The organism is Bacillus sp. FSL R7-0166 (assembly GCF_038008935.1).
GTDB lineage: Bacteria > Bacillota > Bacilli > Bacillales > Bacillaceae > Bacillus > Bacillus altitudinis.
Genome location: NZ_JBBPAC010000001.1, coordinates 1,900,113 through 2,013,752, shown reverse-complemented (window position 1 = coordinate 2,013,752; position 113,640 = coordinate 1,900,113). Strand labels below are relative to the sequence as shown.

128 protein-coding genes, 2 other RNA genes and 1 riboswitch (2 of these 131 running past the window's edge) are annotated in these 113,640 nt (G+C 40.7%); of the genes, 97 read left to right on the top strand and 33 right to left on the bottom strand.

Going from position 1 to position 113,640, the window contains the following annotated elements:
- The 15 genes from mgsA to NST01_RS10165 form a co-directional block, all read left to right on the top strand.
- A protein-coding gene (gene mgsA, locus NST01_RS10235; RefSeq protein WP_008344580.1) for a methylglyoxal synthase crosses the window boundary here: on the top strand, positions 1-232 show its 3' portion. It extends 188 nt beyond the left edge of the window; the window shows 232 of its 420 coding nt (coding positions 189-420); its start codon lies off the left edge, out of view; it ends in the stop codon at positions 230-232.
- Entirely contained in the window at positions 219-923 is a 705-nt protein-coding gene (gene bshB1 / locus NST01_RS10230; protein WP_341041907.1) for a bacillithiol biosynthesis deacetylase BshB1, read from the top strand. The genes mgsA and bshB1 overlap by 14 nt, the downstream gene beginning before the upstream one ends.
- 2 nt (positions 924-925) lie before the next feature.
- Positions 926-2,071, top strand: a complete 1,146-nt coding sequence (gene bshA, locus NST01_RS10225; protein ID WP_046527071.1) for an N-acetyl-alpha-D-glucosaminyl L-malate synthase BshA — start codon at positions 926-928, stop codon at positions 2,069-2,071.
- Complete coding sequence (locus NST01_RS10220) at positions 2,064-3,266, top strand: CCA tRNA nucleotidyltransferase (protein WP_017367495.1); 1,203 nt, start codon at positions 2,064-2,066, stop codon at positions 3,264-3,266. The genes bshA and NST01_RS10220 overlap by 8 nt, the downstream gene beginning before the upstream one ends.
- Positions 3,239-4,222 (top strand): bifunctional biotin--[acetyl-CoA-carboxylase] synthetase/biotin operon repressor, encoded by a 984-nt coding sequence (locus NST01_RS10215; protein ID WP_025207537.1) that lies wholly within the window; start codon positions 3,239-3,241, stop codon positions 4,220-4,222. Before NST01_RS10220 ends, NST01_RS10215 begins: the two co-directional genes overlap by 28 nt.
- A 199-nt stretch (positions 4,223-4,421) precedes the next feature.
- Positions 4,422-5,261 (top strand): 3-methyl-2-oxobutanoate hydroxymethyltransferase, encoded by an 840-nt coding sequence (gene panB / locus NST01_RS10210; RefSeq protein ID WP_046343839.1) that lies wholly within the window; start codon positions 4,422-4,424, stop codon positions 5,259-5,261.
- A complete protein-coding gene (panC, locus tag NST01_RS10205) occupies positions 5,258-6,124 on the top strand; it encodes a pantoate--beta-alanine ligase (RefSeq protein WP_341041902.1) in 867 nt (288 codons plus the stop codon). Before panB ends, panC begins: the two co-directional genes overlap by 4 nt.
- Positions 6,117-6,500, top strand: a complete 384-nt coding sequence (panD, locus tag NST01_RS10200; protein ID WP_017359738.1) for an aspartate 1-decarboxylase — start codon at positions 6,117-6,119, stop codon at positions 6,498-6,500. The genes panC and panD overlap by 8 nt, the downstream gene beginning before the upstream one ends.
- A 115-nt stretch (positions 6,501-6,615) precedes the next feature.
- Positions 6,616-9,408: an ATP-dependent DNA helicase DinG gene (dinG, locus tag NST01_RS10195; protein ID WP_341041901.1), complete on the top strand. Its 2,793-nt coding sequence runs from the start codon at positions 6,616-6,618 to the stop codon at positions 9,406-9,408.
- Positions 9,409-9,540: 132 nt separating this feature from the next.
- Positions 9,541-9,711 (top strand): YpmA family protein, encoded by a 171-nt coding sequence (locus NST01_RS10190; RefSeq protein WP_008344594.1) that lies wholly within the window; start codon positions 9,541-9,543, stop codon positions 9,709-9,711.
- 12 nt (positions 9,712-9,723) lie between these two features.
- Positions 9,724-10,209 (top strand): cell wall elongation/penicillin-binding protein regulator TseB, encoded by a 486-nt coding sequence (tseB, locus tag NST01_RS10185; RefSeq protein ID WP_035391675.1) that lies wholly within the window; start codon positions 9,724-9,726, stop codon positions 10,207-10,209.
- A gap of 116 nt (positions 10,210-10,325) precedes the next feature.
- A complete protein-coding gene (asnS, locus tag NST01_RS10180; RefSeq protein WP_024718525.1) occupies positions 10,326-11,618 on the top strand; it encodes an asparagine--tRNA ligase in 1,293 nt (430 codons plus the stop codon).
- A gap of 97 nt (positions 11,619-11,715) precedes the next feature.
- On the top strand, positions 11,716-12,420 hold the full coding sequence (locus NST01_RS10175; protein WP_007500879.1) for a DnaD domain-containing protein: 705 nt from the start codon (positions 11,716-11,718) through the stop codon (positions 12,418-12,420).
- Positions 12,421-12,437: 17 nt separating this feature from the next.
- Positions 12,438-13,100, top strand: a complete 663-nt coding sequence (nth, locus tag NST01_RS10170) for an endonuclease III (protein WP_008344602.1) — start codon at positions 12,438-12,440, stop codon at positions 13,098-13,100.
- Complete coding sequence (locus NST01_RS10165) at positions 13,097-13,606, top strand: YpoC family protein (RefSeq protein ID WP_019744018.1); 510 nt, start codon at positions 13,097-13,099, stop codon at positions 13,604-13,606. The genes nth and NST01_RS10165 overlap by 4 nt, the downstream gene beginning before the upstream one ends.
- 35 nt (positions 13,607-13,641) lie before the next feature.
- On the opposite strand, the gene NST01_RS10160 is transcribed toward NST01_RS10165, so the two are convergent.
- Positions 13,642-16,329, bottom strand: a complete 2,688-nt coding sequence (locus tag NST01_RS10160) for a PBP1A family penicillin-binding protein (RefSeq protein WP_019744017.1) — start codon at positions 16,327-16,329, stop codon at positions 13,642-13,644.
- 19 nt (positions 16,330-16,348) lie between these two features.
- Positions 16,349-16,984 (bottom strand): Holliday junction resolvase RecU, encoded by a 636-nt coding sequence (recU, locus tag NST01_RS10155; RefSeq protein ID WP_017359733.1) that lies wholly within the window; start codon positions 16,982-16,984, stop codon positions 16,349-16,351.
- Positions 16,985-17,030: 46 nt separating this feature from the next.
- Here recU and NST01_RS10150 point away from each other — a divergent pair, with 46 nt between their 5' ends.
- Positions 17,031-17,987 carry a DUF2515 domain-containing protein gene (locus tag NST01_RS10150; protein ID WP_041507037.1) on the top strand — a complete coding sequence of 319 codons (957 nt, stop codon included), beginning with the start codon at positions 17,031-17,033 and terminating at the stop codon, positions 17,985-17,987.
- A 23-nt stretch (positions 17,988-18,010) separates the two neighbouring features.
- Here NST01_RS10150 and sspM read toward each other — a convergent pair whose 3' ends face one another.
- Complete coding sequence (gene sspM / locus NST01_RS10145; protein WP_017359731.1) at positions 18,011-18,115, bottom strand: acid-soluble spore protein SspM; 105 nt, start codon at positions 18,113-18,115, stop codon at positions 18,011-18,013.
- A gap of 196 nt (positions 18,116-18,311) precedes the next feature.
- On the opposite strand from sspM, the gene NST01_RS10140 reads away from it, so the two are divergent.
- From NST01_RS10140 to NST01_RS10130, 3 genes are all read left to right on the top strand, one after another.
- A complete protein-coding gene (locus NST01_RS10140; protein ID WP_224558417.1) occupies positions 18,312-18,545 on the top strand; it encodes a DUF5446 family protein in 234 nt (77 codons plus the stop codon).
- 49 nt (positions 18,546-18,594) lie between these two features.
- A complete protein-coding gene (locus NST01_RS10135) occupies positions 18,595-18,975 on the top strand; it encodes a YppE family protein (RefSeq protein ID WP_225310452.1) in 381 nt (126 codons plus the stop codon).
- A gap of 108 nt (positions 18,976-19,083) precedes the next feature.
- Positions 19,084-19,536: a YppG family protein gene (locus NST01_RS10130; protein ID WP_017359729.1), complete on the top strand. Its 453-nt coding sequence runs from the start codon at positions 19,084-19,086 to the stop codon at positions 19,534-19,536.
- Between the two features lie 21 nt (positions 19,537-19,557).
- Here NST01_RS10130 and NST01_RS10125 read toward each other — a convergent pair whose 3' ends face one another.
- A complete protein-coding gene (locus NST01_RS10125) occupies positions 19,558-19,977 on the bottom strand; it encodes an Hsp20/alpha crystallin family protein (RefSeq protein WP_007500867.1) in 420 nt (139 codons plus the stop codon).
- A 168-nt stretch (positions 19,978-20,145) separates the two neighbouring features.
- Between NST01_RS10125 and NST01_RS10120 the strand changes: the two genes are divergently transcribed.
- Positions 20,146-20,652, top strand: a complete 507-nt coding sequence (locus NST01_RS10120) for a PTS sugar transporter subunit IIA (protein WP_008344623.1) — start codon at positions 20,146-20,148, stop codon at positions 20,650-20,652.
- A 50-nt stretch (positions 20,653-20,702) separates the two neighbouring features.
- Here the strand turns inward: NST01_RS10120 and NST01_RS10115 are convergent, their stop codons facing one another.
- Positions 20,703-21,821 carry an NADH-dependent flavin oxidoreductase gene (locus tag NST01_RS10115; protein WP_024718533.1) on the bottom strand — a complete coding sequence of 373 codons (1,119 nt, stop codon included), beginning with the start codon at positions 21,819-21,821 and terminating at the stop codon, positions 20,703-20,705.
- A gap of 160 nt (positions 21,822-21,981) precedes the next feature.
- Between NST01_RS10115 and NST01_RS10110 the strand changes: the two genes are divergently transcribed.
- The 12 genes from NST01_RS10110 to pbuX all read left to right on the top strand — a co-directional run bounded on the left by NST01_RS10110 (position 21,982) and on the right by pbuX (position 35,133).
- Positions 21,982-24,228, top strand: a complete 2,247-nt coding sequence (locus tag NST01_RS10110) for a DEAD/DEAH box helicase (protein WP_046343826.1) — start codon at positions 21,982-21,984, stop codon at positions 24,226-24,228.
- 23 nt (positions 24,229-24,251) lie between these two features.
- Positions 24,252-25,499, top strand: coding sequence for a ribonuclease H-like domain-containing protein (locus tag NST01_RS10105; protein WP_046343825.1), 1,248 nt, complete (start codon positions 24,252-24,254; stop codon positions 25,497-25,499).
- A 314-nt stretch (positions 25,500-25,813) separates the two neighbouring features.
- Entirely contained in the window at positions 25,814-26,050 is a 237-nt protein-coding gene (gene cotD / locus NST01_RS10100; RefSeq protein ID WP_072368252.1) for a spore coat protein CotD, read from the top strand.
- 49 nt (positions 26,051-26,099) lie between these two features.
- A complete protein-coding gene (locus NST01_RS10095) occupies positions 26,100-26,642 on the top strand; it encodes a DUF1273 domain-containing protein (RefSeq protein ID WP_202394241.1) in 543 nt (180 codons plus the stop codon).
- 75 nt (positions 26,643-26,717) lie between these two features.
- On the top strand, positions 26,718-27,023 hold the full coding sequence (gpsB, locus tag NST01_RS10090; protein WP_008344631.1) for a cell division regulator GpsB: 306 nt from the start codon (positions 26,718-26,720) through the stop codon (positions 27,021-27,023).
- 60 nt (positions 27,024-27,083) lie between these two features.
- An RNA gene (gene rnpB / locus NST01_RS10085) (RNase P RNA component class B) lies at positions 27,084-27,465 on the top strand.
- Between the two features lie 108 nt (positions 27,466-27,573).
- Entirely contained in the window at positions 27,574-28,728 is a 1,155-nt protein-coding gene (locus NST01_RS10080) for a THUMP domain-containing class I SAM-dependent RNA methyltransferase (protein ID WP_007500859.1), read from the top strand.
- 105 nt (positions 28,729-28,833) lie between these two features.
- The gene (locus tag NST01_RS10075; RefSeq protein ID WP_017359721.1) at positions 28,834-29,031 is read left to right on the top strand and encodes a hypothetical protein; all 198 of its coding nucleotides are present in this window, start codon (positions 28,834-28,836) and stop codon (positions 29,029-29,031) included.
- A 75-nt stretch (positions 29,032-29,106) separates the two neighbouring features.
- Positions 29,107-31,047 (top strand): ATP-dependent DNA helicase, encoded by a 1,941-nt coding sequence (locus NST01_RS10070; protein WP_249476709.1) that lies wholly within the window; start codon positions 29,107-29,109, stop codon positions 31,045-31,047.
- A gap of 124 nt (positions 31,048-31,171) precedes the next feature.
- Positions 31,172-32,677 carry a carboxypeptidase M32 gene (locus NST01_RS10065; protein ID WP_048001898.1) on the top strand — a complete coding sequence of 502 codons (1,506 nt, stop codon included), beginning with the start codon at positions 31,172-31,174 and terminating at the stop codon, positions 32,675-32,677.
- A 337-nt stretch (positions 32,678-33,014) separates the two neighbouring features.
- Positions 33,015-33,114: riboswitch (purine riboswitch) on the top strand.
- A gap of 118 nt (positions 33,115-33,232) precedes the next feature.
- Positions 33,233-33,817: a xanthine phosphoribosyltransferase gene (gene xpt, locus NST01_RS10060; RefSeq protein ID WP_008346333.1), complete on the top strand. Its 585-nt coding sequence runs from the start codon at positions 33,233-33,235 to the stop codon at positions 33,815-33,817.
- A complete protein-coding gene (pbuX, locus tag NST01_RS10055) occupies positions 33,814-35,133 on the top strand; it encodes a xanthine permease PbuX (RefSeq protein WP_048002270.1) in 1,320 nt (439 codons plus the stop codon). The genes xpt and pbuX overlap by 4 nt, the downstream gene beginning before the upstream one ends.
- Before the next feature lie 65 nt (positions 35,134-35,198).
- On the opposite strand, the gene NST01_RS10050 is transcribed toward pbuX, so the two are convergent.
- Positions 35,199-36,053 carry a polysaccharide deacetylase family protein gene (locus NST01_RS10050; protein ID WP_025207523.1) on the bottom strand — a complete coding sequence of 285 codons (855 nt, stop codon included), beginning with the start codon at positions 36,051-36,053 and terminating at the stop codon, positions 35,199-35,201.
- A 488-nt stretch (positions 36,054-36,541) separates the two neighbouring features.
- On the opposite strand from NST01_RS10050, the gene NST01_RS10045 reads away from it, so the two are divergent.
- The 7 genes from NST01_RS10045 (at position 36,542) to NST01_RS10015 (ending at position 44,338) form a co-directional block, all read left to right on the top strand.
- Entirely contained in the window at positions 36,542-37,048 is a 507-nt protein-coding gene (locus NST01_RS10045; protein WP_017367478.1) for a GrpB family protein, read from the top strand.
- 318 nt (positions 37,049-37,366) lie between these two features.
- On the top strand, positions 37,367-38,464 hold the full coding sequence (locus NST01_RS10040; protein WP_017367477.1) for a type III polyketide synthase: 1,098 nt from the start codon (positions 37,367-37,369) through the stop codon (positions 38,462-38,464).
- On the top strand, positions 38,464-38,973 hold the full coding sequence (locus NST01_RS10035) for an isoprenylcysteine carboxyl methyltransferase family protein (RefSeq protein WP_017367476.1): 510 nt from the start codon (positions 38,464-38,466) through the stop codon (positions 38,971-38,973). The genes NST01_RS10040 and NST01_RS10035 overlap by 1 nt, the downstream gene beginning before the upstream one ends.
- 64 nt (positions 38,974-39,037) lie before the next feature.
- A complete protein-coding gene (gene fbpC, locus NST01_RS10030) occupies positions 39,038-39,145 on the top strand; it encodes a Fur-regulated basic protein FbpC (RefSeq protein WP_306172627.1) in 108 nt (35 codons plus the stop codon).
- A 132-nt stretch (positions 39,146-39,277) separates the two neighbouring features.
- Positions 39,278-42,871, top strand: a complete 3,594-nt coding sequence (locus NST01_RS10025) for a dynamin family protein (RefSeq protein WP_341041898.1) — start codon at positions 39,278-39,280, stop codon at positions 42,869-42,871.
- 41 nt (positions 42,872-42,912) lie between these two features.
- Positions 42,913-43,176 (top strand): YpbS family protein, encoded by a 264-nt coding sequence (locus NST01_RS10020; protein ID WP_039165626.1) that lies wholly within the window; start codon positions 42,913-42,915, stop codon positions 43,174-43,176.
- 274 nt (positions 43,177-43,450) lie between these two features.
- Positions 43,451-44,338: a 5'-3' exonuclease gene (locus tag NST01_RS10015; RefSeq protein WP_116307035.1), complete on the top strand. Its 888-nt coding sequence runs from the start codon at positions 43,451-43,453 to the stop codon at positions 44,336-44,338.
- A gap of 40 nt (positions 44,339-44,378) precedes the next feature.
- Here the strand turns inward: NST01_RS10015 and NST01_RS10010 are convergent, their stop codons facing one another.
- The 3 genes from NST01_RS10010 to NST01_RS10000 are packed head-to-tail and all read right to left on the bottom strand — an operon-like array spanning position 44,379 to position 45,634.
- On the bottom strand, positions 44,379-44,504 hold the full coding sequence (locus NST01_RS10010; protein ID WP_008346357.1) for a hypothetical protein: 126 nt from the start codon (positions 44,502-44,504) through the stop codon (positions 44,379-44,381).
- Between the two features lie 43 nt (positions 44,505-44,547).
- Entirely contained in the window at positions 44,548-44,943 is a 396-nt protein-coding gene (locus tag NST01_RS10005; protein ID WP_052320762.1) for a reverse transcriptase-like protein, read from the bottom strand.
- A 1-nt stretch (position 44,944) separates the two neighbouring features.
- Positions 44,945-45,634, bottom strand: coding sequence for a queuosine precursor transporter (locus NST01_RS10000; protein ID WP_052320761.1), 690 nt, complete (start codon positions 45,632-45,634; stop codon positions 44,945-44,947).
- Positions 45,635-45,728: 94 nt separating this feature from the next.
- On the opposite strand from NST01_RS10000, the gene NST01_RS09995 reads away from it, so the two are divergent.
- The 3 genes from NST01_RS09995 to NST01_RS09985 all read left to right on the top strand — a co-directional run bounded on the left by NST01_RS09995 (position 45,729) and on the right by NST01_RS09985 (position 46,938).
- Positions 45,729-46,400: a ribonuclease H family protein gene (locus tag NST01_RS09995; protein WP_052320760.1), complete on the top strand. Its 672-nt coding sequence runs from the start codon at positions 45,729-45,731 to the stop codon at positions 46,398-46,400.
- A 1-nt stretch (position 46,401) separates the two neighbouring features.
- Complete coding sequence (locus NST01_RS09990; RefSeq protein ID WP_008346366.1) at positions 46,402-46,584, top strand: zinc-finger domain-containing protein; 183 nt, start codon at positions 46,402-46,404, stop codon at positions 46,582-46,584.
- 171 nt (positions 46,585-46,755) lie between these two features.
- Positions 46,756-46,938 (top strand): hypothetical protein, encoded by a 183-nt coding sequence (locus tag NST01_RS09985; RefSeq protein ID WP_008346368.1) that lies wholly within the window; start codon positions 46,756-46,758, stop codon positions 46,936-46,938.
- Between the two features lie 51 nt (positions 46,939-46,989).
- On the opposite strand, the gene cspD is transcribed toward NST01_RS09985, so the two are convergent.
- Entirely contained in the window at positions 46,990-47,190 is a 201-nt protein-coding gene (gene cspD / locus NST01_RS09980) for a cold-shock protein CspD (RefSeq protein ID WP_003215784.1), read from the bottom strand.
- A gap of 267 nt (positions 47,191-47,457) precedes the next feature.
- Here cspD and NST01_RS09975 point away from each other — a divergent pair, with 267 nt between their 5' ends.
- Positions 47,458-48,159 (top strand): AIM24 family protein, encoded by a 702-nt coding sequence (locus NST01_RS09975; protein ID WP_007500832.1) that lies wholly within the window; start codon positions 47,458-47,460, stop codon positions 48,157-48,159.
- Positions 48,160-48,194: 35 nt separating this feature from the next.
- Here the strand turns inward: NST01_RS09975 and NST01_RS09970 are convergent, their stop codons facing one another.
- Together NST01_RS09970 and metA are read right to left on the bottom strand one after the other, a co-directional pair.
- Entirely contained in the window at positions 48,195-49,346 is a 1,152-nt protein-coding gene (locus NST01_RS09970) for a diglucosyl diacylglycerol synthase (protein WP_007500831.1), read from the bottom strand.
- Positions 49,347-49,574: 228 nt separating this feature from the next.
- Positions 49,575-50,483, bottom strand: coding sequence for a homoserine O-acetyltransferase MetA (metA, locus tag NST01_RS09965; RefSeq protein ID WP_007500830.1), 909 nt, complete (start codon positions 50,481-50,483; stop codon positions 49,575-49,577).
- 138 nt (positions 50,484-50,621) lie between these two features.
- Between metA and NST01_RS09960 the strand changes: the two genes are divergently transcribed.
- From NST01_RS09960 to NST01_RS09905, 12 genes are all read left to right on the top strand, one after another.
- On the top strand, positions 50,622-52,304 hold the full coding sequence (locus tag NST01_RS09960; RefSeq protein ID WP_065460588.1) for a formate--tetrahydrofolate ligase: 1,683 nt from the start codon (positions 50,622-50,624) through the stop codon (positions 52,302-52,304).
- A 74-nt stretch (positions 52,305-52,378) separates the two neighbouring features.
- Positions 52,379-52,861, top strand: coding sequence for a glutathione peroxidase (locus NST01_RS09955; RefSeq protein ID WP_035703303.1), 483 nt, complete (start codon positions 52,379-52,381; stop codon positions 52,859-52,861).
- Positions 52,862-52,863: 2 nt separating this feature from the next.
- A complete protein-coding gene (locus tag NST01_RS09950) occupies positions 52,864-53,487 on the top strand; it encodes an HD domain-containing protein (RefSeq protein ID WP_272753720.1) in 624 nt (207 codons plus the stop codon).
- 30 nt (positions 53,488-53,517) lie between these two features.
- Positions 53,518-54,657 carry a conserved virulence factor C family protein gene (locus NST01_RS09945; RefSeq protein ID WP_272753719.1) on the top strand — a complete coding sequence of 380 codons (1,140 nt, stop codon included), beginning with the start codon at positions 53,518-53,520 and terminating at the stop codon, positions 54,655-54,657.
- Between the two features lie 310 nt (positions 54,658-54,967).
- Positions 54,968-56,644 carry a dihydroxy-acid dehydratase gene (ilvD, locus tag NST01_RS09940; protein ID WP_007500822.1) on the top strand — a complete coding sequence of 559 codons (1,677 nt, stop codon included), beginning with the start codon at positions 54,968-54,970 and terminating at the stop codon, positions 56,642-56,644.
- A gap of 81 nt (positions 56,645-56,725) precedes the next feature.
- Positions 56,726-57,160 carry a BrxA/BrxB family bacilliredoxin gene (locus NST01_RS09935; protein WP_008346384.1) on the top strand — a complete coding sequence of 145 codons (435 nt, stop codon included), beginning with the start codon at positions 56,726-56,728 and terminating at the stop codon, positions 57,158-57,160.
- A gap of 65 nt (positions 57,161-57,225) precedes the next feature.
- Positions 57,226-58,023, top strand: a complete 798-nt coding sequence (locus NST01_RS09930; RefSeq protein WP_212357232.1) for a class I SAM-dependent methyltransferase — start codon at positions 57,226-57,228, stop codon at positions 58,021-58,023.
- 266 nt (positions 58,024-58,289) lie between these two features.
- Positions 58,290-58,907, top strand: a complete 618-nt coding sequence (locus NST01_RS09925; protein ID WP_007500816.1) for a YpjP family protein — start codon at positions 58,290-58,292, stop codon at positions 58,905-58,907.
- Positions 58,908-58,925: 18 nt separating this feature from the next.
- Positions 58,926-59,453, top strand: coding sequence for a phosphatidylglycerophosphatase A family protein (locus NST01_RS09920; RefSeq protein WP_008346387.1), 528 nt, complete (start codon positions 58,926-58,928; stop codon positions 59,451-59,453).
- A 114-nt stretch (positions 59,454-59,567) separates the two neighbouring features.
- Complete coding sequence (locus NST01_RS09915) at positions 59,568-60,362, top strand: thymidylate synthase (RefSeq protein WP_008346390.1); 795 nt, start codon at positions 59,568-59,570, stop codon at positions 60,360-60,362.
- Positions 60,359-60,847, top strand: coding sequence for a type 3 dihydrofolate reductase (folA, locus tag NST01_RS09910; RefSeq protein WP_017359700.1), 489 nt, complete (start codon positions 60,359-60,361; stop codon positions 60,845-60,847). The genes NST01_RS09915 and folA overlap by 4 nt, the downstream gene beginning before the upstream one ends.
- Positions 60,848-60,866: 19 nt before the next feature.
- Entirely contained in the window at positions 60,867-61,490 is a 624-nt protein-coding gene (locus NST01_RS09905; RefSeq protein WP_025207513.1) for a lysophospholipid acyltransferase family protein, read from the top strand.
- 38 nt (positions 61,491-61,528) lie between these two features.
- Here NST01_RS09905 and trhA read toward each other — a convergent pair whose 3' ends face one another.
- Both trhA and NST01_RS09895 read right to left on the bottom strand, forming a co-directional pair.
- Positions 61,529-62,164, bottom strand: coding sequence for a PAQR family membrane homeostasis protein TrhA (gene trhA / locus NST01_RS09900; RefSeq protein WP_008346394.1), 636 nt, complete (start codon positions 62,162-62,164; stop codon positions 61,529-61,531).
- 13 nt (positions 62,165-62,177) lie between these two features.
- Complete coding sequence (locus NST01_RS09895; RefSeq protein ID WP_181891493.1) at positions 62,178-63,146, bottom strand: sigma 54-interacting transcriptional regulator; 969 nt, start codon at positions 63,144-63,146, stop codon at positions 62,178-62,180.
- Between the two features lie 180 nt (positions 63,147-63,326).
- On the opposite strand from NST01_RS09895, the gene ilvA reads away from it, so the two are divergent.
- From ilvA to ypmT, 7 genes are all read left to right on the top strand, one after another.
- The gene (ilvA, locus tag NST01_RS09890) at positions 63,327-64,595 is read left to right on the top strand and encodes a threonine ammonia-lyase IlvA (RefSeq protein WP_341041886.1); all 1,269 of its coding nucleotides are present in this window, start codon (positions 63,327-63,329) and stop codon (positions 64,593-64,595) included.
- Positions 64,596-64,631: 36 nt separating this feature from the next.
- Positions 64,632-64,883 (top strand): YpmP family protein, encoded by a 252-nt coding sequence (locus NST01_RS09885; protein ID WP_008346400.1) that lies wholly within the window; start codon positions 64,632-64,634, stop codon positions 64,881-64,883.
- A 187-nt stretch (positions 64,884-65,070) separates the two neighbouring features.
- Entirely contained in the window at positions 65,071-65,913 is an 843-nt protein-coding gene (locus tag NST01_RS09880) for a DegV family protein (protein ID WP_017359697.1), read from the top strand.
- Between the two features lie 22 nt (positions 65,914-65,935).
- Positions 65,936-66,526, top strand: coding sequence for a cytochrome c oxidase assembly protein (locus NST01_RS09875; protein WP_007500791.1), 591 nt, complete (start codon positions 65,936-65,938; stop codon positions 66,524-66,526).
- 69 nt (positions 66,527-66,595) lie between these two features.
- The gene (locus NST01_RS09870; protein WP_017359696.1) at positions 66,596-67,357 is read left to right on the top strand and encodes an SGNH/GDSL hydrolase family protein; all 762 of its coding nucleotides are present in this window, start codon (positions 66,596-66,598) and stop codon (positions 67,355-67,357) included.
- 9 nt (positions 67,358-67,366) lie between these two features.
- Entirely contained in the window at positions 67,367-67,933 is a 567-nt protein-coding gene (locus NST01_RS09865; RefSeq protein WP_024718556.1) for a YpmS family protein, read from the top strand.
- 24 nt (positions 67,934-67,957) lie between these two features.
- Positions 67,958-68,155: a protein YpmT gene (gene ypmT, locus NST01_RS09860; RefSeq protein WP_008346409.1), complete on the top strand. Its 198-nt coding sequence runs from the start codon at positions 67,958-67,960 to the stop codon at positions 68,153-68,155.
- Between the two features lie 188 nt (positions 68,156-68,343).
- Here ypmT and NST01_RS09855 read toward each other — a convergent pair whose 3' ends face one another.
- The 3 genes from NST01_RS09855 to NST01_RS09845 form a co-directional block, all read right to left on the bottom strand.
- A complete protein-coding gene (locus NST01_RS09855; RefSeq protein WP_008346411.1) occupies positions 68,344-69,012 on the bottom strand; it encodes a DUF4397 domain-containing protein in 669 nt (222 codons plus the stop codon).
- Between the two features lie 117 nt (positions 69,013-69,129).
- Positions 69,130-69,390 (bottom strand): DNA alkylation repair protein, encoded by a 261-nt coding sequence (locus NST01_RS09850; protein ID WP_341041883.1) that lies wholly within the window; start codon positions 69,388-69,390, stop codon positions 69,130-69,132.
- Between the two features lie 52 nt (positions 69,391-69,442).
- Entirely contained in the window at positions 69,443-69,874 is a 432-nt protein-coding gene (locus tag NST01_RS09845; protein ID WP_041091282.1) for a MarR family transcriptional regulator, read from the bottom strand.
- Positions 69,875-70,012: 138 nt separating this feature from the next.
- On the opposite strand from NST01_RS09845, the gene msrA reads away from it, so the two are divergent.
- Entirely contained in the window at positions 70,013-70,546 is a 534-nt protein-coding gene (gene msrA / locus NST01_RS09840; RefSeq protein WP_035391726.1) for a peptide-methionine (S)-S-oxide reductase MsrA, read from the top strand.
- Positions 70,546-70,977 carry a peptide-methionine (R)-S-oxide reductase MsrB gene (gene msrB / locus NST01_RS09835; protein ID WP_007500777.1) on the top strand — a complete coding sequence of 144 codons (432 nt, stop codon included), beginning with the start codon at positions 70,546-70,548 and terminating at the stop codon, positions 70,975-70,977. Before msrA ends, msrB begins: the two co-directional genes overlap by 1 nt.
- A 53-nt stretch (positions 70,978-71,030) precedes the next feature.
- Here msrB and NST01_RS09830 read toward each other — a convergent pair whose 3' ends face one another.
- On the bottom strand, positions 71,031-72,059 hold the full coding sequence (locus NST01_RS09830) for an SDR family NAD(P)-dependent oxidoreductase (RefSeq protein ID WP_017359692.1): 1,029 nt from the start codon (positions 72,057-72,059) through the stop codon (positions 71,031-71,033).
- A 253-nt stretch (positions 72,060-72,312) separates the two neighbouring features.
- On the opposite strand from NST01_RS09830, the gene NST01_RS09825 reads away from it, so the two are divergent.
- Positions 72,313-73,035, top strand: a complete 723-nt coding sequence (locus NST01_RS09825) for an acylneuraminate cytidylyltransferase family protein (RefSeq protein WP_048002264.1) — start codon at positions 72,313-72,315, stop codon at positions 73,033-73,035.
- Positions 73,036-73,063: 28 nt separating this feature from the next.
- On the opposite strand, the gene NST01_RS09820 is transcribed toward NST01_RS09825, so the two are convergent.
- Positions 73,064-74,026 carry a CgeB family protein gene (locus NST01_RS09820; RefSeq protein WP_341041880.1) on the bottom strand — a complete coding sequence of 321 codons (963 nt, stop codon included), beginning with the start codon at positions 74,024-74,026 and terminating at the stop codon, positions 73,064-73,066.
- A gap of 15 nt (positions 74,027-74,041) precedes the next feature.
- A complete protein-coding gene (locus NST01_RS09815; protein WP_007500770.1) occupies positions 74,042-74,443 on the bottom strand; it encodes a hypothetical protein in 402 nt (133 codons plus the stop codon).
- A 208-nt stretch (positions 74,444-74,651) separates the two neighbouring features.
- Between NST01_RS09815 and cgeC the strand changes: the two genes are divergently transcribed.
- The 7 genes from cgeC to NST01_RS09780 all read left to right on the top strand — a co-directional run bounded on the left by cgeC (position 74,652) and on the right by NST01_RS09780 (position 80,751).
- Positions 74,652-74,972: a spore maturation protein CgeC gene (gene cgeC / locus NST01_RS09810; protein WP_007500768.1), complete on the top strand. Its 321-nt coding sequence runs from the start codon at positions 74,652-74,654 to the stop codon at positions 74,970-74,972.
- Between the two features lie 18 nt (positions 74,973-74,990).
- The gene (locus NST01_RS09805) at positions 74,991-76,286 is read left to right on the top strand and encodes a glycosyltransferase family 2 protein (protein WP_326849085.1); all 1,296 of its coding nucleotides are present in this window, start codon (positions 74,991-74,993) and stop codon (positions 76,284-76,286) included.
- A gap of 155 nt (positions 76,287-76,441) precedes the next feature.
- Positions 76,442-77,818 (top strand): sigma-54 interaction domain-containing protein, encoded by a 1,377-nt coding sequence (locus NST01_RS09800; protein ID WP_341041877.1) that lies wholly within the window; start codon positions 76,442-76,444, stop codon positions 77,816-77,818.
- A gap of 116 nt (positions 77,819-77,934) precedes the next feature.
- Positions 77,935-79,335, top strand: coding sequence for a lysine 2,3-aminomutase (gene ablA, locus NST01_RS09795; protein ID WP_008346434.1), 1,401 nt, complete (start codon positions 77,935-77,937; stop codon positions 79,333-79,335).
- A 2-nt stretch (positions 79,336-79,337) separates the two neighbouring features.
- Complete coding sequence (locus NST01_RS09790) at positions 79,338-79,619, top strand: YokU family protein (protein WP_098680796.1); 282 nt, start codon at positions 79,338-79,340, stop codon at positions 79,617-79,619.
- Positions 79,620-79,698: 79 nt separating this feature from the next.
- The gene (locus NST01_RS09785) at positions 79,699-79,923 is read left to right on the top strand and encodes a YozE family protein (RefSeq protein WP_008346438.1); all 225 of its coding nucleotides are present in this window, start codon (positions 79,699-79,701) and stop codon (positions 79,921-79,923) included.
- A 147-nt stretch (positions 79,924-80,070) separates the two neighbouring features.
- Positions 80,071-80,751, top strand: a complete 681-nt coding sequence (locus tag NST01_RS09780; RefSeq protein WP_008346441.1) for a hypothetical protein — start codon at positions 80,071-80,073, stop codon at positions 80,749-80,751.
- Here NST01_RS09780 and NST01_RS09775 read toward each other — a convergent pair.
- A complete protein-coding gene (locus NST01_RS09775) occupies positions 80,748-80,882 on the bottom strand; it encodes a hypothetical protein (RefSeq protein WP_017359686.1) in 135 nt (44 codons plus the stop codon). The genes NST01_RS09780 and NST01_RS09775 overlap by 4 nt on opposite strands.
- A gap of 119 nt (positions 80,883-81,001) precedes the next feature.
- Here NST01_RS09775 and NST01_RS09770 point away from each other — a divergent pair, with 119 nt between their 5' ends.
- From NST01_RS09770 to NST01_RS09750, 5 genes are all read left to right on the top strand, one after another.
- Positions 81,002-81,172, top strand: coding sequence for a YozD family protein (locus NST01_RS09770; RefSeq protein ID WP_008346445.1), 171 nt, complete (start codon positions 81,002-81,004; stop codon positions 81,170-81,172).
- A gap of 51 nt (positions 81,173-81,223) precedes the next feature.
- A complete protein-coding gene (locus NST01_RS09765) occupies positions 81,224-81,832 on the top strand; it encodes a phosphatase PAP2 family protein (RefSeq protein ID WP_074041993.1) in 609 nt (202 codons plus the stop codon).
- A gap of 54 nt (positions 81,833-81,886) precedes the next feature.
- Positions 81,887-82,204 carry a YodL domain-containing protein gene (locus NST01_RS09760; RefSeq protein ID WP_007500756.1) on the top strand — a complete coding sequence of 106 codons (318 nt, stop codon included), beginning with the start codon at positions 81,887-81,889 and terminating at the stop codon, positions 82,202-82,204.
- A 110-nt stretch (positions 82,205-82,314) separates the two neighbouring features.
- On the top strand, positions 82,315-83,010 hold the full coding sequence (gene deoD, locus NST01_RS09755) for a purine-nucleoside phosphorylase (protein ID WP_007500754.1): 696 nt from the start codon (positions 82,315-82,317) through the stop codon (positions 83,008-83,010).
- 68 nt (positions 83,011-83,078) lie between these two features.
- On the top strand, positions 83,079-83,909 hold the full coding sequence (locus tag NST01_RS09750; RefSeq protein ID WP_017367458.1) for a M15 family metallopeptidase: 831 nt from the start codon (positions 83,079-83,081) through the stop codon (positions 83,907-83,909).
- Between the two features lie 49 nt (positions 83,910-83,958).
- On the opposite strand, the gene NST01_RS09745 is transcribed toward NST01_RS09750, so the two are convergent.
- Both NST01_RS09745 and NST01_RS09740 read right to left on the bottom strand, forming a co-directional pair.
- Positions 83,959-84,222, bottom strand: coding sequence for a hypothetical protein (locus NST01_RS09745; protein ID WP_017359682.1), 264 nt, complete (start codon positions 84,220-84,222; stop codon positions 83,959-83,961).
- Between the two features lie 92 nt (positions 84,223-84,314).
- A complete protein-coding gene (locus NST01_RS09740; RefSeq protein WP_017367456.1) occupies positions 84,315-85,013 on the bottom strand; it encodes a class I SAM-dependent methyltransferase in 699 nt (232 codons plus the stop codon).
- A gap of 151 nt (positions 85,014-85,164) precedes the next feature.
- Between NST01_RS09740 and NST01_RS09735 the strand changes: the two genes are divergently transcribed.
- Entirely contained in the window at positions 85,165-86,550 is a 1,386-nt protein-coding gene (locus tag NST01_RS09735; RefSeq protein ID WP_017367455.1) for a S41 family peptidase, read from the top strand.
- Between the two features lie 245 nt (positions 86,551-86,795).
- Here the strand turns inward: NST01_RS09735 and NST01_RS09730 are convergent, their stop codons facing one another.
- The 3 genes from NST01_RS09730 to NST01_RS09720 form a co-directional block, all read right to left on the bottom strand.
- Positions 86,796-88,289, bottom strand: a complete 1,494-nt coding sequence (locus NST01_RS09730; RefSeq protein WP_098680955.1) for a sodium:solute symporter family protein — start codon at positions 88,287-88,289, stop codon at positions 86,796-86,798.
- Entirely contained in the window at positions 88,274-88,492 is a 219-nt protein-coding gene (locus NST01_RS09725) for a DUF3311 domain-containing protein (protein ID WP_017359680.1), read from the bottom strand. The genes NST01_RS09730 and NST01_RS09725 overlap by 16 nt, the downstream gene beginning before the upstream one ends.
- Positions 88,493-88,729: 237 nt before the next feature.
- Positions 88,730-89,347, bottom strand: a complete 618-nt coding sequence (locus NST01_RS09720; protein WP_008346464.1) for a nitroreductase family protein — start codon at positions 89,345-89,347, stop codon at positions 88,730-88,732.
- A gap of 141 nt (positions 89,348-89,488) precedes the next feature.
- Between NST01_RS09720 and NST01_RS09715 the strand changes: the two genes are divergently transcribed.
- Both NST01_RS09715 and NST01_RS09710 read left to right on the top strand, forming a co-directional pair.
- Positions 89,489-89,821, top strand: coding sequence for a winged helix-turn-helix transcriptional regulator (locus NST01_RS09715; protein WP_008346466.1), 333 nt, complete (start codon positions 89,489-89,491; stop codon positions 89,819-89,821).
- Between the two features lie 75 nt (positions 89,822-89,896).
- A complete protein-coding gene (locus NST01_RS09710) occupies positions 89,897-90,115 on the top strand; it encodes a hypothetical protein (protein ID WP_003215921.1) in 219 nt (72 codons plus the stop codon).
- A gap of 40 nt (positions 90,116-90,155) precedes the next feature.
- On the opposite strand, the gene NST01_RS09705 is transcribed toward NST01_RS09710, so the two are convergent.
- Complete coding sequence (locus tag NST01_RS09705; protein ID WP_008346468.1) at positions 90,156-90,629, bottom strand: germination protein GerT; 474 nt, start codon at positions 90,627-90,629, stop codon at positions 90,156-90,158.
- A gap of 86 nt (positions 90,630-90,715) precedes the next feature.
- On the opposite strand from NST01_RS09705, the gene rarD reads away from it, so the two are divergent.
- The 4 genes from rarD to bshB2 all read left to right on the top strand — a co-directional run bounded on the left by rarD (position 90,716) and on the right by bshB2 (position 93,017).
- On the top strand, positions 90,716-91,627 hold the full coding sequence (gene rarD / locus NST01_RS09700; protein WP_034646492.1) for an EamA family transporter RarD: 912 nt from the start codon (positions 90,716-90,718) through the stop codon (positions 91,625-91,627).
- A 78-nt stretch (positions 91,628-91,705) separates the two neighbouring features.
- The gene (locus tag NST01_RS09695; protein ID WP_008346472.1) at positions 91,706-91,987 is read left to right on the top strand and encodes a hypothetical protein; all 282 of its coding nucleotides are present in this window, start codon (positions 91,706-91,708) and stop codon (positions 91,985-91,987) included.
- On the top strand, positions 91,984-92,334 hold the full coding sequence (locus NST01_RS09690) for a YojF family protein (RefSeq protein ID WP_008346474.1): 351 nt from the start codon (positions 91,984-91,986) through the stop codon (positions 92,332-92,334). Before NST01_RS09695 ends, NST01_RS09690 begins: the two co-directional genes overlap by 4 nt.
- Before the next feature lie 17 nt (positions 92,335-92,351).
- On the top strand, positions 92,352-93,017 hold the full coding sequence (gene bshB2 / locus NST01_RS09685) for a bacillithiol biosynthesis deacetylase BshB2 (protein ID WP_007500738.1): 666 nt from the start codon (positions 92,352-92,354) through the stop codon (positions 93,015-93,017).
- 21 nt (positions 93,018-93,038) lie between these two features.
- Here the strand turns inward: bshB2 and NST01_RS09680 are convergent, their stop codons facing one another.
- Together NST01_RS09680 and NST01_RS09675 are read right to left on the bottom strand one after the other, a co-directional pair.
- Positions 93,039-94,406 carry an MATE family efflux transporter gene (locus NST01_RS09680; protein ID WP_017359498.1) on the bottom strand — a complete coding sequence of 456 codons (1,368 nt, stop codon included), beginning with the start codon at positions 94,404-94,406 and terminating at the stop codon, positions 93,039-93,041.
- Between the two features lie 59 nt (positions 94,407-94,465).
- Positions 94,466-94,591 (bottom strand): hypothetical protein, encoded by a 126-nt coding sequence (locus tag NST01_RS09675; RefSeq protein WP_003215647.1) that lies wholly within the window; start codon positions 94,589-94,591, stop codon positions 94,466-94,468.
- A gap of 81 nt (positions 94,592-94,672) precedes the next feature.
- Here NST01_RS09675 and cdaS point away from each other — a divergent pair, with 81 nt between their 5' ends.
- The 7 genes from cdaS to odhB all read left to right on the top strand — a co-directional run bounded on the left by cdaS (position 94,673) and on the right by odhB (position 104,917).
- Positions 94,673-95,299: a sporulation-specific diadenylate cyclase CdaS gene (gene cdaS / locus NST01_RS09670; RefSeq protein WP_007500734.1), complete on the top strand. Its 627-nt coding sequence runs from the start codon at positions 94,673-94,675 to the stop codon at positions 95,297-95,299.
- Between the two features lie 404 nt (positions 95,300-95,703).
- A complete protein-coding gene (locus tag NST01_RS09665; RefSeq protein WP_056704786.1) occupies positions 95,704-97,035 on the top strand; it encodes a C40 family peptidase in 1,332 nt (443 codons plus the stop codon).
- Between the two features lie 77 nt (positions 97,036-97,112).
- Positions 97,113-97,691, top strand: a complete 579-nt coding sequence (locus NST01_RS09660) for a superoxide dismutase family protein (protein WP_007500730.1) — start codon at positions 97,113-97,115, stop codon at positions 97,689-97,691.
- A gap of 89 nt (positions 97,692-97,780) precedes the next feature.
- A complete protein-coding gene (locus tag NST01_RS09655; RefSeq protein ID WP_017367449.1) occupies positions 97,781-98,659 on the top strand; it encodes an ATP-binding protein in 879 nt (292 codons plus the stop codon).
- A gap of 11 nt (positions 98,660-98,670) precedes the next feature.
- Positions 98,671-100,587: a vWA domain-containing protein gene (locus NST01_RS09650; RefSeq protein ID WP_135227102.1), complete on the top strand. Its 1,917-nt coding sequence runs from the start codon at positions 98,671-98,673 to the stop codon at positions 100,585-100,587.
- Positions 100,588-100,811: 224 nt separating this feature from the next.
- A complete protein-coding gene (gene sucA / locus NST01_RS09645) occupies positions 100,812-103,646 on the top strand; it encodes a 2-oxoglutarate dehydrogenase E1 component (protein ID WP_035391743.1) in 2,835 nt (944 codons plus the stop codon).
- 14 nt (positions 103,647-103,660) lie between these two features.
- Entirely contained in the window at positions 103,661-104,917 is a 1,257-nt protein-coding gene (gene odhB / locus NST01_RS09640) for a 2-oxoglutarate dehydrogenase complex dihydrolipoyllysine-residue succinyltransferase (RefSeq protein WP_007500721.1), read from the top strand.
- A 31-nt stretch (positions 104,918-104,948) separates the two neighbouring features.
- Here the strand turns inward: odhB and NST01_RS09635 are convergent, their stop codons facing one another.
- The 4 genes from NST01_RS09635 to NST01_RS09620 form a co-directional block, all read right to left on the bottom strand.
- Positions 104,949-105,899: a bile acid:sodium symporter family protein gene (locus NST01_RS09635; protein ID WP_008346493.1), complete on the bottom strand. Its 951-nt coding sequence runs from the start codon at positions 105,897-105,899 to the stop codon at positions 104,949-104,951.
- A gap of 151 nt (positions 105,900-106,050) precedes the next feature.
- The gene (locus NST01_RS09630) at positions 106,051-106,872 is read right to left on the bottom strand and encodes a superoxide dismutase (RefSeq protein ID WP_341041869.1); all 822 of its coding nucleotides are present in this window, start codon (positions 106,870-106,872) and stop codon (positions 106,051-106,053) included.
- Positions 106,865-108,742, bottom strand: a complete 1,878-nt coding sequence (locus NST01_RS09625; RefSeq protein WP_341041867.1) for a terpene cyclase/mutase family protein — start codon at positions 108,740-108,742, stop codon at positions 106,865-106,867. The genes NST01_RS09630 and NST01_RS09625 overlap by 8 nt, the downstream gene beginning before the upstream one ends.
- A gap of 298 nt (positions 108,743-109,040) precedes the next feature.
- Positions 109,041-110,525 carry an aldehyde dehydrogenase family protein gene (locus tag NST01_RS09620; RefSeq protein ID WP_017359492.1) on the bottom strand — a complete coding sequence of 495 codons (1,485 nt, stop codon included), beginning with the start codon at positions 110,523-110,525 and terminating at the stop codon, positions 109,041-109,043.
- A 209-nt stretch (positions 110,526-110,734) separates the two neighbouring features.
- On the opposite strand from NST01_RS09620, the gene NST01_RS09615 reads away from it, so the two are divergent.
- From NST01_RS09615 to ssrS, 6 genes are all read left to right on the top strand, one after another.
- Positions 110,735-110,947 carry a DUF6501 family protein gene (locus NST01_RS09615; protein ID WP_017367443.1) on the top strand — a complete coding sequence of 71 codons (213 nt, stop codon included), beginning with the start codon at positions 110,735-110,737 and terminating at the stop codon, positions 110,945-110,947.
- A gap of 49 nt (positions 110,948-110,996) precedes the next feature.
- On the top strand, positions 110,997-111,134 hold the full coding sequence (locus tag NST01_RS09610) for a YozQ family protein (protein WP_017359491.1): 138 nt from the start codon (positions 110,997-110,999) through the stop codon (positions 111,132-111,134).
- 478 nt (positions 111,135-111,612) lie between these two features.
- Positions 111,613-111,954, top strand: a complete 342-nt coding sequence (locus NST01_RS09605; RefSeq protein ID WP_008346505.1) for a PH domain-containing protein — start codon at positions 111,613-111,615, stop codon at positions 111,952-111,954.
- A 177-nt stretch (positions 111,955-112,131) separates the two neighbouring features.
- Complete coding sequence (locus NST01_RS09600) at positions 112,132-112,779, top strand: SDR family oxidoreductase (protein WP_110487746.1); 648 nt, start codon at positions 112,132-112,134, stop codon at positions 112,777-112,779.
- 89 nt (positions 112,780-112,868) lie between these two features.
- Positions 112,869-113,369 carry a TraR/DksA family transcriptional regulator gene (locus NST01_RS09595; protein WP_025207496.1) on the top strand — a complete coding sequence of 167 codons (501 nt, stop codon included), beginning with the start codon at positions 112,869-112,871 and terminating at the stop codon, positions 113,367-113,369.
- Between the two features lie 133 nt (positions 113,370-113,502).
- A non-coding RNA gene (gene ssrS / locus NST01_RS09590) (6S RNA) lies at positions 113,503-113,640 on the top strand; it runs 48 nt beyond the window's last position.

Sequence of the window (113,640 nt, the reverse complement as noted above, 5' to 3'; positions counted from 1 at the left end):
TGGTGCCATGATTGCTGATAATGCAATGGATCTTGTGCTCTTTTTTAGAGACCCTCTCACTGCACAGCCGCATGAACCGGATGTATCTGCACTCATCCGGCTTTGCGATGTGTATGCCATCCCATTAGCAACCAATATGGGGACTGCCGAAATTTTAGTCAGGAATTTAAATAAAGGTACGTTTGATTTTCGAGATGTAGCAAAAAACGGAGGAACGCATGAAACCACTTGATATCCTTGCATTCGGTGCCCATAGTGATGATGTAGAGATCGGTATGGGTGGAACGATTGCAAAATACGTAAAAAAAGGGGCACGTGTTGGGATTTGTGACTTGACTCAGGCTGAATTATCTTCAAATGGAACGATTGACAGCCGAAAAGAAGAGGCCAGAGCAGCCGCTGCCATTTTAGGCGTCACGACTCGAATCCAGCTCACGCTGCCAGATAGAGGGCTTTATCTGAATGACGAAGCGATAAAAGAAATTGCAGGTGTCATCCGAACATATAAACCAAAACTTATTTTTGCCCCGCACCACCAAGATCGACATCCTGATCATGGTCATGCGGGTTCACTTGTAGAAGAGGCCGCTTTTTCTGCAGGTATACATAAATTTGAAGATTCATACAAGCAGCCAGCGCATAAAATAAGCCAGATGTATTATTACATGATTAATGGCCACCATCGTCCAGATTTTGTGATCGATATCTCAGACGAGATGAAGCAAAAAATTGATAGCTTACATGCGTATAAAAGCCAATTTGTCAAAACAGAGAGTTCAGTGGAGACACCGCTTGTAAATGGTTATATCGATTTTGTCAAAATGAGAGAGTCGATGTATGGAAGGGAAGTCAATAAACCTTTTGCAGAAGGGTTTCTGACAAAGAAGCCACTTTTGATGGACGATGACTTACTTGGGGGGTAATTATGAAAAAATTGAAGATCGGAATCACTTGTTATCCAAGTGTTGGCGGATCGGGCATTATTGCCACAGAGCTTGGAAAACGTTTAGCTGAAAAAGGGCACGATGTTCATTTCATTACCTCAAGTATTCCGTTTAGACTCAATAAAGTGTATCCGAATATTTATTTTCATGAGGTGGATGTCAATCAATATGCTGTGTTTCAATATCCGCCTTATGACCTTGCACTGGCAAGTAAACTCGCAGAAGTGGCAAAACGAGAGAAGCTTGATATTATTCATGCGCATTATGCGGTCCCTCACGCCGTCTGTGCGTTCTTAGCTAAGCAAATGACTGGACAGTCTGTCAAAGTCGTCACCACGCTTCACGGGACGGATATTACGGTTTTAGGCTATGACCCATCTTTAAAGGAAGTCATCCGGTTTGCGATCGAATCATCTGACCGCGTAACGGCTGTATCACATTCATTAGCTGCGCAGACATACGATCTGATTAAACCGAATAAAAAAATTGATACGATCCATAATTTCGTCGATGAGCGCGTATATTTGCGTGAAGATCACGAAGTGCTGAAGACGCATTATGGTCTTCTGCAGGATGAGAAGGTCGTCATCCATGTATCAAATTTCCGTAAAGTGAAGCGGGTGCATGACGTGATCCATGTGTTTAAACAGATTTCTGAACAGGTGAATGCAAAACTGCTACTGATTGGGGACGGACCTGAAAAATCGGTTGTTTGCGAGCTTGTGAAAAAGCTTGGATTAACGGACCGCGTGTTATTTTTAGGAAAGCAAGAGAAAGTGGAGGAGCTCTATTCGATTAGTGATTTGAAGCTGCTGCTTTCTGAGAAAGAGAGTTTTGGTCTTGTACTACTTGAAGCAATGGCATGCGGAGTACCTTGTATAGGAACAGACGTTGGAGGAATTCCAGAGGTGATTGCACATGGAGAGACAGGATTCCTTGTTCCGCTTGGTGATGTAGATGGAGCAGCAAAACATGCCATCACTATTCTGAAAGACAATGCGCTCCATCAGCAAATATCGATGGCAGCCCAGTCTAGTGTGGAAGCCAATTTCTCTTCTGACAAAATTGTGAGAGAGTATGAAGAGCTTTACTTAGAATTGATCGAAGGTGATGTTGAAGATGAATGAACCATTCACACATGCGATCCCTATTTTACATACACTGCACGAACATGGGTATCAAGCTTATTTTGTCGGCGGTGCGGTGAGAGATGTCCTTTTAGGCAGGGAAGTTGGGGATATCGATATTGCGACAGATGCCACACCTGATGTGGTGGAGTCTTTATTTGATAAAACAGTAGATGTCGGCAAAGAGCATGGCACTGTTATTGTTTTACTTGACGGGGTCAGCTATGAGGTCACTACGTTTCGGACTGAATCAGAATATGAAGACTTTCGCCGGCCTAAAGAAGTGGCGTTTATTTCATCACTAAAAGAAGATCTTTTAAGAAGAGATTTAACGATCAATGCAGTAGCCATGGATATTCATGGTGACATCATTGACCATGTAGGCGGCAAGCGGGATATTAAGCGAAGACGAATTCAAACGGTTGGAGATCCTGCGTGCCGCTTTCAAGAAGACGCGCTTCGGATGATGAGAGCGGTGCGGTTTTTAAGCCAGCTCGGGTTTGAGCTTTCTAAAGAGACGGAAGAAGCAATGAAAAAAGATAAACATCTGCTTGCCAACATCTCTGTTGAACGCAAAAAAATCGAAATGGAAAAACTTTTAAAAGGCCGCTACTGTGAGCAAGCCATCAAGGTGCTCATCTCCACCAAATTGTATGAAGAATTGCCCGGCCTCAAAAAGGATCAGCTGAATGAAACGTTCCAAGCTTTCCCGTATTATTTATTGGATGGGTTAGATGAGGTGTGGGGAGCCTTTATCCATTTACTTGGTCTAGATGAGGCGGAGGCGGTGTCCTTTTTAAAAGAATGGAAGTTATCAACGAAACTTTTAAAAGAAGCCGTTGCTATTAGCAAATATGTTGATTGTGACTGGGATGCGGAAAAAATGTTTGAAGCTGGTGAACATGTCCTGCTTTCTAGTATGAAAATCACGCAGCTCAAACATGAGCGTCGCATTTTCTTTGATGAGCTGGAGGCGGCGAAACGTTCATATGATGCGCTGCCGATTAAACAGCTTCAAGACCTTGCAGTGTCAGGAAAAGATTTGATGGCCTTTCGGCAAAAGCCAGCTGGTAAATGGATTGCAGAAGAGCTTGCTTCTGTGAAAAAAGCCGTTTTGCAAAACCAGCTTGAAAACCGAAAAGAAGCCATAGAGGAGTGGCTCATAGCGTGCGATCAGCGATTAGAAAACGATTAATTGAACTATTTACAGCATCTGAGCAAGATTTTGTCTCAAGCCAGCAAATATGTGATGAGCTTGGCTGCTCCCGAACGGCGGTATGGAAGCATATAGAGGATTTGCGAAAAGAGGGATATGAGGTCGAAGCGGTCAGAAGAAAAGGATACCGGCTGCTTCGTAAACCGGACAAAATTAGTGAAGACGAAATTCTGTTTGGTTTGGAAACAGAGCTGTTTGGCCGGCATATTTACTTTCAAGAAGAAGTCGCCTCAACTCAGCTCATTGCCCATGACTTCGTCAATAAAGGAGCCCCGCACGGCTCGCTTGTTGTCAGTGATCATCAGACAAACGGAAAAGGCCGCCTTCAAAGAACGTGGCATTCACCAAATGGGACAGGCATTTGGATGAGTTTGATTCTCCGGCCGGAAATACCGCTGCACAAAGCGCCGCAAATGACGCTTTTAGCATCTGTCGCGATCGCTGAAGCCATAGCGCAGCAAACGGGTCTCAGTCCATCAATCAAATGGCCAAACGATATTTTGCTAAACGGAAAAAAGGTCGTTGGTATTTTGACTGAATTAAAAGCAGAAGCTGACCAAGTTCACGCAGTCATTATTGGTCCAGGCATTAACGTGAATCAGACGGCTAATGATTTTCCTGAAGAATTAAAGGATGTTGCGACGAGTTTGCAAATGGAACTGGGTGAAAAGGTAGACAGAGCGGCATTGATTCAAACCATCATGTCCACCTTTGAAAAAAGGTATGATGAATATATGACTTATGGTTTTGCTCCGATCAAACAATTATGGGAATCGTATGCGATGACCATTGGAAAACGTATCATCGCACGCACCGTCAATGGACAATATGCTGGAACGGCGCTTGGGATTAACGATGAAGGCGTTCTCTTACTCGAAACGGAGGGCGGAATCCAAAACATCTACTCCGCTGACATTGAGATCAAGTCAACTTAAGTGGAACACCCGGCACATTTTTGATATACTTCGTGTGGGCAGTATCTGAAAAAGAACTGTACCTGTTAGGAAGAAAAATTCGATAAATTTCTGCCTTGATCCTAAGGGACTTGGACAGAGGGATGATTCGTCTGCACATGAGAGATAAAAGCGTGTGAGATCAGACAAGCCATCTCCTCTCCAGAATGAGGAGGAACAAATGAAGACAAAGTTAGATTTTTTCAAAATGAAAGAACAAAACGAACCTATCGTGATGCTGACAGCATACGACTATCCAGCTGCAAAGCAAGCGGAAAAAGCGGAAGTCGACATGATCTTAGTTGGTGACTCACTTGGGATGGTTGTCCTTGGACTTGATTCCACAGTGCAAGTGACGATGGATGATATGATTCATCACACAAAAGCAGTGAAAAGAGGCGCAAAAGACACATTTGTTGTGACGGATATGCCATTTATGTCTTATCATTATTCATTAGAAGAAACGATGAAAAATGCAGCACGCATTATGCAAGAAAGCGGTGCTGATGCATTAAAGCTTGAAGGTGGAGACGGAGTATTTGAATCCATTCAAGCACTTACAAGAGGCGGCATTCCTGTTGTAAGCCATTTAGGCCTCACCCCTCAATCAGTCGGTGTCCTTGGCGGCTATAAAGTGCAAGGAAAAGACAAAGAGAGTGCACAGAAATTGATTGAAGATAGTCTGAAATGTGAGGAAGCAGGTGCCATCGCCCTTGTGTTAGAGTGTGTACCTGGTGAACTGACAAAACGGATTACTGACATGCTAAAGATTCCTGTGATCGGAATTGGGGCAGGATCTGAAGCAGATGGACAAGTTCTTGTTTACCATGATGTGGTAGGGTACGGCGTGTCTAGAACACCTAAATTTGTGAAACAATACGCGCAAATCGATGCTGTATTAGAAGAAGCGCTCATACAATATACAAAAGAAGTAAAAGCACGCACATTCCCAGAGGATGCTCATACCTTTCATATGAAAGAAGAAGTCCTTGATGGTTTATATGGGGGGATCAAGGAATGAAGGTTGTCTCCCATATTCATGAACTAAAAGACATGATCAAGCAGCATCAAGAGAAGCAGCATTCCATTGGATTTGTCCCTACAATGGGTTTCCTTCATGAAGGACATCTTACGCTTGCAAAAGAAGCAAGAGATCAAAATGACATCGTGGTGATGAGCATCTTTGTTAATCCATTGCAATTTGGACCGAATGAAGACTTTGAATCCTATCCAAGAGATATGAAAAGAGACCAGCGTCTTGCTGAAGAAGCTGGAGTAGATATATTATTTACACCTGATGTGAAGGAAATGTACAAAGACGAGCCATCGATTACGATGACTGTCCAAAAGCGTACAGACGTCTTATGCGGGAAGAAACGCCCAGGACACTTCGACGGCGTTGTCACGGTGCTCACAAAGCTGTTTCACCTTGTCGCACCAACCAATGTATACTTTGGTCTAAAAGATGCACAGCAAGTCGCTGTTATCGATGCGATGATCAAGGATTTCTTTTTCGATCTTCACCTTGTGTCTGTTCCTACTGTTCGAGAAGAAGACGGTTTAGCGAAAAGTTCAAGGAACGTGTATCTGTCAGAAACAGAAAGGCAAGAAGCACCTGCTTTATACCGGGCATTAAAAAAAGGACAGACAGCTGTAGAAAAGGGTGAACATGATATAAATCGTATTTATCAATTAGTGGAAGAAGAGATTCTTCAAACGAGTGGGGAAATCGATTATATTGACATTTACTCCTACCCAGAGCTTGAACCCCTTCAGCACTTAACGGGCCAAGTGATCATTGCCACTGCTGTGAAGTTCTCCCGGGCAAGACTGATTGATAATGTGATTTTCCATGTTCCTGAAAGCGGTGAAAAGCATGTATAGAACTTTTATGACCTCGAAACTTCATAAAGCGACAGTGACTGAAGCAAACTTACACTATGTAGGCAGTATTACCATCGACGAAGATTTGCTTGATGCGGCAGGCATGATGGCAAATGAGAAAGTGCAAATTGTCAATAATCACAATGGTGCTAGACTTGAAACATATATCATCCCTGGAGAAAGAAAGAGCGGTGTCATTTGTTTAAATGGTGCGGCAGCAAGATTGGTTCAGCCAGGAGATGAAGTCATTATTATCGCTTATGGGATGTTGTCAGAGGAAGAAGCGAAATCGCACACACCTAAAGTGGTCGTGTTAAATAAACAAAATCAAATTGAACAAATGATTGGGCAAGAGCCTGCGAGAACGATTTTATAACGCACGCTCACATGGAAACAGAACAGTTTCATCATAAGGAAGCTGTTCTGTTTCAGCTATATTGCCCAGAGTGTGTTTCACTATGAGTGGAACGAGGAATTGAGGTGTCCATTTTATGACCGATCAAAGGTTTGTTGTCGTTGATATTGAAACCACCGGGAATTCACCAAAAAAAGGTGATAAAATCATTCAAATTGCTGCGGTGGTCATTGAAAATGGACAAATTGTCGAACGGTATTCAAAATATGTGAACCCAGGGAAAACGATTCCTGGATTTATTGAACAGCTGACAGGAATTAAACAGCACATGGTTGATGACGCGGTGTTTTTTGAGGACATTGCCCAAGAGGTGTATGATCTCATACAGGGCGCTTATTTTGTTGCGCACAATGTTCATTTTGATTTGAACTTTTTAAACGATGAACTAAAAGCATGCGGGAAAAATGAGCTGGATGTGCTAGCGATTGATACGGTTGAAATTTCTAGAATTCTTTATCCTGAGCTTGAAGGTTATAAGTTAACTGAATTAAGCGAAGAGCTCATGCTTCCACATGACCACCCGCACAGGGCGGATAGTGATGCGGAAGTTACTGCTATGTTATTTTTAACCTTATTACATCAATTAAGGAATACACCGCCAAATGTGTTAAAACAGCTGCGCAGATTATCCTCTTATCTTCTAAGTGATATAGGACTTTTAATTAAGCAGCTTGAAACCAATCACACGAGTCAGGATGATTCGCTTGTAGAAGTAGGATCTTTTGCTGTGAAAGATGTGACCAATCCTATCACTGAATCGACATATGCAGTAGGCGGTGACGACGAGCAACTGTTTGAAGAGATAAAAGAGAAGCTTCCTCAAACATTAGAAGGCTATGAAGTAAGAGAAGGCCAGCTCACGATGATGAACAAAGTAAGAGATGCGTTCCATGAAAGAGCTTATGCGTTAATTGAAGCGGCGCCAGGAATCGGGAAAACACTCGCTTATCTTATACCAGCTGCTTTAGAAGCAAAGAAATCAGGAAAACCTGTCATTATCAGTACATATTCTATTTTACTGCAGCAGCAAATGCTTCAGCGCGATGTTCCGCTACTCAAGCAATTGCTCCCATTTGAGCCAGCCGCCTGTGTGTTTAAAGGGCGTGCACATTATATTTGTTTAGATAAGTTTGAGCATGTCCTGCATGAGGAAGATGATAACTATGATGTTGTCTTAACAAAAGCGCAAATTTTAATGTGGCTTCTTGTCACTGAAACAGGTGATTTGTCTGAACTGAATTTACCGTCAGGAGCTGCAAATATAAAAGACCGTATCTCTTGTGTGCACATGCCATTTACATCGAAAAAACGCCGTTTTAAAGAACATTGTTTTTATGAACGGGCTAAACGAAAGGCTCAAACAGCTGATTTAATTTTGACGAATCACCGTCTGCTTTTATCTCAAACAGAAGGAGCTTCTATCTTTCAGCATGCAGATGTCTATGTGATTGATGAGGCCCACCAATTTGAAAAAACAGCCAATGAAACGCTAGGTGACAGTGCGTCTTATATCCAGCTTCATGCGAAATTAACCCAGCTTGGCTCTTTGCATGGCGGGCTGCTTAAGAAATTGAAAAAGAGATTTCATGGGGCAGGTTTATCAACTGACACCTTTATTGAAATGGACGAGTATCTTCAGCAGCTTCAGGTGGAAAGTGACGCATTTTTTAGTACCGTTCATTCTTTTGTCAAAAGGACAAAACCAAAAGCGGACATCAATCGTCTCATTCATAGAGTCCGTCATCATTCAAAACATGCTCAGTGGGTCCGAATTAAAGAATCAGCGAGTAAGCTTTGTTCGTTATTGATTGCTTGTGAGAAACTGTATGAGCAGCAAAAAAATGAGCTGCTTCACAAAAGTGATCAGTTCATAGAGCAGTTTGCATTTGAAGCAGAAGAATACGATCAAGTGATGTCGTTTATGCAGACATTCTGCAGTACGCTGTACCGGTTTATCTTTGAACCAAACAATGATGAAACAGTTTGGATTGAGATTGATGCAAAGGGTGCCAAGAATGCTGTCTTTATGCACGCGCAGCCGCTAGATACAGGGGAGCTGCTAGCTGATCGGTTTTTTATGAACAAAAAAAGCGTCGTCCTCACATCAGGGACGCTCACCATCAATCGACGCTTTGATTATTGCTTGGAACGATTTGGCCTGCAAGATTTTTACCCACACCTTGTCCAAATTGATTCACCTTTTGAACTTGAAAAACAGCTTAAGGTCGTTGTACCGGCTGACATGCCGCCGATCACAAACCGTGATGAACGCGAATATGTGAAGCAAGCTGCAACATATATTAAGATCATGGAAAAGCAGGATCAAGCGAAAATATTGGTGTTATTTAATTCACATGAGATGTTAAAAGCAGTGTATGAAGAGCTGAAATCAGAAGGTATGCAATCGGCATTGTTTGCTCAAGGTTTGACAGGCGGGAGCCCTGTAAAATTGACAAAAATGTTCAAATTGGCGAAGCAAGCCATCTTGCTAGGAACAGGGAGTTTCTGGGAAGGTGTGGATTTTCCTGGCTCAGAGTTAACGACCGTCATTATGGCAAGGCTTCCTTTCCGACCGCCTGATTCACCGCTCATTGAAGCAAAATGTGAAGCCGCAAAAAAACAGGGGAAGAATCCCTTTAAAGCCGTCGCTCTCCCGGAAGCTGTGTTAACTTTTAAGCAAGGAGCCGGCCGCTTGCTGCGCTCGGAAAAAGACATCGGAACATTGCTGATTTTAGACCGCCGAGTGAAAACCGCTTCGTATGGAAAACTATTTTTAGAATCACTTCATCATGCGCCAGTTCACGAGATGTCCAGAGAGTCGCTTGAGGCGTATATAGAAAAGCTTAACAACGAAAAGCCGCTGTCATAAGCGGCCTTTCACTGGTGTGGGTTTGGAGTTAATTTATCGTAACGGCTTTTTATGTTCCGTTGTAAAAATAGTATCGGTTCTCACATTGAAAAGTATGACTAACAATATTTACGTACCGAGGAGGAATTAGAAGTGGAAAGTAAAATAGAGGTACTTTCAACTGTTCAAATTAAGCATTCAGAAGACCTATACAAAATCGTCGATTTACTGAACAGAACGCTTAAAAGGGAAGATCTTATGTTTGGATTAGCATTAGATCAAGAAGATCAAAATCAAGCGATATTTACCATATATCGCACATAGGGGAAGCTTGACATGAAAAAAATAGTTTGGATTATTTCATCCGTTGCTGCGCTCGTTTTACTCATTGGCATCATTAGCTTTTCGTGGATTTATCAAATTGCCATGGGACAAAAAGAAGAAGGTCATGAGGCAGCGATTGAACGAGCAAAAAAGCAAGCATCAATAGAACAAGTAGAGCAAGTGGATACCTTTGTTGGGAAAGAAAAGCAATTTATTGTGGAAGGTAAAAACAAACAAAACGAAGCGATCTATGTGTGGGTACCTGCCAGCAAAAAAGAAAAAGTCATTGCTAAAAAAGCAAAAGAAGGCATTACTTCAAACCAAGCAGTACAAGCCGTTCAAAAGGAGAACACCATTTCTAAGCTAAAAAATGTTCAATTAGCACGAGAAGGTGACGTCCTCCTTTGGGAAGTAACGTACTTAAATGAGAACAACCAATATAGTTTCAGCTATGTTGATTTTACGACAGGACGAGTGGAAAAAAATTTAACACCGTAGTTTCTTCTGTCTTGCGTTGACCATGCTGATTTAGAACGGTTATAATAAAATGTATGAAAAAAGAATCACACCTATTTAACAAGGTGAGTTTCTTTCTGGCTTTGGAGGGAAATATGTTGAAAACAACTATTAATCAAGTGTTCAAACACGTCGATGAAGAAGTAACAATCGGCGCATGGATTGCCAATAAACGTTCAAGCGGGAAAATTGCATTCTTGCAGCTTCGCGACGGGACAGGCTTTATTCAAGGAGTCGTTGTAAAAGCAGAGGTGGAAGAGGAAGTCTTTAAGCTTGCGAAATCAGTGACACAAGAGACATCGGTCTATGTCACAGGACAAGTAACAAAAGACGAACGTTCACCACTTGGTTTTGAATTACAAGTGAAATCCATTGAAGTGATTCACGAAGCAACAGATTACCCAATTACACCAAAAGAACATGGAACAGAATTCTTAATGGATCACCGTCATTTATGGCTGCGTTCTAAAAAACAGCATGCCATTATGAAAATCCGTAATGAAATTATTCGTGCTACATATGAGTTTTTCCATCAAGAAGGCTTCGTGAAAGTGGATCCGCCAATCTTAACAGGAAGTGCTCCTGAAGGAACAACAGAGCTGTTTGCTACTAAATATTTTGATGAAGATGCGTACCTTTCTCAAAGTGGACAGCTTTACATGGAAGCTGCTGCGATGGCACTCGGAAAAGTATTCTCATTCGGTCCAACATTTAGAGCAGAAAAATCGAAAACAAAACGTCATTTAATCGAGTTCTGGATGATCGAGCCTGAGATGGCATTTGTTGAATTTAATGAAAACCTTGAGTACCAAGAAAATTATGTGTCTCACGTTGTTCAAAGTGTACTTGAAAATTGTAAAGTAGAACTGCACACACTTGGCCGTGATACAGCAAAATTAGAAAACATCAAAGCACCATTCCCGCGCATCACATATGATGAAGCGATTAAATTCTTGCAGGATAAAGGATTTGATGACATTGAATGGGGAGATGACTTCGGTGCGCCGCATGAAACAGCGATCGCCGAAAGCTATGATAAACCAGTCTTTATCACTCATTACCCAACCTCATTAAAACCATTTTATATGCAGCCTGCACCAGACCGTGATGATGTCGTCCTTTGTGCAGATTTAATTGCGCCAGAAGGCTATGGAGAGATTATCGGTGGTTCTGAACGTGTTCATGATTTAGATCTGCTTGAAGCAAGACTAAAAGAACATGGGTTAGATCAAGAAACGTACAAATGGTACACAGAATTAAGACAGTATGGTTCTGTACCACATTCAGGTTTTGGTCTTGGACTTGAACGAACAGTTGCTTGGATTAGCGGAGCGCCGCATGTGCGTGAAACAATTCCATTCCCAAGATTATTAAACCGTTTATATCCTTAAGACGTGAAAGCCTCCAACATATGGAGGCTTTTTCAAACGTCTTAAGGACAGCACGTATGAGAAAACGTGATATACTGAAAGTGAAGAGGTGTATCCGATGAAAAGGCAGCAATTTATAGATATGCAGAAAATGGGTTCGACCAGTTTGCCTAATTTGCTGATTGCCCATTATGAGCAATTAGGACTGAATGAATCACAAATGATGGTCATGTTAAAGATTAAAATGAATGAAGAACAAGGCGTCTTTTTTCAGACATTTGAAGAGCTTTCACATGGTATGACCATTTCGGCCGAAGAATGTGCTTATATGGTGCAGTATTTGATTCAAAAAGGGTTTATTTCGATCCAGCCGTTTGAAGACAGGTCTGGTATTCAGCATGACCGGTACTCGGTAGAACCCTTATGGGGTGTGCTGTATGACTTTTTAGAAGCAAAACAGGCGAAAGACCTGCAAAAGAATCATGTGCAGGCTGAAAAATCTTTATATGCGCTATTTGAAGATGAGTTTGGCAGACCACTTTCTCCTCTTGAAGGGGAAACACTCTCGATCTGGATGGACCAAGACCATCATGATGCTGAGATGATTCGTCTTGCTCTAAGAGAAGCCGTTTTATCAGGAAAATTAAATTTTCGCTATATCGATCGAATATTGTTTGAGTGGAAAAAGAAAGGGCTGAAAACAGCGGAAGAAGCGAAAGAGCATAGCCAGCATTTCCGTTCGCAGCAAAAAGCCCCACCTTCAAAAGAAGAAACATCTTCATATAAAAGACAAGTTCCTTTTTATAATTGGCTGGAACAATAACCAATAAAGGAGAAGGCATGTTATCAAAAAAACAAATCAATGAATGTTTAGATATTATAGGAGATATGTTTCCAGAGGCTGAGTGTGAGCTTGTTCATTCCAATCCATTTGAACTAGTGATTGCTGTCGCACTCTCAGCGCAATGTACAGATGTTCTAGTGAACAAAGTGACCAAACATCTATTTCAAAAATATAAAACACCAGAAGACTATTTAAGTGTGCCGCTTGAAGAGTTGCAGCAGGATATTCGTTCGATCGGTCTTTATCGTAATAAGGCAAAAAACATTCAAAAATTAAGCCAAATGCTGATTGAAGATTATGGCGGTGAAGTGCCAAGAGATCGAGATGAGCTAATCAAGCTCCCAGGGGTTGGACGGAAAACAGCAAATGTCGTTGTGTCTGTCGCTTTTGGAATTCCCGCCATTGCAGTAGATACACATGTCGAGCGCGTAAGCAAACGACTTGGGATTTGCCGCTGGAAGGATTCTGTTCTTGAGGTAGAGCAAACCTTAATGAAGAAGGTGCCAAAAGAGGATTGGTCCGTGACCCATCATCGTCTCATCTTTTTCGGCAGATATCACTGTAAGGCGCAGCGGCCACAGTGTGAATCTTGTCCACTTCTTGATATGTGCAGAGAAGGGCAGAAGAGGCTGAAAAAAGGGCTGGTGAAGCTGGCATGAGCGGAGCAGCTGTTTTCACCTCATATGTCGAAAAGCTAAAAGAGAAAAAGGTAGAGATAAGCGGCGAAAAAAAGGATATATTAAGAATCAATCCACTCGCATTTGATCTATCTTCAGAACCTTTACTAGATGAGCAACCGTGGCAGAAAACGGAAGAATTTGTTCCTTTGATGTTTGATCTGTGGAATGAATTAAAAGACAACATGCTTCCTCGCTTTCAAACGAGAAAATCTCGGTGTGAAGAGGATGATATGCTGCAAGGCATTGTCAGTATGATTGCAATGTTTTACTGGATCAAAGGAGAGAAGCTTCAAACCGTTGATTGGGAGGAAATCAAACAACAGACGTTTCCAGTAGCCCCCATTAACTGGACAGAACGATTAGAGTTTATTTTACTTAAACCTACTCAATATCATTGCTTTATTCAATTGGACGAGTTATACACAGAGCTCAAAAAGCAGTATGGAAAATACGAAGCACTCAGAAAGTTAAAACAAAATCGTTAAAAAAGCACTTGCCACATAGGGCAAGTGCTTTTTTGTTATTCGTCTTCTTTGCGAGAAGTAGAATTTGACTGAGTATTTGAGCTTTGAGAATTGGCTTTCTCGTCGTCTTTCTTTTTATCTTTATTGGCATCGCTCTGTGAGTTGCTGTTTCCATTTGTACTGTCTGAGCCATCACTTGAACCACCATTGCCATTTTCGGTATTTCCGCCTTGATCTTGATCTTTTTTATCATCAGGCTTCTGCTCATCAGTGCCTTGGTTTTGATTATCATCTGTTTGATCTGTCTGTTCATCATCAGGTTGCTGTGGCTCTTCTTCTTTGTTCTCATCATCTGCTTTTTCTTCCTCTTCTTCGTCATCTTTAATGGTGAGGAAGGTAGAAGCAGCTTTACTTGTGACATCGTCTACAGTCGCTGTCACTTGGAATTTATAGGTGGATCCTGGCTTTACATCAGAGATGACGGCTTCTTTAGAAGAGCTGTTTTGAATGTCTTTATAGCCGCCATCATCGACCGCTTGCTTCACATTAAATGTTGCATCTGCATCGTCATCATAACCCCAAGTGAGTGTAATCGATTTTTTCTCTTCATCATACACCGCTTTTAAGTCAGATGGTTTGTCAGCTTCTTTCTTTTCATATGTGTCAGAAACTTTTGTTGGGACAGTTCCTTTGACGAAGTATTCCGTTGTCTTCTTATCACTTGGTGTGTTTGGTCCAGCTAACTTCGCTGGATCTGATCCTTTTTCAACCGTTGCTTCAACGACACTGTCTGGCTTTTCAAATGAGCCGCTTCCATCATCAATTTGAGAAATTAATTTCTGGAAGACCACTTTGGCAACACGTTGTTCATAATCCGTAAGCCACATTTTGCCGTCCGCATCTTTTGAGTTGCCGATTCCAGTCCACACAGCTGCTGTGTATTGCGGCGTGTAACCGACAAACCAAGAATCTTTCGCCCCGCCAGAAGGGATGTTGTATTTATTAATATCATCTTGTGTAAAGTTGGTTGTACCTGTTTTACCAGCTACTTGAACATTCGGTACTTGTGCGAGTGTACCTGTTCCAGATTGTACAGCAGTTTTCAGCATATCTGTGATCATAAATGCAGTGTAATCACTCATGGCTGCTTTAGAGTCTGGAGTTAAGTCAAGCTTCGTCCCGTCATTAAATTCAACAGATGTTACGGCATGCGGTTCATTATAGTATCCGTTGTTACCGAATGCACTAAATGCACCAGCCATTTTAAGTGAAGAGACACCTTCGTCAAATCCGCCGATTGAGTAAGACTCAGGAATGTCAGAAGGTAAATCCAGACCTAAGTTATTGGCGAATTGAACAGCATTATCTGTACCAGCTTCTTGGAAAGCTTTTAAAGCAGGGATGTTTCGTGATTGTGCCAAAGCACTTCTCATCGACATTTTCCCTAAGTGTCTTCTGTCAAAGTTGTTAATTGGTGTACCGTTAGAGTACGTATAAGGCGCATCATCAATTTGCTGATATGTTGACCATTTTTTGTTTTCAATTACAGGGCCGTAATCTAAAATTGGTTTGATTGTAGATCCCGGCTGGCGTTTTGCATCAGTGGCATAGTTAAAGCCGCCGGCTGGTACATCACGTCCACCGCCAATGGCACGAATTTCACCATTTTTTGTATCTAGCAGGGTGACTCCAGCTTGCATACCTTTCGTAAATCCGGCTGAATCCCCATTGATGATGTCATCCAGATGATCCTGTGCTTTTCGATCAAGAGAAGTATAGATTTTTAATCCATCTGTTGATACATCTACTTTGGCTTTTTTCTGTACTTCTTCCATGACTTCTTCAATATAAGCAGAGTACTTACTTGAGTTTTGACTCTTATATTTATCAGCTGAAACAACGGTTTTGCTGACAGGTGTTGCTTTTGCTTCCTCATACTCTTTTTCTGAAATATAGCCTTGTTTTTTCATTAGACCTAAAACGATATTACGGCGTTTTTCCGCTGCCTCTGGATGTTTCACAGGGTTATACGCAGAAGGACTTTGCGGCATACCCGCAAGTGTAGCAGCCTGTGCTACAGTTAGTTTATTTAAATCTGTCACTCCGAAAAATTGTTCAGCCGCTTTCCCAACCCCATAAGCATAAGGAGAGAAGAAAATACGGTTTAAATACATTTCTAAAATTTCATCTTTAGAGTATTTTTGCTCAAGCTGAATCGAGAGCCACACTTCCTGAACTTTACGTTTTAACGTCTTTTGATTGTTAAGCAGGGAGTTCTTCACAACCTGCTGTGTAATCGTACTTCCACCTTCTGCTCCAAAACCGTCCTCGACGTTTGCGACAAGAGCACCGCCAATACGGATAGGATCAATCCCGTGGTGTTTATAAAAACGTGCATCTTCAGTTGCAATAAACGCATCTTTTACCACGTCGGGTATATCTTTAATCGAGACATACGTTCTTTTCTCCGCCCCGACTTCTGCAAAGACTTTTTTGTCTTTATCATAAAGTTTTGAAGAATACGGCGTTTTTAGCTTGCTATCATCAATAGAAGGAGCGCTTGATGCAAAAACGGCAAAAGTTGTGATTCCGGCTACTAAACAAAGAAGACCGATCACGAGTAAAGATAAAAATATTTTTTTAAATAGACCTGCTTTCTTTTTGCCTTTTTTGTTCTTTTGCTTCTTATTGTTTTCTTGACTTGCTTTACGTCGCTGTTCACGACTTGTAAATTGATCAGACATCACATCTCAACCTTTCGTGTTAAACCTTTTTCGAACGTAAATGTTGCTTGCTGTCATCCGAAAAATGAAGTGTCTCCACTACTTTAATATAATCAATTCTTGGCGAATATCCAAGTGTCATGAGGTGACCTGCTTCCATTAATTCATCTTTGCTAATGGATTTTCGGCCGTTTTGCTGCTGCCGCTCCCAAAAGAAGAAGAGGTCAGTAGCGGACAAATAATAAACGGAACCAAATGCGGATATAATAACAAAACAAATACCGCCTTGCTTTTCAACCTGTTTCATATGCTCAATTTGATGGTCGTGGAAATTTTTGAGTGGAAACGAGGTGGTGCTTTTGGTTTCCTTTGCTTCAAAATCGATATAACGCCCTTTGTATACCCCGTTGTAGTCTGTTGTGGAGGATTGTTTAAAATAGGCTTCTTTAATGACAGCAGCGCTTCTTTTTGGATAATCCACATTGACAATTTGAACAGGGGTAGGCTTTTTATGAATGACTGCGATCCCGTTGACCAAATAGTACTGGTTCGTTTCATTTAAGTCAGCTTCAAGCGTCATCCCGCGGTTACTATAAGATGATTCGCCGCTGATTCTTTTTTTTGTCCCAATTTGTTGAATGGGCTGATACGATTTTCCGTTAGGATACCGAATCATCAAGTTTCAGCCTCCTTTTAATGCATTTTGTATTGGAGAGATCACCATGTTGTCACAACAAGAGCACATGATTACCCAGCATATTTTACATGAAACGAAAGCGAAAAATAAGGACAACCTGACAAGGACAAATGCGTACAAGCGCTTTTATGACCGTCATCCAGAGATGAAATGGTCTCTGCTTGCTTCTTTTGTCTCCAGAAATGCTGGATGGTCGATGACAGATTTAAAAGGCGAGCTCTTCCATCCGGGTTTAACGGATCAGCAAGGGCATCTGTTCTTTACAGCATATGAAAGAGCGAATTGGCTGATCTTTTCAGATGCTTACCCGCAGCTTCTCTTGTATGAATGGTCAAAAAGGTGCCGTAAACCTTTATTTCATCTGCTGCCCCATTTCGGTGTGTCTCGTTTTATGAGCGCTGAGTGGGAACGATTTTGGCAAACGCGTGACACAGAGCGACTGCTGCATGCACTCATCATAAATGAACAATATACTATACAATCTCCTATTATACAAAATCCTCTCCTGAAAAAGAATGTTTTTCACTCGATTCAATATCTTTTCAGCGAGTGGGCACATTTTCAAACCGTCGTTTTTCCGACAGTAGACGGGCATTTGTACGGCTTAACCATACGAAAGTTTTCCCAAGTAAAAGAGCGCATTACGTTAGGGAAAAAACTAGCAAAACTATTGTTTCGAGCCGATTTGTTTTCGGATTTTTATCATTTTTTGCATACCGTGCCGCATACGGGATCTCGATTTGATTTTGAACCGTTTTTAGGGATTGCGCGAAGGTCAAGCCCTTTCCTCAGAACGGTGTATCCAGTCATGACACATTCATTAGACGATCAAAGGGAAGATTGGTTTCAAAAGAAATTGAGTCCATCCTTGTTTGAAGTAGAGCGCTTACCAAAACAAATTGAGCTGACCGACTGGTATTTTCATAAAAAAAGGCAGCTTCGTTTTCTTTTCTCATTAGAACACTATTTTTTGCATAAATAAAAAGCAGGGGGTACCTGCTTTTTTTACGTGGATGGACGGTTAGGGCCGCCGAGCTTTTTATCAAGCTGATCTGTACTGTTTTCTTTCCCTTTTGTTTTTTGCTCTTTTGGTGCTTGCTGCTTTTTCATGACATCTACCTCCTTTGTCCTTAGAATTTACACAATCGGACGCGATCATACAAAGAAGGACAAGCACGTGTCGAAATGGAAGAAATTGCGCTTATCTTCACTTAGATTGGCGATTTAGTTCTAGTTTTGTCATGTATGAAGGAGGGAGCAAAAGAAAAGAGAATGTAACGAGAGATGATAAAGGAGGAATCTGATGATGAGCGAATTTGTATCAAAAGAATCCATTATGCAGTTGTTAGAGGAAATTGAGCGAAAGATTGATGCGGTGGAAGAAGAACTGTCTTTAGCTGTCAAAAAAACAAAAAACGCTGCCGTAGAGGAGCAAGAACAAATCATTGACCGTCTTGAATCTGAAGTGAAGGAATGTGAATTGAAAATTCATGCAGCAGAGTATAAGCTGCAGGCAAGACCCGCATATCACGCCGGATAGCTTTTCTATTTGAGCAATAAGTAAACGTTTGATAGGATGGTTCATAGAGGTGAACACTTTGGATAATCAAACATTACTTAAACATACACAAGAGTTGATCACGTGGATCGAAGAAGCATACGAGCAGTACCTAAAGGGAAAGGCAGAAGAGGAATACCCAGTTTATGATTTTTACAACGATATTCAACCGGCCGTTGTCAAATTTGATCAGCAAATGGAAGAGTGGCTTACTGCTGCTACCTCATTTATTCATCAGGCCAAACCTAGATACTTACATCAAGAACAGCTTGAAGCCGTCCAAGAAAATGGAAAAGAGGTTGTGCTGCAATCTTATTTTGGCAAACAGCATGCACCTCGTGTGAAAAATTTAGTTGAATCAGTGATTTATACACTGAACCTTTTAATAGAAGAAATCAACAAACGCAGCTGATGAAACAGCCTGCGTTTTTCTTATGGCTGCTGTAGGCACATCTTCTGCTTCCTGAACATAATATATCATTGACTTCAATATGTTTTCAGAGCGAGAGGAGCGAGATACGTGTTCCCTTATTCAAACCAGCCATCTTATGAAATGAATCAATTTCAGCAACGGCCTTTTCCGTATCCAGATATGCAGCAGCCTCCGCAGCCTCCAGAATATTTCATGCCCCCATATCAAGGTGAAATGAACCAGCCGCCGTCTGCAGGCTATCAGCCGCCTTTTGGATATCAGGAAAACTTCCAGCCTTATCAGCCGCAGCCTGAAGCAATGAATCAGCCGCAAATGCAGCCGCCGGGCATGATGCCTATGCAGCAGCCTATGAATCCTTATCCTTTGCCAAGGCCGCAAAAACAGCAATCATCTCAATTTAAAAGTGTGCTGTCACAATTTAAAAAAACGAATGGGCAATACGATTTTAATAAAATGTTTGATACTGCTGGACAAATGATGAGTACAATGAATCAAGTGGGCTCATTGGCGAAAGGATTTACTAGTATTTTTAAAGCATAGCAAAACCCAATAGATATACATCTATTGGGTTGTTTGTTTTGGCGCAGTCACACGAAGTGATTGATCTTTCCAAACGCTCTTCATATTGGTTTCATCTATTTTTGCAGGCATTAAAATGGTTTTGGTAAAGCTTGAATAGGAGGAAGTCGTGTCTGTTTTGATTTTTTCCTGTACCGATAAGTGTAAATATTGCGCTTTCACTTCTAGTGCGATATCACCTTCGACAAAATGGTCTGGAAATCGAATCTCAATATATACATATTGATCATCTTCTGTCACATCAGTTGTAATGGATGCAAGTGAATGGCTTGTGGTCATCAGCGCCTCTGCACTATTTAAAATGTCGTGAAACGGCGATGATGCAAAAAATTGTTCAATTGCTTCATATAGAATGTCTTCATTTGCTAACAACTCGTGTTTCTTTTCACTTTCATGTTTCATTTGAATCACCTCTCATCTACAGCCTATGCAAAAGGGGCTCAGGCGGTTATCAATTGATGAGAGGAAAAAATTATGATTAAATAGTGTTGAATGAAGCAAGGTGTATGGGCGTGAAAGTTTATACGCTGAATAGATCTAGAAGCAAAGCTTGAAGGGAGCAAATGAACATTGCTGAAAAAATTATTCGGTTTCGGAAAAAACCAAGATGATGTAAAGGAAGAAGTCATTTATTCTCCAGTTGATGGAGAGTTAATGGATATGACCGATGTACCAGATCCCGTTTTTTCTCAAAAGATGATGGGAGACGGCGTAGCTGTAAAACCAAAAAACGGCACCATTGTGTCACCAGTAGATGGTGAAATTATTCAACTCTTCCATACAAAACATGCAATTGGGATTCGAACACTCTCGGGGCTTGAGCTTCTGATTCATATCGGACTTGAAACGGTTGGATTAAATGGTGAAGGCTTTGAAGCACACATAAAAGAAGGGGATAAAGTGAAAGCAGGTGATCCTCTCATTACGTGTGATTTAGCGCTGATTGAAGAAAAAGCGGCAAGCACAGTGACACCAATTGTCATCATGAATGGTGATTTAGTAGAACATCTTGACAAAGAACCTAAGGGCTCTGTAGAAAAGCAGACGTCCAAGCTTTTTACAGTGAAAATGAAATAATCCAAATAAAACTACCCTGAGTTGATAGGGTAGTTTTTTGATTGAGGACATTAATCCTCCATTGGAACCCAGCCTTTACTTGCTTCCATGACAGTCCATAAACCCTCTGGAATCATGTACTTGTCTTTTTGACTGCGTTTAATGACGGTTTCAATCTCGTTTTCTCTGCCTTCTTTAATCTTTACTGCCCAATCGGGATCAACAATGACTTCTCTTGCAACAGCGATGAGTGGAATCCCTTGATTGTATGCATTCAGTGCATCCTCAGCTGTAATGACGCTGCCGACGCCGATGAGTGGAAGCGTGTCACCACAGCGCTCTTTTAATAACTCCATCCGCGTCTTACTTGTATCAGCACCACGTCTTGCTTTAGCGTCAATCTCCATTAAAGAAATATGCAAGTAATCAAGGTTTTTTGTCTTAAGTACGTCCACTAAAGTAAATGTTTCTGTCATGGTTAAACCAGGTGTTTCTGGTTCTTCAGGTGATAATCGATACCCAAAGATAAATGGTTTTGTTACATGCTCTTTGATTGCTTCTTTCACTGCATCTACTACTGCAATTGGAAATGCGAGACGCTTTTCTTCGCTTCCGCCCCATTGATCTGTACGCTGATTACTATGCGGGGAGTAGAATTGCTGTAATAAATATCCGTTCGCTCCATGGATTTCGATCCCATCAAATCCCGCTTGGATTGCGCGCCTTGCTGCTTCTTTAAATGAGTCGATGATGTGAGGAATTTCTTCTTCTGTCAAAGCTCTCGCAATTTGTTTTCCATCTTTAAATACATCACTTGGCGCAACGACATCACCGTTTGGGACTAAATGAGGGAGAGCCTGAGAGCCGCCATGATGAATTTGCATAATGGCTTTTGTTCCTTTCGCTTGAATCGCAGAAGCAAGTTTTTGAAGGCCAGGTATATCTTCATCTCTTGCAATAGAAGGCTGTCCTTCAAACGCCTTACCATCTGGCGTCACGTTTGCACATGCGGTGATGACCATGCCCATTTCGCTTGATCTAGCGGTGATAAAATCAATTTCTTCCTTTGAGATCGTGCCATCCTCATGAGAACCGAAGTGTGTCATTGGTGCAACGACTAAACGGCCATCAATAGAGGCACCCCCTGGAAATGTAAAAGGTTCAAATAAAGGCTTAAATTCGTTTTTCAATCTCATCATCTTCTTCCTTAATAAAATCATTTCACTATAGAAGTGTAATAGATATTGTTACAACACATCAAAATATTTGCTCACAAGCGGTGCATCAAAAAATTGCCGCCTAGTCATGCAAACAAATATTCGGTACACTAGAATGAGAGGTGGATACCAGATGAAGAAGAAAACAATGAACGAACTCATAGAAGATTTAAAAAAAGACGAACAGGTCGAGCATTGGCATGAAATTGAAGCGAAGCCTGCACTGACTTCTCCAATTCCTGAAAGAGTAAATGACAGGCTCAAAGTGGCGCTTGAAAAAAGAGGTGTGAGCGAACTGTACATTCATCAAAAGGAAGCCTTTGAACGTGTGATGGATGGTGAAAATGTGGTGACTGTGACACCTACAGCTTCAGGTAAAACGCTTTGCTACAATCTGCCAGTTCTTCAGTCGATCGCAGAAGATCAGACAAGCCGCTCCCTCTATTTATTTCCAACAAAAGCACTTGCGCAAGATCAAAAAAGTGAATTAAACGAAATCATTCATGAGATGGATGTTCCAATTCACAGTGAAACCTATGACGGGGACACCTCCCCAGCGATTCGCCAGCGCGTCAGACAGGCAGGACATATTGTCATCACAAATCCAGATATGCTGCATTCAGCGATTTTGCCTCACCATACGAAATGGGTCAGTTTATTTGAGAACTTAAAGTATATTGTCATTGATGAGCTTCATACATATCGAGGCGTGTTTGGCAGTCATGTCGCCAATGTCATTCGCAGACTAAAGCGAATTTGTGCATTTTATGGAAGTGACCCGACCTTTATTTGTACTTCAGCGACCATAGCGAATCCGAAAGAGCTTGCAGAGCAGCTGACCGGAAGCAAGGTGCATCTCATTGAACGAAACGGAGCACCTAGCGGTAAAAAGAATTTTGTCTTTTACAACCCGCCAGTCGTCAATAAGCCATTAAATATTAGACAAAGTGCGGCCACTGTTGTGAATCAGCTCGCTAAAACATTTTTAAAAGAAAAAATTCAAACGATTGTTTTTGCTAGAAGTAGGGTAAGAGTTGAAGTCATCCTAAGTCATATTCAAGAACTAGTGAAAAAAGAAATTGGTCCTAAATCGATCCGTGGTTATCGCGGGGGCTATTTGCCGAAAGAGCGGCGCATGATTGAAAAAGGCTTAAGGGAAGGAGACATTCTCGGTGTTGTCAGCACAAACGCACTAGAATTAGGAGTAGATATTGGACAGCTAAAAGTCTGTATCATGACCGGATATCCTGGCAGTGTAGCGAGTACGTGGCAGCAGGCTGGACGAGCTGGAAGGCGTCATGAGGAAGCACTCATTATCATGGTCGCAAGTTCATCGCCACTTGACCAATATATTGTCAGGCACCCTGAATACTTCTTTAACAGACCACCTGAATCGGCAAGAATCAATCCTGAGAACCTTATCATCCTAGTCGATCATCTAAAATGTGCGTCCTACGAGCTACCGTTTCGAGAAGATGAACAGTTTGGCAGTATGGAAGTAGAAGAAATCTTGCAATACTTACATGAAGAAGGGGTTCTTCATTTCAGCGGGAACCGTTATTATTGGTCAGATCAATCGTTCCCGGCTCATGGCATCAGTCTGAGATCTGCAAGTCAGGAAAATGTCGTCATTGTCGATCAATCCGATGTAGCGAACGTTCGAATTATTGGGGAGATGGATCGATTCAGTGCGATGACCTTACTTCATGATGAAGCGATTTATTTACATGAAGGGGTTCAGTATCAAGTGGAAAAGCTAGATTATGAGCATCTTAAGGCTTATGTGAAACAAGTCGATGTAGAATATTATACAGATGCGAATTTAGCAGTTCAGCTCAAGGTGCTTGAAATTGATCAAACAACAGAGAAAGCGGCGGTATCTGTTCACTACGGTGATGTGACCGTCAATGCAATGCCGACCATTTTCAAAAAAATTCGATTATCAACTGGGGAAAATATTGGTTCCGGCCCGATTCACTTACCTGAAGAAGAGATTCATACGAGTGCTGCTTGGTTTGAATTACATGAAGCAGAGCGGACATTTGAAGAAAAAACACTTGAACAGCTCTTGCTCGGTATTGCCAATGTTCTTCAGCATATTGTTCCGGCGTTTGTCATGTGTGACCGTTCAGACATTCATGTTATTTCTCAAATAAAGGCAGCCCATACGGGGAAACCGACCGTATTTTTATATGATCATTACCCAGGTGGAATCGGTTTAAGTAAAGAGGTGCAGGCTCGCTTTGATGAAATTGCCCGTGCAGCCACTCAGCTGATTGAGCGATGCAGCTGCGAGAACGGCTGTCCATCTTGTATTGGCATGGAAATGAAAGAGATTGATGGAAAAAGCAGGATCATTCAATTGATGGCAGGATTTTAAGGGAAGGGGGAATAGACGTACTCATGTCATTAAAAGGAAAATTAAACAGAATGAAAAAACACCTGTCGCACAATCAGTCAGATGAAAAGCGTGTGGCAGTAAAAGAGGGACAAACGCACACTGTGACGGCTGAAACCATTCCATTTCTAAAAGAGTGGGGGGAATTAAGTGCAGCTCCTTACTACTTTGAAGACTCTTTCTGCCTCATTCGGGAAGTGACCTATCCACTTGACCATCAGCATGGGCGATATTCATTTGCAGAACTGCCGGAGATGGTGAGTGCATGGAACAAAAGTGAGATTCAGCATTCTCTTTCTGCAAAAGGCTACAAGCCTCACGAGCTATTTTTCTTCGATACAGAAACAACAGGACTATCTGGCGGAACGGGAAATATGATTTTTCTGCTTGGGCATGCGAGAGTTTATTCAGATAAAGTGGTGGTAAAACAACATCTGCTCACGAATCCAGGAAATGAAGCGGCACTTTACAAAAGCTTTCTTAGTGAGGTGGATGTCGAATCACTTGTGACATATAATGGGAAATCATTCGACTGGCCTCAAGTCAAAACGAGGCATACATTATTACGTGATCAAATACCTGCTCTACCTGAATTTGGTCATTTTGACCTTCTCCATGGGTCAAGGAGATTGTGGAAACATAAATATGAGCGTATGGCTCTTTCGGTTGTAGAAAAAGAGGAACTGCACGTCAATCGAGAGGGAGATACACCGGGGTTCCTCGCACCAATGATCTATTTTCACTTTTTAAAGGAACAAAACCCGAAGCTGATTGAAGGAATTTTGACTCACAATGAACTTGATGTCTTATCGTTAATCAGTCTCTACATTCATTTGTCTAAAAAAATCTTATCCAAAGATGCGGTGAAGGAAGACGATGAGAAATATGCATTAGCTAAGTGGCATCTTGCTCACCGTGATGTGCAGGAAGCAACAAAGCACCTGCAAGAATTAACGGGAGCAGCGTTTGAGCATGCGGATCAAGCAGCTTATGATCTATCATTACAGTACAAGCGGTTAAAACAATGGGATAAAGCGGCATGCATATGGAGGCGTCTATTTGAATCAAGTGATGTTCATTTAAGATTAAAAGCGGGTGTAGAGCTAGCAAAGTATGAAGAACACCGCCAAAAAGATCCAAAAGCAGCCCTTTCCATTACCCAAACATTGTTATCACAACCGTCTTTAAGTGAACGAGACATTGTGGAACTTGACAAGCGAGAAAAGCGGCTCTTAAGAAAAGCTGGGCAATGAAATTATTGCCTGGGAAAGCGCAAAAAATGACAACGTTCGGCTCTCGGCCGAAAATAAAAATTGTTTAGCACTTTTATTGTAGAAAAGTCACGAATCCTGTAAAATAACGTTAGATATTGAATGAGGAGCGTAGAGCATGTATAAGGGTCTTTTCTACTTGTTTTTTCTTGTTGTCATATTGGTCGCGTTTGTGTTTTCAAACTATAAAGATGTTTTTCTTGCAAACTTTTAAAATAGGTTAATGCATTAGTACATGTACACCTCTTGATTCATACATTGTTAATGTAAGAAAATCAAGGAGAGGGGAATGCTACATGTACCATCATCATCATTGCAATCCAAATGTTACACAGCCAATTGTACATCCAACGAATCACTGCTGTACGCATAGTGAGTCAACTACAATTGTGCCGCACATCCACCCGCAGCATGTAACAAATGTTCATCACCAAAATTTCCAACATGTTCACTACTTCCCGCATACGTTTTCTCAGGTGGACCCGGCAACACATCAACACTTTAACTGCGGTGGACCTTGCTGTAACAGATAAAGTGAAATGGGACTTTTATAAGTCCCTTTTTTTAAAAGCAGGTGAAAAAATGAAAATTATTGCTGTCACAGGGTACAAGCCATTTGAGCTTGGGATCTTCAAACAAGACGAGCCTGCACTTCAATACATAAAAGCGGAACTTCGGAAAAGGCTGACGGCACTCATTGAAGACGGGCTGGAATGGGTGCTCATTTCAGGTCAGTTAGGTGCAGAAATATGGACAGCTGAAGTGGTCTTTGAGCTTCAAGAGGAGTTTCCAGATTTAAAACTTGCTGTCATTACACCATTTTATGAACAGGAAGAGCGCTGGAATGAACAAAATAAAGAGCTGTATGAAGGCGTTCTTGCACAAGCTGATTTTGTAGAAAGTGTCACGCATAGACCGTATGAAAGTCCGGCACAATTTAAACAAAAGAACCGCTTTTTTATTGAAAAAACGGACGGCCTTCTCGTCTTATATGATCCCGAGCACGAAGGCTCGCCAAAATATATGATCAAAGAAGCTGAAACCTATACCGACTACCCAATAATGTATATCACTATGGATGATTTAAGAGCACAGGTTGAGGCGGAAGATCCGTTTTTTGACTAAAAGCAAGAGAAAATTTGACAACGTCACGTATTTCTGAAAAAATATACTATGAATTCACGATATGAGGTGAAAAAGATGCTTGCTGATAAAGTAAAGCTTTCTGCGAAAGAAATTTTAGAAAAAGAATTTAAAACAGGTGTCCGAGGGTATAAACAAGAAGAAGTCGATAAATTTCTAGATATGGTCATTAAAGACTATGAGACATTCCATCAAGAAATTGAAAAACTCCAACAAGAAAACCTTCACTTGTCAAAACAGCTTGAAGAAGCGGTTGAGCAAGGGAAAAGACAGCCTGCACAGTCCAATACAACAAACTTTGATATTTTAAAAAGACTATCTAATCTTGAGAAACACGTTTTCGGCAGCAAACTTTATGATTGAGTAATACCAAAAAAGCTTGTGTCAGATGACATTGTCGTTTATAATAACGCATGTTGATTAACGTTCGGGTAATCGCTGTAATGCTTTGACATTGCAGAGGAAAGTCCATGCTCGCACGGTGCTGAGATGCCCGTAGTGTTCGTGCCTGGCGAAAAAATAAGCCAGGGCAGCCTGGGAAAGGCTGACGGCAGGAAAAATGCCTACGTCCTTTTAGGATATGGCAAAGTATCCTTGAAAGTGCCACAGTGACGAAGTCTCACTAGAAATGGTGAGAGTGGAACGCGGTAAACCCCTCGAGCGAGAAACCCAAACTTGGTAGGGGAACTTTCTCAAAGGAACCAAACGGAGAGAAGGACAGAGAATTCTGTAGATAGATGATTACCACCTGAGTACGAGGCTTTTGCCGTTTGTAGTACGATGGAACAAAACATGGCTTACAGAACGTTATATCCGTTATCATAAACATGATGAAATCAAAGCTCTCCTATTTCTACATATGGAGAGCTTTTATCTTGATTAAGAAAAGAACGAGAAAACAGGTGATAAACAAATGAAAACCTATACACTCATCGCAACAGCGCCAATGGGAATTGAAGCGATTGTTGCAAAAGAAGTAAGAGACCTCGGGTATGAGTGCACTGTAGATAACGGAAAAGTTATTTTTCAAGGAGATGCGCTTGCCATCTGCCGTGCGAATCTATGGCTGCGTACAGCAGACCGAATCAAGGTCCAAGTTGCTGAATTTTCGGCTAGAACATTTGACGAGCTTTTTGAGCAGACAAAAGCCATTGACTGGGCCGCATTTTTACCGAAAAATAGTACATTCCCTGTCATTGGTAAATCTGTTAAATCTCAGCTTGCCAGTGTGCCGGATTGTCAGCGTATCGTCAAAAAGGCTATCGCGCAAAAACTTAGATCATCTTACAACATACAGTCTGAATGGCTAGAAGAGACGGGTCCTGAATACAAAATCGAGGTAGCACTATTAAAAGATAAAGTATTGCTGACGCTCGATACGTCTGGTGTGGGTCTTCATAAACGTGGATACCGTGCAGATCAAGGAGGCGCGCCGATTAAAGAAACCCTTGCAGCGGCGCTTGTCTTATTAACGAACTGGACACCTGACCGTCCGTTTGTCGATCCTTTTTGCGGATCAGGCACAATTGCTATTGAAGCAGCGATGATTGGACAAAATATTGCCCCTGGATTTAACCGTGAGTTCGCATCTGAATCATGGGAATGGATCGGTGAGGACGTTTGGAACAAAGCACGCCTTGAAGTAGAAGAAAAGGCGAACTATGATCAGCCGCTTCACATTATCGCGAGCGATATCGATCATCGTATGGTAGAGATTGCGAAACTGAACGCAGAAGAAGCTGGACTTAGTGAACTGATTCAATTTAAGCAAATGCAAGTGAAAGACTTTCAAACAAAAGATGAGTATGGTGTGATTGTCGGAAATCCGCCTTACGGTGAACGTCTCAGCGATAAGCCAGCTGTGGAAAAAATGTATCAAGGCATGGGCGAAGCATTGAAAAACCTAGATACGTGGTCCATTTACATTTTAACGTCACATGAAAAATTCGAAGAGTGTTTCGGAAGAAAAGCGACGAAAAAGAGAAAACTGTTTAATGGATTTATTAAAACAGACTATTATCAATACTGGGGAAAACGCAGGCCTAGAAGAGAAACAACTGAATCGTAACAAATGTCCACACCACGAGAAGGTGTGGATTTTTTATGCTAAAAAGGTATAAGTCTTGACGGGACGGAATAAACTGAACTTGATTTTAAAAAAAGAGGTGTCTTCATGATTCATTATGATCAATTTCAGTTAATTCAAAAAGCACTCGCTTCAACAGCCCGAGAAATAGAAGGGATTGAAACAGGACAATCTGCTAAACTTACGGCAGCCATCGAGAACTTAGCAATGGCTCAAAACTACATAGACCATTCAGAGCACGCATTTTTAATGAAGGAAAGCTACCAGCATCGCCTGCGCTCTTAAAAAAAGATTGTCATACCCCAGCATAAATGTTACTATTGAATGTCTGAATGATTCAAAAGTTGGGGGTTGGAGCAGGTGACAGCATCTCGTTTGCCTTTTTCATTAACAAAAGAACATAATTTTTACGAAGAACTGGGAAACTGGATTGGTGATGTGTTTTATGACATCTTGCCAGAAAAGGGCTTTGATCTTCGAGATGAACAAATATTCATGGCTTTTCAGTTAGAAAGAGCCTTTAAAGAAAAAAGTGTGATGTTTGCCGAAGCTGGGGTAGGCACAGGCAAAACAATCGTTTACCTTTTATTTGCGGTCACATATGCAAGATATACAGGGAAACCTGCGATCATTGCATGTGCAGACGAAACGTTAATTGAACAGCTGGTCAAACAAGAAGGTGATATCTATAAAATTGCCAATCACCTTGATATTCAAATAGATGCGAGATTAAGTAAATCGCATGATCAATATTTGTGCTTAAAGAAACTAGAGAAAACGATGCAACGTGAAGATGATGAGAAGTGGCTCGACATTTATGAATCGCTTCCTTCATTTGTTCATGAATCTCATGGGATGCAGACATTTTATCCGTATGGTGATCGAAAAGAGTATCCAGAATTAACAAATGATGAGTGGTCAAGAATTGGTTATGACTCTTTTCAGGACTGCTTAACGTGCGACATGCGGCACCGCTGTGGCTTGAATTTATCAAGAGACCATTACCGAAAAGCCACAGACCTCATCATTTGTTCTCATGACTTTTACATGGAGCATGTATGGACAAAGGAGTCACGTAAACGTGAAGGACAGCTGCCGCTCCTTCCTGAGCATAGCTCTGTTGTATTTGATGAAGGACATCTTCTTGAGTTTGCAGCACAAAAAGCGCTAACATACCGAGTGAAGCAATCAACACTTGAGACGTTTTTGGAGCGTCTTTTGCAAAATGATATTCGTGAAGAGTTTGCAGAACTTGTTGAAGATGCACTTGCAACAAACGATCAGTTCTTTTACCTCTTAAAAACGAATGCCAAAGAAATCAAAGGATCACACCGTCTTGAAATTGGTCGTGTAGATGAGGTGAAGCGTTCAGCAAGTGAATTATGTGATTTGCTTGAGAAGATTGGAGAAGCGCTCGTATTTGAATCAGAGATGTACACAATTGATCAATATGAATTGTCTGTTGTGGAAGAGTACATTGAACAGATGGCGTATTCTCTGTCGCTTTATCAGAAAAATGCCATTAGCTGGCTGGAGAAGCAGGAATTAGATACAACCTTTGTCGTCATGCCAAAAACGGTAGCAGAGGTGCTTGGTGAAAAGGTATTTTCACAAAAAATCCCTTATATTTTCTCATCTGCTACGTTGTCTGAAAATCAATCATTTGATTATTTAGCTGAAAGCCTTGGGATCAAAGATTATTTATCCATGAGTGTGGCTTCGCCGTATGATTATGAGGAGCAAATGCAAATGTATTTCCACGGAATTCAGCAGCCAATGACAGAGTCAGATGTAAAAGGTCAGCACGTGCTGGCTCAGGTAAAAGAAAATGGCGGTCGATCTCTTATTTTATTCCCTTCATTTGATGAACTGCATGTATTTAGAAAGCAGCTCGATGCATCAAATGAACCACTGCCTTTCCATGTGTATTTTGAAGGAGACGAGGAGATCAGTACCATTGTTCAAAAGTTCCAAGCAGATGAAACATCTGTGTTATGTTCCGTTCACCTGTGGGAAGGGCTGGATATTCCAGGACAGTCTCTAACAAATGTGGTCATTTGGGGACTTCCATATCCACCGCATGACCCAGTATTTGAAGCAAAACGGAATGAAGCGAAAGATGCATTTACTGAAGTGGACCTTCCGTACATGCTGCTTCGTCTAAGGCAGGGCATTGGGAGACTGATTCGGACAAGCCAAGATGCTGGCAGCATTCATATTTACTTTGGCAGTCAGAAAGATATTGAGCTACAAAGTAAAATTGAATCCGTTCTTCCAGTGAGGCCAGTGATCTCTAAATAATAGAAAATGATTCAACAAAAGGAGGATACGAGCAGCGTATCCTCCTTTTTCATTGACAAAAGAACATTTATTGAAGTAGCCTTGAAACGTACATACATATTTTATTGATTGGGGGAACGAACGCATGAGTCTTGAATCAAAAGAGAAAGCGTTTTATCAATTACTAGGAAAAATCGCCCATTATACAGAGGCGCTTCATTTACTTTATTGGGACTCTCGAACACAAGCGCCTAAAAAAAGCGCTGATTTCAGAGCAGAAACCATCGGTCAATTATCCAGCGATATCTTTAATATGAAGACTTCTGATGAAATGAAAGATCTTCTTGTTGCTTTAAATAAAGAAAAAAAAGAGCTGTCAAAAGACACACAGAAGGCACTCGAATTATCGCAAAAAGAATATGATGAAAACAGTAAAATTCCAAAAGAAGAATTTAAAGAATACTCCATTCTACAATCAAAAGCAGAACATGTTTGGGTAGAAGCAAGGGAGAAATCAGATTTTTCACTCTTTGCGCCCTATTTAAAACAGCTGATTGATTTTAACAAGCGTTTCATTCAATACTGGGGCGTGAAAAAAACGCCATATGATGTGCTGCTCAATAATTATGAGCCGGATATGACGGTTGAACAACTCGATCAAAAATTTGGCGCACTTCGAGACGCCATCGTTCCTCTCGTGAAAAAAATTGAAGCTTCGCCAAATAAACCAGATACATCATTTTTATCGAAAAGCTTCCCGATCGACAAACAAAAAGAGCTGAGTCTCTTTTTCTTAAAAGAGTTAGGGTATGACTTTGACGCAGGACGACTTGATACAACGGTTCATCCATTTGCTGTGACATTAAGCAGAGGGGATGTACGTGTGACGACGCGTTATGATGAGCACGATTTTCGCATGGCGATCTTTGGCACCATTCACGAATGCGGCCACGCCATTTATGAACAAAATATTGATGAGGCACTGAGCGGAACGCTCTTATGTGACGGCACATCAATGGGTATTCATGAATCACAGTCTCTTTTCTTTGAGAACTTTATCGGCAGACATGAAGATTTCTGGAAAACGTATTATCAAAAGCTGCAAGAGGCATCTCCTGAACAATTTAAAGATGTCACTTTAGAAGAATTTGTGCATGCGGTGAATGAATCGAAGCCGACTTACATTCGAATTGAAGCAGATGAACTCACGTATCCGCTTCACATTATTATTCGCTATGAAATTGAAAAGGCCATTTTCAATGAAGAAGTAGCCGTTGAAGACTTGCCAGCGTTATGGAATGAAAAATATAAAGCATATCTTGGCATTACGCCGCCTAACGATGCGCTTGGTATTTTGCAGGATGTTCACTGGTCAGATGGTAGTTTTGGTTATTTCCCTTCATATGCACTTGGTTATATGTATGCGGCGCAATTAAAGCAGCAAATGATCAAAGATTTACCGAATTTTGATGAACTGATTCAAAATGGGTCTTTTGCACCGATAAAAGAATGGCTAACTGAACATGTCCATCAGCATGGAAAACGGAAAAAGCCATCTGAAATCATTCAAGACGCAACTGGTGAAGAATTAAATGTTCAATACTTAATTGATTATTTAACAGATAAGTACACGAAACTATATTTATCATAAATGAAAGGCACCCTTTGATCAGAAGGGTGCTTCAGCGTGTAGACAAACCCTCGCATTCGTTGTCAGGGTCTGTGGGTGCTCACGAATGTTAAATTCGCTCTGCTCCGGTGCTCGCCCTTCCTAGACTGCAAAGGTTTTCTATCACGCTGAAAAGAAGACAAAGGGCTAAAATCAAGTTCATTTTAGCCCTTTGTCAACAATCTGAGGCACCCTTTGATCAGAAGGGTGCTTTTTTGCTGGTTGAATATTCTAAAAACGAACGTTTAAAGCTTAATGATTATTTAAGTTCGGTATTTTTCTAGAAAAGTGCTTTCCAAGCGTCTGAAATCTTGTTATAATTTGAACACTATGAAACACTCATATAATCGCGTGATGAAGGCACGCAAGTTTCTACCGGACACCGATACCGTCCGACTATGAGTGAGCAAAATGAAACAGCTTTTGTATGAGCTGAAGATCCCGTGGATCGTTTTCGCATTGCTTGCTCCTTAATGGACAGCAATGCTTTTTTTATGCAAAAAAATGAAAGTTGCTAATATGCTGGGAGGAAGAATGATGGAATTGTTACGTCAAAAGATCGAGAACGAAGGAATCGTTCTGTCAAATCAAGTGCTAAAGGTAGATGCTTTTTTAAATCATCAAATTGACCCTGTGTTAATGCATGAGATCGGTCAAGAGTTTGCTAGATTATTTAAGCATGATGGAATTACTAAAATTATCACAATCGAATCTTCTGGTATTGCACCTGCTGTCATGGCTGGACTTGCCCTTCATGTGCCAGTTGTTTTTGCCCGAAAGCGGCAATCACTGACTTTAACGGATAACCTTTTGACAGCAAGTGTGTATTCTTTTACCAAAAAAGTAGAAAGTACGATTGCTGTCTCTAACACGCACCTTAGTGAGGATGATTGTGTGTTAATTATCGACGACTTTTTAGCAAATGGAGAAGCCGCTAAGGGACTAGCTGCAATCGCAAAGCAAGCGAAAGCAAAAGTAGCTGGTTTTGGAATTGTTATCGAGAAATCATTCCAGCCTGGAAGAAAAGAACTTGTGCAAATGGGCTATAGAGTCGAGTCACTTGCACGTATCGAATCGCTCGAGGAAGGAAAAGTCACGTTTGTACGCGAGGTACAATCATGAGTGCCGCTAAAAAAGCCAAAACCCTTTCGCTAGGGATACAGCATGTACTGGCGATGTATGCAGGTGCGGTTCTTGTCCCGCTCATTGTTGGAGATGCCCTTGGGCTCACGCCAGCCCAGCTGACGTACTTAATTTCGGCAGATATTTTCATGTGCGGCGCTGCCACACTGCTTCAAGTATGGAAAAACCGCTTTTTTGGCATCGGTTTGCCTGTTGTACTAGGCTGTACATTTACTGCGGTATCTCCTATGATTGCGATTGGCTCTAAATATGGAATTTCGTCTATATATGGAAGTATTATCGCCGCAGGGTGTATTGTCATTGCTCTTTCATTTTTCTTTGGGAAGCTTGTGAAATTCTTCCCGCCCGTTGTCACAGGTTCCGTCGTCACGATCATTGGAATTACCTTAATTCCGGTCGCCATGAACAATATGGCAGGTGGTGAAGGAAGTGCAGACTATGGTTCTTTTGAGAATCTTGGACTTGCTTTTCTTGTATTGTTTATCATTGTCCTTCTCTATCGATTTACAAAGGGATTCATGAAAGCCATTGCCATCTTAATCGGCATTCTACTTGGGACAGCAGTAGCTGCTTTCTTAGGGAAGGTGGAGACAGCAGAAGTGGCGAATGCACAAGTTTTCCGCATCATTGAGCCTTTTTACTTTGGGCTGCCTACTTTTGAATTTGCACCAATCATGACAATGACATTAGTTGCCATTGTGTCATTAGTCGAATCAACGGGTGTATACTTTGCGCTCGGAGATTTAACGAATCGTTCATTAAAAGAGAAGGATTTAGCAAAGGGATATCGTGCAGAGGGAATTGCCGTCTTATTAGGCGGTATCTTCAACGCTTTTCCATACACAGCCTACTCCCAAAACGTTGGATTGATCCAATTAACAGGTGTGAAGAAAAATCAGGTCATTGTGGTGACAGGTGTATTATTAATGGTATTTGGCCTTTTTCCTAAAATCGCGGCATTTACAACGATTATTCCAAAATCCGTTCTAGGCGGTGCAATGGTCGCCATGTTTGGGATGGTCATTGCGTACGGGATTAAAATGCTCTCACGCGTCGATTTTGCCAAACAGGAAAACTTACTCATTGTCGCATGCTCAGTTGGCATCGGGCTCGGAGTAACGGTTGTGCCGCAAATGTTTGAGCATTTGCCAGAATCGATTAAATTGTTAACAAGTAACGGAATTGTCGCCGGAAGCTTTACCGCTATTTTGCTTCATATTATTTATCACATGATTCCTTTTAAAAAAGAAACAGAGAAGGAGCTAATGGAAGAACCTAAGCAATCTGTTATGTAATCACTTCTCTTTGGAGAGCTGAAAGCCCGCATCCTTTGGATACGGGCTTATTGTGATTAGCGCTATTAATGTTGTACCGGAGGCATTGTTTCGTTAATGACTGCAAATGTATAGCCCCTTGCTTTTAGTTGTGTAATCAGGCTATCTAAATAGTTCGTGGTAGAGGGTTGATCATGCATTAAAATCACTTTTGGTTCCCATGGTTTATTTTTCTCAAACATTTGCAGTTGATCCAATACCTCTTGAACATATTGTGAGTTTTTATATCTCCAGTCAAGGCTATCAATCGTCCAATCCCAGTAAATAAAGCCATATTGGTTTAAGCGTACTTTTTGATCATATGTTAAATTTGGAACACTGCCATAAGGTGTTCTCACAAGACGGGTGTAACCGCCTGTAACAGAAGCAAGAATGCGCTGAGCTTCTCTCATTTCATTTGCGGGAGACTCACTGTTTTGATAAAAGCGGTTTATATCATGCGTCATGCCATGAAGCCCTAATTGATGTCCTTCTTGATAAAGTCTTTTCACAGCTGCTTGGTGAGCTTGGATTTGCGGTCCAAGCATGAAGAATGTCGCCTTCACTTGATGTGCTTTTAAGACATTTAACAGCTGATTTGATGTAGCAGAAGGACCATCATCAAATGTTAAAAAGACCGTTTGATTCGTTGTCTGTTGGTTTGGATTGGTCTTAAATTGTTGATCCAATGTTCTTGCAGAATGATCTTTTGCTTTCAGACTGATACTTGTGTCTCGGAAGTCACTGCTAGTAACAATTTTTGCTTGCCCATTTGTCGCCTGCAAATGGGGTTTAGACATATCCCAGATAAAAAAGAGAAACAGTGTAAGAAGCACTAAACCAATTATCTTTGAGAGAAATATCGTGTTGTAGGGTGTTTGTTTTTTGGACACCTTTTTCATGACAATCACTCCAGTCAATTAAATTTTGTGCCGAATCATGTAGTAGATTCTATCTTTTTTCACTGTTTTTCATGGTGTTCATATTGATTAAGTATACAGGAAAAAACCCCCTTTTCATATATAATCATCAAATAAATTAGCATTTTATGGTTATTTATTTGTGTTGATCAGAAAAAAAGGTGATCCATTCATGTTTAAATGAAAGGTGGGGTTTGTCTACGGTTCTTCTCATTTGAGAGGTGTTTTTTTGCATAAAGCTATGTTAAATAACTCTATTAATAATCGGTTGAAGGGATTTTTGTTCTTTAGATATAAAATAAGATGAGAGTGAATGGTTAAGAATCGTTTTGAATGACATCAACCAAGAAATAGATCTAAACGAATAGGATGATTGTTGAAATCTATCCGCTCTCTCCATATGGGACTTATGATAAAGTTGGTTTATTAACATTCTCCAAATGGGTGTTAATAAAAGGTGGGATAAGTAAATGTTAGGATTACCAAGAGGGGAAGTTTTTTTAGTGCCTTGGTCTATGGAGTGGAAAAACGAATATGAAAAAGAAAAGCGCCAGATAATAGCTGATATTGGTCCATACACAATCAATGTACACCATATTGGAAGTACAGCAGTAAAAGGTTTAAGCGCTAAGCCAATTATTGATATTGCAATTGAAATAGAACATTTTTTTGATGGTGAAAAATGTGTAATAGCGTTGGAAGCACTCGGTTACTCATATAAAGGAACAGACGTATTACCTGAAAGACACTACTTTAATAAAGGAGAACCACGAACACATCAAATCCATATGTACCAAAGACATAATAAGTATTTACTTGAACAGTTAAATTTCAGAGATTACTTGAGAAATAATGAGCAAGCTAGAAGTGAGTACCAACAGCTTAAACTTAAATTATCAAGATTACATGGAAATGACAAACACAAATACGCACATGAAAAAACTGCTTTTATTAAGTCAATCCTCGAAAAGATTTAGGTGAGGGTTTGCTCTTTAGATGTTCATAAGAGAGGTCATTCACAGAGGAACTCCCAATTAACGGAGTTCTTTTTTTTTCATTAAATCACCATTATTTTTGAACATAAATTGCATAAAAAAAGCAGGTTCGCTTGGCTTGGAACGAACCTGTGAAGGAGGAAAACTACATCATGTTTTCATCTATATTATCCAATATTTATCAATTGTCGTCAAGACAAAAAGTTAGACGGAGGAAAATATTTTGACTGAATTGTGTCGTTTTGGCATGTATATCCTTTTTTTGATTGGGGATATTAACCGAAAAAAGAGGTGAAGCCGATGGCATACATTCTTTCAGTTGGAACAAGTCTGCCAAAACATCATGTGGATCAGCAAGCAGCTGCTCAATTTGCAAGGTCTCAATTTAAACGATCGTTTAAAGATATTGATCGGCTATTAAAAGCTTTTAATAATGGCGAAATAGAGAGCAGGCAGTTTGTACAGCCTATTGATTGGTATCAAGAACATCATTCTTTTGAAGAGAAAAACAACCTCTATATCGAAAAAGCATTGGCACATGCGAAAGAAGCCGTTTTTCACTGTCTGCATGAAACAGCGTTCCTTACAAAGCCAGTTCCTTTTGATGAGATTGATGCTTTGTTTTTCATCTCCAGTACAGGGTTATCAACGCCAAGTCTTGATGCAAAGCTGATGAATGTTCTTCCATTTTCTCCTTATACGAAACGAGTGCCGATTTGGGGGTTAGGCTGCGGGGGCGGGGCGGCAGGCTTATCCCGAGCTTATGAATACATCAGGGCGTATCCAGAAGCGAAAGTGCTCGTTGTTGCCTGCGAGCTTTGCAGCCTCACTTTTCAGCCGCAAGATCAATCAAAAAGCAATTTAATTGGAACCTCACTGTTCGGTGACGGGACTGCGGCCGTTCTTTTAACTGGAAAAAAGGCTGCCTCTAAGTATACGCGGTTAAAAACAGTACCTAAAGTGCTTGGTACGCAGTCAGTGACCATGAAAGATTCTGAGGATGTGATGGGATGGGATTTTACCGCCGACGGATTTCGGGTCATCTTCTCACGTGATATTCCGTCCCTCATTTCTGGGTGGTTAAAAGAGCAAGTGGATCAATTTTTACATCAGCTAGGGTTTTCAACAGAGGATGTATCCGTTTTTCTTGCTCACCCTGGAGGAAAAAAAGTGATTGATGCCTATCTTGAAAGCCTATCTTTACAAGATCATCAGCTATTTTCTTCAAAAGAGGTTCTGAAACAGCATGGAAACATGTCCTCTGCCACCGTTTTATATGTGATAAAGCATTTTCTTGAACATCAGTCACTAGATGCAGGACAGGTGGGGCTTTGCGGAGCACTTGGTCCAGGCTTTTCGTCAGAATTATTGCTCATGAAATGGGAGGGGCTCTCGTGATGATTTTCTGGATAGTGATTGGCATTTTCATTTGTCAGCGCCTCATTGAAATGCTTGTGGCGAAAAGAAATGAAAAGAAGGTGAAGGCGATCGGAGCGATCGAATTTGGTGCAAGCCATTATCCTTATATGGTCGCTATGCATGCAGCATTTTTCCTCTCGCTTATTGGAGAGACATGGCTGCTGCATCGTCAACCGTCTCGTTTTTTCCTATTGCTGCTTGTGTTCCTGCTTGCTACCCAGGTGATTCGGTACTGGGCACTATGTTCACTTGGGACGTATTGGAATACAAAAATCTTAGTCGTTCCCAATGCGATGATTGTGAAAAAGGGGCCGTATCGCTGGTTAAAACATCCTAACTATGTGGTGGTGGCGATTGAACTGATGTTCATTCCGCTGCTATTTAACGCATTTATTACTGCCATTTTGTTTACTTGTTTAAATGGATGGATGATGATGGTCAGAATACAAACAGAAGAAAAAGCGCTGAATCAATATTTACTAAATTAATATTGAAAATCATTATCAATTGTGCTACACTTTCATTAATGATAAACATTCTCAATCATGAAGGATGGACGGTGATCACATGACAATGATTTTCTTACTCGGTACGGTCTGTGTATACAGCTTATTGATTGGCTTCGTATTAAAAGGTGTTTCAAAAAAATCTGCTTCCTGATTGCAGTCCATTGTGACTGATCGGGCAGCAGATTTTTTTTATTTCCTCAGATCAGAAGAAAAATCTCTTTATTTTGTGTAAAATGGTACACATACATAACTGACTTTTCTAAAAACAAAGGGGTTTATCGTCATGAAAGACTTGTCTATTCGAGATTCGCTCGTTCAAACTACAGGTGCTTTATATCAAAGTCTTCTGAAAAGGGATGATCACGAGCGTGCAGCCAAACTTGCATCTATTATGAAAAAGGAAGCTGAAGAAGAAGTGTATATCGCATTTACCGGCCACTATTCTGCTGGTAAGTCATCACTAGTGAATCATCTTCTTCATGATCACATCCTGCCCACAAGCCCAATTCCAACGAGTGCAAACTTGGTTGTTGTCAGGAAAGGGGTCAGTGAAGTTCAGCTCCATACGTCTGATGGACGCTTTGCAAAAATGAGCGGTTCTTATGATAAAGAAGCGGTGCAGCGTTTTTGTAAAGATGGGGAACAAATTGAGATGGTGGAAATTAGCGGTGATTATAGTGGACTTGAAGAAAAAGTGGCACTCATTGATACGCCGGGAATTGATTCAACGGATCATGCGCACTTTTTATCCGCTGCTTCGATTCTTCATCAAGCGGATGCTCTTTTTTATGTCGTTCATTATAACCATGTCCATTCTGAAGAAAACATTCGCTTCATTCGCTCGATTAAAGAGAAAGTGCCTAATCTTTATTTCATCGTCAATCAAGTGGATCGGCACGATGAACAAGAGACAACTTTTGAAGACTACAAAAAACAAATCGTTGAGATGCTATTAAAAGAAGGCATTGAAGAAGAACATCTATATTTTACTTCTGTGACGGATGAGGCACACCCAAAAAACGAAATGATCCGTTTAGTGAAGAAGCTACAAGAATTACAAACCATGCCTAAAGCATCACTTCGAGCCTATACAGAGCAGAAAATCGAACATGTTTTAAAAGAACATATAGACTCGTTAAAAGAAGAACTGCATGAAGAGGACCTTGATAATCAGCTTCGAGAAAAAAGGAATGAAGTGAAAGAACTAGAAGAGAAACGCCGATTTATTGAAAATGGTGCAAAGCAGGTAGAAGATAAAGTGTCTTCTGAAGTAGAGAACATCTTAAAAAATGCAAACCTCACGCCATTTAAGATGCGAGAGCTTGCAAGTGACTATATCGAATCGAAAGCACCTGGCTTTAAAGTGGGTTTACTTTTTGCCAAAAATAAAACCGAGCAGGAAAAGGAAAAGCGGGCAAATGATTTCTTAGCAGATGTAAAAAAGAGAATGAAAGCGGAAGTTGACTGGCACATTGCCGAGCTCCTTAAGAAAGCAATAAAACAGCATCAGCTTGGGGAAGCGTTATTAGACAAAGCCATGGCATTTGAGACACCTATTGAAGAATCCTTGCTTGAAAAGGTCATTCACCAAGGGGCAACTTTTTCTAACGAATATGTTCTTCAATATGCGAAAGATGCTGGTGAAGCATTGAAAAGACAGGCAAAACAGCAAGCGCTTCAATTGATTGAACAGATGATTGAGACCTTGAAAGACCAGCTCCGGAATGAACAAGAGAAGCAAGAGGAAAAATGGAAACAAGCGAAACAAGAGCTTCAGAGCCTTGAGGAGTATAACGAAAAAAATGAACAAATAAGACAGGATATTCAGCATTTATGGGATATTTGGCAAAACGGAACGGATGATCATATCCCAGGCGACTGGTTTTATGCGAAAAAGCAATGGATGCAGCACGACCAGCTGGAGAAGAATCGCGCATCAATTCATGTTGAAGAGAGCGATCAAGCAACTGAACGGATAGAGCGCGATCAATACCGCCAATCACAGCATTTAACAACAGCACAATCAATTGCACAATTTAAAGAGCTTTCCCGCATTTTATCGCCTTTAGATATTCTAAAGTCTCAAAGAGATTCCTTTGAAAAACGAACAGAACGGCTGCAGGCAAAAGAATTTACACTCGCTTTATTTGGCGCTTTTAGTTCTGGAAAATCTTCTTTTGCCAATGCGCTTGTTGGACGGAAGGTGTTACCATCATCACCTACGCCAACAACTGCAACAATTAACAAACTGACACGACCTACGGAAGATCATCCTCATGAAAGTGTCAAAGTGGTGTTTAAAACCAAGCAGGACATTCTAGAGGAACTCGATCAGATTCTTGGATTTTCGATCACAACAGAAAAAGGAGATTCGTTTAAGGCAAAGCTGGAAAGAGTGCTGAAAAAACGGCAGCTCGAACAGGATCACCGAATCATTGTAGAACATTTTCTACAAGCCTATGCCAAGTTTCATGATGACATTGACAACCAAACGAATTTACATGTCACACTTCAAGAATTAAAGCCTTATGTAGCGGAAGAATCTGTTTCTTGTGTGGTGAAGGAAGTGACGGTGTATTTAAGTACACCTCTGACAGATAAAGGGCTGACGATTGTCGATACACCAGGTGCAAGCAGTATGAATAAGCGTCATACAGAGATCGCCTTCCAGTATATGAAAGATGCAGACGCCCTTCTTTATTTAACGTATTATCAGCATTCTTTCTCAAAAGCTGATCGCTCATTTTTACGGAAGCTTGGACTCGTAAAAGATTCCTTTAGCATGGATAAAATGTTCTTTATCATCAATGCAGCTGATTTGGCTAAGGATCAAGCAGAGCTTGAAACCGTATTTGACTATGTACGAAGCGAGCTTACAAAAGAAGGCATCCGCAATCCAAACCTGCATCATGTGTCTAGTAAGGAAGAGATCGAGGGGAAAGAGCCGACATCTTATAATCAATATGCAACACTGAGAAAACAGCTCGACTATTTTATTGAGGAAGAATTAACGAAAGATGCCATTGAACTTTTGCATTTTGAAGCTAATACATTATGTACAACGGTCGATAGACTACGTGCGACCTTGCATCAATCAGAAGATGAGAAAGAAGCTGAAAAGAAAAACATCAAGACATCCTATGAAGCCATTCTCGAAAAAATGCAAGATGTGAAACGGTCTAAGCTAGTGACCGAAAGCGTAAAAAAAGATGTGCATGAACAGCTTTATCATATTGTTCAGCGGCTTTCATTATTTGCGAATGATCTATTAAAGTCGGCTTTTTATCCTGGCATATCTCAAGGGAATTTTGGTCAGCAGTTAAAAATGGCACTTGAGAAAGCGTTAAAGGAGTATGAATTTGAATTTGTGCAGGAGCTCAAGGCACTTGATATCCGAATGGAATCGTTTATCCACCATTATTTCCAGGAGGAGTGGGAAAAAGGGATGCAGGCTGCATGTGCGGAAGATCCTTACTTTTCTCTCAGCCTGTCAGCCCCTGAGGAGAAAAATGCTGAGCTAAAACAAATTGAAGTCGAAGCAGAGATTGTACCATTTGAGCCGCTTTTAAAGAAACAAAAATCAGCGAAAGCCTTTTTTGAGCAAAATGAAAAGGCTACGTTTATTGAAGCCATTCGAGATGTTCTACATCAAATGACAACACGTTGGGCAGATAACGAAAAAGAAGAGTTGCTGAGCAGATATGAAAAGCTAGTGAAGACCTATACGGAAAGGTACGAACAAGATGCTCTCCAACAGCTCAATGAGCAAAAACAGACATTTATGACGAGCCTTACAACAGATGCTGAAAAACAGGCGATCATTGAACAAGTTTATGAACAAACAAATGAATGGAAGAACCAGTTGAAAACGATATGATTCATGATAGACTATATAAAAAAGAAAGCAGTTGATAGACGATGACGAGCGTACACGAAGAAATTTCTGCACATTCACAGAAACAACATGCCCACATCCAATCTTTTCTTGCACTTGAACAAAAAAGAGAGCAGGCGATTGAATCGGCTGTGAAAAAATGTGAACACAATGAACCATTTTTAACAGATGAGATCAATGCCATTACGTCTAAAATGAATGAGCTTGCCCGAGGCGGAATTGTTCCCCTTCGTAAACATGTCACGATTGAGATGGTGGAGGAATACACCCAGCGTAAACAGAAGTAAAGAGTAACTTTCTCATTTTTGGTCATCTTAACAAATGAACCAGAAAGGGGAATGATCATGGCAAAAAAGCAAAACGTAAAGCAGCAGGAGGAGCGCATGCCGAAGGAAAAAGGCATGCCATCCTACGCAGAAGCGGAAACGAAAAGAATGCAATATGGTAAAAAGTAATCGGGCTGCCTCTTCTTTATCAAAAGAAGAAGGCGCCTTTTTTATGTTCGTTTCGATGTTCTATGATAGAATAGGAGTATTGTTTATAAAAAGGGAGTTTAGATGAATGAATAAACACGTCTTACTTGTAGATGGCATGGCACTTCTTTTTAGGTCGTTTTATGCGACGGCTGTCCATCGCAATTTTATGATAAATGATCGTGGTGTGCCGACAAATGGAGTGAATGGTTATTTGAAGCATTTGTTAACAGCTGTCCAAACATTTGAGCCGACTCATATCGTTTGCTGCTGGGATATGGGAAGCCAGACATACCGGAACGAATTGTTTCAAGATTATAAAGCCAATCGAGGCGAGGCGCCTGTTGAGCTTATCCCGCAGTTTGATTTAGCAAAAGAGGCGACAGCAGAACTGGGGATCATGAACATTGGTGTGACAGGTTTTGAAGCAGATGATTGTATTGGAACGCTTGCATCAATCTATCAAAACGAAGCACATGTGACCGTCTTAACAGGAGATAAAGATTTGCTGCAGATCTTGAATGAACAAGTGAACGTGGCTTTAATGCAAAAAGGCATCGGGAATTATAAGCATTATACAAAAGCCCTTTTTGAAGAGGAAATGGGCATTTCTCCAAAGGCGCTGATTGATATGAAAGCGCTGATGGGTGATACTAGCGATAATTACCCTGGTGTAAAAGGAATCGGCGAAAAAACAGCATTGAAATTTATTCAAACGTATGAAACGATTGATCGACTGTTAGAAAATCTTCATGCATTAACGGCAGCTCAGCAAAAGAAAATGCAAGCAGGATTAGAAGATCTGAAGCTTTCTCGTATACTGGCAGAAATTAAATGTGATGTACCACTCAGCTGTCCGATTGACGAAACAAAAATAAAAATGGACCCAGAGCGGGCAGCGGCAATGCTTCGCTTGCATCAAATTAAAGGGATCGAACCAATGGTTAACCGCTTAAGTCAATTAGGAATCAGTTGAGGTTGTTCTTACGCAGAAAAGAAACAAAGGGCTACATGTATTAGCCCTTTGTGTTGCTTTTTTTCGCCTTATTTTCTAATTGCGATATTGGCTGTTTATCTTTTGTCTGCGCATCACCTTGAGGAGTCGTTCCGTTTGTGACACGGCCTCTGTTCTCTTTATCCAATTCGTATCACCTCACCCATTAGCATAACCAAAAGAAAAGCGATTCATCCTTTTGAAAGGTGAATCGCTTTTCTAGCGAGCTGATCAGCCACTTGATTTTCCTTGCTCGGAATCCACTTAATGAAAAATAAATCAAATTCGCTTTGAAGCTGCAGCATTTCTTCGATAAAATGACGAAAAGATGGATTTTTAGCAAATCCTGCATTGGCTGCACGATCCACTACTTGTGAATCAGTGCGGAATGAAACGGTCCGTAATCCTTTTTCTACGCAAATTTTCATGCCTTCAATGAGCGCAGAAAACTCTGCTTCATGATTGCTCATGATGCCAAGAGGAATGGAGAAAGACTCAACTTTTCCGTCATATTTCAAGAAAATGCCGATGCCAGATGGACCTGGGTTTCCGGCACTAGCACCGTCAATATATATTTCAGCTGGCAATTTATTTCCCCCTTTCATCAATCGGAACCATTTTTTTCGCCGCATAGGCATAAGGTGTGCCAATGGCAGCGACAATAAATTTAATCACATAAGTCGTGATGAAAATTTCGATCCATATATGGAATGGGTAGGTCCCAAGAAAGGCAATGGTTGTGAAAACGAGTGTATCAAGCAGTTGGCTAATCATTGTACTCCCCGCATTTCGCAGCCAGAGCGCACCATCTGAAGGAAATATCCGGCGAATAAACGAATATACATAAACATCTAACATTTGACTGATGATATAAGCAGCAAGACTACCAAGAGCGACCCTTGGCATAAAGCCAAATATCGTTTCTAATGATGATTGGGAAATGTCAGATGGAGCGGGATGGAAAAGCAAAGCCTCCTGCATGACAACAGTTAATGTTAAAAGGGTGGCAAAGCCAATCCAGACAGCTTTTTTCGCTTCGGTTGGTCCATATTTTTCATTGAGGACGTCCGTTGCAAAGAACACACTGCCATATAAAATGTTGCCAAGTGTTGCTGTTAAGCCAAATAATTCAACGGTTTTGACCACTTGTAAATTGGCAGCAACTGTTGCAAAACCAATCCAGACGAAAAGCCCCATCTTGCCAAATCCTTTATAAAATAGAAGAACAATGATAAAATTAATGATCGCAAATAAGATCCAAATACCTTCATTAAACAAGTGACATGAACTTCCTTTCTAAATGTAAAATGTAACTTTTTGATTATAGCATAACGAACGTTTACCTTAAAAGTATGGGAAGGCGATGTGATCAATGAAACTAAGAGCGCACTATACAATGAAAGTGAAATCGATTGGGTCCATTGCTTTTTTCCAAGAAGATTGGATGGAGCTCAAAGAGGCCTTGCTTTTAGCAAAACATATAGACAAAAAAGAACCGCAGTCACTTCTATCATTTGAAGATGAAAAGGGTGCGATGTGGTCGATGAAAGAACTTGAAAAGCTAAACGAAGAACTTAGGCTTGAACCCGATCAGCTTCAGGTCTATTTTGATGCGAGTTTTCACAAAGAAACAGGTGATGCTGGGCTTGGAATTGTCGTGTACTATCAGCTCGGACAGGATGCATACCGATTAAGGAAGAATCAGCCTTTTCAGAGCACCACGAACAATGAGGCAGAGTATGCGGCTTTATTTGAAGCGGTAAAAGCTTTAAAAGAACTGGGAGCCAGCAGAAACTCTGTAACGATTAGAGGAGATTCTCTTGTTGTGATGAATCAGCTCAAAGGGGAATGGCCTTGTTATGATGATATACATAACAAATGGCTCGACCGAATTGAGGCTGCGATCAAAGAGCTGAAGCTCACGCCAACATATGAAGTCATCGATCGTAAACAAAATGCAGAAGCAGATCAGCTTGCCAGACAGATACTTGCAGACGTCCCTATCGAAAGTAAGTTGAAATTAGAAGTAGACGGAGCTGAATAAAGTGGATAAAAAAACAGCAGTAAAAGAATTAACAGATCTTCAAGACACGTATTGTTCAGATTGCTTGATTAAGAAGCACTTTCGTAAAGAATTTGGCAAAAAATACGCCCACTCCTTTTGTATACAGCAATGCACGGTAGGAGAGAAGATCAAACAATACGGGAATGAATTACTCAAAAAATAAACGTACACTCCGGTTTTCCCCTAGATGTATCACACGTTCACGAAAAAAAACGAATAGAATGTGTAAAAAAAGAACATATTCTGAAAAATGAGCCGATATAACTATAGAAAGTTTTGGTTGAGTTACTTTTTGACTAAGTGACGGATAATAGAGGAAAAGGGGAAGGCCGGCATGGATAATAAGGATTTTGAAACGGTATTACATCGGACATTTCAAGAGGTGTACAGTGATCTAGAGCAACTGGTAGATGTAGCAAAGAAGGGAAGACCTTTTCTCGAAAAAGATATCTCTGAAATTGAACAAAGATTAAAGCAAAATATTTTAGCGATTGAAATTCAGCTGAAAATCAAATAAGAGAGGCATACGCCTCTCTTTATTTTGTCGTTTCATCATTGATTGAGTTGATTAGATTTTTGTTACGTTTGCAGCTTGAGGTCCACGATTACCTTCAACGATTTCAAAAGAAACTTCTTGTCCTTCTTCTAGAGATTTGTAACCGTCACCTTCGATAGCTGTGAAGTGAACGAATACGTCGTCTCCGCCTTCAACTTCAATGAAGCCGAAACCTTTTTCATTATTGAACCATTTTACTTTACCGTTTTGCATATTGCTTTTTCCTCCTAGTACTGTAGCACACCTTTTGGCATACTAAAAAAAATTTTTCATCACCTAACGACTTAAGAAGTTGTTAAATGATGGTTCCACTATACACCATCAAAAGTAAAGCGTCAAGCAGGCAAGCCAAATTTTGAGCAGAATGTTTGATTTTTTTGTTTTTTTAGTGAATGACATTTATCTATAAAACGTCCTAATCTCATGAAACCTAACGTATAACTTGTCCGTATATAGTAAAAATACAGAAAGAGGTGCGTCATGAATCGTTACACAATTGAGGAGTTTGTTCAGAATACGCAGCAAGAAGACAAAGGGGAAGGGGTCTTTGAACTTGAAACACCAAGATTGTTAGAAATTAATTTAACGGATACCATTTGGGCAAAAACAGGCTCCATGGTTTCATATCGCGGGAAAATAAAGTTTGAACGTGAAGGTGTGTTTGAACACGGTGTGTCAAAGATGTTCAAAAAAATGTTATCAGGAGAAGGAACTTCTTTGATGAAGGCCACAGGTGATGGAAAATTATATGTAGCAGACCAAGGGAAAAAAATCTCGATTCTTCGATTGGCTCAAGGGGAGTCTATTTTCGTTAATGGAAACGACTTGCTCGCATTTGAACCGTCTGTTCGGTGGGATATTAAATTAATGAAAAAGGTGTCTGGCATGCTTGCAGGCGGATTATTTAATGTCAAACTTGAAGGACCAGGTCTTGTGGCAATCACAAGTCATTACGAACCGCTGACGCTGATTGTTCAGCCAGGTGATTCTGTTTATACAGATCCGAATGCGACGGTCGCATGGTCAGGAGATTTGCAGACTGAATTTGTGACAGATGTATCGTTCAAAACGTTTATTGGCAGGGGAAGCGGAGAGTCCATTCAAATGAAGTTTAGCGGAAGTGGCTTTGTTGTTGTTCAGCCGTTTGAAGAAGTATATACAACGAATGGAAATCAAGGTTAAAAGAAAAAAGGTGTCCGTCAATGACGGACACCTTTTTATGATAATGCTTGAGCATACGATTTGTTGCTCATGATCAGATCTGATTGTTCGACGATATCTTCTAAAATGGTTTGAGAAGATTGTTTTAAGTGTAATTTTTTGATGTTTTGTTTCATGGATTCTAATTTTTCTTCGTCTTGCAGCAAGTTGGTGACAGATTCTAAAATGTCTTCGTGTCTGTTGATGACAATGGCAGCGCCGTAATCTTCAAAGAAAAGAGCATTTTCTTTTTCTTGTCCTGGAACAGGTTTGTAAAGAATAACTGGGACACCAATTGCTGTTGCTTCTGTTAATGTAATCCCGCCCGGTTTTGTAATCATACAGTCCGTTACTCTGAACAATTCATCAATTTGTTCCACATATCCAAGCGCCTTCAATTGATTTGGGTGTGCTTGTTCAAGTTCGCTAAGCGATTGCTTCAGCGCTGCATTCTTACCGCACACAACAACAATTTGTACTTCACTGTCAAGAAGTAGTGCTTCACACAGTTCCTTCACATTTTTTAGTACACCATGGGCACCCGCCATAATGAGAAGGACTTTTTTGTCTGATGATAATCCATATTTTTTATAGATGATCGATTTAGGCACGTCTACTTCAAATTGTGGTCTAATCGGAATGCCTGTTACCTTGACATCGCTTGGATGTGTGCCGATTTCTACTAGCTTTTGTTTCACATAATCGGTTGCAACATAGTATCGGTCAATGTTTTCATGTACCCAAATTTTATGAAGACAAAAGTCTGTCATCACATTAAATGTTGGAATGACTTTACCTGTTTTGTTTCGGTATTCAGGTACAACAATCATCGGGAATGTAATGATGATGATATCCGGATTGTGTAATTGAATTAATTCATCAAGACGCTTATTTCCCATCTTTAAATAAATGTTAAATTTGCGTTTATTGTAAATTTTATCTACACCGTAATAAAACAAGCGATAAAATTGTTTCCCAATGGAGAAGCTCTTTAAATATAAATATTGAGTCACTTCAGACACAATGGGATTTGATTCTTGATACAAATTAGAAACTATCACATGTTCAAACCCTTGGGATTTGCATTCATCATACAGTGTTTTTGCAACCTGCATATGTCCATTTCCATAATTTGCGGTCAAGATTAATATTTTTTTATTGGTATTCAAGAATATTCACCTCAAATGTAATCAACAACAACAAAACTTCGTACGAAAACTATAAATCTCATAGGTCTACATATACATAAAGATAACATATAAACAGCGAGAGCATATCATTCGTTACGAAAGAATTAAACTAATTTTAAAAAACAAACAGACTAAATTGATAATGGAAGACAGAGCCATTTGTATTTTAACACATTTTAAGCATTTATCATCAGACTACAGTCTATTTTATTCCCACACATATGGTGTTTCTTGATAAACATAGTAATTAAGCCAATTCATAAACAGCAAAGTAGCATGGGCTTTCCAGCGGTTCACTGGAACTAATGTGTCTCCATCTTCTATGAAATAGTGGACGGGTTTTTTGACTGTATCATGTTTCAACAAATCTCTTTCATATTCCTGCTTCAATGTATCTGTATCGTATTCAGGATGTCCAGTTAAAAATACTTGTCTATCATCATCTGAAACAATTAAACAAACACCAGCTTCCTCAGACGTGCTCAATATTTTTAGATTCGGCGTGTTTTTTAATTGTTCTGTATTAATATCTGTATGCCTAGAATGTGGGACATAGTATACTTCATCGAAACCTCTTACTAATCTTTCTTTTTTCTCTTTGACAAGATGTTCAAAGACACCGAATTTTTTCTCTGGAAGCTTGATTTTTTCAATGCCATAATGATGATACAGACCAGCCTGTGCCCCCCAGCATATATGGAGAGTAGACGTCACATTCGTTTTACTCCAGTCCAAAATGTCCTGCAGTTCTTTCCAATAGGAAACTTCTTCGAAAGCTAAATGCTCAATTGGTGCACCTGTAATGATCATGCCATCAAATTTTTTATGGCGAATCGAGTCAAAGGTCGTATAAAATTCATCTAGATGCTCTCTCGATGTATTCTTCGGTGTATGTGTACTTGGAATCAAAAATGTAAAATACACTTGCAAAGGAGAATTTCCGAGCATTCTCAACAGCTGCGTTTCAGTTTGTATTTTTTTTGGCATTAAGTTTAAGATCACGATATTCAAAGGACGGATATCTTGTTTGAATGCCCTTGTCTCATCCATGACGAAAATGTTTTCGCTCTCTAGTATTTGTTTTGCCGGCAGATGAACTGGTATGTTAATAGGCAACTCGCCACCCCCTGAACCAAAGCTAATTTCACTTCATTATAGGAACTTTCTGGCGATATTTCAATGTTTCAATTATGTTACAATGAAAAATAGAGCAAAAAAGAAAGCTGTTTCTGTCAAAAAAGGAGGCCATTATTCATGATCACAAAGCATTTATCAGATATTGACATTGCCCAAAAGGCAAAGCTGAGACCGATTCAAGACATCGCAGCAAAATTACAAATACATGACGAAGAATTAGAATGCTATGGTTTCACAAAAGCGAAAATATCTTTGACTATTTTTGACCGTTTAAAGGAACAAAAAGAAGGAAGTGTGATTCTTGTGACTTCGATCAACCCAACGCCAGCAGGTGAGGGGAAGTCCACCGTAACAGTTGGCCTCGGTCAAGCCTTCGAGAAAATTGGGAAAAAAGCGATCATTGCCATGCGTGAACCTTCACTAGGTCCCACAATGGGTATTAAAGGCGGTGCAGCTGGCGGCGGATATTCACAGGTGTTGCCTATGGAAGAAATTAATCTTCATTTCACAGGGGATTTTCATGCGATTACATCTGCACATAACGCTTTATCTGCTTTTATTGATAATCATATCCATCACGGAAATGAGCTTGGAATCGACGCACGCCGAATTGTATGGAAACGAGTGTTAGATTTAAACGATCGTGCTCTAAGACAAGTGGTCGTAGGACTTGGCGGTCAATTAAATGGGTACCCTAGAGAAGATGGATTTGATATTACGGTTGCATCCGAAATGATGGCCATCCTCTGTTTAGCAGACGACTTAAACGATCTGAAAAAACGTCTTTCTTCTATTGTTGTTGCCTACAATCAAGAAGGTGAACCGGTCACAGTTGGAAATCTAGGATATGAAGGCGTATTAACCTTGCTTTTAAAAGATGCGCTGAAACCAAACCTTGTTCAAACGATTGAAGGAACTCCAGCCCTTGTTCATGGTGGTCCTTTTGCCAATATTGCACATGGATGCAATAGTTTAATTGCCACAAAAATGGCGGCAAAACTAGCAGATTACGTCGTAACAGAAGCGGGATTTGGTGCAGACCTCGGCGCGGAAAAATTTCTTCACATCAAAACAAGAGCCGGTGATTTTAAACCAGGCGCTGTTGTCATTGTAGCAACTGTCAGGGCGCTTAAAATGCATGGCGGAATGCAGAAAACAGAGCTCAAGGAAGCAAATGCACAGGCTGTATTAGAAGGTATACATAATTTAGAGAAGCATATTGAAACAGTGCAAGCCTTCGGTCTACCATATATCGTTGCAGTGAACCGTTTTATTACCGATACAAAAGAAGAAATTCAAGCAATAGAAAACTGGTGCGAAACGAATGGACATCCAGTCAAAGCCGTCAATGTATGGGAAGAAGGGGGAGCTGGTGGCGTAGCACTTGCCGAAGAGCTCACGACACTCATTGAAAAGAATGAAAACAGCTTTTCTTATTTATATGAGGAGCAAGATTCCATTGAAGAAAAGTTGTTAAAAGTCGCCAAAGTGGTTTATGGTGCAGATGACGTCAACCTTACATCAAAAGCAAGAAAGCAACTAGCTGCAATTGAGAAAAATGGCTGGGCCCATTTGCCGGTTTGTATGGCAAAAACGCAATATTCACTATCGGATGATCCGGCTTTAATCGGCAGACCAAAAGGCTTTACCGTTACGATTCGAGAGTTAAAACCATCTGTAGGAGCAGGTTTTATCGTTGCACTAACAGGAAGCATTCTGACCATGCCAGGTCTCCCTAAAAAACCTGCGGCACTTGAGATGGATTTATTAGAAGACGGCAGTGTGACTGGACTCTTTTAGCAGAAAGCATAAAAAGCGATTTTCTAAAAGAAGCATGTTACGATAGGAAAAAGTGAATCCTAGGAGGCTATGAGATGTCAATTTATGATATTCAGGTCAAGACCATTAACGGTCAGGAAAAATCAATGGCAGATTACAAAGGGAAAGTACTGATCATCGTGAACACAGCGAGCAAATGTGGACTGACCCCTCAATTTAAACAATTACAAGAGTTATACGATCAATATCATGAAAAGGGCCTTGAAATTTTAGGATTTCCGTGCAATCAATTTATGAATCAAGAGCCAGAAGGGGAAGAAGCAATTCAAGAATTCTGTTCGTTAAACTATGGTGTGACCTTCCCGATGTTTGCAAAAGTAGATGTCAATGGTGACAATGCGCATCCGCTTTTCAAATACTTAACGAGTCAAGCGAAAGGTGTGCTTGGTACAAAAACGGTGAAATGGAATTTCACAAAATTTATCGTTGACCAAAACGGAGAAGTGACTGAACGATTCTCTCCTAAAACACCACCAAAAGAATTAGAAAGCTCCATTATCGCTCTTTTGGAGAAATAAGCATGTATTCGAACAAGCAACAAGAACAATTGGAGGCAGCTGCCTCCTTTGTCTCAAAACAGCTAAAGAATGAACCGACTGGACACGATGAAGCTCATATCAATCGTGTGCGCCAGCTTGCCGTCCATATTGCACAACAGGAGGGCGGGTCGCTTTTTGTCATTGAAATGGCAGCGATTGTCCATGATGTCATTGATGACAAGCTGTCTAGTGAATGGAAGCTTTCACCGCATGATCTCAAGCAGCAGCTCCTTTTGTGGGAAGTGGACACGCGAGATATTCGCTATATCATGGATATCATTACAACGATGTCTTTTCGTCACCGGCATATGAAGCATAAGCCAGTGACATTAGAAGGGGCCATTGTTCAAGATGCAGATCGGCTAGATGCGATAGGTGCAACTGGGATTGCAAGGGTGTTTACATATGCCGGTGCAAAAGGGGAGCCTCACTATACAGAGGGTGCTCACCAAGGCACAGTACTTTTGCATATGCAAGAAAAGCTGCTCCAATTAAAAAACTTGATGAACACACGTGCTGGAAAGCAGCTGGCTCATGAGCGGCATGAGTTTATGTGTCTATTTATTAAGACATGGAAAGAAGAATGCGGCCTTACAGATGAGTAGGGTCTTTATGTGTGTAAGGAGGATGTATAGATGAAAATAACTGCCATAGAACCAACGCCAAGCCCAAATACAATGAAAGTCATTTTGACAGAAGCGCTTGCAGGCGGTAAAAGCAATAACTACAAAAAAGATCAAAAAGACGAAGCGCCAGAGATGATTAAGCGCATTTTAACCATTGAAGGTGTAAAAGGTGTTTACCATGTAGCTGATTTCTTAGCGGTTGAGCGCAATGCGAAATTTGACTGGCAAGGTATTTTACAGCAAGTCAGAGAAGCCTTTGGACAAGAAACAGAAGGTCTTCAGGGAGAATCGCAGTCAGGTGATGACACATTTGGAGAAGTCAAAGTGCATGTTCAAATGTTTAATGGGATTCCGATGCAGGTGAAGCTGACAGACGGTGAAAGAGAAGAACGATTTGGAATGCCTGAACGTTTCCAGGCAGCGATTTTAAAGCTAAGAAGCAGTTCAGATAATGTTGTATTTGAACGTGTGTGGAAAGAACATGGCGTACGTTTTGGAGAATTTGCTGATATCGGTCAAGAAGTCACAGAAGAGCTGCAAGCTGCATATGACGACGAGCGTTTATCCCGTTTAACAGAGGCAGTGAAGGAAGGTCAAGAGGCTGTAGATAAACAAGTGAACCGAAAAGCATATGATGTGACAGAAGAGATGCTGCGTGATGAAGATTGGAAGAAACGTTTTGCTCATTTAGAGCAAATGCAGCCAGAGAAAAAAGATATACCTGTTTTAATGAAAGCGATGGAGGATCCAAAAACATCGATTCGCAGACAAGCTGTTGTGAATGCTGGCATGATTGAAGATCCAGACATTTTGCCTATTTTGTATAAAGGGCTTGAAGATAAAACAGTGACAGTTAGAAGAACTGCTGGAGATTGTATTTCAGATCTTGGTGATTCTAGTGCGATTGAAGCGATGATTCAAGCCTTAAAGGACCCAAGTAAGCTTGTCCGCTGGCGTGCGGCCATGTTCCTTTATGAAGAAGGTGACGAAACAGCACTAGAAGCTTTAAAAGAAGCGGAGCAGGACCCTGAATTTGAAGTCAGTCTTCAAGTGAAAATGGCCATCGAACGAATTGAGCACGGAGAAGAAGCAAAAGGCTCTGTGTGGAAGCAAATGACAGAAAGTAGAAAAAATGCATCAGAATCATAAGAACGACGAGCAGGCTGCCAATAAAAGGCAGCTTGTTTTCTGAAAAGGGCTTTTTTATTGGCAGAAAAATTTTTTTAGAAAAATTATTTTGAATATTGTTGAAATATGAGAAAAAACTCTATATAGTAGTACCAATATAGAATATTGGAGGTCAGATTTTATGACACAATCCTTGCTGAGCACTTGCTTCAGCAGAGAAATCAGTCACTATCTATTATAGATGGCTAAATAAACAGAAAATTTGTAAAATAAAATGAACTCAAAAACATACAGTCAACAAGACTAGTAGTATAGGAGGCTTTTTAAACAGATGGCAGAACTTCGCAGTAATATGATTAAACAAGGAATTGACAGAGCACCTCACCGAAGCTTACTAAGAGCAGCTGGGGTAAAAGATGAGGATTTTGGCAAACCGTTTATTGCCGTATGTAATTCCTATATTGATATTGTCCCAGGGCATGTCCATCTTCAGGAATTCGGAAAAATTGTGAAAGAAGCCATTCGTGAAGCTGGCGGTGTTCCATTTGAATTCAATACAATTGGGGTAGATGATGGTATTGCGATGGGGCATATTGGGATGAGATATTCATTGCCAAGCCGTGAAATCATAGCTGATTCAGTAGAGACCGTGGTGTCTGCACACTGGTTTGATGGCATGGTTTGTATTCCTAACTGTGATAAAATCACGCCAGGTATGATGATGGCTGCCATGCGTGTGAATATCCCAACTGTATTTGTCAGTGGTGGACCGATGGAAGCTGGTAGAACAAGTGATGGCAGAAAAATTTCTCTTTCTTCTGTCTTTGAAGGCGTAGGCGCATACCAATCAGGGAAAATCAATGAAGAGGAGTTAAACGAATTAGAGCAATTTGGCTGTCCAACATGCGGATCTTGCTCTGGTATGTTTACAGCAAACTCAATGAACTGTCTAGCAGAGGCGCTTGGGATTGCTCTTCCTGGAAATGGAACCATTTTGGCGACTTCACCAGAACGAAGAGAATTTGCGAAGAAGTCAGCAAAACAATTGATGGAGCTAATCAAAAAAGACATTAAACCACGTGATATTGTCACGGAAAAAGCGATTGATAACGCATTTGCTTTAGATATGGCACTTGGTGGTTCAACCAATACAGTTCTTCATACATTGGCGATTGCAAATGAAGCAGGCGTTGAATATTCACTTGAGCGTATCAATGAAGTCGCAGAACGAGTGCCGCATTTATCTAAACTTGCTCCAGCTTCAGATGTATATATTGAAGATTTACATGAAGCTGGCGGAGTGACCGCTGCACTAAATGAATTGTCCAAAAAAGAGGGGGCTCTTCATTTAGATACCATGACCGTCACAGCGAAAACGTTAGGCGAGAACATTGCAGGTCATGAGGTAAAAGATTATAACGTCATTTATCCAATTGACAAGCCATTTACTGAAAAGGGCGGCTTAGCCGTTTTATTTGGAAACCTTGCGCCAGATGGAGCAATCATTAAAACAGGCGGTGTACAAGACGGCATCACACGTCATGAAGGACCTGCGATCGTATTTGAATCCCAAGAGGAAGCACTTGAAGGAATCATTAATCGAAAAGTAGAAGCAGGACATGTTGTCATTATTCGTTATGAAGGACCTAAAGGCGGTCCAGGTATGCCTGAAATGCTAGCACCAACTTCACAAATTGTTGGAATGGGACTTGGTCCAAAGGTTGCTTTAATTACAGACGGACGATTCTCCGGTGCTTCTCGCGGATTGTCTATTGGACACGTCTCTCCAGAGGCAGCAGAAGGCGGCCCGCTTGCCTTTGTTGAAAATGGTGATCATGTCGTTGTTGATATCGAAAAACGCATTTTAAGCGTAGATGTCCCGGAAGAAGAATGGGAAAAAAGAAAAGCAAACTGGAAAGGCTTTGAGCCAAAAGTAAAAACAGGTTACCTTGCCAGATACTCAAAACTTGTGACATCAGCCAATACAGGCGGAATCATGAAAATTTAATGTGAAATTGATCATTTGAAAATTGGCTCTCTCTATAGTATCCTTTATTCACAACATAAGGATTATAGAGGGGGCTTTTTTATGTCAATGGCATATGAAGAATATATGCGTCAGCTCGTCGTACCAATGCGCCAAGAACTGACAAGTGCAGGGTTTCAAGAATTGACGACTGAAGAAGAAGTAGAAAAAACGATGCAGGAAGCAGAAGGAACAACATTTGTTGTCGTCAATTCCGTATGCGGATGTGCTGCCGGTTTAGCACGCCCTGCTGCTACTCAAGCTGTCATGAAAGCAGAAAAAGCACCAGATCGAATGGTGACGGTCTTTGCTGGTCAGGACCGGGAAGCAACGGCTAAAATGAGAGAATACTTCACAGGTGAGGAGCCATCTTCTCCATCTATGGCACTTTTAAAAGGAAATGAACTCGTTCATTTTATCCCGCGTGACGAAATTGAAGGTCATGAAATGGAAGATATTATGAAGAACGTCTTATCTGCATTTGAAAAACATTGCTAATACAAATGTTGAAATGTCCTGTGATCCATCAGGGCATTTTTTCTTGATTATGATGGAGGAACGTCATGCTCATTACAACAAGCTTTAGAGCAAATGAACAAACAATTGAAACGGCAAAGGCCCTTGCAAAGGACTTGCATGGTGAGTATATCGAGCGGCGCAAACAATCTGTCAAACAGCTTGCGATCAAGCGGGGGGATGTACTGGTTGTTGGGAAAGAACGATTTGAATGGTATCAGCCAAATGGTGAAAAGTTCTTTTTCCATCCAAGCTCAGCGATGTTTAGGGTGAAGCGGGTTCTGCGAGGGGAAAAAGATCCATTAATAGAAGCAGCACAATTAAAGCCGGGCGATTCCTTTTTAGATTGTACGCTTGGCTTAGGATCTGATGCGATTACCGCAAGCTGCGCTACAGGAGCCAATGGAAAAGTGTCCGGTATTGAAAAAAATCCAATGACGGCATTGCTTGTTCGAGAAGGACTCAGCACATGGGAAACGGGTGTGAAAGAGGCAGACGAAGCGATGAAACGGATATCTGTCATCAGCGGGGATAGTATTGAGCAGTTAAAGAAGCTCCCTGATCGATCCTATGATATCGTCTATTTTGATCCAATGTTTGAAGAAACCATACAAGAGTCTGCTAGTATGATGCCGCTTCGTCATGCAGCTGAGCATCATTTTGACCATGAAACCGCTGTGAAAGAAGCAATGAGAGTGGCTAGAAAAAGAGTGGTTTTAAAAGATCATTGGAAAAGCACACGATTTACCACTGATTCCTATCAATTTCAGGTGATGAAACGTAAAACCGCCCATTTCCATTACGGATATATCTCAATAGAAGAAGACAAATCAACAAAACTTTAATCACTCTTAACAATTAAAAAAGCCCTATTTCAGGGCTTTTAATCGGTGATCTCCATATAGACAAAATAAAATAACGTCAGCAAGGAAGCTGTGATGAAAAACCCTTCAATCATATCCATTCCTCCCAAATTTTAGTCGTCGTTACTGTCATTGTAAACGTTTTATCATGAAAAAGAAAGTCTCAACTCAATGACCAAATTGAATGACTGAAAATTCATTATATGCTAGAATAGCAGTATGATAACTTATGGAAGGAATTAGATATCATGAAAATGTGGATGAGAAAAACGCTTGTTGCACTCTTTACGATTGCGACTTTTGGTTTAATCTCTCCTCCATCGGCTTTGATGACAGACAAGCCATCTGAACTTTCTTCATCTGATAAAGCACCTTATACAGCAGTTTATGATACATCAGATGATACGCGCAGCTGGGAATTATCGCAAGAAGACAACAAAGAGCGGGTAGACCCCTTTGAGCAATATAAGCAAGAGGTTCTATCAAGTGCAGAAAACCAATCCTTTCTCAAATTTGGTCGTAAAATCACACCTGTCATTGAGGACGAGTATAGAGAAGAGATTCAACCAAAAATTGAACAAGTGTTAACCGACTTTTTAACAAATTTCAAAGATGACGAAAAATTTCAAGATGTTGTTTTAACTGATCAACCTTCAAGCGGAAATGGGGAAAAAATCTTCCACATTTATAATAGAAAGACTGGAGAAGATTTGCTTCGTTTTCATGTCAGGAGAGATCAGCCGCCTCACAGCGGATATTGGTTTAATTTTCACTACCATACAGCAGAAGATGGATTCCAGACGCATCATGAACTCGGTAATATTTACTGGGATAAAAACACCCCGCCGAGCTGGATGAGCCACTAGAAGGAGATGTCATGCCAATTGAAAAAGTATACAATGAACGAAATGGTTCGCATTACAAAACAGATGTTAAACGAGCGTGGAGTGAAAATAGAAGATATTGCACACATTGTGCTGAAACTCCAAGAGAAATACAACCCAAATCTTCCACTTAGTGTCTGCATTGAAAATGTTGAAAAAGTGCTGAATAAAAGGGAAATTGTCCACGCAGTTTTGACAGGACTTGCGCTTGATCAGCTGGCAGAAAAAAAGCTTTTGCCAGAACCTTTGCAGCATTTAGTTGAAACAGATGAACCGCTATATGGAATTGATGAGATTATTCCGCTTTCCATTGTCAATGTATATGGATCAATCGGTTTGACCAACTTCGGTTATCTAGACAAAGAGAAATTTGGTATTATTAGAGAATTAGATGAAGGTCGTCCTGGTGAAGTACACACCTTCCTTGATGACCTTGTCGCTGCGCTTGCCGCCGCCGCCGCAAGTCGCATAGCTCACTCTCACCAAGATATTAAGGACGAAGAGCAGGATCGAGTGAATCAAGCATAAAAAAGAAAAACATGTCTGCTCATCTTGCAGACATGTTTTTTTGGTTTCAATTGGTTTCAACAAAAGCAGAAATAAGGTAAACTACAACAAGAACATAAATAAAGGATGAAAAAAATGAAACAATACAAAGAGTTATGCCGTCATGTATTACAGCACGGGGATGAAAAAGGTGACAGAACAGGAACAGGCACTATCAGCACGTTCGGTTACCAAATGAGATTTGATTTACAGGAAGGGTTTCCTTTATTAACAACAAAGAAATTACACCTGAAATCAATCATTCATGAGTTACTGTGGTTTTTAAAAGGTGATACAAATGTCAAATATCTTCAAGAAAATGGTGTCCGTATTTGGAATGAATGGGCAGATGAAAATGGAGAGCTAGGGCGTGTGTATGGTGCGCAGTGGAGATCATGGGCGAGCGGAGACGGAGAGACAGTAGATCAGATCAGCAGACTGATCCATGATATTGAGAATCATCCTAATTCGAGAAGATTGATTGTCAGTGCGTGGAATCCAGGAGAGATTGATCAGATGGCGCTGCCTCCTTGTCATTGCTTGTTTCAATTTTACGTATCAAACGGTAAATTATCGTGCCAGCTCTATCAACGTTCGGCAGATATCTTTTTAGGTGTGCCTTTTAATATTGCTTCGTATGCACTACTAACGATGATGATTGCCAAAGTGACAAACCTTGAGCCAGGAGAGTTTATTCATACGCTAGGAGATGCTCATATTTATCAAAATCATCTTCCGCAGGTCAAAATGCAGTTAGAGCGTGAGGAGCGCACACTTCCGCAGCTTCGCATCACTAGAGATGTCAAAAGTATTTTTGATTTTACGTTTGATGATTTTGTGCTTGAGAACTATGATCCACATCCGCATATTAAAGGAGAAGTCAGTGTATGATTTCCATGATAGTGGCGACAGGAAAAGACAGAGTCATTGGCAAAGATAATCAAATGCCTTGGCATTTACCCGCTGATTTAGCGTATTTTAAAAAAGTCACAAGTGGTCATACCATTGTCATGGGTAGAAAAACGTTTGAATCAATTGGACGAGCACTGCCTAACCGCCGGAATATCGTGTTGACCACAAGTTCTTCTTTTCAAGCTGAAGGATGCGAGGTAGTCCATTCAATCGATGATATTTTAACCATTGCGAAGACCGAGGAAGAATTATTGATCATTGGCGGGTCTAAGCTGTATGAGGAAATGATGCCATACGCAGATCGTCTATATATCACGCACATTCATCATTCATTTGAAGGCGACCGTTTCTTCCCTTATTACGATGAAGATCATTGGACGGTTGTATCACGTGAAAAAGGCCATCGTGACGAAAAAAACCCCTACAATTATGAATTTGTCGTCTATGACAGAAAAGAAGGATAAGTGAGTAGGAGGAGTACGGTTGTTTCGTTATTGGTTTTTAACGATTTATGTTGTTGTATCCTTTTTTAAAAGTATAAGGCATTTGTATGATCATGAATTAACGGATCCACGCATTTCCTATACGAAACGAATGCATCTCATCCATGAGCATGCAAAAAGGTTTGCCAGAGGGTGTATTGATCAATCAGGATCGGTCATGACCATTCATCAGCAAAAAAAGCTGCCAAATGGCCCTGTTATTTATGTCACAGAAGCACATCATCCAGTGACGACGACATTGCTGATTGGTCACTTAGAGAAGCCATTTGCTTTTATGGCAAAACCGCATCTGTTTCGCTATCCCATCTTAAAACAATGGTTGAAGAAGATGGCGGTGATCAAGCAGAATCAATCTGATGAGGCGTTATTAGAAGAAGCAAGAGAAAGAGTTCTATCTGGCCAGAGTCTGTTGCTTTCTGAACAGTATCGTGTCATGGCAGAAACGCTTGCTGAAGAGTGTAACTGCCCACTTGTTCCGGTTGAAACAAGCGGCACAGACCGTCTTTTAACAGGGAAGATCGTCAAAAGACTTCGTCCAGTTAATGTCGATATCCATATAAAAGCACCGGTCAAGATGAGTGATTACGCACAAAAGCGTGCATAGAAAAAACCAGCATCCGAATGTGGATGCTGGTTTTTTAATCATGCTGGGATGTTGACGCAATAAAATAGAATGCAGAAGAACATGGATGCACTTCCACCGAGAACAAAGCTGTGCCAAATCGCATGATGATAGGGAATTTTCCGCCAAATATAAAAGATCGTTCCGACTGAATACAAAATACCGCCTAATAGTAAGAGGCTGAATCCAGCTCCTGTTAATTGAATGTACAGAGGTTTAATTGCGATGATAATCATCCAGCCCATTAATAAATAAACAAGGGTGGATACAATGATAAACCGTTTGACGAAAAAGATCTTAAAGACGATACCGCCTGCAGCGAGCGCCCATACGATTGCAAGAAGAGTATAGCCAAGTGCGCCTTTTAATGGGCCAAGCAAAAATGGCGTATATGTACCAGCAATCAATACATAAATCGCAGAGTGGTCAAGGATTTCAAATACATCTTTTGTTTTTTTGTGCCGAATGCTATGAAGCAAAGTAGAGCTTAAATAAAGCAGCAGCATCGACGCGCCAAATATCGAAAAGCTAATAATGTCAGTGACAGTGCCGTATTGAACAGCGAATAAAACGAGAAAAACAATGGCGGGAATGGATAAAATGACGCCAATGCCATGTGTAATCGCGTTGGCAATTTCTTCTTTTACAGTAAACAATGGATGTCCTCCTTTATTGAACCGGTATATAACCATCAAGCGACTTCAGAAATGAGAGACCTTCAAGTGTAATCTTCGTTCCAGCTCTGCCTTTCCCTTTTGTCACATAGGCTTTTTTCTCAAGATCATCTAATCGACTCCTGACTTGCTGAGGGGTCAGCGGGATGTCGCCTTGTTTGCTTAACTCAGACAAGATACGTCTGCTGGCTGCTTCTCCTTTTTCATTTAGAGACTTAATGGCTTCGAGTAAGAAAACAAATTCTTGTTTCTCCATAAGCGTGAGCTGGTGTTCTTCTTTTTTTCCTTTACCAGCTGTTTGTTGAGGTAATAATACAAAAGGTGGCAAGTGATGCAAGAAAACTGTTTGCCCTTCGAGAATTGCGGCTGCATAATGAACGATATTTTTGAGCTCCTGGACATTCCCTTCAAACGAATATTGCTGTAAGACTTCCCACACACTTGAGTCGATGTCAGGCGTCATGTTCAGTTCCTGAAAGAAAGAAGCGGTTAAAATAGGAATATCTGTTTTTCGATCTTCTAAGGGCGGGAGAGGGATATGAAGCACATTGAGCCGATAAAACAGCTCAGGTAAAAAACTGGACGAAACGCTCATCGCCTCTAATGATAAAGACGAAGAAGCAATGATTTTTGTTGCAGGAGAAACTTCGAGAAAACGAATGACCTGATGCTGCATAGGAATACTAAGTGCGCTGACTTCGTCTAAATAAATCAAATGATTTGCCGCATGAGTAAATGCTTCCTGCAAAGTCTCTTCATCTACAATGGGGCAGTAGATATGTTTCATCGAAGCCTGCGCAGCAAATGAATGGGCCATTTCTTGTGCAAAGCGTGATTTGCCTGTTCCAATTTCTCCTGTGATCAACACAGGCTGATCGTTTTTCGTGAATTGTTTTGCCAAATGAATGGCGTGTTTTATATCTTGGTGTTCTCCATATATATTAGCAAACGGATGTGTGGTCATCGAGCGATTCCTTTCTTTTGGTTCTAATTGGTTTTATTATAACACCCAATTAGAACAAATGTATAGAAAAACGAAAAAGTTCATGAAATTTATCTCCGATCCATGATCTATTGGTTTATTTTTTGAATATTCATGTTATAATGACAAATTAAATAAGGTTAAAGAGAAAGGATCTTGTACATGAAACCGTTGCTCAAAGAAAACATGCTAATTCAAGTGAAAGACATCTTAAAAGCCCATCAAAATTTGAAGGATGTAGTGATTCATACACCACTTCAAAAAAATGAGCGACTTTCTGAACGATATGAATGTAATGTCTACTTAAAAAGAGAGGACCTGCAAGTTGTTCGTTCTTTTAAATTAAGAGGCGCTTTTAATAAAATGAGCCAGTTGCCAAAAGAAAAACTAGAAAACGGCATTGTTTGTGCCAGTGCAGGAAATCACGCACAAGGCGTTGCCTATTCTTGCAAATATTTAGGTATCCACGGGAAAATCTTTATGCCTGCTACCACACCAAGGCAAAAAGTATCTCAAGTGGAGCTTTTCGGAAAAGAATATGTTGACATTATCTTAACCGGAGATACCTTTGATGATTCGTATCATGAAGCAGTCAAATGCGGAGATAAGGAAAAGCGGGAATTTATCCATCCATTTGATGATTTAGATGTCATGGCAGGACAAGGAACAACTGCTGTAGAAATATTAAATGATATCGAAGTGGAGCCTCACTTTTTATTTGCAAGTGTTGGGGGCGGAGGTTTGTTATCTGGCGTTGGCACGTATATGAAAAATATCGCACCAGAAACAGAAATTATTGCAGTCGAGCCGCTTGGTGCCGCCTCACTTCATGCTTCCCACGAGAAAGGGGAGGTTGTCACACTTGATTCAATAGATAAGTTTGTAGATGGAGCAGCGGTTCAGCGGATTGGCGAAAAGACGTTTACGTCGCTTCAGTCTGTTGTCGATAAGATTAGTCTTGTACCAGAAGGAAAAGTATGTACAACCATTTTAGAGCTGTATAATCAATGTGCAATTGTAGCTGAGCCAGCGGGTGCGTTACCGATCGCGGCTTTAGATGCACATCGTGAGGAGATTAAAGGGAAAAATGTCGTTTGTATTGTCAGCGGAGGCAATAATGACATTGGCCGAATGCAAGAAATCAAGGAACGCTCCATGATTTATGAAGGACTCCAGCATTATTTCATCGTTAATTTTCCGCAAAGAGCAGGTGCTCTCAGGGAATTTTTGGATGAAGTGTTAGGGCCAAATGATGATATCTCACGCTTTGAATATACGAAAAAAAATAACCGAAGCAAAGGACCTGCGCTTGTTGGGATCGAATTGAAAGAAAGAGATGACTATGCAGCGCTGATTGACCGAATGAATAAAAAAGGCTTCCACTATGTTGAAGTGAATAAAGATCAAGATTTATTCCACCTATTTATTTAGGCTTAACAGATAATTGGAAAAGAGGATTGATCGTTTGTGCTGCTCAAAACAATATGTTTTAGACGGATGGATGGAGCTCAGATCAAGGTAACAGAAGTCCCTGTTTTAAAGGGAGATGAATCCTATGGTTTCATGCTCACCTTTAGACTTGAAGCTTTCTTGAAAAAAGTCTATGTATCTAAGGGAAAGAGGCATGTGTACTCTTTCAGGGAGGATGTGAAACGTAACGTCAAGTGGAGCACATATGAACAGATCTACCAAGAGCCTACACTAAAACACAATGCGTAAATTGGAATCTTTGCCAAAGAGAGTGAGCGGCCATTTTCAAATGGGGGCTACTCATCTTGGCAAGGATTTTTTACATGAAAAGAAGAAAATGTGACAATTTCAAAAACGTTCTGACAGTTGTTTTCAAGTATGCACGAAATAAGGTAATATCATATGTAAAGACTAAGACAGCAAGGATGAGACGATAGTGAAACAAATTAAAATTGTAACAGATTCAACTGTGGACCTTCCGCAAGAAAAAATCAATGATCTTTCCATTCATGTCATTCCGCTCAATATTTCCATTTCTGGGGTTGATTATATTGACCGAGTGAACATACAGCCAGATGAATTTATTGAAAAAATGGAGGCCGCTGAGGAACTGCCGAAAACGTCTCAACCTGCGATCGGTCAATTCGTCGAATTATATGAAAAACTGACGGCAGATGGAAGCGAAGTCATTAGTATCCATTTGACTGGTGGGATGAGTGGTACGGTTCAAACTGCTGAAAGCGCTTCTAAAATGGTAGACGGAAATATCACTGTCATCGATTCGAATTTTATTTCCTATGGTTTAGGGTTTCAAGTCACCAAAGCAGCAGAGCTTGCAAAAAAAGGGGCAAGCCGTGATGACATCCTCAAAGAAATGGACAAAATTCGTCTTAAAACAAAGCTATTTGTCACAATCGATACATTAGAAAATCTCGTGAAAGGTGGACGAATTGGAAGAGGAAAGGCGCTGATCGGTTCACTTCTTCATATTAAACCAATTGCCAGCTTAACAGACGGCATATACACACCAGAAGCGAATGTGAGAAGTTACTCCGCTCTTGTCCGCTATTTGACAAAACAGTATGTACAGGCAGTGAAAGGGAAAACCGTTCAGGCCATTGGGATCGCACATGCAGACGCATTAGAACTTGCAGAAAAGCTTAAAGCAGCACTGCTTGATCACACACCTGATGCACTAGTTGACATCGCTTATACAACACCGATTATTTCCTGTCATACTGGTAAGGGCGCTATAGGCTTTACTTTTTATACCGATTGATTGAAAAGGGGATGTAATGGTCATGTATACAAAAAGGGGAGCCTTATTTGGTGCGCTTACGATCATAAGCGTGCTTCTTTTAGTCTCATGTTCAAATGGACAAATCAAGGATGCGTTAAATTATCAAATCCAGCCGTTTGAGTATCAAAACCAGGATGGTCAAAAGGTGTCGCTCGACGATTTAAAGGGGAAAGTCTGGGTGGCAGATTTTATTTTCACAAGCTGTGAAACGATTTGCCCGCCGATGACGGCACATATGACTGAGCTACAAAAACGGTTAAAAGAAGAAAAATTGGATGCGCACATCATTTCATTTAGCGTCGACCCAGAGGTGGATTCACCGAAAAAGCTAAAGGAATTTGCAAAAGCATATCCATTATCCTTTAAGAATTGGGATTTTCTCACTGGTTACTCGCAGTCAGCGATTGAAAAATTTGCAATGAAAAGCTTTAAGACGATTGTGAAAAAACCTGAAGACGAAGACCAAGTGATACATCAATCTCTGTTTTTCCTCGTTGATCAAGAAGGAAAAGTGATGAAAAACTATGATGGTGTTCAAAATACGCCATATGATGAAATCATCAAGGACATCAAAACACTGAATCGAAGCTAGCATAAGGATGTTCAAATGAGCGAAAACATGATACACTTTTTTAATCAGAAAAAGGAGGGACATCATCGTTTGAAGGCTCGTTTGATTTTGATTGTGATGTCTCTAGCTTTTGTTCTTTCTGCATGTTCCGCGCAAGAGGCTGGCATAAAGGATAAACTAGAAGACACACAAAACGTAAAAGAACATATTACGATCGCAGCGGTTGGAGATTCCTTAACAGAAGGAATCGGAGATCAAAATAAAAAAGGGTATGCCGGCATCACCCGTGACAAGATAGAAGCGGTGGACGGTGTACAGTCTGTTACATTAAAAAACTATGCCATTAAAGGCAGTAGAACGGTAGATTTATTAAAAAGATTAAAAGAAAAAAAAGTGCAGGATGGACTGAAAGACGCTGATTATATTTTCTTTACGATCGGCGGAAATGACTTAATGCATGTCGTCCGACAAAATGTGCTCAACTTGACATTTGCTCCTTTTCAAAAAGAGCAAGGTCCTTTTGAAGAGCGTTTTAAGACCATTCTTGCTCAATTAAGAGAGCATAATGACCATGCAAAGATCATGTATGTCAGTATGTACAATCCTTTTAAATTCAGCTTGTCTGAGCTGAGAGATATTGATGAGGTCGTCAAAGACTGGAATGCTGCTGCCGAAAAAGAACTAAAAAAAGACGGCAATGCTGATATGATCGATGTAGCAGATTTATTTGAAGATGATAAAGATGAAAAATTACTGGCAGATGATGATTTCCACCCAAACCAAAAGGGGTACTCTCTTATGGCAAATCGTTTATTCTCAGAAGTGAAAAAAGAAGGACTGCCGAAGGAATAGGGTGAAAAGATGAAAAAATGGAAGAGTTTATTTTTTATTTTACTGTCAATTAATCTATTGATTGTTCTTGTATGCGGTATTTTTATGCTGCTGCCGAGCGATCAATCCGCTTCGAAAAAAGAAGTGAACAGCGAGTATGCTTTTAACATTTCTAGTTCAAAAGAGTCGCTTACCAGCTTTGTCAATGATTATTTGAAAAACCAAGGATCAAGCGATATGCCCGACTTTCATGTTGCGATTGACCAAGATGTGAAAGTAACAGGTGCAATCAAAGCTTTTTCTTCAACGATTAATGCAAATGTATCATTTACACCATCTGTTGAAGATAATGGGGATGTTCTGCTGAAAGTAGATGACTTTTCAATTGGACAATTAAGCATCCCAATCAGTTTTGTTTTAAGCTACATGGGTCAATTCTATGAACTGCCTGATTTCGTTCATGTGAAACCAGACCAAAAAACGGTGGAAGTGCGCCTTTCAGAAATGCCGCTGACGAATGATATGTATGTCAAAGCGAACAAAATTGATCTTGAGAATGATGAAATTGAATTCTCATATTATCATCCAAAGCAATAGAACGTGTAAGTCAGGAGTGAAACTATGAAGCGAGTCTATCAATATTTTAGTTTACTGTCGCTCTTATTTGCTGCATACTTTGGCATGACAGCTGCCTCTCATTTAAAAGCAGAAAATATCGACCAGTTTTACTTAAATATCGCCTATTGTGCATTATTTTTAGGTACCATGATTCTTGCTTTTGATTTTCAAAAACAAGAAAAAGCTGAAGATGTCTCGTAAATAGCCTTTTCCATTTGGAAAGGCTGTTTGTCTTCTTTTCAGCGGAATAGAAAACCTTTGTATTCTAGGAAGGACGAGTACTGGCGCGGAGTGAATGTGACATTCGTGAGCACCGGCACGCAGGACTGACACCGAATGAGAGGGTTTGTCTACACACTGAGAGCCTTTTCCATTTGGAAAGGCTCTTTTTACATTTGGTGAGACAAGACGACTTTTGCCATTAGCTCTGGCTCTCCGTTTGCAAATCCATGAAGTAAAATAAGATAGGCCCGCTTTGTTTGCAGGTGAACTTTCGGAATATCTAGCAGTACACTTTGAGTACCGGCAGCTTTTAATTCAAAGTGATACTTATTCGGAGAGAAGTGGTGGGTTTGGGTGCCGTTTACATATCCGAGCTCCTTTGATAACATGCCTTGATCTCGTTCATATATATCAATGAAAGGGAGGTCTGGTGACAGCTGGATAAACGTGAGTGCTGATAGCTCATCTTGCTTAATCAGCGAGTCTTGCTTTTCTGTGAGCAGCGCAAAGCCGGTATGAGCTCCTGTGATACATAGCGTGTAAGTCTCGTTTCCATTAATCATCATACGAGAAGAAAGAATTTTTTCTTTTGTAGCCAGCTTGAATACTTCTATCTCATAAACACCCTCATCCCATTCCATATAAGCAGACAGCTGACCGTATGGTAGCTTTTTTTGGATTGGCTGCTGATTTACAAATACAGCAAGCTCACTTAAATCCGGTGCAGCGTGAAATAATCGAATAACAGCTTTGGAAATGGTGTTTCTCGGATGGTATGGGGGAAAGGTAGCTAATGGACGATATAGAAATTGATTCATCTCGTAGAGCTGCTGCACGTCTTTATCCCTTCTTTCTCTGCAATGTGTTTTTTGTAGCGTATGCAAGAAAGGGACGATCTGTATAGGCAAAAGAAACATAGAAAAAAGCCTGACAAAAAGTGTCAGGCTCTCGTATTAAGAAGGAGATGAATATTGATGATATTCAGCCAACTTAATGAACGTTTTTTCATCCTCAATTAATCCGCAAACGCCGCACTGGACTTTGATTTTCGGTCCTTGATAGTTCATGTGAAAAGGAGAAGGCTGATCTCCTTCATATGTTTCGACAATCGCTCCAGTTGCTGGATCAAGTTTCACAGGTTCTGAATGCTGCTCGATGAGATTAAAACGCGTTCTGTTGGTTTTGCAGTTCGGACAAAGATATGGACTTGTCATGGTTCATTCCACCTTTTTATCCGTAGCATGTCCTCCACGCTAAAATCTATGCTTAATCTTTTTGACTTTTATCCAGCTTTTTAAATAATTTGATCATCGTTTTCAGTTCTTCATCCTCAAATGATTCAAATCGTTCCATGAAGTATTCTGTTTTCTTTTTCTCAAAATGCTCAGTAATTTCCTTACCCTTATCGGTTAAGTGGATTTTGATGATGCGTCGATCCTCTTTTGAACGGATACGAGTGATCCAGCCTTTTTCTACAAGTGTGTCGGTTACAGCTGTAATATGGCTTGCTGATACACCGAGAATTGAGGCGAATTCCGTTACTTTTTTTGCGCCTTGTTCACGCAGCAGATTTAAAATGAGAAATTCATTCCGAGATAATTCGTTTTCAAGCAGGCTGTTAATTTCATAACGTATTTGCTTAAATACGGTTCTCAGTAAAGTATCCATTTCATACATCATTTGTTTTCTTTGTTCCAATCATTAAACCCCCATTATATTTTAAGATACGACAGAATGCTTTCTTTTGTTTTTAGGTATACAAGTCGTATCATTTTCATTATTTTTTATCATGTTATAATATGATGATACCATTTTTTAAATGAAGGGGGCACTAATATGTCTGAAAAACAAGAATTAGCCACATTTGCTGGAGGCTGTTTCTGGTGTATGGTTAAACCTTTTGATGAACAGCCAGGCATTATCAAAGTTGAATCAGGGTATACTGGCGGACATACAGTGAATCCAACCTATGAGGAAGTATGTACAAATACGACAGGCCATAGAGAAGCCGTTCAAATTACCTTTGATCCAGACGTTTTTCCGTATGAGAAGCTATTAGAACTATATTGGCAGCAAATAGACCCAACAGATGATGGAGGACAATTTGGTGATAGAGGAGAGTCCTACCGTACAGGGATTTATGTCCACAATGAAAAACAAAGGCAACTTGCAGAAACATCAAAAGAGCAGCTGAGCCAAAGTGGAATTTTCCAAAAGCCAATCGTGACAGAAATTTTAGAGGCTAGTCCTTTTTATCCTGCTGAGGAATATCATCAGCATTATTATAAAAAGAACAAAATGCACTACGAACGATACCATGTCGGTTCGGGCAGAGCAGGTTTTATTCAATCTCATTGGAGTGATAAATAATGGCTAACGAAAAAGAGCAGCGCATCAAAGAATTAAACCGAATGCAGTACGAAGTGACGCAAAATAATGGAACTGAGCCGCCATTTCAAAATGAATTTTGGGATCATAAGGAAGAGGGCATTTATGTAGATATCATTTCAGGCAAACCATTGTTTTCTTCTTTAGATAAATTTGATGCCCATTGCGGCTGGCCAAGTTTTACAAAACCGATTGAAGATCAAGAGGTAGAAGAGAAAGTAGATACGAGCCATGGCATGGTGCGGACTGAAGTTCGCAGCAAGACGGCCGACTCTCACCTTGGTCATGTATTCCCAGACGGCCCAGGGCCAAACGGTCTTCGGTATTGTATTAATTCTGCCGCTTTAAAGTTTATCCCGAAGGATGATCTTGAAAAAGAAGGCTATGGTCATTTGAAACACATCTTTCAATAATTGATTTAAAAAATCGTCACATGGAAGTCAGCTGCTTCCGTGTGACGATTTTTTTATTTTTTATGGTGGGTATGATGTAATTGTTCAATGATGTGAAACAGTTTCTCTTTTGTAATGAGCGGTGCTTCGTTCGATGTGTAATGGGTCAAATGGACTTTTTGAAAATGAGGGTGAAGATGTGGTCTTGGTAAAATGGCGTAAAATTGTTCATGTTCAAACAGTGCATCTGCCTCGTGAGGGAATGTGAGCTCCTCGTGAAGTTTTTCTCCAGGTCTTTTGCCGACAACGAGAATATCAGGAGAAGGAACGTTGATCTGACCGGCATATTCATGAAATGCTTTCAATAGATCAGCCAGCTGTAATGACTCCATCTTGAGAATAAACGTTTCGCCGCCTTTCATCATGATAGCTGCTTCAAGCGTGAGAGATACAGCTTCTTCGATAGACATAAAAAAGCGTGTCATCTTAGGATCAGTTACAGTTAGAGGTTGTTCATTTAACAACTGTTGAAGCATGATGGGGATGACGGAACCTCTTGATCCAAGCACATTGCCAAACCGGACAGAGCAAAACCTCGTTTTCTGATTTGAAATACTTTCATTCGCTTGAAAAAACAATTTTTCTGAAATTAATTTTGTAGCTCCCATGGCATTTGTCGGAGAAACCGCTTTGTCGGTTGAAATGTTGACAACATGACTGACTTCATGTTCAAGTGCTGCTTCGATGACATGCTGTCCGCCGATGATGTTGGTTTGGACAGCTTCAAACGGATTATCTTCGCAGGTGGGTACTTGTTTGAGTGCAGCTGCATGGAAGATGATATCTACCCCTTTGACAAGCTGCCTGACGCGGCTTGCATCCCTCACATCTCCAAGTGCAAATACAACCTCTGGATGCGCCGCATATTCATTTTTCATCATGTATTGTTTACTGTCATCTTTACTGAAGACAATGACCTTTTTAGGAGAGCAGGCTGTTAATTTTTTCACAATCTGCCGGCCAATCGAACCCGTACCGCCTGTGACCAAGATGATTTTGTCACGAAAAAAGGTCTTCAAACTCGTTTCTATTTGTTTGGACATATCTAATCCCCCAACTCTCATTTCTCTACTTTGCATCATATGTGAAAGAGAGGAAGACGTTTGAGGAAAAGAACCACTTCATGCATAAATTAGGTGAACCAATTATAACCATCTGCTTGATGACTTAATAGAATATGTAGAGATAGAAGATTAAGTAGAATAACGAGGCACCTGAAGACTTCAGTACGGCGATCAGTTCAGCTCTCAGAATATATTCACTGATACTGAGCTGCGCGAGGGGAGAAGATCATACATGTATAGGGGAAATCGTATTTTAGCCATGATACCAGCTTTTAGCAGCAAGCAGGGGCATCATGCTGAACACATTCGCGTATTGGCGGAGCGGCCGCTAATCTATTGGACCATTCAGCCATTATTACAAATGATTGAATTAGATGAAGTCATCGTATCTTCAGAGGATGTGAATACTCAAATCATTTCGTCCCACTATGGAGCAAATGTGATTGAACTGCCAAGCACACATGTGACAGAACAAACACCTTCTTTAGTAGCTGTGAAGCATGCACTTGCTTATTTAGAACGAGAGGGAAAGACATTTGATATTGTTTTGTATTTGCATCCATCATCACCACTAAGGCAGACGGCAGATATTGAGAACTGCTTGCAGCTTCTAGTAGAGGGGGGATATGATTGTGCGGCTTCTTTTACAGAGGCGTTAGAAAATCCAAATGAAACTTGGACACTTCATGACACCAATGAAGCCAGCCTGTATAAGGACAATCATTATTTTTTTGTACCAACTCAGGAGCACCCTTATACGTATGGGCGTTTAAATGGAGCTGTCTATGCGTTTCATGTTCCATATGCAAAAGAATGCATTCATTCCTTTTTAGAAGGTTCTGTTGGTGCATATATGATGGATCATGCGCAATCGCTTGTTGTGAAAAGTGAGGAGGATCGGAAAAAGGCAGAGAAGATTTTATTGGCTCGACAAGATGCAGAAGGAACGGCATAAGATGATGGCAATTAGAAAAAGCGCCCGGTCATAGGGCGCTTTTGACTATTTCATAAAGTCTGTAAGGCAGCGTATCAAATGTGTTCCAGCGAACGACTTGCTCGTAATTGTTCTCTGCAACCGATTGTCTTTGTTGAGGATTTTTTACATAGTGCTCGACCTGCTTAATCAAATCGTTTTCATGTGTGTAAAAAGCGAAGCTTGAAAATGCCTGTGACGGTTGTAGATCTGTCAACTGAAAGCCTCCGCTTGCAGCGATATCAAATGCTCTGTTGTTGAGACTCATATTATGAACATTGGCTTTGTTTTGATTATAGGCAAATTGCGCGGGCCTGTGCGGATTCAGAACAATGGCTGATGTTTGATAGATGTCTGCCATCTGCTCGGGACTCAGCCAGTGGGTCATCAGTGAGAGATCACGATATCGTCTGCGTGATTTATTCAACACGCGATGCCACTCTTTTCCTGCTACGAGAATGCGCCATTTGTTTTGATGTAAGAGTGTATTGATGGCTTTGATGCGGTTTGGATAAGGGTAGCCAATGAGTGCAATGTCATAGATGCACGATTCATGTGGTGATTCTTTTTTCTGAAATACGTGTGTATTGGTTGGAATGGGAAAGTAGTGCGCGTGATCAGCGCCCAGTTGTTTGTAAAATGACAAAGCACCTTCGTCAATCGTTAAGATCAGCTGTGCATCATTTACGCATGCAGCTGACACATCTATATAAAAAGGGTCTTCTGTCATCCACAGTACAACGGGGATCTTTTCTTGTTTGAATTGATGAAGCAGTTCTGATGGAATATGGTCACCGATCATCATGAAAACAAAATCCGGAGAAAATGTCCGGATTTTGTGCATATGAGCGGGTAGAGTTTCCCTTTCCACTTTGACGCATGAAAAGGGGGAATCAATGAAGCTATCTTCTATCCATTGATCGAACATCCGATAGATTCCACCGTAGCCAGAGCTGATATAAAGAAGCTTCATGATGGCCCTCTCACATTAAGATGTGAACGTAACACTTTCTACTTTATCTACATCTAATAGAGTCGTTGCAGAGCCTGTAGGTGTCACAGAGCTTTCTTGTGTGACGAAAACAACACCTGTTGAAGCATCGAATGATACGAATTGTACGGGTCCGATTAAGTCACCTGAGTCCATGACAATGCTAATGACTGTTCCAGGTGCAAGTCTTGCGAAAATCCATCTTGCTGGTTGAGATACGTCGAGTGTTGTAGCAGAATCTGAAGGTGATGCTTCAGCTGCTACCTCACTAAATAAATCGTTCAATTTTTCTTCCACTTGAACTCCTCCTTCTTCGAGATTAACTGTTAACGCATGACTAAGCGGTTTGAAAAACAGCTTTAATAGCTCTTTTTTTAATTCGGCACGCTTTTCGCTCATGTTCTCCCCATCCTTTCTTCATCCATTCAAACACACCACTATGTATATGCCGTTCTCTTTTTTTGGTATAAGCAGAATGCTCATTCCTTGTTCTTTTTTTCATTTAATGACTTCACACATTTTTGAAAAATGTTTTCAAATGCTGATGCTAAATGAAGTGATCCTCATACTCTAGTAAAGATCAAACGAGAAGAAAGAGGGAATCTGAATGGAATTTGAACAACTATTAAATGGCTGGAACGAAGAATTACTAGAAACAGAAGGAATACTTGAAGTTGTGTTGATTATACTTCTTCTTCATCTTTTAGAGGAAAGTGAGGAAGGGAGTGCGTCAGAGATTAAAGAATTGCTACGCCCGTGGCTTGAGCTCGGCATTCCGCTGCCGCGTGTTCATTTAGTCAATGGAGATGTGCTGCAAAACGTGGTTGTCGTACAATTGTTTGACTCAGTAGCAGTCTTTAAAAATGCGACAAATCAGCTAAGAGTAAGTGTTCCTTATGTGAACATTGTCAGCTGGGGGGCTTTTTAATCTATTTAAAAAAGGATAATGGTCATGAAAGTATCAGTGATATTAACAAGCTACAACAAACCTGATTTCATTGAACGTGTGCTAAAGAGTGTGGTAGAACAAACGTATCAGCATTGGGAGCTTTTGATCATGGATGATGGCTCTGAACAAGAAACGATCCAAAAGATGCAGCCTTATTTAGTGGATAAGCGCATTCAATTGTATTCTCATCAAATTCATCCTGCAAACCGGCTGAAGACTGTACGTTATGCAACGCTAATTAATGAAGCATTAACACGTATAACAGGTGAGCTGGTTTGTTATGTAACTGATGATACAGTCTACAGAAAAGATCGTTTAGAGAAAATGGTCGAGGTTTTTCAATCGAAGCCTCACATAGATATCGTCTATTCCTCGCAGCGTGTCGTGCATGTGAATCAGCATTTGGTGGAAACGGCGAGCTTCGTTCGAGAAGCAGATCAAGTGTTGGAGCATGCATCCTTTCAAGTCGACCATTGCTCTGTTATGCATAGAAGCCGGCTGCTTTCGCTTATTCATGAAAAATACGGACAATACTGGGCCGACGAACCAAAACATTGGCATCATGCTGATTCTGTGTTTTGGATGAGACTGAATCATTTTGCTGCGTTCTTTCCATTACAAGAAGTACTAGATACCACATATAAAACGCCACAATCATTCCATCATATGTTTGCGAGTATGCCCTACGATTTAATTGACGGAACTGTGATTGAAAGAGATGGCGCTTATTATCAAATCGCTCACGGATGTCTCCATCTAATTGACAAGCGCTGGGTGAATGAAAAGAACAGGCGTGCGATTCGTGTTCCTTCCTTATGTACGATGAAATATGAAATGAACGAGCCGCTGACAGTTCCGAATTATACAGTCGTCACTGCAGATAACGGCAGAACATTTTATTATATTGAACATCAGACAAAAAGACGGTTTGCTTCAAGACGTGATGTGCAATATTTTCAGTTTCATCAAAAGGAGATTTACACGGTCACAAAACAGCAGCTGGAGACGTTTGAGGAAGGCAGCATCATTCAAGTATCTCCAATATTCAGCCCACCAAATAGACGGCTGTTTAAATGGAAACAAGATGTCTATTTATTTGTGCATGATACCTTTTGCCGAATTGTCCCTGAGGTAGTGAAAATATTTGCGTTTTACCATCAGCCAATCAAACTACAACCTTCTCAATTTGCATTTTTTCAAGAAGGAAAGCCAATTGTGCCGCTGTATATGGAGTCACTTCAGGAATTTGACTTGTCTCTTTATCAGATGTCAGGACGAAAGCACTCCTCCTAAGAGGGGTGCTTTTTTTCGAATTGACGAAAAAAGCAGGAGATCGACAGGAAAAAGCGAAACGTGAAAAGGATAGGGGAACACGTTGAACATCATCAAGCCGCTGAAAATTGGGCAATACGTGCAGGATTTTCGGCATAGAAAGTGAGGGGGAAATAGTGGGGAAGGTTGTCGAAAGAGCGGATTGGTTTGAATTAATTTTAGAAGCCATCGATGAAGCGATTCACGTTGTAGACGATCAAGGGGTTACCATCTTTTATAATCATAATGCAGCGAAGTTCGACTGTTTAGCGAAAGAAGAGGTGATTGGCAAGTACATACTGGATGTGTATCCTTCATTAACTGAAAAGACAAGTACACTCATGCATGTACTTAGAACAGGAAAACCCATTTATCATTCGTTGCAAACCTATTTGAATAAAAATGGAGAAAAAATTGAGACCGTCAACACCACACTGCCGATTATAGAAGGCAGCAAGTTAATTGGGGCGGTAGAAGTAGCGAAGGATGTGTCGAAGCTGTCGGCGCTTTCGAATCGTTTAGATCAAAAAAAACGAACGGATGGTGCCGCGGAGACCACTCAAATGCTCGATTTTTCTTCATTTTTAACAAATGACCCACAATTAAAAGAGATGCTGGAGAAAGCGAAAAAAGCTGCTGCATATCCTTCATCGGTTATGGTCTTCGGGGAAACTGGGACAGGAAAAGAGGTACTCGTACAAGCGATTGTTCATGCATCTGATCGGAAAGATCAAGTCTTTATCCCGCAAAACTGTGCTGCTCTTCCAGAATCGCTGCTTGAAAGTCTTTTATTCGGGTCTGTCAAAGGAAGTTATACGGGCGCAATAGATCGCAAGGGGCTGTTTGAATTAGCAGATGGTGGTACGCTTTTTCTTGATGAGCTGCAAGCGATGCCGCTTACGCTTCAAACAAAATTACTGCGTGTGTTAGAGGATGGTGTTGTCCGCCGGATAGGTGATGCAAAGGCGGTTCAAGTAAATGTCAGAGTGATTACTGCCCTCAATATCGACCCATTTGAAGCCGTTAAAAAACAAATGTTAAGAGAAGACTTATTTTATAGACTGCATGTGTCATCATTTCATATCCCGCCGCTTCGCACAAGGAAGCATGATATCCAGCTGTTATCCAGCCACTTTATTCAAACGTATCATCAGCAATTTTCAAAAAACGTCAACCGCCTTTCTGAAGAAACTGTCCAAGTATTTATGGCCCATCAGTGGCCAGGGAATGTCAGAGAATTAAAACATACGATCGAGCATGCCGTCTTGATGATGCCAAAGGAAGCAGAAGAAATCACCCCAGCATATCTCCCTGTCCATTTGCGGACGCATCAGATAGAAAGTCATCCACCAGAGTCCTCATTAAAAAGTCAAGTGACGTCATTTGAACAAACGCTGATTCAAGAAGCTTTAAGACAGCACGCAGGGAATATTAAGCAAACGGCAGCCGCTTTAAAAATTCCTCGACAAACATTGCAGTATAAGCTAAAAAAATATATAGATGCCGAAAAGTAGGCACTTCAAACAGGTGAATGTGACGGAAAAGCTCCTTTTGTAAAGAATAGGGGCATTTTCCCATGTTGGCACATAACTTGCATAGTATAAAGTGAATGCTGATAGGGGGAATGGATATGAATCAAAAACTGTATCAACCTGCGCGACATTGGAAGGACATTGAACTTTGGAAGGACGTACCCGAGGAAAAGTGGAACGACTGGATTTGGCAGCTGACGCATACGGTCAAAACGCTAGAAGATTTAGAAAAAGTCGTGAACTTAACAGAAGAGGAAAAAGAAGGGGTGAAGATTTCCACGAAAACCATTCCACTCAACATAACACCCTACTATGCCTCACTGATGAATCCAGATGATCCAAGATGCCCAATTCGTATGCAGTCTGTACCAATTGCAGAGGAGCTTCATAAAACAAAATATGACCTCGAAGATCCGCTCCATGAAGATGAGGATTCACCTGTTCCAGGTTTAACGCACCGATACCCAGATCGTGTGCTGTTTCTTGTCACAAATCAGTGCTCCATGTACTGCCGCTATTGTACGAGAAGGCGTTTTTCCGGTCAAATCGGGATGGGCGTGCCGAAAAAGCAATTAGATGCCGCCATTGGATATATTAGAGAAACCCCTGAAGTGCGGGATGTGTTAATTTCAGGCGGTGACGGGCTGTTAATTAATGATCAAGTGCTTGAATACATTTTGAAAAACTTACGAGACATTCCTCACGTTGAAATCATTCGAATTGGAACACGTGCACCGGTCGTGTTTCCGCAGCGAATTACAGATGAATTGTGTGAGATTTTAAAAAAATATCATCCTGTTTGGCTGAACACTCACTTTAATACAAGCATTGAAATCACAAAAGAAGCGAAAGAAGCGTGTGAGCGCCTTGTCAATGCTGGCGTCCCTGTTGGCAATCAGGCGGTGATCCTAGCAGGAATTAACGACAGTGTTCCAATTATGAAGAAGCTGATGCATGATCTCGTCATGATTCGCGTCAGACCTTATTATATTTATCAATGTGATTTATCTGAGGGGATCGGCCACTTTAGAACACCGGTTTCAAAAGGCCTTGAAATCATTGAAGGCTTAAGAGGACATACGAGTGGTTATGCCGTGCCAAGCTTTGTTGTAGATGCACCAGGCGGAGGAGGTAAGATCACCTTACAGCCAAATTATTTATTATCTCAAAGCCCAGAGAAAGTGGTCCTGCGTAACTTTGAAGGTGTGATCACCTCTTATCCAGAGCCGGAACATTACGTCGCCGGCCAAGCGGATGCGTATTTTAATGAAATCTATGAAGAAAAGAAAGAACCCGCCATTGGCATAACTGCTCTATTTGAGGATGAAGCAAGATCCTTTACGCCTGAAAATTTAAGCCGAATGAAACGAAGAGAGTCTTATGAAACGAATCCTGAACATGATACGCTCAAAAACAAACGTGAAAAACGAGATGAATTAAAAGAGAAGAAATATCAAGCCCAGCTCAAAAAAGAACAAACCGTAAAGGAGGAGAAATAACGTTGCTGACATGTGATTGGTGTGAGGAGAAGAAAGCGAACGCAGGAGAGACCACAGTCTATTGGGAACTCATCACGGGCACACAATCGATTGAGATTTTGGAAACGCCTTCGATTTCTTGCACGCATTGCGGGATGACGTATCAGAAGGATGAGACAGTAAAAGAGATAGAAGATCAATTAATTTTAGTCGATCAAACAAAACTTCCAGAAAAAATCTTATATGCAGAATTAATGAGCATGGAGCGGTTATTAAAGCGTAATTACTTTGATTTTTCTTCATAAGTTGTACCTCCGCCTATACAAGTCATCAAATTCCTGTATAATATAACAACAAAATAGAGTGTCGCGGAGGGAAAAACAGGTGAAGTCGTTTTACCATTATTTAATGAAGTACAGACATCCAAAACCAAAGGATGACATCAGTCATTTTGCAAATGCTGCTTATGAAGATCACAGCTTTCCTAAAGCATCCACTGATTATCATGAGCTATGTGCCTATTTAGAGTTAAATGGGGACTATTTAAGCTCCATGACGACATTTGATGAGGCTTTTGAGCAATACGAAGTAGAAGTCAAAAAAAAATAACACACACAACCGCTTGTTCCGTATGGAAGAAGCGGTTTTTTCATGAAGAAATAAAATGGCGTTTTGCATGGTGTGGTTGCCCATGCAGAATTCCTTGCGCCGGCATACGATACGTTAAGACCAAAAGTCGGGCAAGGGGGAGACAGAATGAAGGCGAAAGCACCAAAATATAAAGTAGGGGATATTGTCGTCGTTGTCATGTACGGCACAGTTGGAACGATAACAAAAGTCCATCAAATTGACCAACATTATCTATATGAGGTCAATCATAATGAGGTGCTTTATTTTGAAACATCACTCCAGCTTTACGATGAATACGACGGGGTGATTGTAGATACAGAAAAGCTGGACATTGAATATGAGTTCCTCATTGGCGATGTTGTATATGTAAAGGATTACGGGAAAGAGCTATTTAAAATCATTGGCCATCGGACTGAGATATGGCGCTACCTTGAAGATGGCTGGGAAGATGTCATTTATGAACTGACAAGGTTAAAAGACGGAGAATGGCTGGAAACAGAAGAAGAAGACTTGACGCTTGTCCTAAGAAAATATGAGATGGATCAGTTTGTTCATCAGCTTCTTTTTGTGCATTACGTTGGAGAAACCTCAAAAGAAATAGAGGAAGATATGGTGCAAACCGCTCTATTACAGTTAGAAGAGAAACAAGAAAGCGAAGCATCACTAGAATTTCTCGCTGTATCTATAGTGGATGAGCTTCTTGATATTTACAATGATTATAAAATTCTCTATGAATTTTTCAAAGACCCAGAATATAAGGATATGATGGACTTTATTTTGGAAAGTTTAAACGAGCATTTTGGTTAAAAGAAGACTTGTCCTAACACGAATAAAAAGTAAGGAACACAGAAAAAAGCAATCACATAAAACCATCCCCTCAAGATACGGCCCATCACCTGATCAAAAGTATGTCCATCTAAAATGCTTAACCATTTCATTGCCTCATGCCCCTTTTCTTTTCGTTTACTGCATTTATATGTATGGAATGAGCCATTATGACAAACTGTAATAAAAATAAGGCAGCGTTCATACATCATAAAAAAGGAGGCGGAAAGCAATGAAAGAAGCAGATTTGGTGATTGATACAGAGGAAATTGCAGAATTCTTCTACACGGAGCTGGTCAAAAGAGGGTACATACCATCTGAGCTGGAAACGTTTGAGCTTGCCGATATTACATTTGAATATATGCTGAGGAAAGCAATGATAGTTGAAGAAGAGGCGCGGTAGGCACTATACTTTGAAGAGATTCTGAGTAGAAAGGGAGGGGAATTGGTTCGCGTGTATGTCATCATTTTTTTCCTTTTGTTTGGCGCCATCGCAGCGCTTATGGTGTCTGGCATGTTCCAGGAGTTGGACAACCAGATCATCTTATCGTTTGAAAACATCAGACTTCCTTTTTTAAATGATGTCATGCTGACTTTGACTGACTTTGGTATCAGTGCGCTGCTTGTCCCAATCATGCTCATCTTTAGCGTGGTGCTGTTTATGTATAAACGCTACCACTCTATTATGCTGCTTTTTCTACTATATATAGCAGAAAAAACGGTCAATCATGAACTGAAAGGACTGTTTGCTAGAGATCGTCCAGCCTTTGATCATCTAGTGAATGAGACCTATTACAGCTTTCCGAGCGGACATTCTATGAATGCAGCAACGATCTATCCATTTATCGCCTATCTATTCATTGAAATGGTTCCGTGGCTGAAAAAGAGACAAAAAGCAGTCTACATGGTGACAGGGTGCTATGTGCTGATGATCGGCATCAGCAGGATGTATATCGGTGTTCATTATGTCACTGATGTAGCAGGGGGCTTTGCGATAGGACTAGCTTTATTTCTCATATGTAAAAAGATTGACGAAAAATTGTCTGTCATTCGACAAAAATAGAAGAAGGAAATTCATAGATCCCAGCCAATTTTATATAAAAGGGGAGGGATTTGAATGCAATTGACGTTGAGATTTTTTCAAAAGAAACCTTCAGCTTATCACTTAACCATTTATCAAACACCTGAATATGGTGCAGAAAGCGGACATCAACCTGTGTACCGGACAAAGATTGGCGGCAGGACACACCTTGATGTACTGGAAAAAGCATTCTCGACATTTAATGTACAAGATACAGTCCCTAATGATTACAATGCACGGTTTATCACAACAGGGGATATCGTTGTGATTGATGACCAGAAAAAAGGGAAGTGCTACTACCAGCTCTTTCCGGCAGGATGGAAACGCAGTGAACGCCTAATGACGATGAGTTAAATATAAACGACGATGCCAGCTTTACTTTCAGCTGGTATTTTCTTTTTTGATCTCAATCGTTTATAATAAATGGGACTAAACACATGTTAAACGTAAGTGGAGGCTAAAAAATGAGTGTACATATTGGAGCAGAAAAAGGACAAATTGCAGAAACGGTATTGCTTCCAGGCGATCCGCTTCGTGCGAAATATATTGCAGATACATATTTAGAAGATGTTGTGTGCTATAACGAAGTGCGCGGCATGTATGGTTATACTGGAACATATAAAGGAAAACGCATTTCTGTACAAGGTACTGGAATGGGCGTACCGTCTATTTCGATCTATGTGAATGAGCTGATCCAAAGCTATGATGTTCAAAACTTAATCCGTGTTGGTTCTTGCGGAGCGATCAAAAAAGATGTCAATGTACGTGACGTCATCTTAGCTCAAACATCATCAACAGATTCTCAAATGAACCGTGTGGCATTTGGACCGATTGATTACGCACCATGTGCTGATTTTGGTTTACTGAAAAAAGCCTACGACACAGCAGAAGCGAAAAATGTAGCTGTGCGTGTTGGGAATGTATTTACAGCAGACCAGTTTTATAATGAAAAACCACTTGAGCTGATGGACCAATATGGAATTCTAGCGATCGAAATGGAGACAACGGCTCTTTATACGCTTGCTGCAAAATTTGGCAGAAAAGCGTTGTCGATTCTGACAGTGAGCGATCATGTGCTAACAGGAGAAGAAACAACTGCTGAAGAGCGTCAAACGACATTTGACGAAATGATCTTAATTGCACTAGATTCTGTTTTATAATAGTATAAAGGGTGTGCTACGATGTAGCGCATCTTTATTTTTTTAGTAGAGCAAAAGGAAGGTATGTCATGAAGAAAAGCTATAAAATACTCTCAATCGCATCGATTCTTGGTTTGACGGCCGCATTATCAGGCTGCCAGTTGCTGGATCAGAAAAGCGGTACCACTGAATCTAACAAAACAAACGAACAAAAGAACGCAGCAAGTTCATCACCCCAGCAAAACTCAAACGATACGGCAGATTCATCTAATCAAGAGCTGACGTTAAAGAGTGAATATTTCAATGACATCAAGGTAGTGAGCGGACTGAAGACCATTCAAAACCCTGAAAATGTGCTTGCCTTAGTGAACAAAGAATATGCACTGCCAGGAACCTATAAACCTTCTGATCTCGTTGTACCAAAAGTGGAATTCTCTTTTTCAGAGGATATTGAAAAACGATATATTCGAAAAGAAGCAGCGGAGGCACTTGCGAAGTTATTCAAAGGTGCTAAAAAGGAAAACTTTGAGCTTGCTGCAGTATCGGGCTATCGTTCCTATGATCGTCAAAAAGTCATTTTTGATAGTGAAGTGAAACTAAAAGGGAAAGAAAAAGCCCAAGAAGCCGTAGCCTTACCAGGCGAAAGTGAACATCAAACAGGTTTAGCTATGGATATTTCCTCAAAAAGTGCCGGCTTTGAAATCTCTGAAAAATTTGGTGAAACACCTGATGGTAAATGGGTAGCCAAAAACGCTTATAAATATGGCTTTATCATCCGTTATCCAAAAGGGAAAGAAGACATCACGAAATATGAATATGAGCCGTGGCACTTGCGCTATGTAGGGAAAGAAGCTGCAAAAGCGATGCACGATCATGATTTAACATTCGAAGAGTATATGAACAAAGTGAAGAAAATATAAACAAATAAAAGGCCTCCCGAAGCTGGGAGGCCTTCTTTTATACGCCGTTTTAAAAAAAGAGCAAACCTGCTAATGCGAAGCCGGTAATAAAACCGAGTCCAATGCCATAAGCTGGACCCCAGCCATAATAGCCTCCGTAATAACCTCCGTAATAGCCAAAGCCTAAGCCCCTGCGGGACCCGCCGACTGGTCGGATATAAACTTTGCGGTTTGACACCCGCTCAATACGTCCAACATGTACTCTGCCATTTCGATCAGTAATTCTAGCTACTTTTCCCATATGCTGCTGACAAAGTTTATAGTAGCGCTCCATGTTTTTCCTCCTTATGACAAACTCTTTTCACTCTTATCCTATGCGAAAGACTTCATAGAGTTTGGACAAAACATATAGGAGATTCGCTCATTTTATACTGTACATTCAAATACAAGGTGACTCAGGTGTTCTCGGTGTGTTTGAATCAGGTCATAGTGTGTCTGTAATGTATCATAAAGAGAAGGTGGTATTTGATCTGATAATTCCATTTCGGTCGGCTCTTCCTGCACCATGTGCTCATCGAATGAGAGAATCTGAATGTCACGGAATCCTGCGGACGCTAACTGCCTTTTCCATTCAGAAAATGAAAAGAGGGAGTGAAACCCATAAAACTCCCGAATGGTTGCCTGTTCTTTTGAGGGAAGCGGCACTTTTAACACAGCCTCATTTGCGATCAATTGTTTCCCAGGAGCAAGCACCCGTTTGATCTCAGCAAGCGCAGCAGGTAAATGGGTGAAACTTAAAACAGATTCACTGATCAGTAGAGAGAACGAGTCATCTGAAAATGGCAGGTGTTCGATCGATGCTTGCTGTGCACGGAAAGGTAGTTGTTCCCGCTCGAATCGCAGATTGGCTTTTTCAATCATCAAAGGGTGTGTATCAATCGCCTCTACTTCATAACCTAAATGTCCTAGATAGGCGGCTGTTTGTCCTGTGCCGCATCCAACATCCAGTATACGATCGTCAGACGCCAAGTGAAGATGCTCAATCATCGTTTTTGTTAGCTCAATTCCGCCAGGATGGGCACCTGATACACCAAAATAGGCAAGCATTTCTACATAGTCACTCATGGAATCCCTTCTTTCCTTATCATGTTTCTCTCTAAAGATTATGCATTGCAAGGCTAAATGGCTTATCTTTTCAAATAGAAGTTTGATCCTTTGGTTGACGGATGAAGAATCGTCCTTGATAATAATGAAAGGAGATAAAGGTGGTGTTTTTTTGAAAAAACAATTCAAGTTCGTGATAGCCATTCTGGTGACAGCAGCGCTTTCCTCAGCGATTACATTTGTGATCACAAAACAAGGTGCTGTCAGCGTTTCAGGAGATGAGAAGTTTAGTAAACTCATGGCTGCATATACGAAGGTAAAAAACGAGTATTACGAAAAAACGGATGATCAAAAACTAGTAGACGGTGCGATTCAAGGAATGATTGCATCACTTGATGATCCATACTCTACATATATGGATCAGGAGGAAGCCGAAGGGTTTAACAACACCATTTCATCTTCATTTGAAGGAATTGGTGCACAAGTAGAAGAGAAGGATGGACAAATTTTAATTGTCGCACCGATTAAAGGCTCTCCTGCTGAAAAAGCTGGTTTGAAACCTCATGATCGTATTTTAAAAGTGGATAGTAAAAGTACAAAAGGCATGTCAGTGAATAAAGCCGTTTCTCTTATCAGAGGGAAAAAAGGAACGGATGTCAAACTGCATTTGAACCGACAAGGTGTTGGAAATGTGGATGTCACGATCACAAGAGATACGATTCCACTTGAAACGGTGTATGCAAAACTAACAAAAGATAAAATAGGCGAAATCCAAATCACGTCTTTTGCTGAAACCACGTCTAAAGAGTTAGATAAAGCGATTGATGACCTCGAGAAAAAAGGGGCAAAAGGTTTTGTCATTGATCTGAGAGATAATCCAGGCGGCATTATGACAGAAGCAATTGAAATGAGCAATGACTTTATCGATAAAGGAAAAGTCATTATGCAGGTTGAGGAAAAAGGAAAGAAACAAGTGTACAAAGCGGAAAAAGAACGCAAAGTTCATCAGCCGACAGTTGTTCTTGTAAACGGCGGTTCAGCGAGTGCTGCTGAAATCATGGCGGCAGCTCTGCACCAATCCTCTAGCATTCAACTTGTTGGAGAAAAGACATTTGGTAAAGGGACTGTTCAAAATGCGCAAAGCTACAATGATGGTTCTAGTGTGAAATTAACCATTGCCAAGTGGTTGACACCAGACGGGTCTTGGATTCACAAAAAAGGAATTGAGCCACAGGTGAAAGCATCTCTGCCGAGTTATGCGAAGCTGCCATACTTAAGTCCGAAAAAGACGTATCAACTGAATGATGATGGAGATGAAGTCAAAGCGGCTCAAAAAATGTTCCAAGCGCTTGGCTACAAAGCAAAAGCCAATGGAGAATATGATCAAGCATTCCAGTCGGTCGTGAAAAGTTTCCAATCAGATCACGATCTGAAGGCTGATGGTATTCTGACAGGGGACACAACGACGGTACTGATGACAAACATACAAGATAAGCTCAAGAAAAATGATACGCAAATGAAAAAAGCCATTGAAGTGTTGAAAAAAGAAATGAAATAGAAAAAGCAGTCCTCATCAGGGGACTGCTTCAAATTGTTGACAAAGGGCTAAAATGAACTTTATTTTAGCCCTTTGTCTTCTTTTCAGCTCAGCGTGATAGAAAACCTTTGAAGTCTAGGAAGGACGAGTACTGGAGCGGAGCGAATTTGACATTCGTGAGCACCAGCACGCAGGACTGACAAAGAATGCGAGGGTTTGTCTACACGCTGAAGCAGTCCTTATCAGGGGACTGCTTTTTTCTTGTGTTATGCTTTGTTAGCCACAGGTTCCGTTGTTTTCCCATTCTTTTCAAACAAATCACTTGTCACAGAATTAGATGCGACATTCTTCTGGAAGAATGGATTCAATATCAAGATGACCACAACGTTTGCTAGTAAACCGAGAAAGCCTTCATAAAGGCCGAATGTCATTTGTGTCATATTCGCTGTAAAGGTCACGATAATTCCTACGATGAGCCCCGCAATCGTTGCTTCTCTCGATTGTTTTTTCCAGAACAAGCTGATGGCAATGGCTGGGAAAATTTGAACCATTCCAGAAACACCGATCAGCTGAAGCGTGACGAGCGCAGTCGGGAACAGCATACCGAATAAAAGAGCAAGACCGATCACGATAAATACCATCGAACGTGTAATGATCGTTAACCGTTTAGGTGACACATTTGGATGGATTAAATCACGGTACAAATTATTGGCAAATAAATTCGACGCCCCAATGGCCATGATCGAACATGGAATGAGAGAAGCAAGTGCAATCGTTGAATACGCAAGCCCCTGCATCACGCCGCCATATGACGTCTGAATTAAATGAAGAAGAGCAAATCTTGGATTTGTATCTTCCGGTAAGACTAAAAAGGCAATGAAGCCAAGGAAGATGACCAAAATCAATACAATGTTGTAAAGAGGTAAAAACATACTGTTTTTACGGATGGCATCTGCGCTTTTGGCTGTGAAAACACCAGTTGCTGCATGAGCCCACATAAATAATGCGAGTGCAGAAACACCTGATGCGGTAATAAACCACAAAATGCCTTTAGGGCCGCTTTCAGGAATCGTCAGAAGCTGTGGAGCTTCCTTAGCTAACGTATTCATCATTGGTGTCCAGCCGTTAAAATGAATAATCGGGAGGGAAACGACCATAAAGAGCATGATCACCCAAACAAGAATATCTTTAATAATGGCTGTATATGTAGGACCTTTAATACCACTGAAAAATGTATAAAGTGCAACTAAAATAAATGAAATCATAACAACTGCATTCACATTAATATAACTCGTTCCAGCGACAGTTAACGTATCTTGAATCCCGCTGAGCTGAAGACAAATGTATGGAATGAGCATGAGTACACCAACAATGGCAATCAAACTAGATAACAGTTTACTGTCAAATCGCTCACGTGCATAGTCAGCAAGTGTTGTCAGCTTGTGATTTTTTGCAACCGTCCAAAGTTTTGGTAAGAAGAAATACGCAATAAAATAAGCAAGAACTGAATAGGGGATAGCGAAAAAAGCAACACTTCCCGCTGTATAAGCTGTACTTGTGAGCCCTAAAAAGGTATAAGCAGTATATAAGTCTGCGCCAACAAGGAACCAGACGAGAAGCCCGCCAAATTTTCTCCCGCCAACAGACCATTCTTCGACTGATTGTCTTGATGATTTATCACGACCAGCGGCAAAACCGATGACCACGACGATGAAAATGATACTTGCAGTAATCAATAAAGCTGTTAAGTTTCCTTGCATTCGTCAGTTCCTCCATTTGAATGTTGCATCCTGTAAATGATAAATGTGCAAACGGGTGTGAGTACAATCCATAGTAAGAGCCAGAAGTGGAAAAAAGGCAGCCCGATGACAAATGGATGAATACGATTCACAAAGGGGAGCAGTGCAAGCTGTCCAATGAATGGAATCGCGATGAGTAGCGCCAGTATCAGTTTTTTGTTCATGTTTTCCTCCTCTAATATTTTGTAATTTCATAATAATAGCAGTTGTCAGATTAGATCACAAGACCATTTTCAGAAAAAACAATCATTTTTATGAATATCATACTAATATAACGCTTTCATTTTTAAAAAGAGGTAAATAGTGAAGAATGAGAAAGGAAGACTTAAAAATAAGTATGGAAAAATAATATTCAGAGCAAATAAAAAAGCCCCAGCATGACGCTGAGACTGTGCCGTTTTTTATAGGAAATCAGATACTTCTTCGATGTCAAAACGATTGCTTTTGTGAGCTTCTTTTGCTGCTTTCCCGACAGAAATCAACATCACTGGTTCGTATCGACCACTCACATTGAATTCTTTTACGTACGCTTCTTTGCTGAAACCGCCCATTGCGCATGTATCATATCCCATTGCTTTCGCCGCAATCATTAACTGCATAGCAGCTAACGAAGCGTTTGAATACGCAGCTTCACGTGCATATTGCTCGCTTTGGTAAGCACCATTGATTTGCGTCATCAGTGTTTCTTTAATATCTTCTGTGATGAAGCCTTGTTCTGCTAGCTCACTGTAGATTTTTTCACCCTTTAGATTGGCTTCAAGGTCACCTAGCACAGCAATCACAGCTGATGCTTGAGAGACTTGTTTTTGGTTGTAAGCAATTGGAAGAAGCTTTGCTTTTGATTCAGCACTATGGAACACAGTGAAATGCCAATGCTGAAGGTTCCAAGCAGATGGTGCTTTTGTTGTGATATCAAGAAGCTCTTTTAACTCTTCTTTTGTCATTTCATGAGTTGTATCATACTCTTTTACTGAAGCTCTTTCTTTTAAAATGTCAATCGTTTTTTGATCGCTCGCCATATGGATATTTCCTCCCGTTTTTGCAAATAGTATGGTACAATAAATAAAAAAGTGAGAAACTTACTTATTGTAACTAGAGATATATTTTAAATTGTACACCGTTAGTTTGTCAAACGATTATGAAAAGAAAGGCTGAAATATATGGAATTTCAATTATGTCCAAACATTCAGCAAGCTTTTTTGCTTCTTGGCAAAAGGTGGAATGGTCTCATCATTCATGTATTGCTTGATGGTCCGAAGCGGTTTAAAGACCTGACGGACATTATTCCATCCATCAGTCAAAAAATGCTCGCAGAACGCTTAAAAGAGCTTGAGCAAGAAGGAATCATAAAGCGCACTGTACTTCCTGAAACGCCAGTCAAAGTCATCTATTGTCTAACCGAAAAAGGGAGTGCATTACATGGTGTGTTCGGAGAAGTATCGCGCTGGGCAGGGGAGTATGCTGGATCTCATGTAAAAAAGGAGCAAGCCTAGTTTTAGGTTTGCCCAAACGTTTTGTCTCCTAATGAATATGCTGATGTTAGGCACATGACAAAGGAGGAGAAAAGCATGTACCCTCATACTCCGTATTTTCGAGGCGGTGCCCCTGGCATTCCGCCATATGAATCTAGAGTCCCTTTGTTTTTTGGTTTTGGCGCTCCTTTAGTCGGCGGACTGCTTGGCGGATTTCTAGGAAGTGCGATTTTTAATTATCCTCGTCCATATTACCCGCCACCACCACCGCCTGTTCCACCACCTTATGGCGGCGGATATCCACCATATTATTAAGAAAAAAGAGTAAGCCTGCTTCCATTTCAAAGCAGGCTTTTTATAATGGAATATCAATTTCAGAAATGCCTGGATCATCATGCTTTAAAAACATAATTTCTAAAATACCATCTTGATACGAAGCCTTCGTTCCTTTTCTTTTCACAGCAGCAGGCAGGACAACCTTCTTTTGTTTATTCTCTTCAGGAAAATGATCAATAAACAGCAGATTGGCTGTATGTTTGATTTTTACTTTCTCCGTGTTCGGACGATCGAGCTCTATTTTGACAAACACGTGATCTGTCGTCTCAAATACTTCAACATTCGGCTCTTTCTTTTTTTTATCGTCTGTCTCTCTTTCTTTCTGCTTCTGAGACAGCGGATCCTGAAAGGGGAATTGAGCAGAATAATTGGAGCCGAAAACACTTTCCATGACTTGATTGACATATTGCTCAACGTCTTTAGGATCTGAATTTTTTAACGCTTCTTTTGAAAATTGCTTTTGAAAAGGAAATAATCGGTTCCAGTCAAACATGCAAATCATCCTTTCTAAATGCCCTGAATTAGTATATGCCCATAAAGTGATGTGCGTGCTATAATATACGATAGGTTTAGAAAGGAATGGTTAGATTGAACGAACAGCAATCAAAAGGTGTCTTATATACGGCTGCATCTTTTACATTATGGGGGTTATTCCCATTATATTGGAAGCTGATGGAGCATATTTCGTCAGGCGAAATTTTAGCGCACAGAATCATATGGTCCTTTGTTTTTATGTGCGGTATTCTTTTATATTTAAAGCAAGTCCGTCCAGCGATGCAGACTGTGAAAGGTCTGATGATAGATGGAAAAGCACTTTTTTCATTACTTTTATCGGCTATTTTAATTTCGGTCAACTGGTATGTATACATTTGGGCTGTAAATCACGATCTGATGCTGGAAGCGAGTTTAGGGTATTATATTAATCCGCTTGTATCAGTTTTACTAGGCATCATTTTCTTAAAAGAACGACTGAATAAAATGCAAACCACCGCCATTCTCATTGCTGCAGCTGGGGTCATCATCTCAACTGTTCAGTACGGCTCATTTCCTGTCGTGGCTTTCGTATTGGCTTTTAGTTTTGGGTTTTATGGACTGATTAAAAAAAGGATGAGTTTTACGAGTGCCATTGGATTAACCATTGAAACACTGCTTCTTGCACCAGCTGCGCTTGTTTACTTATTCTTCTTCTTAAAAGAACCTGTTGTCACGATGAATCCGAGCAGCTTCGGCTCTCTTGGGCTATTATTTTTTGCAGGTGTCTTTACAGCTGTACCGCTTCTTTTATTTTCTGAAGGAGCCAAAAGAATTCCTTTATACCAAGTTGGTATTTTGCAGTATATTGCACCAACTATTACACTCTTTTTGGGGCTATTTGTGTATCACGAACACTTATCTGCAGCAAAAATCGTGACATTCCTCTGTATTTGGGTGGCGATTTTACTATTTACAACCTCTCAACTCCGAATGAAAAAAACAGCGAATTCTCATTAAAGAGACGAAGCAGTTTGCTTTTTTTTGCAGGCGGATCATGTCATAATAAGTTGTTACCAAAACTGTAGAGGTGATCACATGTCATCAGTCGATGAGCTTGCACACGCTTATCAATCTTTATGGAAAAATCGGCAGCTTGATGTAGTGGATATGACTTCATTACACGAGGCGATACGAGATGATTTGCTTGATGCACGCACCCATCCTCGCGCAAGAAAGTCATTACATCAAAAGTATGTACTCGCTGTGGAAAGAATTTTAGAAAGCACGATTGAACAGGGTCATCAACTACAGCTGATCAGCTTACATACGAAAAAGCTGCGAGAACTAATTCAAAATGAAGGAAGGAACCACTCATGAAACCAATTCAAACGGAAGATGTCACAGCACATCTTGAATCGTTTTTAAATCGGCCAGTCTTCGTTCATCTTGAAACGACAACTGGTTCTTATTCAGCTCATGTGAATGAGCAAAATATGACGGTCGTGGCGTATATCCGCAACGCAAAAGTTGTCTATTCACAGGCAAAAATAAAAGGACAAGGTCCATACCGTGTCGGAATGAAAACAGAAGATGGCTGGATTTACGCAGAAGGTTTAACCGATTACGTGTTTGATGAACAAGGTCGCCTGCTGTTAGCAGGACACCTGCCAGACGGAAAACTAGCGATCTCATTACAAATTAGTGAAACACCATTTCAGGTGTAGGAGAGAGGGGAACAGTGATGAACGAACATGTACTTGTGATGCTGCCTCACCCCGACGATGAATCCTTCGGGGTCGCAGGGCTCATCGCGCAAAGCAGAAAACGTGGAATTCCAGTGACGTATGCATGCGGGACACTTGGAGAAATGGGAAGAAATATGGGAAGTCCAACTTATGCTAACCGTGAGACACTTCCTGAATTAAGAAAACAGGAATTAATCAATGCATGTAAAGAAATGGATGTCACAGACTTGCGAATGCTTGGTCTTCGAGATAAAACGTTGGAATTTGAAGATGATGAGTATTTAGCGGATGTGATGGAACGCATAATTGATGAAGTGAAACCAACTCTTATTGTCACGTTTTATCCAGGTCATGGCGTACACCCTGATCATGATGCGACAGGTGAAGCGGTCATTCGTGCTCTATACCGCAAGAAAAAAGAAGACCGTCCTGTCACATACTGCATGGCCATTACGAAAAATCGAGAAGAAGTGCTAGGAAATGCCGATATTGTGATTGATATTACGGATGTAGCCGATATCAAATTAAATGCACTAAGAGCGCATAGAACACAAACAGAAGGCATGCTAAGAGAGCTTGAACAAAAGCTGAAAAACAAAGAACCAGTCGTTCAAAAATGGTTTGATGAAGAAATTTTCTGGACGTATCAATGGAATGACTAAATGAAAGGCAGCTGACTGAAGTCAGCTGCCTTTTCCTGTTGTATCAGAATGCATACGTCTTTCAATCAACCTGAGACGAACAAATAGGACGATGGCACCTGCGGCAAGCCCAGTAATCAGCCCAACCCAATAACCAAACGCTCCAAATGAGGTATACGTGCCAATCAAGTAGCCAGCTGGAAGGCCGATGACCCAGTAAGAGACAAACGCAGCAATCAGTGTGTAATTCACATCTTTATAGCCGCGCAGAGCCCCTTGAATGGGTGCAGCGATCGCATCAGACAGCTGGAAAAAGATCGCATACATCAAAAAGTGCTGTGTCATTTGTAAAACAGCTGATTCAGTTGTATATAAACCAGCGATCTCAGGTCTAAATAACAAGATGAGTGCTGCAGTACATAATGAGAACAAAACAGCTGTTGCAATGCCAATATAGCTGTAGCTTTTTGCGTCTTTATACCGCATGGCACCGGCTTCAAAACCTACAACAATCGTTAAAGCCATTGAGATACTAAGCGGCAGGATATATAAAATAGAAGCAAAGTTCATCGCTGCTTGGTGACTGGCGATTGTCACGGTATCAAAGTGACCCATTAAGAGCGTGACAGCTGCAAAAATACTTGTTTCAAAAAAGATCGCAAACCCAATAGGGATACCGATTTTCAGTATTTGACCCATTCGGGAGACGTTAAAACGAGGTAATGTCTGAAACAACCGAAAGGATGCAAACGGTTCGGCTTTGATGACAATACAAATACTCATGATGAAAATCGCCCAATACGTCAGCGCAGATGCAAGACCAGCCCCTGCACCGCCAAGCTTTGGAAACCCAAAGTTTCCAAAAATAAAGAGATAATTTAAAACAAAATTAATAGGAAGTGCGGTTAACGTAATGAACATCGTCACACGTGTTTTTCCTAATGCATCAATGAACGATCTCATGACTGAATAACCAAAAAGCGGGATGATCCCAATAGCAAGGAAGCTGAGAAAATGACGGGCAATGGTTTCTACGGATGGTTCAAGCCCAAGTCTCCCTAAAATAAAAGGAACACACAACGATCCAATAACAATCACCACGATACTTAAAAGAAAAGATAAATAAATGGCCTGGAAGACTGCACGAGGAACGTCTTCCCTGCGGCCGCCACCCATCAGCTGAGCCACAATAGGGGTAACAGCCATTAAAATGCCAGCGAGGCCAGTATAAACAGGTGTCCAAATGCTCGAACCGATCGCAACACCTGCTAGGTCTTCTGCACTCACTTTTCCAGACATCACCGTGTCTAAAAATGTGATGAGCGAAAGACCTGCTTGTGTAATTAAAATCGGAATCAATATGGTTAAAAATTGTGACAACTTTGCTCGAATACTATTCGTTTCTCTCATCATAAGTTCCTCTCTGAACAGAAATAACGAGAGGAATTATATCACGCTATGTAAAAAAATCAATTCTCCGTCGGATTATTTTTCTTTGAGGGCTTCGTTTTTTTGAACATTTGGGCATAAATAAAAGAAAGACTGACAACACCTAAAATGCTGCAAGCATATTGAATCACTTTTTGAATGGTCATATTGAATTCACCTCCATACAAATAGAATGTGCACAATTTGTTATTTTATGACACAAGCGAAAGAAGGAGGGACATGGTGAGATGATCAATCGCACAAATGAAGAAGCGATGTTTAAGTTAGAAATGAAATCTCATTTAACGCAAATTATGATGGATGCAAGGAAAATCGTCGAATCGCTTGACCAGACGGAACAATGCCTTCTTTGTGAACTCGAATCATTGCATGATCAGTTTAATGAAATGCATGCAGAGGCTTCCTCGTTTTATTTACAAGCATATATGGAAGAATTCACACCAGGTTTTGCTCAATTTTCTTTAGCCATTGAGAACTTATCAAAACAAAAGCATGGCGCACTGATTGTGATTCAAAGGAGAGATGAGGTGGAGGATTATATACAAAAAGGGACAAACCTCCATGCGAAAATTAGCGCATCATTAATAGAAAGCATTTTCTATCCTGGAAACCCACTTCATGATGGCGCCCTTTTAGTAAAAGAAAATACGCTTGTTTCCGCTGCAAACGTCCTACCGCTCACCTCAAAAAAAGTCAGCCCTTCTCTAGGCACAAGACACCGGGCAGCCATTGGACTTTCTGGCATGACTGATGCCCTTGTTCTTGTGGTATCAGAAGAAACAGGGAAAATGTCGTTTGCGAAAGAAGGCGTCCTCTATCCGTTAACTGTAAAAGACCAAGAAATCAGAAAGTAAACATGAAAACAGCATTCTTCTTTGGGAAGGGTGCTTTTTTTATTGAGGAGAAAAAACAGGCAATTAAGTAAAAAGTCATTTGATACAGAAAAATTTGTCATGTAGAATAGAACTATGAAACTAGCAACGTGCTTGTTTTGACAAATTTCTAAACGTCAACTTAAAAATTCCTTAAAAATTGTTTATAAATACAGCAAACAGCCGATAGAAACGATATGGCTTTGTTTTAGCATTTTGAGTTTGCTGCTCTAAAACCTATTTAGTATTGCCCAACGTCTTCATGTCGAGTAATATTATAGAAATAAAGATAAAATAGTGCAAGAGAAGCAGAACCATTAAATGCTAAACTCAAAACTAGTACATAAGTCTTATGGGACGAAATCATGAAAGGCGGAGATTCATCTATGAAGAAAAAAGTAGTAACCGGCCTCACAGTTTCAGCGATCGCGGGCTCAGCTGTTATTGCTGCACCGGCAGAAGCACAGACGATCAAGGTGAAAAGCGGTGACTCACTTTGGAAGATTGCCGAACAGTACAACACAAGTATTTCGGAACTTCAATCTCTTAATCAATTAAAAACGACGATGATTTTTGCAGGACAAAGCTTAAAGATTCCTAGTGCAAAAAGTTCAAAATCCAGCTCATCAACAAGTTCAAAAGCAACGAAATCAAGTGCTTCAACAACATCTAGCTATACAGTCAAGCTTGGGGATTCATTATGGCTGATTGCGAAGAATCACAAAATGTCAGTTGCAAGTTTGAAAAGTTTGAACAGCTTAAACAGTGACCTCATTCGTCCTGGACAAAAGCTGAAAGTGTCTGGAACGACGAAAACGAGCGGCAGCCAGTCCACAAATTCAAACTCAACATCTAATTCTAGCTCAAGTAACAAATCAACGAATTCTAATAGTTCGTCGTCAGCATCTAGTACATATAAAGTGAAATTAGGCGATTCACTTTGGAAAATTGCCAATTCGTTAAATATGTCGATTGGTGAAATTAAAACATTGAACTCGCTAAAATCTGATACGATTTATCCAAATCAAGTATTGAAGGTAAAAGGAACGGTGACGTCAAAACCAAGTCAGCCGAAAGCACCTGCTCAACCTAGCACGCCTTCAAACAGCAATCAGTCTTCAAGTAGTAAAACAACATCTTATACGGTTAAATCAGGTGATTCATTATGGAAAATTGCGAATCAGTTTAAGGTGCAGGTTCAATCAATCCGCACAGCAAACAGCTTGAAAAGTGATGTGCTGAGAATTGGACAAGTATTAAAAATCAACGGAACAGCTTCCGGTTCAACTGGATCTAATGGTTCTACGTCAAACGGTTCAACAACACCGGTCAACAATAATAAAAATGACGTTCCAATGAATGCCAAAATCACGACAATGATTCAAGAAGGTAAAAAACTCACAGGCATACCTTACAGATGGGGCGGCAATACACCAGCTGGATTTGATTGTAGCGGCTTTGTTTACTATCTCATTAATAAGGTTTCATCAGTATCTAGATTGAGTACAGCAGGATACTGGAATATGATGACGCCTGTCAGCACACCACAAGTTGGAGATTTTGTTTATTTCACAACGTACAAAGCAGGTCCTTCTCATATGGGACTATACCTAGGTGGAGGAGATTTCCTTCATGCAAGTGACAGCGGAGTAGGAATTTCAAACTTAAGCAATCCTTATTGGAAAAAAGCCTACCTAGGTGCGAAACGTTTCTTCTAAAAAAGCCGATCTTCGGCTTTTTTTGTTTGCCTTCTCATCAGTTTGTCCATACTGATAACAAAAGGGGGCAGTCATAAATGAAAAAGTCAGTGTGGATGATCATGATATGTTTGATCTTTACCGCATCAGCATGTCATGCACCGCCGAAAAAAGAAACGACAGAAGAAACAAGAGAAGTTGCCGCACCTAAACAAGCACCAGTCACAACGTCACTCATAAACGAAAGCGGACAAAAAATAGGGAGCATTGAAATAAGAGAGTCCTCAGAAAATGGGCTGGATCTGCATGTGAAAGCGAAAGGACTGCCGCCAGGTCCTCACGGCTTTCATATTCATGAAACAGGAATATGTGAAACTCCAGATTTTGAAACGGCGGGGGCTCACTTTAATCCGACCCATAGAGAGCATGGCTTCGACAACCCAAAAGGGCATCATGCTGGAGATATGCCTAATTTAGAAGTAGGGGCAGATGGACAAATTGATGTTGTTGTGAATGTACCAGATGTGACGTTAAAGGGAGGCCCAAATCAATTAATCGATCAAAACGGGCGAAGTTTCATCATCCATGCAGAAGCAGATGATTACTTAAGCAACCCTTCTGGCAACTCAGGGAAACGCATTGCTTGCGGAGCCATCACAAAAGAAATGGTAAAATAACAGAAGACGAACCTTTATGTATTGAGTGCATAAAGGTTTTTTTAGTATACTTGGTGAGGAAAATGATCGAAGAGAGGAATTAATCATATATGTTTAACCAACCATCACTCCCAGAAGAAATTCAAGCAATGATCGAAGCAAAAGGAAAAGTTCTCGAAGAAGAATTTCGTCCGCTCATCGGAACAGGCGGCTATGAATCACAAGATACGTCTATTATTCAAGATGCCATGATTGCACTTGCCCTAGGAAAAAATGTTCTGTTAAAAGGACCGACGGGCTCAGGTAAAACAAAACTAGCAGAAACTTTATCCGCGTTTTTTCAACAGCCGATGCACAGTGTAAACTGCTCAGTTGACCTTGATGCAGAAAGTCTTATTGGCTATAAAACCATCCATAATGATGGACAAGTTGCTTCTATAGAATTCATTGAAGGACCCGTTACAAAAGCAATGAAAAAAGGACACCTTTTATATATTGATGAAATCAACATGGCAAAACCAGAAACACTGCCTATTTTAAACGGTGTGCTTGATTACAGAAAAATGATGACAAACCCATTTACAGGTGAAGTCGTTAGAGCAGAAGAAGGTTTTGGCGTGATTGCAGCAATCAATGAGGGGTATGTGGGGACAGTGCCGCTCAATGAAGCGCTGAAAAACCGTTTTGTTGTCATTGAAGTTCCTTACATTGGCGGTGGCATTTTAAAAGAAGTACTGCACACTCAATCCGTATTAAAGGATGAGCGGTTAATCGATCAATTCGTACAGCTCTCATCAGATCTCATCGTCCAAGCACACAATGGACAGGTCAGTGAAGAAGCCGCATCCATTCGTGCACTGTTAGATACATGTGATCTTGCGCAATATATCCCGCCGCTTCGTGCAATTGAACGAGGAATTGTAGAGAAGCTAGAAGATGACCGGGAAAAAGCAGCGGTAAGAAATATCGCTCAAACATTATTCGAGTGAGGTTCTGACTTTTGAAATTCATCAAATTTAATGACAGCAGAATCGATTCATTTCTATTTATGGAATTAACGGATTTAGCCAAAACACTTGCCAAAAGTGATGATGTGGAGCTTGAATACGGTGTTCAGTCGTACTATGAACCGTTTGAAAAGAAAATTTTCATCAGCCATTTTTGGGATGATCGTCATCAAGAGGATATGATGGCAGGCCTAAAAAGTGATGTGTTCCTGCGAGCAGTAGGGACAGTGTATAGCGATCTTACAGTATTTGAAGACATCATTTCCTATGCCCACACATTATCCATTCCTGATGTGTGCAAACAATTGTTTATGCTGTTTGAAGATATCCGAATTGAAGAGCGGATTAAACGTGACCGCCCAGGAACAAAAAAGGTATTTAAACGGAGAAGGGAGCTTTACAGACGGCACTTTAAAACACAATTAACGATTAACCAAGAGCGTAGTATTTTAACAGATGCACTCTTTTGTGCGATATACGTGAAGCTGACAGCCGAATCTCCGCTTGAAGAAATTCCACCCCTTCATGAGCGGATAGATCCAATGATTCCGTTTATTGAGTCAAGTCTTGAACGTGTATATGACGCACGCTCGACATCTGATATCGCCATCATTGTGAAGGAATTGACAGAAGGCTTCGATGAGCTCCTTGAAAAGGATATGCTGAACACATACTTTTTCTTCCCAGAATTGGACTATGAAAAAGCGGCAAAAGAACCGCTTTTCCATGACCTCAAAAGAAAGCCAAAATTAAGTGAGGATATAAAAGTCGATCGGGAAAAAGAGGGGGATGAAGACATCCATAATGAATATATGGAAGTATGGCATAGAGAAACGGAAGCACCATCTAAAAGTTTCCTTCAATTTGATTTAGAACACGGTGGTAAAAGCGACCTCGGTAAAGATGCAGCAAGAGAAGGTGACGATGGAGATCAGGCGCTTGGAACGGTTCAAGGTTCAGCCAAACAAACCCATCGAAAAGACTATTCAAAGCTTGAAGCACTAGAAGAGGCAGAAGGAGAAGAAAGCGGGGCAGATGCGCATGAGAATGGAAAAGAAAACAAATATGCGTTTCCAGTCATGATTTCACCAGAACCTCCTTCACCAGAGCAAATAGATGTGTACAAGCAGCACGCAAAGGCAATCGAGCCTTATCAGAAACGCTTAAAACAAATGATTCAAAAAACACTTGAGCATAAAAAATCATGGCCAAAAACAGATCTTCATGCAGGGCGTCTCAGTAAAAAGCTCATTCGTTATTTTACAGAGTCCAATCCTCGACTATTTTATAAAAAACAAGCGCCATCTTCTCAAATTGATGCTGTGTTCACTTTATTAGTTGACTGCTCTGCAAGTATGTTTGACAAAATGGATGAGACAAAAAAAGGGATTGTTCTGTTTCATGAAGCTTTAAAATCAGTGCAGGTACCTCATCAAATTGTAGGGTTCTGGGAAGATACAAATGACGCAACTGAAACAAGTCAGCCGAACTACTTTAACACCGTCGTATCGTTCAAAGATTCCTTATTTGACGCAGGACCATCCATTATGTCACTTGAGCCAGAAGAGGATAACCGGGATGGATATGCGATTCGCCAAATGACAAAAATGATTTTAAAACGAAGAGAAGAGCAAAAATTCCTCATTGTTTTCTCAGACGGAGAGCCGGCTGCATTCAGCTACGAACAAAATGGGATCGTGGATACACATGAAGCGGTTCTCGAAGCGAGAAAAAAGGGAATTGAAGTGATCAATGTGTTTTTATCCAATTCTCCGATTGAAGAGGCGCAGATGAAAACGATCCAAGATATGTATGGCAAGTTCAGCATTTTTGTACCGGATGTCGATACATTGCCAGATGTGCTCTATCCATTACTCAAGAAATTGCTGCATAAAAGCATTGGGGCATAAGGTTTTGCCCCTTTCTTTAAAATATTTTTCGGAATGATTTAAATTTTTTGTTTTTCTTTGAATTTTTTATCTTTAATTGAACAAAGAATGTAGAAAGTAATCCGAAACAGTGGTAGAATATGATTGGAAGCGTTTTATTACATAAATTTGGTCATTGTGTTCTGGAAGTTATATCGAGATAGTGTTCAATCACTTGATGATCAAAGTTGGGGGTAGTGTTCAAAATGTTTCAAAATGATGTGAAACAACCGTTGAGTTGGGAAGAATTTCATGGTCCGAACCTCGGCTACGTGCTCGAGCTCTACGATCAATATGTCCAGGATCCTACTAGTGTTGATGAAGACATAAGAGGCATATTTGATGAACTTGGTGCACCACCGAGTGAAATGAAGGAGGAAATTGGGAAAAAAGAAAATAGCGTAGTTACTTCTGAACAAATCCAAAAGATAGCATCAGTCGTTAAACTGGCAGAAGACATCAGAACGTATGGCCATTTAAATGCTTCCGTCAATCCTCTTCGCAAAGAAAAGGAATTACAAGAGCTGTTTCCATTAAAGGAATACGGTTTAACTGAAGAAGACGTTAAGAATATTCCAATATCAATTATTAGTCCAGATGCACCTAAACACATTTCAAACGGCATAGAAGCCATTAACCATTTGAGAAATACGTATAAGCGTACCATTTCATTTGAGTTTGATCACGTACATGACTTCGAAGAGCGCAACTGGCTCTCTAAATCTATTGAGTCTGGCGAATTATTTAAGAAAAAACCAGCAGATAAACTAGTTTCTGTACTCAAAAGATTAACAGAAGTCGAGCAATTTGAGCAGTTCCTTCATAAAACATTTGTTGGACAAAAGCGTTTTTCTATAGAAGGATTAGACGCACTTGTTCCAGTACTTGATGAAATTATATCCGAGTCTGTTACACAAGGGACTTCAAATATTAACATTGGAATGGCACATAGAGGCCGTTTAAATGTATTAGCACATGTGTTAGGAAAGCCATATGAGATCATTTTCTCAGAATTCCAGCATGCGCCTAATAAAGAGCTTGTACCATCAGAAGGCTCTATTGGCATCAGCTACGGATGGACAGGGGATGTAAAATATCATCTCGGTGCTGACCGCCAAATCAAAGATGAAGATACAAAGAGTGCAAGAGTCACACTTGCCAATAACCCAAGTCACTTGGAATTTATTGACCCGATTATTGAAGGAAGCACTCGTGCAGCGCAAGAATCGCGTACTCAAAAAGGCTATCCAGTTCAAGACGTTGAAAAAGCGTTAGCCATCTTAATTCATGGGGATGCTGCATTTCCTGGAGAGGGAATTGTCGCAGAAACATTAAATTTAAGTCAATTAGTCGGCTATCAAGTGGGGGGAACGATCCATATCATTGCCAACAATATGATTGGATTTACCACAGAAAGCAATGAATCTCGTTCAACGAAATACGCTAGTGACCTTGCAAAAGGTTTCGAGATTCCAATTGTTCACGTCAATGCAGACGATCCAGAAGCTTGTTTAGCAGCTGTTCAGCTGGCGGTAGAATACCGTAAACGGTTTAAAAAGGATTTCTTAATTGACTTGATTGGCTACCGCAGATATGGCCATAACGAAATGGATGAGCCTTCTACTACTCAGCCAATGCTGTACGATGCGGTCAGAAAGCACAAAACGGTCAAGAATATCTTTGCAGATAAGCTTGTCACTGAGGGCCTTCTGTCAAAAGAACAAAGAGAAGAAATTGAGCAGGCTGTCACGGCAAAAATTGAAGAAGCTTATAAAAAAGTGCCTTCAAAGAAAGAACATACGATTCAAGAAATCGAACTGCCAGAGCCTGTATCTAACGGCTTCCCTGCAGTTGATACATCTGTAGAGTTTGATGTATTAAGAAAGCTGAATGAAGAATTGATTAGCTGGCCGAAAGACTTCCAAGTATTCGGTAAGCTAAAGCGGATCCTTGAAAAACGTGCAAAAGTGTTTACAGATGATCGCAAAGTGGAATGGTCACTTGGTGAAGCACTTGCATTTGCATCTATATTAAAAGACGGTACGCCGATTCGAATGACCGGACAGGATTCTGAGCGAGGTACATTTGCTCAAAGAAACCTTGTTCTTCACGACAGTCAAACGGGAGATGAATTCATTGCTCTTCATGAACTGAGTGATGCAAATGCATCATTTACAGTCCATAATAGTCCACTGTCAGAAGGCTCTGTCATCGGGTTTGAATATGGTTATAATGTCTATTCTCCTGAAACATTAGTGATTTGGGAAGCTCAATTTGGAGACTTCGCAAATGCGGCTCAAGTGTATTTTGATCAATTTATTTCAGCAGGCCGCGCCAAGTGGGGACAAAAGTCAGGGCTTGTGATGCTCTTGCCACATGGATATGAAGGACAAGGTCCAGAACATTCTAGTGGAAGAACAGAACGCTTCTTGCAATCAGCTGCTGAGAATAACTGGACAGTTGCGAACCTGACAAGTGCAGCTCAATACTTCCATATTCTTAGAAGACAGGCGAAAATGCTGCTTCGTGAAGAGATTCGTCCTCTTGTCATCATGACACCGAAGAGTCTGCTTCGAAACCCGAACACATTATCCGAAGTCCAAGAACTAACAGATGGACAGTTCCGTCCAGTTCTTGAACAGCCGGGCCTTGTGCATGATCATGAAAAAGTAACACGCCTTGTGCTATCGAGCGGGAAGGTATCGATCGATATTAGTGATCGTTTTACTCAAATGGAAGACTCAAAAGATTGGCTTCATATTGCGAGAGTGGAACAATTATATCCATTCCCAGCCAAAGATATTAAAGCCATTTTATCAAAACTGACGAACTTAGAAGAAATCGTATGGGTGCAAGAAGAACCGCAAAATATGGGCGCTTGGGGATATATTGAGCCATATTTACGTGAAATTGCATCTGAAAAAGTAAAAGTACGTTACATCGGCCGCAGAAGACGTTCAAGTACGGCTGAGGGTGATCCAACTGTTCATAAAAAAGAACAAGAACGAATTGTATCTGATAGCTTGACTCGCAAAAACTAAGGGGGAAATGAAAAATGGCGGAAATTAAAGTACCTGAACTAGCGGAATCAATCTCGGAAGGAACAATTGCTCAGTGGCTAAAACAGCCGGGCGATTATGTTGAGCAGGGGGAATACCTGTTAGAACTTGAAACAGATAAAGTCAATGTCGAATTGACAGCTGAAGAATCTGGTGTTCTAAAAGAAGTACTGAAAGATTCTGGTGACACTGTCCAAGTTGGAGAAGTCATCGGAACGATTGCAGCAGGTGAAGCTGGCGGAAGCGAGTCCGCAGCTCCAGCACCTGAGCAAGATTCTGCACCAGCTTCGAAAGAAGAACCAGCAGCTGAACAAAAAGAAGAGGCAGCAAAAGAAGAGCCGAAATCTGGTAATGGCAGAACGATCGCTTCTCCAGCAGCTAGAAAACTAGCAAGAGAGAAGGGGTTAGACTTATCTGAGATTCCAACCGCAGATCCGCTGGGCAGGGTACGAAAGCAGGATGTAGCTTCTTACCAAAAGAATGAAGCTCCTGCAAGTGCACCGAAAGCCGCGCCAAAAGCAAATGCTGCGGTGCAAAATGATCAAGCAGGGAAACCAGTTGAGCGTGAAAAAATGTCACGCCGCAGACAAACCATTGCAAAACGTTTAGTTGAAGTTCAACAAACGGCAGCGATGCTGACAACATTTAATGAAGTCGATATGACAGCTGTCATGGACCTAAGAAAGCGTCGCAAAGATGCCTTCCTTGAACAAAACGATGTGAAACTGGGCTTCATGTCCTTCTTCACAAAAGCAGTGGTAGCAGCACTTAAAAAATATCCACTTCTCAACGCAGAAATTCAAGGTGATGAGCTTGTCATTAAAAAATTCTATGACATCGGTATTGCTGTAGCCGCCAATGAAGGGCTTGTGGTACCAGTTGTCCGTGATGCAGACAGACTATCATTTGCAGGAATTGAAAAAGAAATCGGTCATCTTGCGAAAAAAGCAAGAGATAACAAATTATCGCTCAATGAATTACAAGGTGGATCATTCACGATCACAAACGGAGGAACATTTGGTTCTCTGCTTTCAACACCAATTTTAAACAGTCCTCAAGTTGGAATTTTAGGTATGCATAAAATTCAACTTCGTCCTGTTGCAATTGATGAAGAACGCTTTGAAAACCGTCCAATGATGTATTTAGCTCTTTCATACGACCACCGTATTGTCGATGGTAAAGAAGCTGTTGGGTTCCTTGTCACGATTAAAAATCTACTTGAAGATCCTGAACAGCTTTTGCTTGAAGGATAATCGAAAGAAAAAGCTAGTACCGATGAGGGTACTAGCTTTTTTGGTCTTTATTTTCTGAGTAGCCTCTTTTTGACCAAAATGTTGCCAGCCAAGAGCCAGATAAATTATGCCATACGCTAAAAATGGCACTGGGAACGGCGGCAAGTGGAGAAAAATGTGCGGTTGCAAGGGCTGCGCCAAGTCCAGAATTTTGCATCCCTACTTCTATTGAAATTGCTCGTTGAGAAGGAATGTCCATTTTACACCATTTTGCAATGAGGTAACCCAATAATAGACCAAGAGCATTATGTAAAACAACAACGGCAAAAATAAGCAGTCCAGATTGCAGAATCTGTTCTTTATTTGCGCTGACAACAGCTGCAATGATGGCGACAATGCCAGTAACAGATACAAGTGGAAGTGCTTGTACAGCATACGTCACTTGTTTTTTAAAAAACAATTTGACGATGACACCTAAAATAATCGGAATTAAGACAACTTGGACAATCGACAAAAACAAAGCACCCGGTGATACAGATAACCAAGATTTTGCAAAAATATAAATAAAAACAGGGGTCAAAATGGGAGCAAGTAGGGTCGAGATCGTTGTCACGGCAACAGATAAGGCCGTATTTCCTTTCGCCAAAAAGGTCATTACATTGGATGCAGTCCCGCCTGGACAGCAGCCGACGAGAATGACACCAACAGCGATTTCAGAAGGCAAATGTAACCCATAGGCCAATAAAAATGCAATGAGTGGCATCAGTGTATACTGCGCTAAAACCCCGATCAATACATAAAGAGGCTTTCTAAAAAGCTCTTTAAAATCTTCAGAAGACAGCGTCAGCCCCATGCCAAACATAATAATGCCAAGTAAAAAAGGGATATAAGGTCCAATCAAAGAAAATGCCGCAGGAAAAGTAAAACCTAGACAAGCAAAGACAATGACCCATATAGCGAATGTTCTTCCTGCAAAGTGACTAATGTGTAAAAGGGTGTTCATACTATCTTTCAACTCTCTTTCTTTTCATATCTTTTCTATTTTAAATGAATTTTCTGAAAAAACAACCTATGATTTTGTAATGGGTGTTCATAATATTATTATGTAAACTAATAAAAACCCACATAGTAAATGAACTATGTGGAGTATGCGATCAAAAAGGTGTCCATTTCACTTGTTGAGCCTGTTTTAGTCTTGCTTCTGGCTCACGCCAGTCAACGACATGCCACCACCGGTCTACATATTGCGCCTTTTCATTTCGATATTGGAGGTAATAGGCATGCTCCCACACATCAAGAGCAAGAAGGGGGATGACGTCCCATTGCGAGAGGAACTGATGGCGCTCTGCTTGTAAAATGTCTAAACGTTGAGATCGAGGGGACCATACAAGGATCGCCCATCCGACACCTTCTACTTGTTTGGCAGCAGCTGAAAAATGTGACTTGAACGCCTCATAGCTGCCAAATGATTGATCAATGAGACGAAGCATTTGACCAGTAGGTTTTCTTTTCCCTGAAGGACTCATGGAAAACCAAAAGATACAATGTAAATAATGTCCTGCCCCATGAAAGGCAAGCTCACGTTCCCAATGCTTGATCATGGTAAAGTCATTGGTTCTTCTTGCTTTTTTTAGTGCAAGTTCAGCTTGATTTAGCCCATCAACATAAGTTTGATGATGCTTTTGATGGTGCAAGTACATAATTTCTTTTGAAATATAAGGTTCGAGTGTGTCATACCGATAAGGCAGTGGTGGTAACTGATGATTTCCAGCTGCTACATCGCGCACTTCTTCGTGTGGCTGCATGTCTTCTGCAATACTTTCGGCTAGTTCGTACCATTCTTGTTCACTCGAATGGTCATCCTCCATTTTGAGTCGTAAATGTTCCACTTTTCGATGAATTTTATCATCTTGCCACACATGTTGAATCGTGCTAAGCCACTCTTTGAGCTGTGAGCGATATTCTTCTTTATTCATGTATACGCCTCATTTCCTCTAAAAATGTAGAACAAGCCATCATCGGAAACACAAATGGGTAGCTATGATAGGTGATGTAAAATTGTTTTGGCAGTCCAATGCCGACTGGATAGTACATGGCTTCTTCAGTATGGTGATGGTTCACTAAAAAGGAGACAGCTTTCAAAATGCCTGCGTTATTTGCTTTCTCATATTGGAGGAGCGCCTCTGTCGCCCATGCGGTTTGAACCACTGTGCCAAAGGGAAGCGGGACATAGGTTTTCAGTTCTGCACTTTTACACGATTCTCCGAAACTGCCATCTTCAAGCTGAATCTGCTTTAGGAAACGGCACGCTTTTTGCACAGCAGGGTGTGAGGAGGGAATGCCAGCCGCTTTCAGTCCTGTTAACGCTGCCCAAGTTCCATAAATATAACAAACACCCCATCTGCCAAACCATGATCCGTTTTTCTCTTGGTGGTCAATGAGCCATTTTACACATCGATCTTTTTTCCTGAGAATCGAGGGTGAAGCAGTATCTTTTTCTTCTAAACCAATCAAATGGAGCACACGACCAGTAATATCAGGAGTTGACGGATCAATCGCCGCATCCTCCGCAGATTCAAGCGGAAGGTGACGAAGCAGAAAGTGATCTTGATTTTTTTCGAAAGCAGAAAAGCCGCCATCACGGTTTTGCATGGAGAGAAGCCAGTCATATCCTCGTTTCCACTGAAGTGGAGCGTATTCTTTTGGGATAACTTTTAACACAATTTGCGTGTCATCACAATCAGGATTATTCGTATTGATATGTGAGAAACCAAAGCCTCCGGGAGCAGCATGACGGTTATGAACTGCCCAATCCGCTTTCTTCATTTGCTGCCGGTCCAGCAAATAGGTGAAGGAATTCATGATCATGGGATCTTGTCGTTTTCTTCCTGCTCTTTGAGAAGCGTAACTGACAAGCGCTGTATCCCACACAGTCGAGGTGGAATTCTCAGCATATATCTTGCTTTGACAGGAGGTGACGAGCTTTTTCATACCTCTGACTGCTTTTTGGATGAGATGATGTCCAGGGGAGTACCCAAGGCTCATGAGGGCATAGACCATAAAGATGGTTGCACTTAAGTAACTGTACAGCGTCCCATCTTTTTCAAGACGGTCAAACATGTATCGCTTTGCCGCTTCATATCCGAAAAAGTCGAGCCGGCTGTCGAGGGCTGTATATGACCGCATATACATGAGGAAGTCATCAGTCGAACGTTCTTCTCTTGCCATAAACCAGTCAAATGGATTTTTAGACATGTTTTCATCAAGATGGGCTAATGATGGAAACGCAGCATGAGAGGTATACCGTTTGTTCAGTGCGATCATCATGGGTACAAAATGAATCCTTGCATAGGCACTAAGGTGGTAGAAGTGTAGCGGAAAAGACGTAGGGATGAGTAAAAAGGAAAGAGGTGCATAGAAGTAGGGCCAAGGGTGCATGCCATTTACGGCAAGCATCCACTTTGTCATAAAATGAACGTTCTTTAGGCCACCTTTTGAGCGAATATATTGTGCTGCTTTTTCCATATGGGGCTCGTCTTTTTGAAATCTGCCAGATGCGAGCATGCCGCAATAACCTTGTACTGTAGCTGTGAGATGTCCTGACTGGTCATGATACAAAGAAAAGGAACCATCTTCATTTTGTTTGGCATGTATTGCTTCGGCCAATTGATGGATCAATTGCTGATCGGGGTCACCAACGGCTTTTAACAGCATAATGAAAAAAGCATTTGTCATCATAGGTCCTTCAAAGCAGAAAACAAATGCGCCATCTTCTCTTTGTCTGCGTTCTACCTGCATGTGCAGTTCATCGATATATTCGTTGACTCTCGTTTTAAAATCTTGCATTCGGCCATGCTCCTTTCCTTTATCACTATATTCAGGAGTCGGCCTGTCACATGACAGCTCAAAAAAAGCCGATGACATCGTCACCGGCTCAGCGTGTCGACAAACCCTCGCATTCTTTGTCAGTCCTGCGTTCCGGTGCTCACGAATGTCAAATTCGCTCCGCTCCAGTACTCGTCCTTCCTAGACTGCAAAGGTTTTCTATCACGCTGAAAAAAAGACAAAAGGCTAAAATCAAGTTCATTTTAGCCCTTTGTCAACAATCTGAGCCGATGACATCGTCATCGGTTTTCTTAAATGATTAGTCTTGCAGATTAATCCACACGCTTTTGACTTCTGTATAGTTGTTAAGGGCATATGATCCCATTTCTCTGCCAAGGCCTGACTGTTTATATCCGCCAAACGGGGAGGCGGCATCAAAGACATTATAGCAGTTGACCCAAATGGTTCCTGCTTCTAGGCGTGCAGCGATATCGTGGGCATGCTTTAAGTTTTCTGTCCAAAGTCCTGCCGCTAACCCATAGTCAGATTGATTGGCCCGTTCGACCACTTCATCAATGGAATCGTAAGGAATCGCAGATAGAACTGGACCGAAGATCTCTTCTTTTGCGATTGTCATTTCATCTTCTACATCTCTAAAGACAGTAGGGGAGACGAAATAGCCTGCTTCATAAGGGCAGTCACCACCGACTACGGCTGTTGCACCTTCTGACTTCCCTTTTTCGATATAACCTAACACACGTTCATGCTGCTCTTTACTCACTAGAGGCCCAATCTGGGTATCATGATGAAGACCAGCTCCTTGTTTTAAGGATGTCGCATATTTAGCCATTTGATCGACAACTTCATCATATTGGCTCCGGTGCACAAAGACCCTTGATCCTGCACAGCACACTTGGCCTTGGTTAAACATCACGCCGTTTAATGCACCTGGAATGGCTTTCTTTAAATCGGCGTCTGGTAAAATAATATTCGGCGATTTTCCGCCAAGCTCTAAAGTAACACGCTTGATGGATTTGGCTGCTTTTTCCATGATCAATTTCCCAACACTTGTTGATCCAGTGAAAGCCAGCTTATTGACATCAGGGTGATCGGTTAATGCTTCACCGGCTGTTTCACCAAATCCAGGAACGATGTTAATCACGCCTTCTGGGAATCCGGCTTTATCCACTAATTCAGCTAAATATAAAGCAGATAGCGGTGTTTGTTCAGCTGGCTTTAAAACGATGGTGCAGCCTGTTGCTAGTGCAGCACCCATTTTCCACATGGCCATGAGGAGCGGGAAGTTCCAAGGAATGATTTGTCCCACAACGCCAACAGGCTCATGGCGGGTATAATTAAAATATCCCTGGCTGACAGGAAGGGTTTGTCCAGTCATTTTTGTGGTCCACCCTGCATAATAGCGCATGTGCTCAATGGCAAGAGGGATATCCGCATTGGTTGTTTCATTAATTGGTTTTCCATTATCAAGTGTTTCCAGCTGAGCTAGTTCTTCTTGGTGTTCTTCCATTAAATCTGCCAGCTTAAACATCAAGCGGGCACGTTCGGCTGCAGACATAGAACGCCAAGGTCCATGGAACGCCTTTTTAGCAGCTTTTACTGCCTCATCAATGTCGGCTGCACCTGCTTCATATACATCAATAAGGGTTTCTCCTGTGGCAGGGTTAGGTGTAGAGAATGTTTTGTTATCATGACTTGTGACAAACTGACCGTTAATGTAGAGTTTTTTCGTCCCTTGGAGAAAAGATTCGAGTTTTGAACTGATTTGAAGTGTTGTAGAGCTCATAAATAAACAAACCTCCTTAAAGATATGGGTTGTTCTGCGAGTTCTAGGTGGAAAAAGTGGACATGAAGCAATTTGTATACGCACACAGATGTAAACGTATACATTTATCATATTACACGACATGTTTGAAAGCAATCGATAACACTCATTGCATTTCATGAAAAATTGGCTACAATAAATGTATAGATGAAAAAAGGAGTTTTTAAATCATGATCCATCAAAATTGGCAAACGGCTGAAACGGTAAAACAAGTAAAATGTGTACATACAAATGCGAAAAAATATATGGTTGACCGGGCATTAACGGTTGGACACACATATGATGTGAAAAATGAAACAGAGGAATTCCTCTTTGTCGTTGATAATACGGGTAAAGTAGGCGGGTACTACAAAGAGTATTTCGAAGACAATTCTGCTGAATGATTTTGATGGTCATCACTCATACTAAGAAAAACAGTAAAGGGTGATGAAGATGAAAAAGCAACAGCAAGAAGAGCAGAAACATCAAAATGCTTGGCATGACAATGAAGATGCTGATATGGCGATTACACTTGAGCAGATTTCTGATGTGTATGCCGAAGGAACGATTGATACCCCAAAAGATGAATAGTCATTTAAAACAGTGATTTTACATAATCACTGTTCAGATTGTTGACAAAGGGCTAAAATGAACTTTATTTTAGCCCTTTGTCTTCTTTTCAGCGTGATAGAAAACCTTTGCAGTCTAGGAAGGACAGCTACTTTTGCGGAGCGAATTTGCCATTCGTGAGCACCAGAGCGCAGGACTGACAAAGGATGCGAGGGTTTGTCTACACGCTGAACAGTGATTTTACATAATCACTGTTTTTTTATGGTCTCATAACGAATGATTTCTTGAAAAAAACTGAAACTTTTTTCCTGCTTTAACAGTCTAAATAAGTAGAGGAAAGAGCATCGGATCAAAAAGAAAAAGTTAAATGAAATTTAATCTATTCGTAATGGAATAACGACGATTTATAGCGTATTCTATAAGTGAGAATAAAACGTACCCACAGAGCCGTGTGGCCGTTTTGTCATAAAGGAATTTGATGCAGGAAGAGGGGGTTTACGTGGGTATTTTTTCTGTCAGTAAACAAAATGATCATAAAAAATTCGAATCCTTATTAATTGAAGGAGAAAGAATTGAGGCTGTTTACAGACTGCGTCACGACCAAATTTGTTTCACTAATAAACGACTGATCTTTGGCGATAACCGCGTATTTTCTAAAAAGAAAGTCAGGGTCTCCTTGCCGTATCGATCAATTGAAAGTTTTGCCATTCAAGAAGCTGGCGTGTTTGATCAGGACACTGGTATGCTGCTTGTTACAAGCTCAAAAGTATTTGAACTCGATTTTTCTAAAGATACAGATTTGAGTGACGTGCAGGCCATTTTAACAAAACATCTTTGCTGATCAACGATGCGATTACATAGATCACATGCACTTTTCTCATTCTTTGTTCTTATTTTTATCTATCGCATATCCCTTGAGCTTTTCCCAACACAGTGGGGAAGGCTTTTTTCTATTCGTGTGTTTGAATCACATCAAAAAAGGATAAAGATGAAACAGATACAGAAAGGAGAATGAACAATGAAAGTATTAGTTGCTGGAGCAAACGGACATACAGGGAGACTTGTCATTCGATATTTAAAAGAAAAAGGACATGAGCCACTTGCTCTCATTCGAGATGAAAAACAAGCAGATGCGCTAAAAGAACTTGGGGCAGAGCCTGTCATCGGTGATCTTGAAAAGGATGTGACAGATGCTGTGAAGCAAGCAGAAGCTGTCATCTTTGCAGCTGGTTCAGGCTCAAAAACAGGTGCAGATAAAACCATCGCTGTTGATCAAGAGGGGGCAAAACGCCTCGTTGATACAGCCAAAAAAGAAAATATTCAGCATTTTGTGATGCTGAGTTCTTATAATGCCGACGATCCTCATCAAGGAAAAGGACAAGGCAGTATGGAGATTTATTATGAAGCGAAAAGAAAAGCCGATGAACATTTAAAACAGTCTGGTCTTTCTTACACCATTGTGCGGCCAGGAGCACTGCTGCATGAGGAGAAGACAGGGAAAATAGAAGCGGCGGCTCATATTCCAGACGATCGTGACATTGAGATTTCAAGAGAAGATGTAGCCACTGTCTTAGTGGAAAGCTTAACGGAATCCAATGTGAAAAATAAAGCCTTTGACTTAATCAAAGGTGATACACCAGTAGAAGAAGCACTTCGTAATCTTTAAATGAAGAAAGCTGCTGCCAAAGGCGGCGGCTTTTTTGATGTTTTCATTTCGCATGGAGCGGGAAGGTAAAGAGAAAGGAGTGATTGACCGTGAGCTTAACGAAAGAGCAAAAAGCTGATTTATATGAAAGACTTATTCAATTAAAAGAAGATGTGAAAGGATCAAAAAAGAAAGAAGAATCCATGCTGGTCGAATCGAATGAGATTTCAAATGGTGTTGGAAACCATATCGCAGATCACGGAAGCATCTATTTAGATCGCATGACCGAACAGACGCTGGATCAAGTCGACGATCAGCTCGAAGGTGAAATTGATGCGGCGCTTAAGCGGATGGAAGACGGAACATATGGAATTTGTGAAAAAACAGGAAAAGACATTCCATATGAACGTTTGAAAGCAGTACCCTATACTCGTTATTCAATTGATGCAAAGAAAAATGAAGAAACCAATCAAGATCCAAATGAATTTGACCGTTCGTTCTCTGAGCAAATGCGTGATTTAACAAATAGAGAAACAATGGATCAATTACATTCAGATACGTATGAAAGGCTAGAAGAAGAGCAAGATGTTGATGTAGATGAGGAAAAATAACATGATGAGAGGAATTTATGTTTTCTCAACATAATGTTTTCCTACGTCTACATGGACAAAAATCTTGTATACATGAGTATTTTTTTAGAAAAAACATATCTTGAAATTTAATAAACTTTCGTGTAGTATAGTTTAAAGGCTGCGATGTGCGTAATGTTAATTAAGTTTTAACCTTTAAGCTGTAATAGGGAGTTTTATATTGAAGCCGGAATGTCACGCCTCCTTCGAGAGGAAGACAGGAACGTTTCTGCAAACACCCACTTTGAGGAGT

What these genes read in the sequence shown, in the direction of transcription:
- bshB1 (WP_341041907.1), top strand. Translation starts at nt 219, where the DNA reads ATGAAACCACTTGATATCCTTGCATTCGGTGCCCATAGTGATGATGTA.
- bshA (WP_046527071.1), top strand. Translation starts at nt 926, where the DNA reads ATGAAAAAATTGAAGATCGGAATCACTTGTTATCCAAGTGTTGGCGGA.
- NST01_RS10220 (WP_017367495.1), top strand. Translation starts at nt 2,064, where the DNA reads ATGAATGAACCATTCACACATGCGATCCCTATTTTACATACACTGCAC.
- panB (WP_046343839.1), top strand. Translation starts at nt 4,422, where the DNA reads ATGAAGACAAAGTTAGATTTTTTCAAAATGAAAGAACAAAACGAACCT.
- panC (WP_341041902.1), top strand. Translation starts at nt 5,258, where the DNA reads ATGAAGGTTGTCTCCCATATTCATGAACTAAAAGACATGATCAAGCAG.
- panD (WP_017359738.1), top strand. Translation starts at nt 6,117, where the DNA reads ATGTATAGAACTTTTATGACCTCGAAACTTCATAAAGCGACAGTGACT.
- dinG (WP_341041901.1), top strand. Translation starts at nt 6,616, where the DNA reads ATGACCGATCAAAGGTTTGTTGTCGTTGATATTGAAACCACCGGGAAT.
- tseB (WP_035391675.1), top strand. Translation starts at nt 9,724, where the DNA reads ATGAAAAAAATAGTTTGGATTATTTCATCCGTTGCTGCGCTCGTTTTA.
- NST01_RS10175 (WP_007500879.1), top strand. Translation starts at nt 11,716, where the DNA reads ATGAAAAGGCAGCAATTTATAGATATGCAGAAAATGGGTTCGACCAGT.
- nth (WP_008344602.1), top strand. Translation starts at nt 12,438, where the DNA reads ATGTTATCAAAAAAACAAATCAATGAATGTTTAGATATTATAGGAGAT.
- NST01_RS10165 (WP_019744018.1), top strand. Translation starts at nt 13,097, where the DNA reads ATGAGCGGAGCAGCTGTTTTCACCTCATATGTCGAAAAGCTAAAAGAG.
- NST01_RS10160 (WP_019744017.1), bottom strand. Translation starts at nt 16,329, where the DNA reads ATGTCTGATCAATTTACAAGTCGTGAACAGCGACGTAAAGCAAGTCAA.
- recU (WP_017359733.1), bottom strand. Translation starts at nt 16,984, where the DNA reads ATGATTCGGTATCCTAACGGAAAATCGTATCAGCCCATTCAACAAATT.
- NST01_RS10150 (WP_041507037.1), top strand. Translation starts at nt 17,031, where the DNA reads ATGTTGTCACAACAAGAGCACATGATTACCCAGCATATTTTACATGAA.
- sspM (WP_017359731.1), bottom strand. Translation starts at nt 18,115, where the DNA reads ATGAAAAAGCAGCAAGCACCAAAAGAGCAAAAAACAAAAGGGAAAGAA.
- NST01_RS10140 (WP_224558417.1), top strand. Translation starts at nt 18,312, where the DNA reads ATGAGCGAATTTGTATCAAAAGAATCCATTATGCAGTTGTTAGAGGAA.
- NST01_RS10125 (WP_007500867.1), bottom strand. Translation starts at nt 19,977, where the DNA reads ATGAAACATGAAAGTGAAAAGAAACACGAGTTGTTAGCAAATGAAGAC.
- NST01_RS10110 (WP_046343826.1), top strand. Translation starts at nt 21,982, where the DNA reads ATGAAGAAGAAAACAATGAACGAACTCATAGAAGATTTAAAAAAAGAC.
- NST01_RS10105 (WP_046343825.1), top strand. Translation starts at nt 24,252, where the DNA reads ATGTCATTAAAAGGAAAATTAAACAGAATGAAAAAACACCTGTCGCAC.
- cotD (WP_072368252.1), top strand. Translation starts at nt 25,814, where the DNA reads ATGTACCATCATCATCATTGCAATCCAAATGTTACACAGCCAATTGTA.
- NST01_RS10095 (WP_202394241.1), top strand. Translation starts at nt 26,100, where the DNA reads ATGAAAATTATTGCTGTCACAGGGTACAAGCCATTTGAGCTTGGGATC.
- gpsB (WP_008344631.1), top strand. Translation starts at nt 26,718, where the DNA reads ATGCTTGCTGATAAAGTAAAGCTTTCTGCGAAAGAAATTTTAGAAAAA.
- NST01_RS10080 (WP_007500859.1), top strand. Translation starts at nt 27,574, where the DNA reads ATGAAAACCTATACACTCATCGCAACAGCGCCAATGGGAATTGAAGCG.
- NST01_RS10075 (WP_017359721.1), top strand. Translation starts at nt 28,834, where the DNA reads ATGATTCATTATGATCAATTTCAGTTAATTCAAAAAGCACTCGCTTCA.
- NST01_RS10065 (WP_048001898.1), top strand. Translation starts at nt 31,172, where the DNA reads ATGAGTCTTGAATCAAAAGAGAAAGCGTTTTATCAATTACTAGGAAAA.
- xpt (WP_008346333.1), top strand. Translation starts at nt 33,233, where the DNA reads ATGGAATTGTTACGTCAAAAGATCGAGAACGAAGGAATCGTTCTGTCA.
- pbuX (WP_048002270.1), top strand. Translation starts at nt 33,814, where the DNA reads ATGAGTGCCGCTAAAAAAGCCAAAACCCTTTCGCTAGGGATACAGCAT.
- NST01_RS10050 (WP_025207523.1), bottom strand. Translation starts at nt 36,053, where the DNA reads ATGAAAAAGGTGTCCAAAAAACAAACACCCTACAACACGATATTTCTC.
- NST01_RS10045 (WP_017367478.1), top strand. Translation starts at nt 36,542, where the DNA reads ATGTTAGGATTACCAAGAGGGGAAGTTTTTTTAGTGCCTTGGTCTATG.
- NST01_RS10040 (WP_017367477.1), top strand. Translation starts at nt 37,367, where the DNA reads ATGGCATACATTCTTTCAGTTGGAACAAGTCTGCCAAAACATCATGTG.
- NST01_RS10035 (WP_017367476.1), top strand. Translation starts at nt 38,464, where the DNA reads ATGATTTTCTGGATAGTGATTGGCATTTTCATTTGTCAGCGCCTCATT.
- fbpC (WP_306172627.1), top strand. Translation starts at nt 39,038, where the DNA reads ATGGACGGTGATCACATGACAATGATTTTCTTACTCGGTACGGTCTGT.
- NST01_RS10025 (WP_341041898.1), top strand. Translation starts at nt 39,278, where the DNA reads ATGAAAGACTTGTCTATTCGAGATTCGCTCGTTCAAACTACAGGTGCT.
- NST01_RS10020 (WP_039165626.1), top strand. Translation starts at nt 42,913, where the DNA reads ATGACGAGCGTACACGAAGAAATTTCTGCACATTCACAGAAACAACAT.
- NST01_RS10015 (WP_116307035.1), top strand. Translation starts at nt 43,451, where the DNA reads ATGAATAAACACGTCTTACTTGTAGATGGCATGGCACTTCTTTTTAGG.
- NST01_RS09995 (WP_052320760.1), top strand. Translation starts at nt 45,729, where the DNA reads ATGAAACTAAGAGCGCACTATACAATGAAAGTGAAATCGATTGGGTCC.
- NST01_RS09985 (WP_008346368.1), top strand. Translation starts at nt 46,756, where the DNA reads ATGGATAATAAGGATTTTGAAACGGTATTACATCGGACATTTCAAGAG.
- cspD (WP_003215784.1), bottom strand. Translation starts at nt 47,190, where the DNA reads ATGCAAAACGGTAAAGTAAAATGGTTCAATAATGAAAAAGGTTTCGGC.
- NST01_RS09975 (WP_007500832.1), top strand. Translation starts at nt 47,458, where the DNA reads ATGAATCGTTACACAATTGAGGAGTTTGTTCAGAATACGCAGCAAGAA.
- NST01_RS09960 (WP_065460588.1), top strand. Translation starts at nt 50,622, where the DNA reads ATGATCACAAAGCATTTATCAGATATTGACATTGCCCAAAAGGCAAAG.
- NST01_RS09955 (WP_035703303.1), top strand. Translation starts at nt 52,379, where the DNA reads ATGTCAATTTATGATATTCAGGTCAAGACCATTAACGGTCAGGAAAAA.
- NST01_RS09950 (WP_272753720.1), top strand. Translation starts at nt 52,864, where the DNA reads ATGTATTCGAACAAGCAACAAGAACAATTGGAGGCAGCTGCCTCCTTT.
- NST01_RS09945 (WP_272753719.1), top strand. Translation starts at nt 53,518, where the DNA reads ATGAAAATAACTGCCATAGAACCAACGCCAAGCCCAAATACAATGAAA.
- ilvD (WP_007500822.1), top strand. Translation starts at nt 54,968, where the DNA reads ATGGCAGAACTTCGCAGTAATATGATTAAACAAGGAATTGACAGAGCA.
- NST01_RS09935 (WP_008346384.1), top strand. Translation starts at nt 56,726, where the DNA reads ATGTCAATGGCATATGAAGAATATATGCGTCAGCTCGTCGTACCAATG.
- NST01_RS09930 (WP_212357232.1), top strand. Translation starts at nt 57,226, where the DNA reads ATGCTCATTACAACAAGCTTTAGAGCAAATGAACAAACAATTGAAACG.
- NST01_RS09925 (WP_007500816.1), top strand. Translation starts at nt 58,290, where the DNA reads ATGAAAATGTGGATGAGAAAAACGCTTGTTGCACTCTTTACGATTGCG.
- NST01_RS09915 (WP_008346390.1), top strand. Translation starts at nt 59,568, where the DNA reads ATGAAACAATACAAAGAGTTATGCCGTCATGTATTACAGCACGGGGAT.
- folA (WP_017359700.1), top strand. Translation starts at nt 60,359, where the DNA reads ATGATTTCCATGATAGTGGCGACAGGAAAAGACAGAGTCATTGGCAAA.
- NST01_RS09895 (WP_181891493.1), bottom strand. Translation starts at nt 63,146, where the DNA reads ATGACCACACATCCGTTTGCTAATATATATGGAGAACACCAAGATATA.
- ilvA (WP_341041886.1), top strand. Translation starts at nt 63,327, where the DNA reads ATGAAACCGTTGCTCAAAGAAAACATGCTAATTCAAGTGAAAGACATC.
- NST01_RS09875 (WP_007500791.1), top strand. Translation starts at nt 65,936, where the DNA reads ATGTATACAAAAAGGGGAGCCTTATTTGGTGCGCTTACGATCATAAGC.
- NST01_RS09865 (WP_024718556.1), top strand. Translation starts at nt 67,367, where the DNA reads ATGAAAAAATGGAAGAGTTTATTTTTTATTTTACTGTCAATTAATCTA.
- ypmT (WP_008346409.1), top strand. Translation starts at nt 67,958, where the DNA reads ATGAAGCGAGTCTATCAATATTTTAGTTTACTGTCGCTCTTATTTGCT.
- NST01_RS09850 (WP_341041883.1), bottom strand. Translation starts at nt 69,390, where the DNA reads ATGACAAGTCCATATCTTTGTCCGAACTGCAAAACCAACAGAACGCGT.
- msrA (WP_035391726.1), top strand. Translation starts at nt 70,013, where the DNA reads ATGTCTGAAAAACAAGAATTAGCCACATTTGCTGGAGGCTGTTTCTGG.
- msrB (WP_007500777.1), top strand. Translation starts at nt 70,546, where the DNA reads ATGGCTAACGAAAAAGAGCAGCGCATCAAAGAATTAAACCGAATGCAG.
- NST01_RS09830 (WP_017359692.1), bottom strand. Translation starts at nt 72,059, where the DNA reads ATGTCCAAACAAATAGAAACGAGTTTGAAGACCTTTTTTCGTGACAAA.
- NST01_RS09825 (WP_048002264.1), top strand. Translation starts at nt 72,313, where the DNA reads ATGTATAGGGGAAATCGTATTTTAGCCATGATACCAGCTTTTAGCAGC.
- NST01_RS09820 (WP_341041880.1), bottom strand. Translation starts at nt 74,026, where the DNA reads ATGAAGCTTCTTTATATCAGCTCTGGCTACGGTGGAATCTATCGGATG.
- NST01_RS09815 (WP_007500770.1), bottom strand. Translation starts at nt 74,443, where the DNA reads ATGAGCGAAAAGCGTGCCGAATTAAAAAAAGAGCTATTAAAGCTGTTT.
- cgeC (WP_007500768.1), top strand. Translation starts at nt 74,652, where the DNA reads ATGGAATTTGAACAACTATTAAATGGCTGGAACGAAGAATTACTAGAA.
- NST01_RS09805 (WP_326849085.1), top strand. Translation starts at nt 74,991, where the DNA reads ATGGTCATGAAAGTATCAGTGATATTAACAAGCTACAACAAACCTGAT.
- ablA (WP_008346434.1), top strand. Translation starts at nt 77,935, where the DNA reads ATGAATCAAAAACTGTATCAACCTGCGCGACATTGGAAGGACATTGAA.
- NST01_RS09780 (WP_008346441.1), top strand. Translation starts at nt 80,071, where the DNA reads ATGAAGGCGAAAGCACCAAAATATAAAGTAGGGGATATTGTCGTCGTT.
- NST01_RS09775 (WP_017359686.1), bottom strand. Translation starts at nt 80,882, where the DNA reads ATGAAATGGTTAAGCATTTTAGATGGACATACTTTTGATCAGGTGATG.
- NST01_RS09770 (WP_008346445.1), top strand. Translation starts at nt 81,002, where the DNA reads ATGAAAGAAGCAGATTTGGTGATTGATACAGAGGAAATTGCAGAATTC.
- NST01_RS09760 (WP_007500756.1), top strand. Translation starts at nt 81,887, where the DNA reads ATGCAATTGACGTTGAGATTTTTTCAAAAGAAACCTTCAGCTTATCAC.
- deoD (WP_007500754.1), top strand. Translation starts at nt 82,315, where the DNA reads ATGAGTGTACATATTGGAGCAGAAAAAGGACAAATTGCAGAAACGGTA.
- NST01_RS09750 (WP_017367458.1), top strand. Translation starts at nt 83,079, where the DNA reads ATGAAGAAAAGCTATAAAATACTCTCAATCGCATCGATTCTTGGTTTG.
- NST01_RS09745 (WP_017359682.1), bottom strand. Translation starts at nt 84,222, where the DNA reads ATGGAGCGCTACTATAAACTTTGTCAGCAGCATATGGGAAAAGTAGCT.
- NST01_RS09740 (WP_017367456.1), bottom strand. Translation starts at nt 85,013, where the DNA reads ATGAGTGACTATGTAGAAATGCTTGCCTATTTTGGTGTATCAGGTGCC.
- NST01_RS09730 (WP_098680955.1), bottom strand. Translation starts at nt 88,289, where the DNA reads ATGCAAGGAAACTTAACAGCTTTATTGATTACTGCAAGTATCATTTTC.
- NST01_RS09725 (WP_017359680.1), bottom strand. Translation starts at nt 88,492, where the DNA reads ATGAACAAAAAACTGATACTGGCGCTACTCATCGCGATTCCATTCATT.
- NST01_RS09720 (WP_008346464.1), bottom strand. Translation starts at nt 89,347, where the DNA reads ATGGCGAGCGATCAAAAAACGATTGACATTTTAAAAGAAAGAGCTTCA.
- NST01_RS09715 (WP_008346466.1), top strand. Translation starts at nt 89,489, where the DNA reads ATGGAATTTCAATTATGTCCAAACATTCAGCAAGCTTTTTTGCTTCTT.
- NST01_RS09710 (WP_003215921.1), top strand. Translation starts at nt 89,897, where the DNA reads ATGTACCCTCATACTCCGTATTTTCGAGGCGGTGCCCCTGGCATTCCG.
- NST01_RS09705 (WP_008346468.1), bottom strand. Translation starts at nt 90,629, where the DNA reads ATGTTTGACTGGAACCGATTATTTCCTTTTCAAAAGCAATTTTCAAAA.
- rarD (WP_034646492.1), top strand. Translation starts at nt 90,716, where the DNA reads ATGGTTAGATTGAACGAACAGCAATCAAAAGGTGTCTTATATACGGCT.
- NST01_RS09695 (WP_008346472.1), top strand. Translation starts at nt 91,706, where the DNA reads ATGTCATCAGTCGATGAGCTTGCACACGCTTATCAATCTTTATGGAAA.
- NST01_RS09690 (WP_008346474.1), top strand. Translation starts at nt 91,984, where the DNA reads ATGAAACCAATTCAAACGGAAGATGTCACAGCACATCTTGAATCGTTT.
- bshB2 (WP_007500738.1), top strand. Translation starts at nt 92,352, where the DNA reads ATGAACGAACATGTACTTGTGATGCTGCCTCACCCCGACGATGAATCC.
- NST01_RS09680 (WP_017359498.1), bottom strand. Translation starts at nt 94,406, where the DNA reads ATGAGAGAAACGAATAGTATTCGAGCAAAGTTGTCACAATTTTTAACC.
- NST01_RS09675 (WP_003215647.1), bottom strand. Translation starts at nt 94,591, where the DNA reads ATGACCATTCAAAAAGTGATTCAATATGCTTGCAGCATTTTAGGTGTT.
- cdaS (WP_007500734.1), top strand. Translation starts at nt 94,673, where the DNA reads ATGATCAATCGCACAAATGAAGAAGCGATGTTTAAGTTAGAAATGAAA.
- NST01_RS09665 (WP_056704786.1), top strand. Translation starts at nt 95,704, where the DNA reads ATGAAGAAAAAAGTAGTAACCGGCCTCACAGTTTCAGCGATCGCGGGC.
- NST01_RS09660 (WP_007500730.1), top strand. Translation starts at nt 97,113, where the DNA reads ATGAAAAAGTCAGTGTGGATGATCATGATATGTTTGATCTTTACCGCA.
- NST01_RS09655 (WP_017367449.1), top strand. Translation starts at nt 97,781, where the DNA reads ATGTTTAACCAACCATCACTCCCAGAAGAAATTCAAGCAATGATCGAA.
- sucA (WP_035391743.1), top strand. Translation starts at nt 100,812, where the DNA reads ATGTTTCAAAATGATGTGAAACAACCGTTGAGTTGGGAAGAATTTCAT.
- odhB (WP_007500721.1), top strand. Translation starts at nt 103,661, where the DNA reads ATGGCGGAAATTAAAGTACCTGAACTAGCGGAATCAATCTCGGAAGGA.
- NST01_RS09635 (WP_008346493.1), bottom strand. Translation starts at nt 105,899, where the DNA reads ATGAACACCCTTTTACACATTAGTCACTTTGCAGGAAGAACATTCGCT.
- NST01_RS09630 (WP_341041869.1), bottom strand. Translation starts at nt 106,872, where the DNA reads ATGAATAAAGAAGAATATCGCTCACAGCTCAAAGAGTGGCTTAGCACG.
- NST01_RS09625 (WP_341041867.1), bottom strand. Translation starts at nt 108,742, where the DNA reads ATGCAAGATTTTAAAACGAGAGTCAACGAATATATCGATGAACTGCAC.
- NST01_RS09620 (WP_017359492.1), bottom strand. Translation starts at nt 110,525, where the DNA reads ATGAGCTCTACAACACTTCAAATCAGTTCAAAACTCGAATCTTTTCTC.
- NST01_RS09615 (WP_017367443.1), top strand. Translation starts at nt 110,735, where the DNA reads ATGATCCATCAAAATTGGCAAACGGCTGAAACGGTAAAACAAGTAAAA.
- NST01_RS09610 (WP_017359491.1), top strand. Translation starts at nt 110,997, where the DNA reads ATGAAAAAGCAACAGCAAGAAGAGCAGAAACATCAAAATGCTTGGCAT.
- NST01_RS09600 (WP_110487746.1), top strand. Translation starts at nt 112,132, where the DNA reads ATGAAAGTATTAGTTGCTGGAGCAAACGGACATACAGGGAGACTTGTC.